Annotated in this window: 86 protein-coding genes, 1 tRNA gene and 1 pseudogene; 47 read left to right on the top strand and 41 right to left on the bottom strand. The window is 66.0% G+C overall.

Annotated features, from left to right (window positions below):
* Positions 1–656 precede the first annotated feature (656 nt).
* Complete coding sequence (locus DFR29_RS12335) at positions 657–1,145, top strand: hypothetical protein (RefSeq protein ID WP_133818899.1); 489 nt, start codon at positions 657–659, stop codon at positions 1,143–1,145.
* A gap of 244 nt (positions 1,146–1,389) precedes the next feature.
* Here DFR29_RS12335 and DFR29_RS12330 read toward each other — a convergent pair whose 3' ends face one another.
* Entirely contained in the window at positions 1,390–3,363 is a 1,974-nt protein-coding gene (locus DFR29_RS12330; protein ID WP_166654047.1) for a PA14 domain-containing protein, read from the bottom strand.
* Between the two features lie 477 nt (positions 3,364–3,840).
* Here DFR29_RS12330 and DFR29_RS29155 point away from each other — a divergent pair, with 477 nt between their 5' ends.
* Together DFR29_RS29155 and DFR29_RS12325 are read left to right on the top strand one after the other, a co-directional pair.
* A complete protein-coding gene (locus DFR29_RS29155; protein WP_208113583.1) occupies positions 3,841–4,056 on the top strand; it encodes a hypothetical protein in 216 nt (71 codons plus the stop codon).
* 336 nt (positions 4,057–4,392) lie between these two features.
* A complete protein-coding gene (locus DFR29_RS12325) occupies positions 4,393–5,625 on the top strand; it encodes an MHYT domain-containing protein (RefSeq protein WP_133818897.1) in 1,233 nt (410 codons plus the stop codon).
* A 143-nt stretch (positions 5,626–5,768) separates the two neighbouring features.
* Here the strand turns inward: DFR29_RS12325 and DFR29_RS29655 are convergent, their stop codons facing one another.
* On the bottom strand, positions 5,769–6,905 hold the full coding sequence (locus tag DFR29_RS29655) for an NAD(P)/FAD-dependent oxidoreductase (RefSeq protein ID WP_133818896.1): 1,137 nt from the start codon (positions 6,903–6,905) through the stop codon (positions 5,769–5,771).
* A 5-nt stretch (positions 6,906–6,910) separates the two neighbouring features.
* Positions 6,911–8,779, bottom strand: coding sequence for a LodA/GoxA family CTQ-dependent oxidase (locus DFR29_RS12315; protein ID WP_133818895.1), 1,869 nt, complete (start codon positions 8,777–8,779; stop codon positions 6,911–6,913).
* A gap of 578 nt (positions 8,780–9,357) precedes the next feature.
* Here DFR29_RS12315 and DFR29_RS12310 point away from each other — a divergent pair.
* Positions 9,358–11,652, top strand: coding sequence for a CotH kinase family protein (locus DFR29_RS12310; protein WP_133818894.1), 2,295 nt, complete (start codon positions 9,358–9,360; stop codon positions 11,650–11,652).
* A gap of 170 nt (positions 11,653–11,822) precedes the next feature.
* On the opposite strand, the gene DFR29_RS12305 is transcribed toward DFR29_RS12310, so the two are convergent.
* Genes DFR29_RS12305 through DFR29_RS12295 form a run of 3 tightly spaced genes read right to left on the bottom strand, consistent with a single transcriptional unit; the run spans position 11,823 to position 13,032 of the window.
* Positions 11,823–12,359: a nuclear transport factor 2 family protein gene (locus DFR29_RS12305; RefSeq protein WP_133818893.1), complete on the bottom strand. Its 537-nt coding sequence runs from the start codon at positions 12,357–12,359 to the stop codon at positions 11,823–11,825.
* Positions 12,356–12,820, bottom strand: a complete 465-nt coding sequence (locus DFR29_RS12300) for an efflux RND transporter periplasmic adaptor subunit (RefSeq protein ID WP_133818892.1) — start codon at positions 12,818–12,820, stop codon at positions 12,356–12,358. The genes DFR29_RS12305 and DFR29_RS12300 overlap by 4 nt, the downstream gene beginning before the upstream one ends.
* Positions 12,817–13,032, bottom strand: coding sequence for a hypothetical protein (locus DFR29_RS12295; protein ID WP_133818891.1), 216 nt, complete (start codon positions 13,030–13,032; stop codon positions 12,817–12,819). Before DFR29_RS12295 ends, DFR29_RS12300 begins: the two co-directional genes overlap by 4 nt.
* 501 nt (positions 13,033–13,533) lie before the next feature.
* Here DFR29_RS12295 and DFR29_RS12290 point away from each other — a divergent pair.
* The gene (locus tag DFR29_RS12290) at positions 13,534–14,544 is read left to right on the top strand and encodes a hypothetical protein (protein ID WP_133818890.1); all 1,011 of its coding nucleotides are present in this window, start codon (positions 13,534–13,536) and stop codon (positions 14,542–14,544) included.
* A gap of 263 nt (positions 14,545–14,807) precedes the next feature.
* On the opposite strand, the gene DFR29_RS12285 is transcribed toward DFR29_RS12290, so the two are convergent.
* On the bottom strand, positions 14,808–17,237 hold the full coding sequence (locus DFR29_RS12285; protein WP_133818889.1) for a winged helix-turn-helix domain-containing protein: 2,430 nt from the start codon (positions 17,235–17,237) through the stop codon (positions 14,808–14,810).
* A gap of 555 nt (positions 17,238–17,792) precedes the next feature.
* On the opposite strand from DFR29_RS12285, the gene DFR29_RS12280 reads away from it, so the two are divergent.
* The gene (locus tag DFR29_RS12280) at positions 17,793–19,607 is read left to right on the top strand and encodes an N-acetylmuramoyl-L-alanine amidase (RefSeq protein ID WP_208113582.1); all 1,815 of its coding nucleotides are present in this window, start codon (positions 17,793–17,795) and stop codon (positions 19,605–19,607) included.
* Between the two features lie 47 nt (positions 19,608–19,654).
* On the opposite strand, the gene DFR29_RS12275 is transcribed toward DFR29_RS12280, so the two are convergent.
* The 4 genes from DFR29_RS12275 to DFR29_RS12255 all read right to left on the bottom strand — a co-directional run bounded on the left by DFR29_RS12275 (position 19,655) and on the right by DFR29_RS12255 (position 25,067).
* Positions 19,655–20,746: a glycosyltransferase family 2 protein gene (locus tag DFR29_RS12275; protein ID WP_243746029.1), complete on the bottom strand. Its 1,092-nt coding sequence runs from the start codon at positions 20,744–20,746 to the stop codon at positions 19,655–19,657.
* Between the two features lie 280 nt (positions 20,747–21,026).
* Positions 21,027–22,190 carry an OprO/OprP family phosphate-selective porin gene (locus DFR29_RS12265; protein WP_133818887.1) on the bottom strand — a complete coding sequence of 388 codons (1,164 nt, stop codon included), beginning with the start codon at positions 22,188–22,190 and terminating at the stop codon, positions 21,027–21,029.
* Positions 22,191–22,624: 434 nt separating this feature from the next.
* Positions 22,625–24,196 (bottom strand): protein adenylyltransferase SelO, encoded by a 1,572-nt coding sequence (locus tag DFR29_RS12260; RefSeq protein WP_133818886.1) that lies wholly within the window; start codon positions 24,194–24,196, stop codon positions 22,625–22,627.
* Between the two features lie 151 nt (positions 24,197–24,347).
* A complete protein-coding gene (locus DFR29_RS12255) occupies positions 24,348–25,067 on the bottom strand; it encodes a FadR/GntR family transcriptional regulator (protein WP_133818885.1) in 720 nt (239 codons plus the stop codon).
* 88 nt (positions 25,068–25,155) lie between these two features.
* Here DFR29_RS12255 and DFR29_RS12250 point away from each other — a divergent pair, with 88 nt between their 5' ends.
* From DFR29_RS12250 to DFR29_RS12205, 10 genes are all read left to right on the top strand, one after another.
* Positions 25,156–25,938, top strand: a complete 783-nt coding sequence (locus DFR29_RS12250) for a (Fe-S)-binding protein (RefSeq protein ID WP_133818884.1) — start codon at positions 25,156–25,158, stop codon at positions 25,936–25,938.
* The gene (locus DFR29_RS12245; RefSeq protein ID WP_133818883.1) at positions 25,935–26,618 is read left to right on the top strand and encodes a LutC/YkgG family protein; all 684 of its coding nucleotides are present in this window, start codon (positions 25,935–25,937) and stop codon (positions 26,616–26,618) included. Before DFR29_RS12250 ends, DFR29_RS12245 begins: the two co-directional genes overlap by 4 nt.
* Positions 26,615–28,096, top strand: a complete 1,482-nt coding sequence (locus DFR29_RS12240; RefSeq protein WP_133818882.1) for a LutB/LldF family L-lactate oxidation iron-sulfur protein — start codon at positions 26,615–26,617, stop codon at positions 28,094–28,096. The genes DFR29_RS12245 and DFR29_RS12240 overlap by 4 nt, the downstream gene beginning before the upstream one ends.
* Before the next feature lie 61 nt (positions 28,097–28,157).
* A complete protein-coding gene (locus DFR29_RS12235; RefSeq protein WP_133818881.1) occupies positions 28,158–30,155 on the top strand; it encodes a sigma-54-dependent Fis family transcriptional regulator in 1,998 nt (665 codons plus the stop codon).
* A gap of 680 nt (positions 30,156–30,835) precedes the next feature.
* Positions 30,836–31,711, top strand: coding sequence for a transporter (locus DFR29_RS12230; protein WP_133818880.1), 876 nt, complete (start codon positions 30,836–30,838; stop codon positions 31,709–31,711).
* A gap of 56 nt (positions 31,712–31,767) precedes the next feature.
* On the top strand, positions 31,768–33,204 hold the full coding sequence (gene aldA, locus DFR29_RS12225) for an aldehyde dehydrogenase (protein WP_133818879.1): 1,437 nt from the start codon (positions 31,768–31,770) through the stop codon (positions 33,202–33,204).
* Positions 33,205–33,226: 22 nt separating this feature from the next.
* Positions 33,227–33,832: a QcrA and Rieske domain-containing protein gene (locus DFR29_RS12220; RefSeq protein WP_133818878.1), complete on the top strand. Its 606-nt coding sequence runs from the start codon at positions 33,227–33,229 to the stop codon at positions 33,830–33,832.
* Positions 33,833–33,888: 56 nt separating this feature from the next.
* Positions 33,889–35,616, top strand: a complete 1,728-nt coding sequence (locus DFR29_RS12215; protein WP_133818877.1) for a PQQ-dependent dehydrogenase, methanol/ethanol family — start codon at positions 33,889–33,891, stop codon at positions 35,614–35,616.
* A gap of 107 nt (positions 35,617–35,723) precedes the next feature.
* The gene (gene azu, locus DFR29_RS12210) at positions 35,724–36,173 is read left to right on the top strand and encodes an azurin (RefSeq protein ID WP_133818876.1); all 450 of its coding nucleotides are present in this window, start codon (positions 35,724–35,726) and stop codon (positions 36,171–36,173) included.
* Positions 36,173–38,296, top strand: a complete 2,124-nt coding sequence (locus tag DFR29_RS12205) for a TonB-dependent receptor family protein (protein WP_133818875.1) — start codon at positions 36,173–36,175, stop codon at positions 38,294–38,296. Before azu ends, DFR29_RS12205 begins: the two co-directional genes overlap by 1 nt.
* A 19-nt stretch (positions 38,297–38,315) precedes the next feature.
* Here the strand turns inward: DFR29_RS12205 and lpxK are convergent, their stop codons facing one another.
* The 7 genes from lpxK to DFR29_RS12170 all read right to left on the bottom strand — a co-directional run bounded on the left by lpxK (position 38,316) and on the right by DFR29_RS12170 (position 50,049).
* A complete protein-coding gene (lpxK, locus tag DFR29_RS12200; RefSeq protein ID WP_133818874.1) occupies positions 38,316–39,293 on the bottom strand; it encodes a tetraacyldisaccharide 4'-kinase in 978 nt (325 codons plus the stop codon).
* Positions 39,293–41,050 carry a lipid A export permease/ATP-binding protein MsbA gene (msbA, locus tag DFR29_RS12195; RefSeq protein WP_133818873.1) on the bottom strand — a complete coding sequence of 586 codons (1,758 nt, stop codon included), beginning with the start codon at positions 41,048–41,050 and terminating at the stop codon, positions 39,293–39,295. The genes lpxK and msbA overlap by 1 nt, the downstream gene beginning before the upstream one ends.
* A complete protein-coding gene (locus DFR29_RS12190) occupies positions 41,047–41,475 on the bottom strand; it encodes an ExbD/TolR family protein (protein ID WP_133818872.1) in 429 nt (142 codons plus the stop codon). The genes msbA and DFR29_RS12190 overlap by 4 nt, the downstream gene beginning before the upstream one ends.
* On the bottom strand, positions 41,472–42,134 hold the full coding sequence (locus DFR29_RS12185; RefSeq protein WP_243746028.1) for a MotA/TolQ/ExbB proton channel family protein: 663 nt from the start codon (positions 42,132–42,134) through the stop codon (positions 41,472–41,474). The genes DFR29_RS12190 and DFR29_RS12185 overlap by 4 nt, the downstream gene beginning before the upstream one ends.
* Positions 42,135–42,476: 342 nt before the next feature.
* Entirely contained in the window at positions 42,477–45,554 is a 3,078-nt protein-coding gene (locus DFR29_RS12180) for an efflux RND transporter permease subunit (protein WP_133818871.1), read from the bottom strand.
* Positions 45,551–48,850 carry an efflux RND transporter permease subunit gene (locus tag DFR29_RS12175; protein ID WP_133818870.1) on the bottom strand — a complete coding sequence of 1,100 codons (3,300 nt, stop codon included), beginning with the start codon at positions 48,848–48,850 and terminating at the stop codon, positions 45,551–45,553. The genes DFR29_RS12180 and DFR29_RS12175 overlap by 4 nt, the downstream gene beginning before the upstream one ends.
* Positions 48,847–50,049: an efflux RND transporter periplasmic adaptor subunit gene (locus DFR29_RS12170; protein ID WP_166654045.1), complete on the bottom strand. Its 1,203-nt coding sequence runs from the start codon at positions 50,047–50,049 to the stop codon at positions 48,847–48,849. Before DFR29_RS12170 ends, DFR29_RS12175 begins: the two co-directional genes overlap by 4 nt.
* 575 nt (positions 50,050–50,624) lie before the next feature.
* Between DFR29_RS12170 and DFR29_RS12165 the strand changes: the two genes are divergently transcribed.
* A complete protein-coding gene (locus DFR29_RS12165) occupies positions 50,625–50,960 on the top strand; it encodes a c-type cytochrome (RefSeq protein ID WP_133818868.1) in 336 nt (111 codons plus the stop codon).
* Positions 50,961–50,974: 14 nt separating this feature from the next.
* Positions 50,975–51,322 carry a c-type cytochrome gene (locus tag DFR29_RS12160; protein WP_133818867.1) on the top strand — a complete coding sequence of 116 codons (348 nt, stop codon included), beginning with the start codon at positions 50,975–50,977 and terminating at the stop codon, positions 51,320–51,322.
* 75 nt (positions 51,323–51,397) lie between these two features.
* On the opposite strand, the gene DFR29_RS12155 is transcribed toward DFR29_RS12160, so the two are convergent.
* Positions 51,398–52,012, bottom strand: coding sequence for an NfuA family Fe-S biogenesis protein (locus DFR29_RS12155; RefSeq protein ID WP_133818866.1), 615 nt, complete (start codon positions 52,010–52,012; stop codon positions 51,398–51,400).
* A 113-nt stretch (positions 52,013–52,125) separates the two neighbouring features.
* Here DFR29_RS12155 and DFR29_RS12150 point away from each other — a divergent pair, with 113 nt between their 5' ends.
* From DFR29_RS12150 to DFR29_RS29145, 8 genes are all read left to right on the top strand, one after another.
* Positions 52,126–52,464: a 4a-hydroxytetrahydrobiopterin dehydratase gene (locus tag DFR29_RS12150; RefSeq protein ID WP_133818865.1), complete on the top strand. Its 339-nt coding sequence runs from the start codon at positions 52,126–52,128 to the stop codon at positions 52,462–52,464.
* Between the two features lie 24 nt (positions 52,465–52,488).
* Entirely contained in the window at positions 52,489–54,009 is a 1,521-nt protein-coding gene (locus DFR29_RS12145) for a hypothetical protein (RefSeq protein ID WP_133818864.1), read from the top strand.
* 291 nt (positions 54,010–54,300) lie between these two features.
* On the top strand, positions 54,301–55,419 hold the full coding sequence (locus DFR29_RS12140) for a sterol desaturase family protein (protein ID WP_243746027.1): 1,119 nt from the start codon (positions 54,301–54,303) through the stop codon (positions 55,417–55,419).
* 151 nt (positions 55,420–55,570) lie between these two features.
* Positions 55,571–56,155, top strand: a complete 585-nt coding sequence (locus tag DFR29_RS12135) for an ECF-type sigma factor (RefSeq protein WP_133818862.1) — start codon at positions 55,571–55,573, stop codon at positions 56,153–56,155.
* Positions 56,139–58,721, top strand: a complete 2,583-nt coding sequence (locus DFR29_RS12130) for a serine/threonine protein kinase (protein WP_133818861.1) — start codon at positions 56,139–56,141, stop codon at positions 58,719–58,721. Before DFR29_RS12135 ends, DFR29_RS12130 begins: the two co-directional genes overlap by 17 nt.
* A gap of 101 nt (positions 58,722–58,822) precedes the next feature.
* Positions 58,823–59,278 (top strand): hypothetical protein, encoded by a 456-nt coding sequence (locus DFR29_RS12125; protein ID WP_133818860.1) that lies wholly within the window; start codon positions 58,823–58,825, stop codon positions 59,276–59,278.
* A 205-nt stretch (positions 59,279–59,483) separates the two neighbouring features.
* A complete protein-coding gene (locus DFR29_RS12120) occupies positions 59,484–59,852 on the top strand; it encodes a hypothetical protein (protein WP_133818859.1) in 369 nt (122 codons plus the stop codon).
* Between the two features lie 182 nt (positions 59,853–60,034).
* Positions 60,035–60,247 (top strand): hypothetical protein, encoded by a 213-nt coding sequence (locus DFR29_RS29145; RefSeq protein ID WP_166654018.1) that lies wholly within the window; start codon positions 60,035–60,037, stop codon positions 60,245–60,247.
* A 415-nt stretch (positions 60,248–60,662) separates the two neighbouring features.
* On the opposite strand, the gene rlmB is transcribed toward DFR29_RS29145, so the two are convergent.
* Both rlmB and rnr read right to left on the bottom strand, forming a co-directional pair.
* Positions 60,663–61,406, bottom strand: a complete 744-nt coding sequence (gene rlmB, locus DFR29_RS12110) for a 23S rRNA (guanosine(2251)-2'-O)-methyltransferase RlmB (RefSeq protein ID WP_133818857.1) — start codon at positions 61,404–61,406, stop codon at positions 60,663–60,665.
* The gene (gene rnr, locus DFR29_RS12105; protein ID WP_133818856.1) at positions 61,403–63,910 is read right to left on the bottom strand and encodes a ribonuclease R; all 2,508 of its coding nucleotides are present in this window, start codon (positions 63,908–63,910) and stop codon (positions 61,403–61,405) included. Before rnr ends, rlmB begins: the two co-directional genes overlap by 4 nt.
* Before the next feature lie 130 nt (positions 63,911–64,040).
* Here rnr and DFR29_RS12100 point away from each other — a divergent pair.
* Together DFR29_RS12100 and DFR29_RS12095 are read left to right on the top strand one after the other, a co-directional pair.
* Positions 64,041–64,125, top strand: a tRNA-Leu gene (locus DFR29_RS12100).
* A gap of 74 nt (positions 64,126–64,199) precedes the next feature.
* The gene (locus tag DFR29_RS12095; protein ID WP_133818855.1) at positions 64,200–64,763 is read left to right on the top strand and encodes a TFIIB-type zinc ribbon-containing protein; all 564 of its coding nucleotides are present in this window, start codon (positions 64,200–64,202) and stop codon (positions 64,761–64,763) included.
* A gap of 253 nt (positions 64,764–65,016) precedes the next feature.
* On the opposite strand, the gene DFR29_RS12090 is transcribed toward DFR29_RS12095, so the two are convergent.
* The 7 genes from DFR29_RS12090 to miaA all read right to left on the bottom strand — a co-directional run bounded on the left by DFR29_RS12090 (position 65,017) and on the right by miaA (position 71,788).
* Positions 65,017–65,430, bottom strand: a complete 414-nt coding sequence (locus DFR29_RS12090) for a VOC family protein (RefSeq protein ID WP_243746026.1) — start codon at positions 65,428–65,430, stop codon at positions 65,017–65,019.
* 14 nt (positions 65,431–65,444) lie between these two features.
* On the bottom strand, positions 65,445–66,737 hold the full coding sequence (locus tag DFR29_RS12085) for an adenylosuccinate synthase (RefSeq protein WP_133818853.1): 1,293 nt from the start codon (positions 66,735–66,737) through the stop codon (positions 65,445–65,447).
* Positions 66,738–66,871: 134 nt separating this feature from the next.
* Positions 66,872–67,744 (bottom strand): protease modulator HflC, encoded by an 873-nt coding sequence (hflC, locus tag DFR29_RS12080; protein ID WP_133818852.1) that lies wholly within the window; start codon positions 67,742–67,744, stop codon positions 66,872–66,874.
* The gene (gene hflK, locus DFR29_RS12075) at positions 67,741–68,826 is read right to left on the bottom strand and encodes an FtsH protease activity modulator HflK (RefSeq protein WP_133818851.1); all 1,086 of its coding nucleotides are present in this window, start codon (positions 68,824–68,826) and stop codon (positions 67,741–67,743) included. The genes hflC and hflK overlap by 4 nt, the downstream gene beginning before the upstream one ends.
* A 254-nt stretch (positions 68,827–69,080) precedes the next feature.
* Positions 69,081–70,397, bottom strand: coding sequence for a ribosome rescue GTPase HflX (hflX, locus tag DFR29_RS12070; RefSeq protein ID WP_133818850.1), 1,317 nt, complete (start codon positions 70,395–70,397; stop codon positions 69,081–69,083).
* A gap of 5 nt (positions 70,398–70,402) precedes the next feature.
* The gene (gene hfq, locus DFR29_RS12065) at positions 70,403–70,696 is read right to left on the bottom strand and encodes an RNA chaperone Hfq (protein WP_133818849.1); all 294 of its coding nucleotides are present in this window, start codon (positions 70,694–70,696) and stop codon (positions 70,403–70,405) included.
* 147 nt (positions 70,697–70,843) lie between these two features.
* The gene (gene miaA / locus DFR29_RS12060; RefSeq protein WP_133818848.1) at positions 70,844–71,788 is read right to left on the bottom strand and encodes a tRNA (adenosine(37)-N6)-dimethylallyltransferase MiaA; all 945 of its coding nucleotides are present in this window, start codon (positions 71,786–71,788) and stop codon (positions 70,844–70,846) included.
* Positions 71,789–71,967: 179 nt separating this feature from the next.
* Between miaA and DFR29_RS12055 the strand changes: the two genes are divergently transcribed.
* Both DFR29_RS12055 and DFR29_RS12050 read left to right on the top strand, forming a co-directional pair.
* The gene (locus DFR29_RS12055) at positions 71,968–72,540 is read left to right on the top strand and encodes an ECF-type sigma factor (RefSeq protein ID WP_133818847.1); all 573 of its coding nucleotides are present in this window, start codon (positions 71,968–71,970) and stop codon (positions 72,538–72,540) included.
* A 21-nt stretch (positions 72,541–72,561) separates the two neighbouring features.
* A complete protein-coding gene (locus tag DFR29_RS12050) occupies positions 72,562–75,429 on the top strand; it encodes a tetratricopeptide repeat protein (protein ID WP_133818846.1) in 2,868 nt (955 codons plus the stop codon).
* Between the two features lie 48 nt (positions 75,430–75,477).
* On the opposite strand, the gene DFR29_RS12045 is transcribed toward DFR29_RS12050, so the two are convergent.
* Positions 75,478–77,565, bottom strand: a complete 2,088-nt coding sequence (locus DFR29_RS12045) for a S46 family peptidase (protein ID WP_133818914.1) — start codon at positions 77,563–77,565, stop codon at positions 75,478–75,480.
* Positions 77,566–77,758: 193 nt separating this feature from the next.
* On the opposite strand from DFR29_RS12045, the gene DFR29_RS12040 reads away from it, so the two are divergent.
* From DFR29_RS12040 to DFR29_RS12030, 3 genes are read left to right on the top strand one after another with little or no spacing between them, the layout of a single operon-like run.
* Positions 77,759–78,508: an SIR2 family NAD-dependent protein deacylase gene (locus tag DFR29_RS12040; protein WP_133818845.1), complete on the top strand. Its 750-nt coding sequence runs from the start codon at positions 77,759–77,761 to the stop codon at positions 78,506–78,508.
* Positions 78,505–79,005 (top strand): Slp family lipoprotein, encoded by a 501-nt coding sequence (locus tag DFR29_RS12035; RefSeq protein ID WP_133818844.1) that lies wholly within the window; start codon positions 78,505–78,507, stop codon positions 79,003–79,005. The genes DFR29_RS12040 and DFR29_RS12035 overlap by 4 nt, the downstream gene beginning before the upstream one ends.
* Positions 79,006–79,038: 33 nt before the next feature.
* Positions 79,039–79,767, top strand: coding sequence for a hypothetical protein (locus DFR29_RS12030; RefSeq protein WP_133818843.1), 729 nt, complete (start codon positions 79,039–79,041; stop codon positions 79,765–79,767).
* 6 nt (positions 79,768–79,773) lie between these two features.
* On the opposite strand, the gene DFR29_RS12025 is transcribed toward DFR29_RS12030, so the two are convergent.
* On the bottom strand, positions 79,774–80,682 hold the full coding sequence (locus tag DFR29_RS12025; RefSeq protein WP_133818842.1) for a cation diffusion facilitator family transporter: 909 nt from the start codon (positions 80,680–80,682) through the stop codon (positions 79,774–79,776).
* 80 nt (positions 80,683–80,762) lie between these two features.
* On the opposite strand from DFR29_RS12025, the gene DFR29_RS12020 reads away from it, so the two are divergent.
* Positions 80,763–81,158: a VOC family protein gene (locus DFR29_RS12020; RefSeq protein ID WP_133818841.1), complete on the top strand. Its 396-nt coding sequence runs from the start codon at positions 80,763–80,765 to the stop codon at positions 81,156–81,158.
* 152 nt (positions 81,159–81,310) lie between these two features.
* Here the strand turns inward: DFR29_RS12020 and DFR29_RS12015 are convergent, their stop codons facing one another.
* Entirely contained in the window at positions 81,311–82,783 is a 1,473-nt protein-coding gene (locus DFR29_RS12015; protein WP_133818840.1) for a rhomboid family intramembrane serine protease, read from the bottom strand.
* Positions 82,784–82,919: 136 nt separating this feature from the next.
* Between DFR29_RS12015 and greB the strand changes: the two genes are divergently transcribed.
* The 4 genes from greB (at position 82,920) to ligD (ending at position 88,280) form a co-directional block, all read left to right on the top strand.
* Positions 82,920–83,420 carry a transcription elongation factor GreB gene (gene greB / locus DFR29_RS12010; RefSeq protein ID WP_133818839.1) on the top strand — a complete coding sequence of 167 codons (501 nt, stop codon included), beginning with the start codon at positions 82,920–82,922 and terminating at the stop codon, positions 83,418–83,420.
* Positions 83,421–83,769: 349 nt separating this feature from the next.
* A complete protein-coding gene (locus DFR29_RS12005; protein WP_133818838.1) occupies positions 83,770–84,798 on the top strand; it encodes a DNA topoisomerase IB in 1,029 nt (342 codons plus the stop codon).
* A 77-nt stretch (positions 84,799–84,875) separates the two neighbouring features.
* On the top strand, positions 84,876–85,748 hold the full coding sequence (gene ku, locus DFR29_RS12000) for a non-homologous end joining protein Ku (RefSeq protein ID WP_133818837.1): 873 nt from the start codon (positions 84,876–84,878) through the stop codon (positions 85,746–85,748).
* A gap of 21 nt (positions 85,749–85,769) precedes the next feature.
* Positions 85,770–88,280 carry a DNA ligase D gene (gene ligD / locus DFR29_RS11995; RefSeq protein ID WP_133818836.1) on the top strand — a complete coding sequence of 837 codons (2,511 nt, stop codon included), beginning with the start codon at positions 85,770–85,772 and terminating at the stop codon, positions 88,278–88,280.
* Positions 88,281–88,614: 334 nt separating this feature from the next.
* On the opposite strand, the gene DFR29_RS11990 is transcribed toward ligD, so the two are convergent.
* The 6 genes and pseudogenes from DFR29_RS11990 to rimO form a co-directional block, all read right to left on the bottom strand.
* Complete coding sequence (locus tag DFR29_RS11990) at positions 88,615–89,007, bottom strand: GFA family protein (RefSeq protein WP_166654044.1); 393 nt, start codon at positions 89,005–89,007, stop codon at positions 88,615–88,617.
* Between the two features lie 199 nt (positions 89,008–89,206).
* Positions 89,207–90,694: a TolB family protein gene (locus DFR29_RS11985; protein WP_133818834.1), complete on the bottom strand. Its 1,488-nt coding sequence runs from the start codon at positions 90,692–90,694 to the stop codon at positions 89,207–89,209.
* An 847-nt stretch (positions 90,695–91,541) separates the two neighbouring features.
* Positions 91,542–91,997: a hypothetical protein gene (locus DFR29_RS11980; protein WP_133818833.1), complete on the bottom strand. Its 456-nt coding sequence runs from the start codon at positions 91,995–91,997 to the stop codon at positions 91,542–91,544.
* Positions 91,998–92,012: 15 nt separating this feature from the next.
* Positions 92,013–92,069: pseudogene (locus tag DFR29_RS30505) on the bottom strand (hypothetical protein); the annotation flags it as partial.
* 114 nt (positions 92,070–92,183) lie between these two features.
* Positions 92,184–92,990 carry a DUF3025 domain-containing protein gene (locus DFR29_RS11975; protein ID WP_133818832.1) on the bottom strand — a complete coding sequence of 269 codons (807 nt, stop codon included), beginning with the start codon at positions 92,988–92,990 and terminating at the stop codon, positions 92,184–92,186.
* Between the two features lie 11 nt (positions 92,991–93,001).
* Complete coding sequence (rimO, locus tag DFR29_RS11970) at positions 93,002–94,321, bottom strand: 30S ribosomal protein S12 methylthiotransferase RimO (RefSeq protein WP_133818831.1); 1,320 nt, start codon at positions 94,319–94,321, stop codon at positions 93,002–93,004.
* A gap of 208 nt (positions 94,322–94,529) precedes the next feature.
* On the opposite strand from rimO, the gene DFR29_RS11965 reads away from it, so the two are divergent.
* The 9 genes from DFR29_RS11965 to pcp all read left to right on the top strand — a co-directional run bounded on the left by DFR29_RS11965 (position 94,530) and on the right by pcp (position 102,644).
* The gene (locus DFR29_RS11965) at positions 94,530–96,674 is read left to right on the top strand and encodes a diguanylate cyclase (protein WP_133818830.1); all 2,145 of its coding nucleotides are present in this window, start codon (positions 94,530–94,532) and stop codon (positions 96,672–96,674) included.
* Positions 96,675–96,773: 99 nt separating this feature from the next.
* Positions 96,774–97,448 carry a dienelactone hydrolase family protein gene (locus DFR29_RS11960; protein ID WP_133818829.1) on the top strand — a complete coding sequence of 225 codons (675 nt, stop codon included), beginning with the start codon at positions 96,774–96,776 and terminating at the stop codon, positions 97,446–97,448.
* Entirely contained in the window at positions 97,445–97,879 is a 435-nt protein-coding gene (locus DFR29_RS11955) for an HIT domain-containing protein (RefSeq protein WP_133818828.1), read from the top strand. The genes DFR29_RS11960 and DFR29_RS11955 overlap by 4 nt, the downstream gene beginning before the upstream one ends.
* A complete protein-coding gene (gene pxpB / locus DFR29_RS11950; RefSeq protein WP_133818827.1) occupies positions 97,876–98,586 on the top strand; it encodes a 5-oxoprolinase subunit PxpB in 711 nt (236 codons plus the stop codon). The genes DFR29_RS11955 and pxpB overlap by 4 nt, the downstream gene beginning before the upstream one ends.
* The gene (locus DFR29_RS11945) at positions 98,583–99,557 is read left to right on the top strand and encodes a 5-oxoprolinase subunit C family protein (protein WP_133818826.1); all 975 of its coding nucleotides are present in this window, start codon (positions 98,583–98,585) and stop codon (positions 99,555–99,557) included. The genes pxpB and DFR29_RS11945 overlap by 4 nt, the downstream gene beginning before the upstream one ends.
* Positions 99,545–100,318 carry a LamB/YcsF family protein gene (locus tag DFR29_RS11940; RefSeq protein ID WP_133818825.1) on the top strand — a complete coding sequence of 258 codons (774 nt, stop codon included), beginning with the start codon at positions 99,545–99,547 and terminating at the stop codon, positions 100,316–100,318. The genes DFR29_RS11945 and DFR29_RS11940 overlap by 13 nt, the downstream gene beginning before the upstream one ends.
* Positions 100,315–101,013 carry a DUF969 domain-containing protein gene (locus DFR29_RS11935; protein WP_133818824.1) on the top strand — a complete coding sequence of 233 codons (699 nt, stop codon included), beginning with the start codon at positions 100,315–100,317 and terminating at the stop codon, positions 101,011–101,013. Before DFR29_RS11940 ends, DFR29_RS11935 begins: the two co-directional genes overlap by 4 nt.
* Positions 101,010–101,984 (top strand): DUF979 domain-containing protein, encoded by a 975-nt coding sequence (locus DFR29_RS11930; RefSeq protein WP_133818823.1) that lies wholly within the window; start codon positions 101,010–101,012, stop codon positions 101,982–101,984. The genes DFR29_RS11935 and DFR29_RS11930 overlap by 4 nt, the downstream gene beginning before the upstream one ends.
* A gap of 3 nt (positions 101,985–101,987) precedes the next feature.
* On the top strand, positions 101,988–102,644 hold the full coding sequence (gene pcp, locus DFR29_RS11925) for a pyroglutamyl-peptidase I (RefSeq protein WP_243746024.1): 657 nt from the start codon (positions 101,988–101,990) through the stop codon (positions 102,642–102,644).
* Positions 102,645–102,740: 96 nt separating this feature from the next.
* On the opposite strand, the gene DFR29_RS11920 is transcribed toward pcp, so the two are convergent.
* From DFR29_RS11920 to DFR29_RS11905, 4 genes are all read right to left on the bottom strand, one after another.
* Positions 102,741–103,460 (bottom strand): hypothetical protein, encoded by a 720-nt coding sequence (locus DFR29_RS11920; protein ID WP_133818822.1) that lies wholly within the window; start codon positions 103,458–103,460, stop codon positions 102,741–102,743.
* Positions 103,461–103,689: 229 nt separating this feature from the next.
* Positions 103,690–104,424 carry a hypothetical protein gene (locus DFR29_RS11915; protein WP_133818821.1) on the bottom strand — a complete coding sequence of 245 codons (735 nt, stop codon included), beginning with the start codon at positions 104,422–104,424 and terminating at the stop codon, positions 103,690–103,692.
* A 111-nt stretch (positions 104,425–104,535) separates the two neighbouring features.
* Positions 104,536–104,859 (bottom strand): hypothetical protein, encoded by a 324-nt coding sequence (locus tag DFR29_RS11910; RefSeq protein ID WP_133818820.1) that lies wholly within the window; start codon positions 104,857–104,859, stop codon positions 104,536–104,538.
* Positions 104,860–105,045: 186 nt separating this feature from the next.
* Positions 105,046–105,450 carry a hypothetical protein gene (locus DFR29_RS11905; protein WP_133818819.1) on the bottom strand — a complete coding sequence of 135 codons (405 nt, stop codon included), beginning with the start codon at positions 105,448–105,450 and terminating at the stop codon, positions 105,046–105,048.
* Between the last annotated feature and the right edge of the window lie 33 nt (positions 105,451–105,483).

Genomic DNA, 105,483 nt, shown 5'->3' with positions numbered 1-105,483 from the left:
CAGAAGCTGAGGCGGCCTACTACCAGCAAATCCGTGAGCTCGCCATGGCGGCGTGACTCACACCAACGAGTCTCCGGGGTTCCCGGGGCGGTTCAGAGCGTCATTTTTGGTCTCCGTTGAAGCAAATTTGCTCTCCGGAGCATGGCAATTGCACTCCGTAGGGCGCCAGCCTCTCTCGGTAAGGTGATTTGTACTATCCGCTGACTAATTTCTGCTCAATGGAGAGGAAAGTTCGAGCAATGTGCATGACGGGCGCGCCAGCGTGGGCAATGGTCAGTGGCGCAGCGCCCATAGAGAAAGCCTTGGCGTACGGGGCTTTCTGGTGGTTTTGGCTTGTGGTTATCGGCGGGCACGAACTGAAATCCCCGATATCGGGGATGAATCAGGACGTGGAGGCTCTCGCCCAGCGGTTTCTGCACAGGTCCGCAGTCACCCAAGCCTGACTTTTCCTCTCCGCAACGTCTTGCCAACACTCTGCAAGGCAAAAATCAGGCTCCGAAGGGCAACGTTCCTGCTCCGTTAGGCAAATTTTGCGCTCCAGAGCATGCCAGTCACCCTCCGGAGCGCCATTTTGGGTCTCCGTTGAGCACAATTTGCTCTCCGTAGCGTCGCAATTGCGCTCCGTAGGGGGCCAGCTCCTCTCCGTAGAGTGATTTTTGCCTTCCGCTGACGAATTTTTGCTCAACGGAGAGGAAAAATCGGGCAATTCGCACGGCGATGCAAGCCTCGTTGCCTCCAGCCCGGCCGCCGACACAAAGGCTGGATCGCCATCGATGGCACGGTTTTCAAGCAACCGGCCAACGAGCGCGCCGTCGCTGCGTCTGCGGTTAGGTGCGCATCTCTGCGCCGATGTCCTCAAGCAGGTTGGCGATCACGCCCAGGCGAACCGCAGCGGCTACGGCGATATCTCTGTCGATGAGTGTGGGTTCGAGCGCGTTGCCGCGGTTCTCGATCATCTGGTCGTCGATGGTGATGCCGACATGTACCCCGAGCGCATCGCCATCGACATCGAGCAGCGCCGAACCCGAATGACCCTGGAGCGCACTACGACGACGGTCGTTCGGAAGAGGTCTATATTTATTGCCTCAGCGAGGCGAATCCGCAGCCCTGAGAGCATCCGACAAAACGCCTGGCCGGATTTCTGAAGGCGCAAGCGACTCACGCCGCGATGCGTCCGCCACTCTTCGGCAACACGCGACACCACCAGCGCGCGCACTGCCCTGCTGCCGCCTTCGCCGGCTGCAGTTCGGCCTTTTCTTTCTCGCTCAGCGCCCGGTGCCCGAAGCTGACCACGCGCGTGAACGCGTTTCAGCATCCTCGAGGCATGCACGGCCACCTCACAGCAGCCGCACACGCCCGCTCACACACGCTCATTCGCAACAGCAAACCTCACCGGCAATACTGTGCGTACTCGTAGTAACCGCGGTTCCAGTCGCCATCCGAATAGCTGGCATCGCCATTGGGATCGCAGTAGCCACCGGACTGGGTCATGGGGCAGCCGCTGGTGCGCGCCGGATGCTGGCAGTAGTTGTCCGTGCGGTTGCAGGGGCAGCCGGGATAGGGATTGGTAGTGCCTACGCTGATATTCCATGCCTCCGTGGTTCCAAACCATTCCACGCCATCGCGCACCATGCGTGCACCGAGCGTCGCCGTTCCTGATGATGGCGCGGTGACATTGAAAGTGAAGGTATGGCTGGCACCGGGTGCAATCGACACGTTGCTGCAAAGATAGGCGCGCGCATTGGTGGGGTTCACGTTGTAGCCGCCGCAACTCCACCCGCTCCAGTTCATGGTGTTCGACGAGGTCGAGCCCAGGCGATAGTTGTTCGCGGCGGTCCAGGTGGTGCCGCCGGTGTTGGTGACGCGTACCGAAACCTGGCGTGTTTCATTGGGCGCCATGCTTGTCGGCACCGACGATGCGCTGCGTACGATGGTCGCGTTGTTGCCGCCCCCACCGGTCCAGTTCAGTGCAGCGACCGCGCCTCCGGTGTTCTCGTAGTAGTCCATGCGGATCGTATGTGCACCAGCATTCACCCAGTGCTGGGCGTTGAATGTCGTAGCCCCCTGGTCGCGCCATTGGTCGATGATGGCAACCCCGTCTACCCATACACGTACACCGTCGTCGGCCGTGGCCGAGAACATGTAGTTGCCGGATGCCGCAAACGATGCGGTGCGCTCGAAGCGGATGGCGTAGTTGTCATCGCCGGTGCAGCTGCTTGCGCGCCCGTTGCCCCAGTTGAAATTGAAACCGCCGGCGCCGACGGCGTCATGGCGTATTTCGACCGGATTGCCGCTGAACTGGCGGTTGTTCCAGATCTGCAGGCGCCAGCGGTCGGTGGGAAGCCCCAGCGCTGCGCTGCTGCAGCCGGCCGGCCCGCAGTTTGCCGGATTGCGGAACTCTGTCTTGATGTCGGCCAGGGCCTGGGGAATGTTGCGCAGTGCGAAGCCCGGAAATCCGCCGCGGACGGCGTCGGTGAACCAGCACAGGGCCTTGACCTCGGGCAGCACACCGCGCGACGCGTTGTAGTTGCGGATTTCCTCGTACGCCTTGTTGATCCAGCCGGCCTGATAGTTCTGCTGCGGCACGGGGTCGGTGCCGCCGGTATACGTGTTGAATTCGGTGATGTAGACCGGCTTGCGCTTGGCGGCGGGAATCGCAGCAATCACGTTACGGTAGTAGCGGAAAGCGCTGTCGAACGACCAGGCCGGGATCGCATTGCAGGCTTGGCGCGGATCGACGCAGGAACCGCGAATACCGCCGGTGTGGATGGCGAATCCGTCCGAGGCGGTCAGTGCATTCGCCATGGTGGTCATCCAGGCCGGGTCGGTGAACGGCGAATTGAACGTCGCCAGCAGCTGCACACCGACAGGCTTGCTCGCCCACAGGGCGTTGAAGGCGTCCGCATATTGCTGCGCGTTGATGGGCTGCACGTCGTAGTCGAGGTTGGGCTCGTTGCCGACGATAAACAGCGGCGATATGCCGCCGAGCTTGCTCGTGCACTGGAAAAAATCGGCCTTCCATTGGATGTACTCGGCCGCGTTCACCGGCACCGCCACCTGCCGGCCGTTGGACTGCTTGTAGTCGACACGGAAGATGACCTGCATGCCCTGGTTCCTGGCGGCATTGGCCAGATTGCTGATGCTGCTGACGTCACCGCGGCAGATCGAGACGGCCGGTACGAGTTCGACCGACCAGCCGCGCTCGCCGGCGGGCTCGGCCGGGTTGACCATGCTGGTGTCACCGGAAAAGTCGTGGACGCCGACGAGGCAGGTGTTTGCACTGACGATTGCCGGTAACACGCACAGTGCCGCAGTCAACACGCCGGCACACAGGCGGCGCTGTTTCACGGGGATAGGGCTCATTTCGAAGTATCCGTAGGCTTGAGTGAGATCCGCTCCGGAAAATGCCCTGCCCTCAAGGAGATGCGTCTGGCCGGCATCCGGCATGGCTGCGCCATTGCCGCACGCCATGCCGTGCAGTCCTGGGGTTGAGTGTGGGCGGCCGCCAGCGTCCCTGGGCGCGAGCGGTGTCCGGGGTTTGTGCACCCACTGGCCGGGTGCGCTACCTGTGGCAGCGCACCCCGGCTGTCGGCGCGTCCGCAGATTACGCGGCGATCGTTGCAGAAAAGTAGAACTACGCAGCTATTGCGACAACGATGTAATGTGTATTGGTTAAAATGACATCATTGAAGGCAACAGGCCATTATCTGAACGGCTACGGCCAGAGCGTAGCGAGGATGCCCATGGCCCTGCCGAGCCGGCGACCTGCTGCGCAGCAGCATCGCCAGGCGTCACTTTTTCGAAGCCAGCGCGCCTTTGCCCTGTTCAATGCGTATTCGAATGCCTGCCGGCGCGGATGCACAGGGCTCCAGCAGGCTGAGGAGTGCCTTCATTGCATTGCGACTGTCGCTGACTACTCCGCATGATCCGCCGTCTCCGCCACCCGGCGTGCCGTCCGATGCCTGGCTGCGCGCCAATGAACTGTTCGGCGATGTGATCACGCTGCCGCAGGATGAACGTGCCGCGTGCTCGACCTGCATTGTGGCGACGACGTAGCGGCCGCAACCGAGCCCGGAAAAAACAGTACATCAACACGCAAATTATAAAAAACAACGATGCCAATCTTTTGATCGGCACTATGCCGGCAGCTGCCCTGACACAAAAACAGCTGCATCAGGGCGCGTCCTTCGCAGAAGGACAAACGAAAGTGAGAAAAAAATCGTGTCCGATTTGGATCGGACCGCCCCCAGCGCGCCGATCATCCATACGCGATTGAAGTTTGAAATTTTTTCCGCTTCCATCCGCTATTGGTACGTTCCGCGCGGATCTTCCAGGGCGAACCCGTGACGCAGTCGATAGCCTTCCGGCTTGTTTCTCCAGGGAAGGCGTGAAATGCAAGGTACCTACGATTTCTGGCTTGTTGCCCTGTCCTATCTGATTGCCTCGCTGGCTGGCTTTGTCGCACTGGAGTTCGCAACACGACTGCGCGCACGTGACCGCCAGCGCCAGCCCTGGCTGGTCGGCGGGGCCGTGTCGATGGGAACCGGAATCTGGTCCATGCATTTCGTCGGCATGATCGCCTTCTCGTTGCCGGTACCGATCAGCTACGACATCGGCATCACGTTTCTGTCGTGGGTTGCGGCCGTGGCCGTGTCCGCGATCGCGCTGTACATCGTCGGCTACGGCCGGCTCACGGCACTGACGCTGGTTGCAGGCGCGCTGGTCATGGGCTTCGGCGTCTGCCTGATGCACTACGGCGGCATGTTCGCGATGCGTATGACGCCCGGCATCAGCTACCAGCCTGGCCTGTTTGCCGCATCTGTCGTGATCGCCGTGGTTGCGTCGGGCGCGGCGCTGCTGATCATCGCCTACCTCAAGGAAGTCGCTACCTGGAAAGACGTTGCATTGCGCATCGGTGCGGCCATGATCATGGGCCTCGCCGTCGTCGGCATGCACTACACCGGCATGGCGGCTGCCGTATTCGAGGACGGAGCACGCTGCTATGCCGGTAACGACCTTCCCGCCGCCATGCTGTCCTGGCCCACCACGGTCAGTGCGCTGCTCATTCTTGGTTTCGGCATCTGGTTCGCCCTGGGTGATGCGCGCCACCTCGCCGCACGGCGCGTAGCCGCACAGGAGATGGAATCGCGCGTGCGCCAGATGGCCTTCACCGACAAAGACACCGGCCTGCCCAATCGCGCGCAGCTGTCGCAGATCATTACCGACCGGCTGCGGCAACGCGATACGGAAGGTTTCGCCCTGGTGACCTTCCGGCTCGAAGCGCACGACGGCGCCTTGCCGACGAGCGAAGCCATGTCGCTGCTCTGCGATCGCATCCTGGCCGCCCTGCCGCGCGCCATCATCGCCAGGACACAGACCGAGCATCTGGTCGCGCTGATCGATGGACGCATGGACCATGTCGGCGCGCGCTGCATTCCGTTGATCGAAAGCCTGCGTCACGATGCGGCGCTGAAGGCACGATTCAAACTGATCGTAGGCAGTGCGCACTCGCCCAGCGACGGCGAGAACGCGCAGTGGCTGCTGCTGCGCGCCGCACCCAAGGCATCTTCCGCGGGCTTGTTCGACAATCGGGGAATTCGGCAAACGGCCAATAGCGTCGTTTAGGACTCCGGACACTTTGGTTTCTTCCCTCCGCCGTGTCGGCACCGGCAGGTGCCGTCGGGAAGGTCGCGCAAACGACGTCCGGCGCCCTGGCGAATCTTGCCCAGGGCGCGGCTGCGACGGTCTTGGCCCGTCGTGAAGAGAGATCAGGCTTTCGCGGCGTGCTCGTACTCGTGCGAACGCAGATCCGGCCCACGCCATCGGCGCGCCCAGAACGGCAGCTGCGCGTAGCGTATCGGCGCAGCGTAGGTGCCGCGCAAACGCTGGCGATAATGCGCATGGACGGTCGTCATCTCGGCAATGAACGCGTTACGTGCGGCTGGCGCATCGGCATTCTGAATCGCCGTGGCCGCGCATTCGGCGGAAGCGAGCGCATGGAAGATGCCTTGCGAAGCGACAGGGTCGAAGGAAAGCCCGGCATCGCCGATGACGAAGAATCCGGGGGCGGTCAGCGCCAGAGCGGCCCAATCGAGTCCGGCACTGGCGGCCGGCCGGGCATGTACGGTTTCGTCTGCGCGAAGCGGCAGCACAGCGGCAAGCAGTGCATGGCGCCTTGCCTTTTCCAGCAGGCAGGGCAGCGTCTTGAGCCGGCGCAGTTCCGCATCGTCGGCATCGAGATGGAAGGCCAGCACGCGCTGCCCCGAGGGCACGCGCACGCTGTACCACCAGCCGTTGCTGTCGGCGCAGATGCGCGTGCACTGGTCGGTGTCGGCCATGTCGGCGGGAAGGTAGGCGTGCAGGCAGATCAGTTCGTCTTCGATGCGTCGCGCAAGGCCGAGCTGGCGCACCACGGCGGCCGTGCGGCCCGTCGCGTCGACAAGCACGGGCGCGCGATGGCTCTCGCCCGAGGCATCGCAGTCGATCTGCCAGTGGCCGCCGTCCCGCGTCGCGCGCAGCACGCCGCAGTCGCCGATCAGTACAGCCCCGGCGTCAACGGCGCTTGCGCGCATATCGGCATCGAAACGCGTGCGGTCCAGGTGCCAGCCGGCGCCGTGGGGATCGCGCAGATGATCGAACCAGCGCGGTTCGTTGCTATCCCACAGCGATACGGTCGCACCGCGTTGCGCATGTCCTGCCGCGAGAAAACGCTCGAACGCGCCGCAGCGCTGCAGCAACAAGCGCGCGGCGCCCGGCAGCGACTCGCCGATGCGGGGCAGGCCCGAGGCCTGCAGCGGCGCGCGGTCGAGCAGCAACACCCGGCGCTGCGGGCTCAGGCGGCAGGCCAGCGCCGCACCCGCAGGCCCGGCGCCGACAACGATCGCGTCCCAACGGCTATCGGCCATGCGGCTCAGGCGCTGGTGGTCGGCGTTCCTATGCGCGCAAGCTGGCGCATGCGGGCATCGGTGGAGATGCGTTCTGCCTCGCTCATATCCTGGCCGCCCTGGTCTTCGACCTGCATCAGCGGCGGGAAATCGGCGTCGTCTGCAATGCCGGGCCGCACTTCGACGATGCCCTGCCGATCGAAATGCTCGACCATGTTGACCAGCTGGTTCTCGTAGCCGACGCCGAGTGTGCGGTCCCAGTCCGAGCGCTTGTTGAAGGCGGCCAGGCGTTCTTCGCGCGACAATGCGAGATCCATCACTTTTGCGTAATTTTCCACATCCAGCACCTGGTTTGGCACACGCGCAGGCCAGAACGTAGGCAGGTAGGGATCGTAGTTGGGCTGATAACCGGAACGGCAGCTGGCGGTGTCGGTCTGCCAGGGAATCGCCATCCAGCGCGTGATCGAACCGGCAAACTGGGCGTAGAGCGGGCCGTCGTAGGAGTTCGCTTCGGCCGGCGTCAGCGTGCTGCCGTAGTCAGGCTCGGGGTTGTCCGGGGCGCGGTGGCGCCAGCGATACGGTTCGAGATACATGCTGGCGTGGCGCACCGGCCAGGTCATTTCGCAGCCAGGATGGAAAGCGTCGGCGAGGCAGAATTCCAGCGCGGCGCGGTCGAGCATCGCCGGCTGCGCAGCCGGCGCTACCTCGTCGATGCAGCGTGGCGGCCGGGCGGCGGGATCGTAGTCGGCAATGAATTCGCCGTTGGCCCAACGGTCGAGCAGGGCGAGCTGCGTCGTGGTCAATGCCGTCATGGCGCGTGGTATCGGCGGCATGGGCACGTCCATCGCATCGCCATAGACCCAGGGCCAGGGCTTCAGCGAGATGTCCTGGTCCAGCGGATTGCGGAATGCGTTCGCCACGGTGCGCCGCAATTCCTTGTAGGTATCGCCGGGCTGCGCCAGCTTGTGCAGATAGGCCGGATCGAGGAAATGCTGCGGCATGCCGTAGCCGAAGCCGGCAGCAAAACCGGCATTCATCCATTGCAGGTCGCACAGCGCGGTGAAGATGGGCAGCAGGTCGTGCTGGAACGACGGCCGGACCGGTGCCGGCAGCTGGCCGGCCTGGATCGCCATGTCGGTCATCAGCGCGTACATGGTGCGCACGGATTTCTGCTGCGGGCCGTAGTTCGGCGGCGCGACCACGACCCAGGCCGGCGCGACGTCGAGTTCGTCGCCGTCGAGCCTGACCCGCGCCGTCACCGGACCGTCGCTGGTGTCGTCGTACCAGCCGTCGTTGTTGGCGAAGGTGACGGGCGGCTGGTTGTCGATCGAGGCCGACTTGCCGTAGCCACCGAATACGAGCAGGCGGCCCTGTGCATCGGTGCGCAGTTCGCCCAGCTCGACGGCGATGCCGAGGAAACGGCCGTCGTCGAAATGGTATTGCGCGCCTTGCGCCGCCGGACTGTCGATGCGCCGCGGCGTGGGCGTAATGGACAGCCTGCTGCGTGCCGGCCCCTGCACAGTGGCATTGCGGCGCGTCGACGGCGTGGCGGTCAAGGCTTCGGGAATGTCCAGCGCTAGCTCGAAGTTGTACCAGGCGGCCTTGTGGTTGGCCAGCTCGACGGTCCATTCGATCTCGACACCCTCGCCCATGTGCAGCTCGCGCACCACGCGGCCGGCGGCGTTGTAGCCGTAGATGCGGAACTGGGCCACTTCGCGCTTCAGCGCACCGCTGGCGTCGCGATAGCTGCCCGGTGGCTGCGGTGACGGCTCGGCCACTTGCGGACCGATGTAGTAGCCGTCTTCCGCGCGGGAATTGCCGACGCGGGCGATGCCGATGGCCGGGTGGATCTTGGCATGGACGATGCGCTCGTCCGGCGTGGTGCTGCGACTCATGAGCCCCCTCCGATGAGTATGCGATGCGGCGGCCGCGGCGATGGACTACGGCGCCGGGCGACTCTGGCGCGAATCGGCGAATGCGTCAAGCAAAAGTGTACATCACAGCGATTGACGCATATGCAACAGCGCAGCGCCGTTCGCCGGCCAATGCCGTTCCTGGCCTGGCGCAACATTCGCCAGCAGTGTTCATCGTGTCCATGGCCGCTTGCGGTGGCCGCCGCCCCCCGCCCAGCTGCAATCGGCAGTCCTCGGCAGTCCCCGGCAGCCTTGGCTAGCAAAGCGTAAAAAGCCTTCGCCGACGCTCATCGAACGATCGCCAGCCCGCGGGGCACCGCCGGCGGCGTTGCGGCACTTTCCCCAGCCTGCTGAACACCCGGCGGATTCCACCCAATCCCGTGGCCGTGTCTTTGCAAATTGTCGCACCCGACCTGCCGCAAGGGACTGGCCAACACTGTGTTTATGACAGTACGGTGACATACTCGCCGCAGTGTGTGATCGGCCCGGAAAAGGTTTCGGCGCAAGCCCTGCCTCGCGCCGTGCATCGCTGTACTGGATACCGTCCCGGACAAAAATCCATGAAGAATTTCCGTAGCGTGAAAATTTCCACCGATCGGCTGGGCGTGTTTTCGTTTCTGCTATTGCTGGCCGGCTGCTGGCAGGTAGCGCAGGCCGCGCCGGTCTGCGGCGAGCGGATTTTCGACAACGCTTTCGACGCGCCTTCCGCTGCAGTGCCCTGCCTGACATCGGACGCCTTTTTCGACGACCGCCAGGTCCGCGAGATCCGCATCGTCTTTCCCGATCCGAACTGGTACCAGACCCTGTACAACGCCCACGATACCGACAGCACCGATCCGGCGTTTCCGGCCTCGTTCGAATCTCAGGGCATCCAGTTCGGCAAGGTCGGCGTGCGCATGAAGGGGCATTCGTCCTTCAGTTATCCCGGCACCAAGAAATCGTTCAAGATCGATTTCAACTATTTCGATCCGCCCGAAACGCCGGGCAATCGGGAAACCGCGTTCTACGAGCTGAAAAAGCTCAATCTCAACAACAGCGTCTACGACCCGACCCTGATGCGCGAGAAGCTGTTCATGGACTTCGCGCGCCGGTTCGTGCCGACCGCGGTGCGCGTCGTACATTGCCGGCTGTACATCAACGGTGCTTACTACGGGCTCTACTCGGCCGTGGAGCAGGTCGACAAGACGCTGCTCAAGTCACGCTTCGGCAGCGGCGACGACGGCAACCTGTGGAAAGGCGCGGCACCGGACGATGTGACCGATCCCAGCGCCGATTTCGGCTCCGACCTGACCTGGCTGGGCACGTCGCCGACACCGTATTTCGCGCACTACCAGCTGAAGACCAACGAAGAAGGAAACGACTTCGGCCAGCTGATCCAATTTGTCGATGTGCTGAACAACACGACGACGGCAAGCCTGCCAGCGGCCTTCGAGCCGATTGCCGATGTGCCCGACATCCTGAACGGCCTGGCCGTATCGAACCTGTTCGCCCATCTGGATTCGTATACCGGCTCTGCGCACAACTACTATCTGTACGACCGCAGCGACAACGGCAAGATGACGCATATCTTGTGGGACGCGAACATGGCCTTCGGCAGTTTCCGCTTCGGTGCCAGCGGCAATATGACCCAGCTGGCAGCGCTGTTCGTACCGACGCCGACGTCAAGCCAGCCGCGTCCTCTGCTGAGCAAGCTGTTCGCGGTGCCGAAGTACCAGCGCCGCTACCTGCGCGACCTGGCCCAGATGCTGCGCAGCGGTTTCGATACCGCAGCCATGCAGGCGGAAATCGACCGCATCGCGGCGCTGATCCGTCCCGACGTCGTCGCCGATCCGCGCAAGTTCTATACGATTCAACAATTCGACGCGAACCTCTACAACGACATCACGTCCGGCAACACGATCTACGGCCTGCGCAATTTCGTCACCCAGCGCGCGAGTTTCCTGAATGCCCAGCTCAATGGCCTGGCGGCGAAGAGTGATATACAGCTCAACGAACTGATGTCACTGAACACCTCGACGCTACAGGACGGCAACGGCGACTACGACCCCTGGATCGAGCTGTACAACCTCGGCCCCGGCCTGGTCAGCCTGTCGGGCCTGTATCTCAGCGACGATCCGTCCAACCCCACGCGCTGGGCGCTGCCGACGGGCAACCTCGACGACGGCCAGTTCCTCACCCTGTGGCTGGACGGCCAGCCTGCGCAGGGCAGCAACCACGCGAGCTTCAGCCTCAATCCCGCCGGCGGCACGCTGTATCTGTACCAGAGTCCGTCTACCCTGATCGACACCATCGTCTATCCGGCCTTGAACGCCAATCGCGCGCTGGCACGCCTGCCGGACGGCGAAGGCGCCTGGGCCACTACCAACCGGCCTACGCCGGGCACTGCCAACCAGGCGGCCGTCGACGAACCCGGCACGCCGCCCGTGCTGTTCATCAACGAGCTGATGGCAGACAACACCAGCCTGCCTGATCCCGACGAACCGGGCGGCTTTGAAGACTGGATAGAGATTTTCAATCCGAACGACACCGCCGTCGACATGGGCGGCCTGCACCTCACCGACAACCTGGCCACGCCGACGCTGTGGACCTTCCCCGCCGGTGTCAGCATTCCCGCGCATGGCTATCTGCTGGTCTGGGCCGACGACGAGGCCGCACAGGGCCCTACGCATGCGGGCTTCAAGCTGAGCAAGTCGGGCGAATCGGTAGGCCTGTATTCGAGCGACGGCACCATCGCCATCGACACCATCACGTTCGGCCAGCAGACCACCAATGTGTCGTACGGACGCTCCGTCGACGGCGCCGGCACCTGGGGCTTCCAGGCGACGGCTACGCCGGGGGCGACCAATACGCCGTAACGGCAGGGGAACGCTGCCGCCGCTTCCCCGGCGGGAGTTGCGGCAGCGAGCAGGCGCTCCAGCGCGCCCTCGCTGCCGCGGGGAGCGCCGTGCCGGATGGCATCGGCTTGCCGTTGCGGACCCGGTCAGCTGCCTGTCCGCACCGGTGCACGGACAGGCATGCTTTTGCGTCAGTGCGCCGCGGCTGCCTTGGTTGGCTGCAGCTCGGATTTTTCTTTCTCGCTCAAGGCGCGATGGCCGAAGCTGACCACGCGCGTGAGCTGCCAGCCCTGTGCTTCCTGCTTCCAGATCATGAGGAATCTGGCGCTGCCTTCGCACTGGCCACTGGCCAGTTCGCAGAAGCGGTGTTCGCCTTCTTCGATCGCGCCGAAGTCTTTTATCGGATAAATCTTCAGCGTTGCCGGCAGCAGTTCGCGGCGGACCTTGCCGCAGATGTATTTCTGCGTGTTGGCGACCACGGTTTCGCGATCGAAAGTGGCGCCGCCTTTGTCGTGGTAGAACTCGACGCTGGGCGAGAACAGCGCGGTGAACGCCGGGATGTCGCAGGCGTTGTAGGCATCGAATAGTTTCTTGTCCAGCGCCGCGATGGTTGCGGTCAGGGCAGCATCGGCAGTGCCATCCTGTGCCGCAGCCGGGCCAAGCCCCTGCGCAGCCAACAGCGCCAATGCCAGTAGAGCGGTACGAATGCCACGGCGAAACAAGGTCATGCTTTTTCCTTGGAAGGGAACGGAATAGCCGTTTGACACAGGGCCAGTGTGCAGGCTGTCCGGCCATCCGGCGCGACGGCAACAGCGCGCCGCCGGGCAGTGCGGTCTCGCGCGGGTTTTGCTGCGCCATTGCGTACAGCCGCAGCAGCCTGCTGCGGCATTGATGCCGCCAGCGACAATTTGGTTGCACAGATTTCGGCGATTTCCTGGCGCGGCCGATTTCGCTGTCCACCCGAGCGGTACGACAGCCTGGTGGCCTGGCCAGCGTCCACCCTGGCCTGCGCCGCATGTTCGGCCGCGACGGCATTGTCGTAGACCTGGTGCGCGATGGCGTTCTCGCGCAGCAGCGGCCGGGGGCGCGCCAGGTCGGCGCGGGCCGGGGCCAGCGGTGCGGCAGTGCTGCTCTGCCGGGCCAGCAGTTCGCGCGGATCGATGGCGAACACGCGCTGGCCGCGCTTCACCCCTTGGCCGTGTGGACATACTTGCCGACCAGCACGCCGCCGACACGGGAGCGCAGGCGGGTTTCTTCGGAACGGGACACCTGTCCGGCGAAATCGCGGTGCAGGCGCAGATCCTGTGCCTGCACCGCGATGACCTTGACCGCGACAGCCGGCGCCTTGGCCGGCGGCGGCGCGTTACAGGCAGCCAGCGAGTAAAGCAGCGACAGCAGCATCAAACGACCCTATGCCGGACGCGGGCAACGTACGCGTGAAAAGGATTGTCACTGCCCTGGGAAAATTCTCCACGCATGCGCATGCATAAGCCTGTCGCCGCAGAGCTGAGCAGGACGCTCCGAGCGTTTGCGCGCCGGCGCCAGCGTGCGGATTCGGCATTTCCAGAGTGGCAATTCTGCGGCCGGGCTTGTTCCTCGGCCTGCACCCGATCTTGTCGTGTCGCGAGCCAATCTGGAACGCCTTTTCCATCGTCGTGGAATGGCGCTGTAAGCATTATGGAATGCCCTGCCCGCCCACACCGCCCATGCTGGCCACAGACCGCCACGGTGCCGCGCTGTCCTCGCGGCTGGGGACCGGGCCGGTTCTGCATGTACCGCCGCCGGACACAGGCTCGACAACCGCCATCGCAACCGGCTGCGGCGCATCGCCCCTGAGGACTTCGACCATTATCGCGGTTCCGTCGCGACGACGGGCTCGCTTACTTTCAAACGGGAATGCACATGAAAAACTTTGCCACTCTGTCGCAGCTGGCCGCGGCGCTTGCCCTTGCCACCGCCGTACCGGCCTTCGCCGCCGATGTTGCCCGCAACGGCTATGCCGAAGCCCTGTATGCCGACTATGCCCGCGACGCCGACAGCCGCATCGCCTTCGGCGTGGAAACGCTACAGGCCGGCGCACTGACCGACATCGCCGGCCGCAGCCTGGAAAGCCTGGTCGGCAGCAGCAGCTATCTGATCGAGGCCAACGACGGCCCCATCGGCCTGAGCGAGCTGCGCATCGGTCCGGTCGACCAGGCCAAGGTGAACAACGAGGCATTTGCTGCCACGGTGGACGGCTTTGCCGCAGCCGGCCTGCCGCTGGACCAGGGCAGCTATCGCCTGCTGGACATTGCCGTAGCGATGGACAAGCAGGTGCAGCAGCATCGTGCGGTGGAGTTCTGCTGGTCGGCGCGCGCGCATTGCGTGGTGTTCGACCCGAACATCGAGTTCCTCGATTCCATCGTCAACGGCCATCGGGAACTGCGCGCGCAGGGCTATGCGCCGCGGGAAGAACGCATCGCTGCACCGGCCACGGAAGCCGTCACGGCGCGCTGCGGCCTGGCCAGCGACCCGCGCTACATCATGAAGTCGCTGACCTGGGGCGCCTACAAGCGCACCTATAAAAATGTATACGGCATCACCATGGTGACCAAGAACCTGGGTGGCCAGCAGTCGGGCATCCGCTGCACCAGCAGCTGCGCGGTGGCACCGTTCGGCTACAGCAATTCGTCCAGCGCATTCGCGAACATTCCGTTCTCGGTCGACTGCGGCAACGCCTTCGGCTCAGGCACTACCGGCCGCACCGGCAAGTTCGACGCGGAAACCAAGTGTTCGCACCGCCTGACCTTCAGCGCCAAGGCCGACGCCTCGGTCGCCAACCGCGGTTCGGCCTCGGTCGACATCAAGTGGGACACCACCGGCAGCATCGACAGCAACGGCGGCCACATGATCGATACCTGCGGCATGTTCTGAGCAGCGCAACAGCGCGGCAGTGCATGAACCTCCCCTCCGGGGTTCATGCCTGCGGCTGCGCAATTAATACTATGAAAACCTTATAGAAAGCCTAGGTTGTGGCAAGCCGCAGGCATACCCCGGCATCGCGGCGTATCCGCAGCAAAAAGCCCCTGCCGGAGGGGCGCGTTGCCAGCGTCGCGCTACTGCGAACATTCCTTCGGCACGGGTTCTTCGCTGGTGGGCCGCGTCGCTGTCGGGGTGCGCCTGCGGCTTACCCCAGCCTACGGCGTGGCGTGGGCCAGCTCGGCCGGTGTGGCGGCGCCTGCTGCGATCAGCGGCGCGGTCAGGTGCTGCGGCAAGGTGCGCTCGCCGGCCAGCGCCGCCGCCTTGTGCAGGTCGAATTGCCAGGCATTGATGTCGGCCATTTCGCGGTGCAGGCCGGCGAACAGCAGGGCGGTATCGAAATCCCGCGGCACGAGCAGGGCCAGCGGCGCCAGCGCTTCCATCGCTTCGACGCTGCGCCCCTGCTGCAACAGCAGTGCAGACAGCACTTCGGCCACGCTGCGCTGCTCGCGCAGGTCGCGGCTGGTAAGGGTCAACGCCAAGCCTCTGCGCAGCAGCGTTTCGGCCTCGGCGTTGCGCTGCTGCCCTTGCAGCCGGCGCGCACGCACGATGATGGCCTGTACGCAATCGCGCGGCTCGGCCTCGGGTGCAATGCCGGGCAGCAGATCCTGCTGCGCGAGTTCGGGCCGGGCGCGCTGGAGCAGCGCGGCGGCATGAAATGCCGATTCGCGCGTATCGGCCGACTGCGCCAGCGCCAATAGCGGCTGCGCCAGCTGCGCAGCACGGACGGGTTCGCCGCGGGCCAGGGCGAGTTCCGCAGCCAGCAGCGCACCACGCGCAATTTCGCCGCTGCCGCTGGCGCCAACCAGAGCCAGGCTGTCCAGCGCCTGCTGCGCCTCGCTCAGGCGGCCCAGGCCGGTCAATACCTCGATGCGCCCCTGCAGCAGGCGCGCGCGCAATTGCTTGTCGGGCAGGCGCGCCAGCAACAGCTGGGCGCGTTCGCTGCTGGCCAGGGCGTCGTCCCAGCGCAGCAGCGAGCATTGCAGGTCGATGATGCCGGCCAGTGTCGCGCTGAGTTCGTTGATCGCGGCATAGTTGCCGAAACGCGTCGCCGCCGCCTGCAACTGCTCCAGCGCTTCCAGCGGACGTCCGCCGCGCCGCTGCAACAAGGCCAGATTGACTTCGGCCCGGGCCACGCCGAGGTCGTCGCCGGCGGCATCGAGCAGATCGCGTGCGCGGCTCAGATCGTTGCCGGCCTGCTCCAGGCGCAACTGCTGCAAGGCGATACCGCCGCGCCCCATCAGTGCCCGGCCCAGATCGCGCCCGGCGGTAGTGCCGTCCAGCGCCGCAATCGCCGCGGCGAAATCTTTCTCGCTGCCGGAATAGTCGCGCTGGCGCATGGCGATGGAGCCCCGCGCCACCAGCACGCGGCCGCGGAAGGTTGCGTCTTCGTCGACGTGTGGGTCGAGCAGCAAGGCATCCAGCGCGCTGCGCGATTCGGCCAGGCGGCCGGCGCGGTAGTCCAGTTCGGCGGCGAGATAGCGCGTGTTGCGCTCCATGCGTTGCGCAGGCGGCAGTGCCTGCAGCCATTCGCGGATGCTGTCCAGCTCATTGCCCAGCAGGCCGGCGCGCACGCGCAGTGCGGTTTCGTCCTGCGCCGTGCGTTCGCTGCCGCGCGCGCGGCCGAGGCTGGCGAGCAAGGCATCGCTGGCGGCGACCGCGGCGTCGAGAATCTGCGCGTGCTGTTGCTGCAATGCCAGGTCGATGCCGTTGGCGCGGCGTCCTTCCAGGCTCAGCTGCCAGCCCGAAGCGAGGCGGCTCAGGCGCGGCTGGATCAGCAGTTCGGCGCGCAAGTCCTGCGGGCGCAAAGGCAGGTCGATGCGGTTTTCCCGTGCGGCGGCCAGCGCCGCCAGCACGCTTTCGCTGGGCGGTACGACCAGGCCCTCGGCGCGCAAGCGCGCCGCAATCAGGTCCATCAGGCCCAGCCGCGCCCAGGCACTGTCGGTGCCGGCTGCGGCCTCGATTTCCACCGGCAATACGATGATCTTGCCCGTCGTCGCCGCCGCGCTCGCGCCGGCCGGCAGGTAGACAGGTACAAAATTGGACAACAGTACCAGCAGCGCGATGGCGGCGATGGCGGCCAGGCTCCAGCCGATACGGCGGCGCTCGCTGCGTCGCGAAGGCCGGGCCATGGGCAAGGACCCCGCCGCCAGCAGCACCGCGGCGGCAGGCGGCATGCTGTCGGCCGGGGCGGATGCGATGTCTGGCAAGGACAGCGCCAGCGATTCCACGGCAGGCACCGGTTCCTCGGGCGCAGCGGCCGCGTCCTCCGCCGTCTCAACCACCTGTACCGGCCCTACCCAGTGATAACCGAAGCCCGGCACGGTGCGGATCAGGCGCTGCTCCACGCCGTCGTCGGCGAGCAGGCGGCGCGCGCGCAGGACGGTCTGCGCCAGCTGGGTATCGGATACATTTGGCCGATTCCACACGTGCAGAATGAGTTCGTCGCGCGCAACGGCCCTGTCGCGATGCTCGACCAGATAGGCCAGGCAGTCGAAAACCCGCTTGGGCACCGTCACCGGCCCATCGGGGCCGCAGATCAGTCGCGAAGCACTGTCCAGACACACATCCGCAAAGCGATACAGCATCGGTGTTCCCCACCAGGCCTGCACCGCGGCGCCCCTGCGCCGACGGCGACGCGCCACGGCATACAGCCGCGGGCGACGATTGCTGTCGAAAAGGTTCTGCAACGGCACGCCCCCCAGCGCAACCGTCGCGGCATTCTAGACGGGAACTTCCGGCCATGGCGAGCAGGAGCACTCCTGTCCGGCCTGCGGGCACAGGCCAGGCCAGAAGCCCGCGCGGCGCGCAGCGAACGCTGTCGCAAACCTGCAGCCTTGCTGCAGCACTTCGGAAATTCCCCAGGCTACTGCCAGAAACTGGCCGATGTGCTGCCTTGTCCACAGCTTCACGATGCACTGCAACAAACCGATGACACGGTCACGGCACAGGCCAGCCCCAACACCGCAATGCGCACTTTGGAATCGATTTGGAATGACTTCGCCGCCAGCGCGCGGCAGAGTCGGCGGTCACTGTCGTCCGCCTCGCCGCGGCCGGCTTTACCTGCCGGCCGGGTATGCGGGCTCCCTGAAGCTTTGCAGCACCAGCCGGCCCTTCAACGTAGACCTCGTGGAGAAGCTCGTATGCGTCACACCTGTCTGGCCCTGGCGGTTAGCGCTCTGCTCGGCATGACGGCAACCGCCGGCGCCCAGTCGACCCAGCCCGATATCGGTCGCGAAAACACCATCGAGAAAAAGCAGGCCGACCTGGCCCAGGCGCGGGCCGCATTCCCGGACTATTTCGCCGCGGCCTATGCGCGCTATCCGCGCCTGCCCGCCGGCCTGCTCGAAGGCGTCGCCTATGTGCAGAGCCGCTGGGTGATGCTCGACGGCGCCTACACCGACGCGGCCGAGGCGCCATCGGCGATCGGCCTGATGGGCCTGTACAACGGCAATGGCTTCCGCGACCAGGTGGCCGAGGCGGCAAGCCTGCTCGGCATTGCGCGCACGCAGATCGAGCAAGAGCCCTACTGGAACGTGATGGCCGCCGCCGCCCTGCTGTCCCGCGCCCAGGCCGAACTGCCCCGCGGCAGCACCGAAGCCGCCCTGCTGCAGGCCTATGCCGGCGTCGCCGCGGGTAAATCGGCGATCGATGCGTTCGCGCGGGAAAGCTTCGCCTACGACGTGCTGCTGAGCATCGACCGCGGTGCCGACGACGACGGCATCCGCATTGCCTCGCGCGCGATCGACTGGGAAAAGCAGTTCGGCCTCGATGCCCTGGTACGCCAGCGCGCGCCGTTCGTGCGCCTGGATGTGAGCCGCGGCAGTGTCGAGGTCGACGGCTACCACGTCGATACGGTCGACGAGACCCTGCGCCGCACCGATCCCGTCACCGAAGCCATCGAGAGTACCGACTACGGCCCCGCGCTGTGGGTCGCCTCGCCCTACTTCCATGCCCGCGGCCAGTCGATCACGGCCGTCGCCATCCATACCATGCAGGGCTCGTACGCCGGCAGCATTTCCTGGTTCCAGAGCAACCCCAGCTCGGTCAGCGCGCATTACCTGATCCGCAGCTCCGACGGCCAGATCACGCAGATGGTGCGCGAATCCCAGGCGGCCCATCACATCGGCAGCCAGAACGGCTATACCCTGGGCATAGAACACGAAGGCTTTGTCAACAATGCCAGCTGGTATACAACGGCGATGTACAACGCCTCGGCGGCACTGACGCGGCATTTCTGTTCCACCTATTCGATCTCCTGCGCCAGCGCCTACAACGGCGACGCCCACAGCGGCATCGTCGTGCTGGCTGCCTCGGTCAAGGTCAAGGGGCACCAGCACTTCCCCGACAATACCCATACCGATCCGGGCATCAACTGGGACTGGCGCCGCTACTACACCCTGCTCAATCCGGGCAGCGGCGGCACGACGACCCTTCTCGACAGCTTCGAAAGCAGCGAAGGCCACTTCACCTCGACACCGAGCTATTCCGGCAGCACCACCGGCATCAATGCCACGTCCACCGCCGAGCGCGACTGCACCATTGCCAAGGCCGGCAACTGCTCCGAACACCTGACCCTGGTCGACAACCCGGCCAATACCCAGGACTGGGCCGTGCGCTTCCTCTCCGGCGGCGGCACGCCCGGCAGCAACAGCAGCGTCTCGCGCAACGGCCGCGTGGGCTTCTGGGTCTATGTCGGCGGCAGCGGCTTCACGGTCGGTGTCGGCATCGACGACGGCGCGGCCACCGAACGCTCCACGCAGAAAGCCGTGGCGGCGAATACCTGGACCTATGTGGAATGGAACCTGGCCGATGCCGGCCAGTGGGACGCCTGGGTCGGCGGCAACGGCAGCATCGATGCAGCCAGCGTGACGCTGGATGCGATCTGGCTGGAACACGCCCACACCACGTTCACGGTGAACGCGTATATCGACGACGTGCAGTGGAAATCCAACTGAGCGCGTAGCCGGCACCACAGAAAAACCGCTCTCCGGAGCGGTTTTTTTCAGGCGTTCTTCGCCAGCAGCTGCTGCGCAAAGCCGAGATTGGTCTGAATACGCGCACGCTCGCTGTCGGGCAGACTGCCGCTACCGAGCAATTCCTCGCACAGCGCCGCCGAAGTGGTGCCGTCGCCGCAGTACCAGCTCGCCACGGCCAGTTCGTCCTTGGCACGCCAGGAATAGACACCGTCGTCGACGAACAGCAGATCCTCGGGCATGGGCAGGCTGGCCGCGACGCGGGCAAACACCACGGCCGAGGCATAGCGCTGCTGCAGGCGCAGATAGCGCGCCAGCTCGCACAGCGATTCTGCCCGCGCCGGACGGAAATCGTAGGCGTCGAGATAGGCGGCAATGATTTCCGCCGCACTGGCGTTCAGGCGTTCCAGCAGGCGCGCCACCTGGAACCTGGCATAAAACACTTCCTCGTCCCAGCCACCCAGTGCGATGCGGCGGCGATAGGCAGCCAGCGATTCCTCGTTGCGTTCCGCATCGCGCAGGCTTTGCGCGTAGTAGAAGGTATTGCGCGTGTGGCCGGGATCGCGCTCCAGCGCCTTGCGCAGAATCTCCGCATCGGCCGCGTATTTCTGCACCGCCGGCACCTGGCTGCGCGCGCCATCGGAAAAGGTCTCGATCTGCCAGCCCGCCAGCTTGGTCGCGGCGGCAGCATGCTCGGATACCAGCACCTCGTGCAGCACGCCTTCCCAGCGCCAGTCGCGATCCAGCCGCACGATGCAGACGCGCCAGTAGCGCGTGAGTCCGAACACGAACTGGAACATATGTCCCGGCAGGGTTCCGTCGGGCCGCGCCGCATCGGCGGCTACATGCAGGATTTCGTCCGCATCGATCACCAGCGCCAGCTCGCCATGCCGGCGCGCCAGCTGCAACACCTCGTTGCGGTTATGCGCGAAATCCACCCAGGGGCGTTCGATCAATTCGCCGGGCTTGTCGCGCATCAGGGAGCGGATCAGTTGCTGGGTGCCGTCGGTGGAGCCGGTATCGGCAATGGCCCAGCAGTCGATATGCGGCAGCACCGAACGCAGGCAGCGTTCGATAACGGCGGATTCGTTCTTGACGATCATGGATAGGCAAAGGCGCATGAGGGCGATTTTGCCTGAGAACGGAGGAGATGGGACACGCTGCGCGGGCGCAGGATGCGCGACACGCGACAGACAGCGCCAGGCGCCTGTTGCGGGATGGGACGCCGGACGCCGGATGCCGGATGCCGGATGCCGGATGCCGGATGCCGGATGCCGGATGCGTGACAGCCTGACACAGGGGTGAAAGTTCCTTCTCCCCCACGCAGGCGTAGGGGAGAAGGCTAAACCGCTACGGCGCAATTCGCTTTCGCGCATCGCGCCCTACGACATTGCGCAGCGCTTACCAGTAGAACTGCGCACGCGCTTCGAGGATGTTCGGATTGTCGTCCAGCTCGGCGCGCAGCGAACTCACGTACTTGCTGCTGTTGACCTTGACGTAGTTCAGCATGAACTTGAAGTTGGAACGCCAGTACCAGTTCACGCCCAGGGTGAGGTTGTCTTCCTTGCCACCGAGGATGGCGCCGTCGTTCAGATCGGTCGCGTCGTAGCGCAGGCCCAGCTGCCACATGCCGCTGGACGGGTTGTCCGGCAGGTTGGTGGTGGGCAGGCCGGCCTTGTAGCCCCAGGTTTCGCCGGTCAGGTTGTATACGCCGTAGACGTACCAGCTGTCGCCGCTCCATTCCTGCTGGTTGGTGGTGCGGGTCACGCGCGAACGCATGTATTCGCCCTGCACTTTCAGCGGGCCGCCGACCCAGAGGCCTTCCAGGCCGTAGGTACGCTGGCGGTCGGCATTGAGGATGTTGCCGGTGTCGACCAGGCGAATGGTGGCCTGGTCCGCATCCGGACGCACGCGCGGACGCGCCGTGTCGGCATCGGTGTCGAAATCGACAGCAGAAAGACCAAAGTGGAGAATGTTTCCGGTTTCGGCCATCGGCGCGAAATAGACGCGGCCGCCGAAGCCCTGGCCCTGGTTGAGGTTGCGGGTCAGTTCGCGACCGAAATAGCTGATCTGGTAGCCGAAGTTCTGCGAGTCGTCGCCGTAGGCGACGCCGACGCGGCGGGCCACGCCGAACAGGTTGGTGACCATGGCCTTGGCGATGAAATCGTTATGCCGCGTGCTGGTCAGTTCTTCCAGGCTGTTGGGCTGCTTGTACTGGCCAGCCAGCACATAGTTGGTGCCCAGCTTCCACTTGATGTTGGCGTCCAGCCACTTGTTCGCCTTGCCGTCGTAGCCGGCAGTCCAGTCGAAGCGGCCGCCCTTGCCCTTGAGGATCACTTCGGCGCGGCGCATGTCGAACTCGCTGTCCTTGCCGTCGTTGCCGACCGGCGAAGCGGCGTTGAGGTCGGCGACATCGTTGTCGAACCAGTTGCCGTCAGCCTGCATCAGGCCTTCGAGGCTGATCTCGCTGCCGTTGATCACGTCGATCGCGATCTCGGCCTGGGCGCTGCCGGCGAGGGCCGCGGAGACGGCAAGGGCAAGAAGACGCGGAGTCCAGAGTTTCATGGGTTAAAAGCCCGTTAGCGTTGGGAAGGCGCGCAGGGTATTGCGAACTCGTTACGGAAATATTGCAGTGGCTGGACGGTAAAACGACACGCCTTTGTCATCCGCATGTAACAACGATCCGTAAGATGGACAACCCCGTTTTTCGCCTACAGCGGGCATACCGACGCCCAAGATACAGTTAAAAATGTATCTATTTTTATACCTATCGAAAAACGAAGACCGCGATGCAGTCCCATTGCCGGGCGGCGCAATTCGCGTCGCTCATCGCGCCCTACGAAACGCCGGCACGGACTCTCGGGCACGGTAGCCGCCCTGCGTAGGGGGCGATGAGCGCAGCGAATGGCACCGCCGCCATGCGAGCACCAGACAGCTCCATCGCCGCGCGGCGCAATCCGCGTTGCTCATCGCACCAAGCGCAACGCAACCACCGCCACTCAGGAACTGCAGGACAGCATGGAACAGCCCGCGCGCGAGCGCGCCCAATCAGGCCGGCGTTGCGCCAGGTGTTCGCGTCCGGGCTGGTCGTCGTAGGGACGGCGCAAGGTGTCGAGCAGTTCGTGCACGCTGGAAAGATCGCCCTGCTCTGCCTTGTCGATGGCGATCTGCGCCAGGTAATTGCGCAATACATACCGCGGATTGACCGCATTCATGCGGGCGCGGCGCTGTGGCAGGGGCGTGCCGTCCTCGGCCAGGCGCGCCGCATACTGCTGCAACCACGCATCGAAGGCGGGCTTGGCGGCCGTGTACTTGGCTTCGTCGTAAAAGCTGTCGCGCAAACCAGCGACATCGCCCGCGCTCGCGTCGACGTCGGCCAGGCCGCGGAAGAACAAGGTCATATCGACTTCCGCATCGGTCATCAGCGCATGCAGCGACTGCATCAGCGCGACATCGTCTTCGCTGCACTCAGCCAGGCCGAGCTTGGCCGCAATCGTGGCCTGGTCGGCCGCGACGAAGGTGTCGACATAGGCCTGCAATCCCTGGTGCAGGCCGTCGTGGGAAGACAGCAAGGGCGCCACCGCACCGGCCAGGCGGCCGAGGTTCCAGTAGGCAATCTGCACCTGCTGGCCAAAGCGATAACGGCGGTGTTCGCGGTCGGTGGTATTCGGCGTCCAGTCCGCATCGAAATTGTCGATCCAGCCGTAAGGGCCGTAGTCGATGGTCAGGCCGAGTATCGACAGGTTGTCGGTATTCATCACGCCGTGCACGAAGCCGACGCGCATCCACTGCGCGATCATCAGCGCGGTGCGCGTGCAGACCTCGCCGAACCACGCGATGCGCGCCGCCTCGCTGCCGGGCGCATGCGCTGCGGCAATGGCGGGAAAATCGCGGCGGATGGTGAAATCGAGCAATTGCGCCAGCAAGGCATGATCACCGCGCGAGGCCGGCAGTTCGAAATTGCCGAAGCGGACGAACGACGGCGCCACGCGACAGACGATGGCACCGGGCTCGGGCTTCGCATTGCCGTCGTAGAACATGTCGCGCACCACGTCTTCGCCCGTACCGATCAGGCATAGCGCACGCGTGGTCGGCACGCCGAGGTGATGCATGGCTTCGCTGCAGAGGAATTCGCGGATCGACGAACGCAGCACGGCGCGGCCGTCGGCCCGGCGCGAATACGGCGTAGGGCCGGCGCCCTTGAGCTGCAATTCCCAGCGCTGCCCGGCGCGATTGACGATTTCGCCCAGGCTGATCGCGCGGCCGTCGCCGAGTTGCCCGGCCCAATGACCGAACTGGTGGCCACCGTAGTTGGCCGCCCAGGGCTGCATGCCCGGCAACTGGCGATTGCCGCCGAATACCTGCGCGAACTCGGCCGAGTCGACCGCGGCCGCATCCAGGTCGAGCAGCTGCGCCACGTCGCGCGACCAGGCCAGCAGCTGCGGCGCGGCCACGGGCGTGGGCAGTACCGGCGAATGCAGCGCGCCGTGCACCTGGCGCGTCTGTGGACCGGTTTCCGCATCGCCCGGCAGTTCACGCACGAACGCATTGTCGAACTGGAAATTCAGCACTGGGGTTTCCGCACAGATTTAGAGAGTGAGTACGCGGCTTTCGCGCTGGCGCCGCCGCGCACGGGACGCCGCAGAGAATTGGGGCCGGCGGCGCAAACCCAAGCCGGCACGGCCGCATCGGCCAATACGCGCGAACTGCTTCGCCCTCGCTTCACCGGCGCGCCGCCGCCCGGCGTGGCCGCTGTGCCAGCGCATTCAGGCGCACCGCGACGAAATCCATATGCTGGCCTGCGGCGGCACGTGCGCGTACCGCATCGCCATCGACGATGGCGGCGAGCAGCGCGTCATGCTGCACACGCAACTGCTGTGCCGTACTCGATTGCGGCTGCAGCCCGGCCAGGCTCAGCTGCACGTGTTCGTGCATCACCTTGAGCAAGGACGAGGTCAGGTAGGAAAACACCGGGTTGTGCGTGGCCGCGGCAATCGCGCGATGAAAGGCCACGTCGCTGCGGATCTGTTCGTCGCGGTCGCTGCCCGCATAAGCCGCATCGACAGCGGCATGCGCGGCCTGCAGGCGCAGGCAGTCGTCGGCATCGCGGCGCAGCGCAGCCAGTTCGGCGGCGCGGCTTTCCAGCATGGCGCGGAATTCGATCAGGTCGCCCTGCAAGGCCGGGTGGCGCTGCACCATGTCCAGCCAGACTTCCGCCATGCGCCGGTCCGACTCGGGCAATACATAGGTGCCGTCGCCCGGCCGGCGCTGCAGCAGGCCACGCGCCACCAGGCTGCCGATCGCCTCGCGCACGGTGGCGCGGGATACGCAGAACTGCACGGCCAGCGCGCGTTCCGCCGGCAGCCGGCGTGCCGGCGTATAGCGGCCTGCCGCGATGGCCTGTTCCAGTTGCGTGCTGACTTCGTCGACCTGGCTGCTCATGCCGGACTGGCCACGGGAGAAAATTGGTCTGACCAATATACCGCCTGGGCGAGCCGGCGCGAGACTGCGCCCAGCCAACGGATAGCCCATGAACCCGCCTATTCCCCGCCACGACCGTCCTGCCGACGTGTATTTCTTCGCCACCTGCGTGGTCGACCTGTTCATGCCCGAAGCCGGCATGGACGCAATTGCCGTGCTGGAACACGCCGGTGTGCGCGTGAGCTTTCCCGCTGCGCAGACCTGCTGCGGCCAGCCGGCTTATACCAGCGGCTTCCCTGCCGATGCGCGCGCCGTCGCGCGCACGCAGCTCGACCTGTTTGCCCAGCCCTGGCCCATCGTCGTGCCGTCAGGTTCCTGCGCCGGCATGATCCGCCACCACTGGCCGCGCCTGTTTGCCGACGACGCGGCCCTTGCCGCGCGCGCTGCCGCGGTGGCTGAGCGCGTGGTCGAGTTCACCGATTTCGTCGTGGCCACGCTGGGGCTGGATCTCACTGCCGCGCAGAACGAAGCGATCGCGCTATGCCTGCACACTTCCTGCAGTGCGCGCCGCGAGACGGATGCGCTGCGCAGCGGGCGGCAGCTGTTGAATACCCTGCCCGGCGTCGAACTGCGCACGCAGGAACACGAACCCGAATGCTGCGGCTTCGGCGGCACCTTCAGCATCAAGCACGCGGAAATTTCTGCGGCGATGGCCGGCGACAAGGTCGATGCGCTGCTGGCCACTGGCTGCAGCCGCTATGTCAGCGCCGACTGCGGCTGCCTGCTGAACCTCAACACCACGCTGGAAAAACGCGGCGAGCCGCTGCGCGGCCAGCATATCGCGAGCTTCCTGCGCAACCGCCTGCGACTCGACAGCGAGCCCGCCGCATGAACCCCGCCGACAATGCCCGTGCGCGCAGCGCGATCCTGGCGCGCTTGCGCGAAGCCGCGCCGGCAGACACCGGCACAGCGCCCGGCGTGGCCGCCTATTACGGCAGGCTCGCCACGCCAGAGCGCAGCAGCATCGCTACACGCTTTGCCGAACGCGCGCGCAGTTGGCGCGCCGAAGTGGTCGATTGCACCGCGCACAACTGGGCCGAGGCGCTTGCACGCATCGTTGCCGCAAAGGGGATCCGCCATCTGCTGGCCGGGCGCACTACACCGCTTGCCGCGGGAATCGCCGCGCTGGCACCGGCGACATCGCTGCACTGGTACGACGAAACCATGGAAACCTTCAAGCCGGTGCTGTTCGACCAGATCGACGCGGGCATCAGCACGACGCGGGGCGGCATCGCCGACACTGGCAGCCTGATCGTCTGGCCCGATGCGGACGAACCGCGCACTCTGTCGCTGGTGCCGCCCATCCATATCGCCGTGCTGCACGCGCACACACTGCACGAAACCCTGTACGCGGCGATGCAAGCGCAGCGCTGGGCCGGACAGCTGCCGACCAATGCCCTGCTCGTGACCGGCCCGTCCAAGACGGCGGATATCCAGCGCCTGCTGGTCTACGGCGCGCACGGGCCGAAACAGCTGGTCATCCTGCTGCTGCACGGGGAGGCAGGCGCATGAGTGCCGAGCGGCCTACCGCCGACCCGCGCGCGTTCAAGGACAATTCGCGCCTGGTACTGGCCGATCCGGTATTGCGGCGCAATTTCCGCGGCGCGATGGATTTCCTGACCGACAAGCGCGCAGCGCAGTTTCCCGATGCGGACGCCTTCGCCGAACTGCGCGACCTGGGCAAGCAGATTCGCCAGCACGCCCTGGCCAACCTGCCGCAGCTGCTGATGCAGCTGGAAACGCGCCTGCACGAAAACGGCATCCACCTGCACTGGGCCGAGGATGCTGCCGCGGCGAATGCGATCTTCCTCGACCTGGCGCGCCGCCACGACGCCCCGACGATGGTCAAGGGCAAGTCCATGGTCAGTGAGGAAATCGGCCTGAACCACGAGATGGCCGCCCACGGCATCGCCTGCATCGAAACCGACATGGGCGAATACATATTGCAGCTCGACGGCGACCGGCCCAGCCACATCATCATGCCGGCCATCCACAAGACCAAGGAAGACGTGGCCAAGATCTTCGCCACGCATATTCCCGGCGCCGGCTATACCGAAGACGTGGAAGAACTCATCGCCATCGGCCGGCGCGCGCTGCGCAATGAGTTCCGCACGGCGAAGATCGGCGTTTCCGGCGTGAATTTCCTCGTCGCCGAAACCGGCAGCCTGGTGCTGGTGGAGAACGAAGGCAACGGCCGGCTGTCGACGACGGTACCCGATGTGCATATCGCCATCACCGGCATCGAGAAAGTAGTCGCCACGCTTGATCACATTGCTCCATTGTTCACTTTGCTGACGCGCTCGGCGACGGGCCAGGCCGTGACGACCTACCTCAATGTGATCAGCGGGCCGCGCCGCGCGGACGAAAAGGACGGGCCGCGCGAAGTGCACCTGATCCTGCTCGACAACGGCCGCAGCCAGGCCTATCGCGAGGAGCATTTCCGCGCCACCTTGCAGTGCATACGTTGCGGCGCGTGCATGAACCACTGCCCCGTATATGCGCGCATCGGCGGGCTTTCCTACGGCACCACGTATCCCGGGCCGATAGGCGCCATCATCTCGCCGCACCTGATGAACCTGGACAGCACGCGCGATCTGCCGACTGCATCCAGCCTGTGCGGTGCCTGTGGCGAGGTATGTCCGGTCGGCATACCGATTCCCGATCTGCTGATGCGTCTGCGCGAAGCCGGCAGGCACTCGCATCCCGCAGCGCAGCAACGGCAGGCGTTGAAGGGCCAGGGCGCGGCGCGTAGCATCGTCGAGGTTGTTGCCTGGAAGGCCTGGCGCCTGCTCTATGCGCACAGCGCGCTGTATGCGCTGTTTGCCTGGATCGCACCGCGCCTGCGCGTACTGGCGGTTGCCGCCCGCAGCGGCTGGACCCGTACCCGCGCGCCGCTGCGCCCGGCACGACGCTCGCTACGCGAACAGCTGGCGACACGTACGCCGCTGCATTCCCGCAAGGCGCTGCGCGACAGACACTCGCCGGATTGAACGATCCGGCAAATTTTCAAACGGAAGGAAGCGCCGGAGCGCGCAACCGGAAGGGGGGCGCATGAGCATCGTCGTCGAGCAACATATACAGACCATCCTGCGCGTGGTGCATTCGCCGCAGCTGCCGGCGCTGGATGCGAATACCGCGCTGATCCACCGCTCCTGGCGCCGCTGCGTGCGCGAACACGAACTCGACCCCACCTTGCTGCCGGACGTGCGCATCGAAACCTCGACGCGGCTGCGCGAATGCCGCCAGCTCAACGAGGAATACCTGCACGTCGCCCGCGCCGGCATGGAGCAGCTGTACAAGCATGTGTCCGCGCTGGGCTACGTATTAATGCTGACCGATGCCGAAGGCGTCACCATCGACTACATCGGCAACGACACCTGGGATGCCTCGCTCAAGCGCGCCGGCCTGCTGCTCGGCGCGAACTGGAACGAAGTGCATGCAGGTACCAACGGCATCGGCACCTGCATCGCCGAACGCAATACCCTGACCTGCCATCGCGAAGACCATTTCTACATCGGCAACGTCGGCCTGAGCTGCACCTGCACGCCACTGTTCGACCCGCATGGCGGCTTTCTCGGCGCACTGGATATTTCCGCGCTGTCCTCGCCGGATGCGCGGGAAAGCCAGCATCTGGCGCGGCATCTCACCGTGCTGTACGGGCGCATGATCGAAGACGCCAATTTCATGCACCAGTTCCGCGACCAATGGATTCTGCGCCTGGGTACGGCCGGGCCATTGGTCGATGTCTGCGGCGAACTGATGCTGGCCGTGGACCGCGACGGCCGCATCGTCGGCGCGAATACCGATGCGCGGCGCTACCTGCGCCTGCTCGATTCGGCCGGGCTGACGCGCGAAGCGCGTGCCAGCGTGGTCGGCAGCCACCTGTCTGGCGTTTTCGGCTCGCGCATCGACGCGATCTGGCGCCTGACCAAGGGCACGGGCGACGCCAGCAGCATCGTCACCACCTGGGACGGCCAGGGCTATCACGCCAGCATGATCGCGCCGAAGACCGCGCCGCGCTGGCAGCGCAGCAACGACAGCGAGGCGCAGGCCAATCCGCGCAAGCACGACGTGCTGGCCCGGCTCGGTGGCGGCGATGCGCGCATGAGCACGCTGCTGGAACGCGCGGCACGCCTGGTCGACAAGCCTATTTCCATCCTGATCCAGGGCGATACCGGCACCGGCAAGGAAGTGCTGGCGAGGGCGCTGCACGACGCCAGCCGGCGCGCGGCGGCCGCCTTCGTCGCGGTGAATTGCGCGGCGATTCCCGAATCGCTGATCGAAAGCGAATTGTTCGGCTATACCGCCGGCACTTTCACCGGTGCGCGCAGCAAGGGGATGAAGGGACTGATCCAGCGTTCCGACGGCGGTACCTTGTTTCTCGACGAAATCGGCGACATGCCGCTGCTGCTGCAGACGCGCCTGCTGCGCGTACTGGCGGAGCGCGAAGTACTGCCGCTGGGTGCGGAAAAACCCGTTGCTGTGGACTTGCACGTGGTCGCCGCCTCGCACCGCGACCTGCGCCGGCAGATCGTTGCCGGCACCTTCCGCGAGGATCTGTACTACCGTCTCTGCGGCGCGACGCTGGCGCTGCCGCCGCTGCGCGAGCGCAGCGACAAGGATTTCCTCATCGAAACCATCCTGCAGGCCGAGGCCAGCGCCATGAACGCGAACGCGGCCCTGGCCGACGATGCACGCGAACTGCTACTGCGCTACGACTGGCCGGGCAATGTGCGCGAGCTGCGCAATGCGCTGCGCTTTGCCCTGTCGATCGCCGACGGCGAAGCGATCGATGTCTGGCATCTGCCGCAGGAAATCCTCGATGCGGCAGAACCGCCGCCCGAACCGACCGGCTTCGCCCTGAGCCACAGCGGCCACGAACCCGCCGCAGCCATCTGCGCGCTGGACGAACGCGCGCTGCTGCTGGCCACCTTGCGCCGCCACCGCTGGAACATCAGCGATGCCGCGCGCGAACTCGGCCTGTGCCGCGCCACCATCTACCGGCGCATGAAACGCCACGGCATCCTGTCGCCGACGCAGTTGAGCTGACGGCGCGCGCGCAGCAGACAGTCTTGGCAGCGTGCGATGAGCGTAGCGAATTGCACCGCTTGCACCGCAAGACTTGCGGCACGGCAACGCCGCGACCGCGCGGCGCAATTCGCGTTGCTCATCGCGCCCCACAGAACGCGATTAGCCAGCCTGGGCTTTCGTAGGGTGCGATAAGCGTAGCGAATTGCACCGCAAGGTCTTGCGACGAAAGCAAGCCGTAGCACCCCGCGGCGCGATTTTCCAGCCTGATACAGGCCGGGCATCGCTCCGCTATATACACAAAACTATATTTTTTAAATTATTTCTTTACCCAATCTGCAACGGAGCCACCTGCGCTTCCAATGCACCACCCGGCTGCCTGCGAATAACGCAGAAATCCGCAGCAAAGCACCGCAGCACTTGGTTTTCGCCTGCGACACCTGTCGCAGCAGCAGCGACACCTGTGCGCGTCGCGCTGTCGCAGCAGCGCGGTGATTAATGTGCGGTCGCACAAGGCCTTCATAAGGATCAATCACCTGGTCTGCTGCCTTGCAGCAAGGCGCGCTGGCACGTGACTTGCGATGACTGGTCAGGCGCGGACACCGGCACAGACCGGCGCCGAAGCCTCGCGAACAGGACGGATGCGCGACAGGGGCGCACAAAGCCCGCAGCGCTCCGCAGCATTCATACGGGAGGATTACATGGCCATTTCTTCGACGACGCCGCCAGCGTCGCGGCGCCGCTTTTTGCCTGCACACGCCATCGCTGCCGCCTTGCTCGCCTACGCCGGCAGCAGCATCGCGCAGACCACCTTCGACGTGATCGGCCCGCGCGAATACGAGCTGCCGGTCGACTTCAAGCCGTTCAATGTATTTGTTCAATATGCAACCATCCAGGACAACGACCGCGTCTTCGACGCCAACGGCGACAAGGTCGACGGCAGCGGCAGCCAGCTGATCAGCGGCCTGTCGAAATACGTGCGCTTCTGGACGCCGGAATCGAACCGCAAGATCGGCGTGGCCTGGGAAGTGATCGTGCCGGAAGTGGCGATCCGCAACCGCCAGGCGCCCGAGGGCGACCGGCATATCAGCGGCCTGGGCGATCCGCTGACCGGCTTCGCCATCTGGTACAAGGCGCGGCCCAACCTGACCCTGGGTTTCCAGTCTTTCCTGCAGGTGCCAGTCGGCACCGACCGCATCAGCGATACCAACTGGAAAAACCTGTCCAGCCTGTTCTGGGACTGGCGCATCGGCGACAAATTCGGCTGGACCGGCGACGCCGGCTTCGTCTGGCAGGGCACGCGCGACGACGGCTTCAAGCCGGCCATGAGCTGGCACCAGAACCACCGCTTCGCCTACCGCGCCAACCGCCGACTGGAACCTTTCCTCGCGCTGGATCACGAGCGCAGCGGCAGCAAGGACGGCCGCCCCGCATCCTGGGCGCTGGACGGCGGCGCCGGACTGATGATCCACACCTTCGACAACCAGTCGATCACCCTGCGCTATTCGACCTCGCTCGACGGCGAAAACCACGCGGTCAACGACAGCTTCAACCTGAAATACGCCTATGTCTGGTAACCGCGGCACGCATACGCACGCGGCGCCCGCCCCTGCCCGCCGATAAGGAAAGCACAATGACAACTTTGTATAAAAACTATGTCGACGGTGCGTTCGTACCGTCCGACGGCGCCACGATCGACGTGACCAACCCGGCCAACGGCGCGTTGCTGGCGCGTATTCCCGACAGCAGCGCCGACACCATCGCCAGCGCCGTGGCCGCGGCGCGGCGCGCCCAGCCGGCCTGGGAGAAACTCGCGCCGATCCAGCGGGCGAATCACCTGCGCCAGATTGCCGCCAAGGTACGTGAGCGGCGCACCGAGCTGGCCGGCATCATCGTGCGCGAACAGGGCAAGGTGCCCGGGCTGGCCCAAGTGGAAGTCGACTTCACCGCCGACTACATCGACTACATGGCCGAATGGGCACGGCGCCTCGAAGGCGAGGTGCTGAGCAGCGACCGCGCCAATGAAACAATTTTCCTGTTGCGCAAGCCGGTCGGCGTGGTCGCCGGCATCCTGCCATGGAATTTTCCCTTTTTCCTGATTGCGCGAAAGCTCGCGCCGGCCCTGGTCACCGGCAATACCATCGTGATCAAGCCCAGCGAGGAGACGCCGATCAACGCGTTCGAATTCGCCCAGCTGGTCAGCGAGACCGACCTGCCCGCCGGCGTATTCAACCTGGTCGGCGGTCGCGGCGCCACCGCCGGCGACGCGCTGGTATCCAACCCCGATGTCGACCTGATCACCTTCACCGGCAGCGTCGCCACCGGCAGCCGCATCATGCAGGCGGCCGGCCGCCATCTGACCCGGGTGAACCTGGAACTCGGCGGCAAGGCACCGGCTATCGTACTGGCCGACGCCGATCTCGACCTCGCCGCCAAGGCCATCTACGACTCGCGCGTGATCAATACCGGCCAGGTGTGCAATTGTGCCGAACGCGTCTATGTGGAACGCGGCGTACACGATGCACTGGTGCAGAAGCTCGCCGCGCATATGCAGGCCACGCGCTACGGCGATCCGTCGGTCGATGCCGACCTGCAGATGGGACCGCTGATCAACCAGGCCGGCCTGGACAAGGTGGCGGCCATGGTGGAACAGGCCAAGCGCGACGGCGCCACCATCGTCACCGGCGGCCAGCGCGCACAGCTGGCACAGGGCTTTCACTACGAACCGACCCTGATCGTCGATGCCCGCGCCGACATGGACATCATGCGCAAGGAAATCTTCGGTCCGGTGCTGCCGGTGCAGGTGGTCGACAGCCTGGACGAGGCGATCGCCCTGTCCAACGATTCCGAGTTCGGCCTGACCTCGTCGATCTTCACCAGCAATATCAATTCGGCCATGCGCGCCGTGCGCGAACTGCGCTTCGGCGAAACCTACATCAATCGCGAGCATTTCGAGGCGATGCAGGGTTTCCATGCGGGCCGGCGCAAATCCGGCATCGGCGGTGCCGACGGCAAGCACGGCCTGTACGAATTCACCGAAACCCACGTCGTCTACCTGCAGACGCCGTAAGCGAGGCAGTAGGAAGCCAGACATGACGAAATCCAGCCATTCTCCCTGCCGCTGCGCCTGTACCGCGCACGACCCGGCCCGCCGCAGCATGCTCGGCGGCGCCCTCGCCCTGGCCGCGCTGGCGCCGCTGGCCGCACTCGGCGAGAGCGTCGGTGCACCCGCAGCGCGCGGCACCAAGCCCGAGCCCGGCGACCGCCTCGCCTTCATGGTGGGCGAGCGCAAGGACCAGGAAATCAAGCCCGCCGACCTCGTCGTCGGCGCGGTGCCGACGCTGGCCTATCCGCTCGATCCAGCCAGCGGCAAGGTGCTGGTATCCCGCGTCGGCCTGCTCACGGTGGTGCGGCTCAAGCCCGAGGCACTCAAGCCCGCCAGCGCGAAAAACGCCGCGGACGGCATCGTCGCGTTCTCGGCCGTGTGCACGCACTACGGCTGCCCCATCACCACCTTGCATCCGAGCCAGAGCCAGATCGTCTGCAACTGCCACGGTTCGGTATTCGATGCGGCCGACCGTGGCGCCGTGACCCAGGGACCGGCCACGCGCCGGCTCGCCATGCTGCCGCTGGCGATCCAGGACGGCGCGCTCGTCGTGGCGGCGAAATTCGACGGCCCGCTGGGCCCACCGACGTAGACGATACACACCCATAAATCCACAAAAAACTATTGCAACACCGGGAGGAACACCGCATGAAACGCACGCTGACCGCCGCCGCACTGGCCGCGACACTCGCCTCGGGCACACTCGCCGCGGCCGACTACAAGCCCGTCACCGACGCACGCCTGGCCAATCCGGAACCAGAGAACTGGCTGCTGACCAAGGGCAACTACGCCGGCTGGAGCTATTCCGCGCTGAACCAGATCACGACTGCCAATGTCGCCAGGCTTCGTCCGGTCTGGTCTGCCGCGACGGGCATCAACTCGGGCCACGAGGCACCGGCCATCGTCAACGGCGACTACATGTTCGTCGCGACGCCGCACAACCACGTCATCGCCTACCACGCGAAAACCGGCAAGGTGCTGTGGAAATTCACGCGCGAGGTACCCGAAGGCATCGGCGCATTGCACCGCACGAATCGCGGCGTGGCCTTGTGGAACGACAAGGTCTATGTCGGCAGCGTCGACTGCATGCTCAGCGCGCTGGATGCGAAGACCGGCAAGCTGGTCTGGGAAGCGCAGGTCTGCGACTGGGAGACCGAGAGCGCCTACATCACCTCGGCGCCGCTGGTGGTGAAGGGCAAGGTGATGATAGGCCCGTCGGGCGGCGAGTTCGGCGTGCGCGGCTTCCTCAAGGCCTTCGACGCCGAGACCGGCAAGCTGGCCTGGACGCGCTACAGCGTGCCGGCGCCGGGCGAGCCAGGTTCGGAAACCTGGCCGCAGACCGGCGAATGGAAAGACGCCTGGAAGAACGGCGGCGGCACGATGTGGATGCCGGGCAACTACGACGTGAAGAACGACGTGATCTACTGGGGCGTCGGCAACGGTGCGCCCTGGCTGGGCGACCAGCGTCCCGGTGACAACCTCTATCTCGCCTCGGTGCTGTCGCTGGATCCGGCCAACGGCAACATCCTCAGCCATTACCAGTACCACTGGAACGATTCCTGGGACTGGGCCGGCATGAACGCGCCGACGCTGGTCGATTTCGATCGCAACGGCAAGAAGGTGACGGGCCTGATCAGCGCGCAGCGCAACGGCCGCCTGTACTGGCTGGACCGCGATGCCAAGGGCAAGATCAGTTACCAGAAATCCGAAGGCTACGTCACCAACACGGTCTTCAAGAGCATCGATCCCAAGACCGGCCGGCCGACTTACAACGAAGACGGCAAGCCGGCGACCGGCAAGACGCGCACCTACTGTCCCAGCCTGTGGGGCGGCAAGGACTGGCCGTACGAGGCGTACAACCCGAATACGGGCATGCTGTATATCCCGTTCAACGACAACCACTGCCTCACCCTGACCGGCATGATCCAGCAGCGCATACCGGGCCAGTGGTCAGCCGGCGTGGACATCAACCGGCTGGATCTGTCAGTCAAGAAAGACTTCCCCTACATCGGCGGCATCCAGGCCTGGGACATCAACAGTGGCAAGGAAGTCTGGCGCGACACGTATGCGCATTCGTGGAACTGGGGCTCCATCCTGACCACGGCCGGCGGCGTGCTGTTTGCCGGCGGCACCAACGACAAGATGTTCCGCGCCTACGACGCCAAGAGCGGCAAGCTGCTGTGGGAATTCCCCACGCCGTCGGGAATCATCTCGCCGCCGAGCAGCTTCTCCATCGACGGCAAGCAGTACATCGCCGTGGTGTCAGGCTGGGGTGTAGACGCGCAGTGGATCCAGGGCAAGATGCATGACCTGGCCGGCTGGGAAAAGGCCGTACCCGAAGGCGGCTCGGTCTGGGTGTTCGCCCTCGGCGACTGATTGTCGTTGCTTCGATACGCTCCGCGTGTACGTCAGGTACACGCGGAGCGTGCTGACTTTCGCCCCACCTTTTGAACGCGCGGCGCGCCGCGAAGCGAGGAAATTCCATGCTGTTCCGTTGCATTGTCGTTGCCGGCGCTCTGCTGGCTACTGCCACCACACACGCCGCGCCGCCCTGTGCGCTGGCCATCGAAGGCAACGATGCGATGGCTTTCAACGTGGCCGAACTGGTTGTTCCCGCCGGCTGCACGCAGGTCAAGCTCACGCTGAAGCACAGCGGCACGCTGGCCGCGGAAATCATGGGGCATAACTGGGTGCTGGCGGAAAGCGCGAACCTCGACGCCCTGACGGCTGCCGCGGCCACGGCCGAACTGGCCGACAGCTATCTGCCCAAGGGCGATGCGCGCGTGATTGCGCATACGCCGGTGATCGGCGGCGGTGAAGTCGCGTCGGTCACGTTCTCCACTGCGAAACTGAAGAAAGGCGGCGATTACACCTTCTTCTGCTCGTTTCCCGGGCACTGGTCGATGATGAAAGGCAAGCTGGTGGTGAACTGATGCGCGCTCGCCGCAGCTGGCCGTCGCTGTGCCTGCTCGGCGGTCTGGCCGCGCTGCAGGCGCAGGCCGACGACGAGGCCGATGTGCTGGAACGTGTCGAGGTGTACTCGACGCGGCTCGAAGGTGTGAGCAGTTTCGACACGCCCGCCTCGATCAGCGTGATCGACCTGGACAGCGGCCCCGAACGCAGCAACGCGAATGCCGCCGAGGTGTTCGCCGGCATCCCCGGCCTGCTCGCCCGCGACCGGCAGAACAATGCCCAGGACACGCAATTGTCGATACGCGGCTTCGGTGCCCGCGCGACCTTCGGCGTGCGCGGGCTGCGCCTGTATGCCGACGGCATTCCCGCGACCATGCCCGACGGCCAGGGCCAGATTTCGCATTTCAGCCTGTTCGGCGGCGAGCGTATCGAAGTGATGCGCGGGCCGTTCTCGGCGCTGTACGGCAATTCCTCCGGCGGCGTGGTGCAGATCTTCAGCGCCGACGGCACGGCGCCGACGCAGGGGCGGGTACAGTTCAGCAACGGCAGTTACGGCAACAACGTGATCGGCGCAGGACTGCGCGGTGGCAATGCGCGCGTCGGCTATCACGTCGCCGCATCGGTCGCCGACAGCGACGGCTATCGCGAGCACAGCGAATCGCGGCGCCAGTCGTTCAATCTCAAGCTCGGCCTGGGCGTGGGCGAGCAAGGCCGGCTGGATTTGGTGGCGAACCGCTTCGATGCGCCCGATGCGCAGGATCCGCTGGGTCTGTCGCGCGCCGAAGCGCTGGCCGATCCACGCCGGGCCACTGCCGTGGCGACGCAGTACAACACGCGCAAATCGGCGCTGCAGAACCAGCTCGGCCTTGTCTATACGCAGCCACTGGGCCAGGGCCACAGCCTGCGCGCGATGGCCTATGCGGGCCGTCGCGCGGTCGAACAGTTTCTCGCCGTGCCGGCCAGCGCGCAGGCCAATCCGCTTAGCGCCGGCGGCGTTGTCGATCTGCAGGGCGACTACGGCGGCGCGGACCTGCGCTGGTCCTGGCAGGGCGAACTGGCCAGGCGGCCGTTCGAGCTGAGTGCCGGGTTCAGTGCCGACCGGCAGGAACAGCAGCGCCGCGGCTACGAGAACTTCATCGGCAGCACGCTGGGCGTACGCGGCAGATTGCGTCGCGACGAAATCAACGACACGCGCAATAGCGACGAGTACCTGCAGGCCTGGTGGCAGTTCGCGCCGCGCTGGTCGCTGCTGGCCGGCCTGCGCCACAGCCGCGTGCGTTTCGACTCGGACGATGCTTATGTCACTGCGTCCAATCCCGACGATAGTGGAAAGGTGGACTATGCACAGACGACGCCGGTCGCCGGCCTGCTGTTCGCGCCGGCGGAAAACTGGCGGGTCTACGCCTCGGCCGGCCGCGGCTTCGAGACACCGACCTTCAACGAGCTGAGCTACCGCGCCGACGGAGGCGCCGGGCTGGCGCTGGACCTGCAGCCGTCACGCAGCCGCACTGTGGAAATTGGCGCAAAGTGGCGCAGCTGCGGCGGCGCTACGCTGGAAGCCGCGCTGTTCCGCGCCGACAGCGACGACGAACTGGCTGTGGCGCGCAATGTCGGCGGCCGCAGCAGCTTCCGCAATGCCGGCCGCAGCCGGCGCGAAGGCCTGGAGATGGCGGCGACGCTGCCGCTGGCCAGCGCCTGGCAGCTCGATCTGGCCTATACGCGGTTACAGGCGACATTCGTCGACGGTTTCGCCATCTGCACCAGCGCCGGCTGCACAACGCCAGCAGCCGTAGTGCCTGCCGGCACGCGCATTCCCGGCATCGCCCGCGACCAGTTTGCCGGCCGCATGCAGTGGCGCGGTGGTGCCTATGCCGCGGCGGCGCAGGTGCTGGCGCTGGGGCCAGTCACGGTCAACGACCTGGGCAGCGAAAGCGCGCCCGGCCATGCCCTGCTGAATCTCGAAGCCAGCCGCGACTGGCGCCTGGGGCAAAGCCGCCTGCATGCGTTTGCGCGCCTGAACAACGCGCTGGACCAGCGCCATATCGGCTCGGTCATCGTCAACGAAGGCAATGCGCGCTATTTCGAGCCCGGGCCGGATCGCACCTGGCTGCTCGGTCTGCGCTGGGACTGGAACGACGACTGAGCCGCCGTCGGCGACACGTTCAGGGCGCGCGAATGCGCGCGGCCAGGGTATCGAGAAACGCCGCCGGCAATTGCGCCTCAACCGCCACCTGCCACCAGTGCGGCTGGGCGAAGTCGCGGCATTTGATCGCGTCTTTCTCGGTCATCAGCAGCGGCAGGTCGTCGCCGAAGGCGAGATCCTGCGGCTGGAACAGATGGTGGTCGGCGAAGGCATGCTCGATCACCTCGATGCGGCAGGCGCGCAGGCTGTCGAAGAAACGCGCCGGATTGCCGATGCCGGCAACCGCGTGCACGCGGCGATGGGCGAAGTGCTCCAGCGCCACCGGCTCGGCCACATCGAGCAGGCGGCGGGCGCCGCTGTCGCGCAGGCGCAGCTGTACTTCATCGGCATGGGCCATGCCGCCGTTGCAGACGCGGAAATCGACGCTGTCCAGGCGCTGCAGCGGCTCGCGCAGGGGGCCGGCCGGCAGCAGCCGCCGGTTGCCGAAGCGGCGTGCACCGTCGATGACGCAGATTTCCACTTTGCGGCGCAGGCGATAATGCTGCAGACCGTCGTCGGCCAGGATCACGTCGATGTCGGCCGATTGCAGCAGCATCTGCGCCGCAGCGACGCGATCACGCCCGACCACGACGGGCGCACCGCTGAGGCGCTGGATCAGCAAGGGCTCGTCGCCGACCTGCCCGGCCGTCGACTGTGCATCGAGCAGCAGCGGCCCGCGTGCCGTGCCGCCGTAGCCGCGGCTGACCACGCCGGCGCGCAGGCCGCGCGCGTCCAGGGCGCGCACCAGGGCAATGGTCAGCGGTGTCTTGCCGGTGCCGCCGACGCTGATATTGCCGACCACGACGACGGGTTTGTCCACGGCGAACGAGCGCAGCCAGCCGCGCCGGTATGCCGCGCGCCGCAGCGCAGTGACGGCGCCGTACAGCCGCGCCAGCACACGCCAGGACCAGGGCACGGCCTGGCCCTGGTACCAGATGCGTTCGCGCCGCGCCGGCATCAGGCCGGGGCGTCGTGGAACTGCATGCGGTGCAGCGCCGCGTAGTGGCCGTCGCGGGCGATCAGTGCCTCGTGGCGGCCGGTCTCGACGATGCGGCCGTGATCGAGCACGACGATCTGGTCGGCATGTTCGATGGTGGAAAGACGATGGGCGATCACCAGGGTGGTCCGCTCGCGCATGAGGCGGCCCAGGGCGTCCTGGATCAGCCGCTCGGATTCGGTATCCAGCGCGCTGGTGGCTTCGTCAAGGATCAGGATGGGCGCGTTCTTGAGGATGGCCCGGGCGATGGCAATGCGCTGGCGCTGGCCACCGGACAGCAATGCCCCGCCCTCGCCGACCATGCTATCCAACCCCTGCGGCAGGCGCTGGATGAATTCCAGTGCGTTGGCGGCCTCGGCCGCGGCGAGGATCTGTTCGCGGCTGGCACTGCCCAGTGCGCCATAAGCGATATTGCGCGCTATGGAATCGTTGAACAAAACCACATGTTGACTGACCAGGGCGATCTGCCGGCGCAGCGAATCCAGCGTCCATTCGTTGAGCGGCCGGCCGTCGAGGCGGACTACGCCGGCGCTGGGCTCGTAGAAGCGCGGAATCAGCGCCGCCAGGCTGCTCTTGCCGCTGCCGGAACGGCCGACCAGGGCAGTGACCTTGCCCGCCGGGCAGACCAGGTCGATGTTCGACAGCGCGTCGCTGGCAGCCTGGGGATAGCGCAGGCTGAGGCCGGCCAGTTCGATCTCGCCGCGGCTGCGATCGATCTGGGCAGTGCCGCTGTCGGTTTCGGGCGTGGCGTCGACAATGGCGAACAGATCCTGCGCCGCCGCCACGCCGCGCTGCATCATCGCCTGGACCGTGGTCAGGCGCTTGAGCGAGGGCAGCATGGCCAGCATCGCGGTGATCAGCGCCATGAAGGCGCCGGCGCTCATGCTCGACAGCATGCTCGGCCGCGTGGCGAAGAACACCACCGCCGCCAGCGCCGTGGCGGCGATGATCTGCACCAGCGAGGTGGACAGGGCATTGGTCGAGGCCACCTTCAGGTTGAGGCGGCGATTGTGTTCGTTGATTTCGGCGAAGCGCTGCTGTTCGTACTCGCGCCCGCCGTAGACCTTCACTTCGCGCTGGCCGCCGACGATTTCTTCCACAATGCCGGTGACCGAGCCGACCGAGTGCTGGATGTTGCGGCTGATGCGCCGGTAGCGCCGGCCGACCACCCAGACCAGCGCGGCGATCAGCGGCGCCATGACGAACAGGGCCAGGGTCAGGCGCGGTCCGTACCAGAGCATGACCGCGAGCATGCCCAGCACGGTGAGACTGTCGAGGATCATCACCTTGACCGCTTCGGTACTGGCCTGGGCCACCTGCTCCACCGTGTAGGTGATGCGCGCGATCATCTGGCCCGAAGGCTCGCGGTCGAAATACGCAGCCGGCATGCCGAGGTAGCGGGCGAACACCTGCTCGCGCAGGCGATGCACCACGCCGCGGCCGATGCGCGCGGTACCGTAGTCGGTCAGCCAGGTCGCCACGCCGCGCAGCAGGAACAGCAGCACGATGACGATGGGCATCCAGAAAATGGTGTTGGCATCGCGGTGCACGAACAGGTCGTCCAGCATGGGCTGGATCAGCCAGGTGAACGCCGCGGTAGCGCCGGCGTCCACCGCCATGCCAAGCAGGGCCAGGCTGGCGATGGGCCAGTGACGCGCCGAATACTGCAGCAGGCGGCGATAGGTGGCGGCCGCCGATGCCGGCGCTGCAGCGCTCACTTTTTCGGCGCTTCCTTCGACGGCGTCGTGGCAATGGAAAGGCGTGTGAAGCCGACCTGGCCCAGCGCGTCCATCGCCGTCACCACGGCCTGGTGCGGTGTCTGCGCATCGGCGCGGATCATCACCGGACGCGAGCGGTCATCGCCGGCGATCTGGTTCAGCACGTCTTTGAGCGTATCCACGCTGGGATTGAGAATTTCGTTGTTGTCGATGAAATAGCGCCCGTCGCTGTCGACCTGGATGGTCAGGCCGGTCTCGGGCTCGGCCTCGGCCGCTTCGCTGGCCTGCGGCAGAGCGACCTTGAGCCGCGCGGTCTGGTCGAACGTGGCCGTGAGCACGAAGAACATCAACAGCGTAAGCATCACGTCGATCAACGGGATCACGTTGATCTCGAAATCGTCGTCGCGACGCGCACCGAGCTTCATGCAGGCGTGCCTGCGCGCACGGGGCGTACTGCAGCGGCGGCGGCATTCGGATCGAGCTGTTGCGCCGAGAGTTCGTCGAGCAGCGCAATGGCTTCCTTTTCCATCACCACGACCAGGCCGGAAACGCGCGAACGGAAATAGCGATGGAAGATATACGCCGGCACCGCCACGACCAGGCCGGTCGCGGTACAGACCAGCGCTTCGCCGATGCCGCCGGCCATCTGCTGGGCATTGCCGATGCCGTGCACCATCACGGCAAGGAACATGCGGATCAGGCCGATGACGGTGCCGAGCAGGCCCAGCAGCGGCGAGATCAGGGCGATGGTGCCCAGGGTGTTGAGATAGCGCTCCAGACGATGCACGACATGGCGGCCGGCATCTTCGATGCGTTCCTTGATGATTTCGCGCGGGCGGTTACGTACCGACAGCGCCGCGGCGAGCAGTTCGCCCAGCGGCGAGTTCTTGCTCAAGGTATCGATGTGCGACGGATCGAGCTTGCGCGTGCGCGCCCAGGTGCGCACCTGCTCGCCCAGCTCCGGCGGACTGACGGACTTCTGCCGCAGCGACCAGAATCGTTCGAGGATGATGGCCAGGGCCACCGCAGAACAGATCAGGATGGGCACCATCGCCCAGCCACCGGCCATCAGAATCTCTAACACGCGCAATCACTCCGATAACTTTGGGAACGCGGCGCACCCCGGCGCGCCGATCGGGCAGATCATAGCAGCGAATCCGGCGGGGCTTGTGCGGGGCGTGTCGCGTACGGCGGGGTTGAGGCTTCGGGCCCTGTGGCGGCGGGGCCGAGGCCGACACCATCCCCATCCCGGCCTTCCCCTTGAGGAGGAAAGCGAGTTGCGGCCACAGCAGATGGCTGCCGGAACCGCGCTTTACGGAATGTCCTTCAGCGGTGGAAGCCAGACCGTCAGAACCAAGGGGGGCTGACGGCTTGGGGCACTCAAGGTCCCGGCAGGCTTGACGGCGATGGCGTCAAGACCCGTCGTCTAAACCTCCGGCGCCGGCCGGCGCCGGATCTGCCCGCTGCGCGCGTCGCGGAATACGCGGCTCACCCACATGCGCATATCGTCGAGCTGCGAATAGATCACCGGCAGTGCCAGCAAGGTCACGCCGGTGGAGAACACCAGGCCACCGGCGATGGCCCGCGCCATCGGGTAGTACGGCGGACCGTCACCGCCCATCTCGGTGCTGCTGATGCACAGCGGCACCATGCCGAGAATGGCCGTGCCCATGGTCATCAGGATCGGTCGCAGGCGGTCGCGCGCCCCTTCGACCAGCGCCTCGAAGCGCGGCATGCCCGCGTGCCGCAGCTGGTTCACGTGCACGATCATGACGATGCCGTTGTTCACCACCACGCCCATCAGAATCAGCACGCCGATCGAGGCCATGATCGAGAACGTAGTCCCGGTCAGCCAGAACAGCCAGAACACGCCGAAGATGGAGAACAGGAAGGTCGTCAGGATCGCCGCCGGGAACACCAGCGATTCGAACATCGCACACATCACGACGTAGACGAGCACCAGCGCGAGCAAGGTATTCAGCAGCATCTGCTGGCCGGCTTCGTCGGATTCGTCGAAGCTGCGCCCGAAGGTCCAGCGATAGCCCGCCGGCAGGCTGACCGATTTCATCGCCGACTCGATCGCCTTGCGCGCGTCTTCCTGGGTAGTGCCCGGCGCGAGATTGGCCACGATGGGCAGCGAGGTCTGGCGGCCGTCGCGCTGGATGGCCGATGCCGCATCCTGGGTGCGTACGTCGACCAGGGACAGCAGCGGCACCAGCGTGCCGTCGGCACGGCGCAGCTTGAAATCGGACATGCCGGCGACGCTTTGCGTGTCGGCGCCCTGGAAGCGCAGCCATACCGGAATTTCCGTATCGCCGTTGCGGAACTCGCGCAATGGCGCGCCACGCAGGGCAATGCCGACGTAGCTGGCCACTTCGGTGGCGGAAAAACCGTACGACTTGGCCCGCTCGCGATCCACGCGCACGGCGACTTCGCGGTCGCCGGTGCGCTCGGCCGTGCGCACGTCGCGCAGCCCGGTTACGCGGGAAAGCACCGGAATCACCGCCTGCGACAGCTCGTGCAGCTGGTCCATGGAATCGCCAACCAGGGAAATGCGCAGGCCTTCGCCGCTGCTGCCGCCGCCGTTGTTGTCGAAGGTGGCCTTGCCGACGGGAATCTTCGGCATGTCCTTGCGGATGTCTTCCATGATCTCGCTGGAGCTGCGCTTGAGCTGCTTGGCATCAACCAGGATCACGTTGGTCATGGCATCGCCGCGCTCGTTGGCATAGCTGTAGACCGACTTGATGTCGAACTTGTCCTTGTTGTCGAGCAGGTAGTCCTCGATCTTGCCGATCGACTTCTTCAGTTCCTCCAGCCGGTACAGGCCGTTCAGGTCGTACTGCAGGCGCAGGGTAGCGCCCTCGCCCGCCGGGAACATGTCGAACTTGGTGTGCATCATCGGCCCGATGACGCTGATCACGCTCATCAGCACCACGCCGGCCGCGGTGAGGATGCGATGGCGCAAGGTCCAGCCGATCAGGTTCGCGTAGCCGGTCTGCAGGCGCGTGACCAGGGTCTTGCGGCCGACGAACTTCGGCGTCGGCAGGCGCGCCGACAGCATAGGCACCAGGGTGACCGCGACCAGCCACGAGGCCAGGTGGGCGATCGACATGGCCACGGCGACCTGGGTCAGGAAGATGCTTATCTGGTTCTTCGCGCCGAAGATGTTCGGCAGGAACACCACGATGCTGGCGAAGGTGCCCGCGGCGATCGCCACGCCGACGGCCTGGGTGCCCTGTACCGCGCAATACCAGGGTTTGTCAGGATACTTTTCCCGATACTGATAAATGCTTTCCACCACCACGACGGCATTGTCCACCAGCATGCCCACGGCCAGCAGCAGGCCCATCATCGAGAGGATGTTGAGGGTGATGCCGAAGAAGTACATGCAGCCCAGGGTCATGACGAAGCAGATCGGAATCGCCAGCGACACCATCAGGGTGGAATGCCAGTCGCGCAGGAAGTAGAACAGCACCAGCACCGACAGCAGCGTGCCGATCACGCCGGCTTCGCTCAGCTCGTACAGCGACGAGGTCACCGCGCTGGCCTGGTCTTCCAGAGCATAGACGTCGATGCCGCGCATTTCCGGCGACTGCTTGATGCGCTCGACCTCTTCCTTCACCAGCCGGCCGACTTCGACCAGGTTGGCATTGCGTTCCTTGTAGATATCGATGCCGATGGCCGGGCGCTTGTCCAGGCGGCGCATATAGTCCAGCCGCTCGGGCTTGAGCGAGACCGTGGCGATGTCGCCGAGCTTGAGGCCGCGGTCGTTGATGACGAGATTGCGCGCATCGTCGAGGTTCTTCCACTCGCCCTGGGGCTGTACGCGGTAACGCGTCGCGCCGTCGAGGATCTGCCCGGCGGAGACCGAGAAATTCGCCTTGGACAATTGCGCGAACAGCTCATTCAGGCCGACGCCGCTGGCGGCGATGCGGTCGGACGACAGCTCGATCTGCAGCTCCGGCGGCGATACGCCCTGCAGGTCGACGCGGGCCACGCCGGGCAGCTTTTCCAGCGGCCGCTTGGCGCGCCGGTCGAGCAGCTCGTAGGAGTTGGACATGTCGATGTCGCTGGCCACGCGCAGCTGCAGCAGCGGTTGATCCGACGCCGAGAATTTCAACACCTGGTAGCGCTGCAGGTCGGACGGCAGATCTTTGCGGATGGCGTCGATCTTCTCGCGCGCTTCCACCGCCTTGATCGCGACCTTGTTGCCCCATTTGAACTGGATGAAGATCTGCACGCCGTCGGCGCGCGAGGTCGACTGCATGCGCTGTATGCCCGGCACCGTGGACAGGGCTTCCTCGATCGGCCTGGCCAGCACACGCTCGACTTCCGCCGGTGTCGACCCCGGATACGGCACGTCGACGAACAGGAACGGGAACTCGATGTCGGGGAATTTTTCCAGCGGCAGGCGTACCGCCGCAATCAGGCCGATCACCATCATCGAGACGAAGAACATCATGACGGTGACCGGCCGCTTGAGGCTCAGCTCGGCCAGGTTCATGGCGTGTGCTCCAGCGTCGACGATGCCTGGCGCGCGGACTGGCGTTCGGCGCGGGCACGGAACCAGGCGTCGCCGCGGAAATCCAGCCGGTCGTACACGATGGGAATCACCACCAGGGTCAGCAAGGTGGACACCAGCAGGCCGCCGATCACGGTGATGGCCATCGGCGCGCGCACTTCGGCACCATCGCCCAGGCCGATGGCCAGCGGCAGGAAGCCGATCAGGGTACACAGCGTGGTCATGACGATGGGGCGCAGGCGCGACTCGGCGCCTTGAACGATGGCGTCGCGCTTGGCCACGCCGTGCTCGCGCAGCTGGTTGACGCGGTCGATCAGCACGATCGCGTTCTTCACCACGATGCCGACCAGCATGATCAGGCCGATGAACACGACCACGCTGATGGCGTTGCCGGTCAGTTTCAGCGCCAGCACCGCACCGACCGCGGCCAGCGGGATGGAGAACATGATCACGAACGGATGCAGCAGCGATTCGAACTGCGAGGCCATCACCAGGTAGACCAGGAAGATCGCCAGCGCCAACGCGAAGATCAGCGAGTTGACCGACGAATCGAGTTCTTCGCTCTGCCCGCCGATATTCACCGATACGCCGGCGGCGAGCGGATTCTTCGCCAGGATGTCGCGCACTTCCTGCACCGCGCTGGACAGGTTGCCGTAGGCCAGGTTGGAACCGACGATAGCGACGCGTTCCTGGCTCACGCGATGGATTTCGCTGGGGCCTTCAGTCGCGACGACGTCGGCCACGGCCGACAGGCGGACCGGCTTGATCGTGACCACGGGCGTACCTGCCGTGGCGGCAGCCGCCGTCGCCGCGGCGATCTCGGCCGAGTTGACGATCAGGTTGCGGATGTCCTCGACACTGGCGCGGTCGGATTCCAGTGCGCGTACCAGCACGTCGATCTTGCGGTCGCGGAAGTTGTAGCGCGTGGCCACTTCGCCGCGCACCTTGCGCACGATCTGGTCGGCGATGGCGCGCGTGGTCAGGCCCAGCGCGGCGGCGCGATCCTGGTCGAAGCGGATCTGCACTTCCGGATAGCCGCTCTCGACGGTGGACTTGATGTCGCTGAAACGTGGCGACGCCTTCATCAGCGCAGTGAGCTTCTGGCCAGCCTTTTTCAGCGTTTCCAGGTCATAGCCGCGGATTTCGATCTCCAGCGGCGTGGAGAAGCTGAAAAGTTGCGGACGGGAAAATTTCACTTCGCCGCCCGGATGCGTGGTCATGGTCTTGCGCAGCGCGTCCATCGCGGCGCGCTCGCCGGCTTCGCCAGCCGTAGGCTTGAGCGCCACCAGCAGGCGCGCGATGTTCTCGCCGGACTCGGTCGGATTCGCATCCAGCCGCGTGCCTACGCCGGACACGCCGTAGATCGAGTCGATATTCGGATCGCCCGCATGCTTGAGCTGCAATTCCCGCGCGAGGCTGTCGCTGTCGGCCAGCGGCGTGCCGGGCGGCAGCTTGACCGTCATTTCGAAGCGGCCCTGGGCCAGCTGCGGAATCAAGTCCATGCCCAGGGTAGGCACCAGCGCCAAGGTGCCGACGAACGCGGCCAGGGCGAAAGCCAGCACCGCCCAGGGCTTGGCGATCACCCGCGGCAGCATGCGCGTATAGCCGGCAGCGAGGCGGTTGTACGGCAGCAGCACGATATTGCCGACGCCGCGCAACACTTTACCGATCACGCCGCCGACGCCGCGGAACACGGTGAGTACCAACCAGGCGAAGCCGCGCGGTATCGCGCCGAAAAAGCCCTGCGGCTTGTCGTTCTCCAGTTCTTCCCGGTAGGCCAGCGGCGACTGGCCCTGCAGCGAGGCCAGCATCGGGATCAGGGTCATGGACACGACCAGCGAGATCAGCATGGCGAAGGTGATGGTCAATGCCTGGTCGCGGAACAGCTGGCCGGCCACGCCCTGTACGAATACCAGCGGGAAGAACACGGCGACCGTGGTCAGCGTGGAGGCGGTCACCGCCATGCCGACTTCCTTGGTGCCCTGTATGGCCGCATCGACGATGGACAGGCCTTTTTCCCGCAGGCGCGCGATGTTTTCCAGCACCACGATGGAATCGTCCACCACCATGCCGGTGGCCAGCGCGAGCCCGCCCAGCGACATCACGTTGAGGCTGAGATCGGCCTGGCCCATGAAGAAGAACGTGGTGATCAGCGACACCGGCAGCGACAGCGAAATGATGAAGGTGCTCCAGCTGTCCTGCAGGAAGAAGAAGATCACCAGGATGGCAAGCAGGCCGCCGAGCAGCGCATCGAAGCGCACTTCGTGCAGGGCGGCGCCGATGAACAGCGACTGGTCGTCGATCACCTTCAGCTCGGCACTGGGCGGCAGCAGGTTGTTCTTGCGCATCTGCTCCACCGCGGCCTTGATGCCGGTGGCGACGCTGACCGTATTCGCATCGCCTTCCTTGTAGACGGCCAGCTCGATCGCCTCGCGGCCGTCGATGCGCACAATGCCTTCGCGCTCCTTGTAGCTCTGGTGTACGTGGGCGACATCCTTCAGCCGGATCGGCACGCCCTTGTCCACTTTCACCAGCAGCTCGCGCATCTCGTCCACGTTGGCGAACTGGTTGATGGTGCGCACCAGATAGCGCTGCGAGCCTTCCTCGATGCGGCCGCCGGAGATATTCACGTTCTCGTCTTTCAGGCGCTGCACCACGTCGCCGACGCCGATACCAAGCTGGGACAATTTCTGCTGGTCGATGTCGACAGCGACTTCATCTTCCAGGCCGCCGCCGACCTTGACCGCAGCGACGCCGGCAATCGGTTCCAGGCGTTTTTTCAGCTCGTCGTCGGCGAAGCGGCGCAACTGCTTGAGTTCGGCCTCGTTGAAGCCTTTGTCATCGGCCTTGCCGGACAGGCCGTAGCGGATGATCGGATCGGTCGACGGATTGAAGCGCAGCAGCAGTGGCTTCTTCGCCTCGAGCGGCAATTGCAACAATTCCAGTTTGTCGCGCGCCTCCAGGCTGGCCATGTCCATGTCCGTGCCCCAGGTGAACTCGAGGATCACGTCGGACTGGCCGGTGCGCGACACCGAGTGCAGCTTGCGCACGTTCTTGACCACGCCCAGCACTTCTTCCACCGGCTGGGTCACCAGGTTTTCGATTTCCAGCGGTGCTGCGCCTTCGTATTCGGTGCGCACGGTCAAGGTGGGATAGGAAAGATCAGGCAGCAGGTTCACCTTGAGACCGAACAGGGCAATGATGCCGAACAGCACGAAGGTGAGGGTGAACATGAACACGGTCACGCGCCGGCGCGTGGCAATATCGACGATGCTCATTGGGTTTTCTCCGCGACCGGCACGCTGCTCGCAGGCGGCGGTGCATCGCCGTCGAGCACCTGCACCAGGGTGCCGTCACGCACGGCATTGCGGCCGACGGTGATCACCCGGTCGCCGCTCTTGAGCCCTTCGCGCACTTCGACGTATTCGCTGTCGGCGAAACCGACCCTGACCACGCGGCGCTGCGCCTGCAGGGCAGGCACGCCCGGAGCGGGCTTGGCGTCGGTCGCGGCGGCTTCGGTTTTCGCCGCGGGCGTCGCATCGGTCTTGGTAGCGTCCTTGGCATGGGTCGTGGACGCTGCAGCCGGCGGCGCGTCGACAATGAGGAAGACCGCGGTTTCGCCATCCTCTTCGATCAGCGCTCCGCGCGGAATCGCCAGTGCGTCCTGTTTGCGGTCGTAGATCACGTCGATGCGGCCGAACATGCCGGGCTTGAGCGTCTGCGCATCCGCCTTGAAGCGGCAGGTGACACGGAAAGTACCGCTGGCGGCTTCCACCACCGGGCTGACGCGCTCGATCACGCCGGGAAAGCGACGCCCGGGCAAGGCGTCGACCACCAGGCTGACAGGCTGATCCGGCTTGAGCGTGTTGAGCTCGCGCTCCGGCACATTGAGTATGCCCAGCAGCGGGTCGAAGTCGACGATATGGAACAGCGGCTGGTTGATCTGGATCAGATTGCCTTCCTTGACCATGCGCTTGCCGATGACACCGTCGATCGGAGCGACGACCTGGGTATACGACAGCTCCAGCTTGGCCAGATCGTGGGCAGCGCGCTGGTTGTCCAGGTCGAACTTGATCTTGTCGTGCTCTTCCAGCGAGAGCAGCTTCTTGCCGAACATTTCGTCGGCGCGGCGGTAGTCGGCTTCCAGCTTGCGCAAGGTCGCCTCGACCTTGGCCAGGCTCAGGCGCGGACTCGCATCGTCCAGCCGGGCCAGTATCTGGCCCTGATGCACGACATTGCCTTCCTCGACCATCAGCTTGAGCAATACGCCGCCGGTCTTGGCGACGACATCTGCCTCGCGGTCGGCTTCCAGCGTCGCGGTACCGGAATAGCTGGCATCGATGGGACGGGCCGCGGCCGTAACCGCTTCGACCGGAACCAGGGCCGTTTCCGGCGCCTTGTCCTTGTCGCCTCCGCCCTTGCCACCACATCCGGCGAGAAAATAAATAATCAATATAATCAAAATATTACGTGTCATTCCAATTCTTCCCTGAGCGGCGGAATGGCGGAGGTGGCGAGACATGGCGGCTGCCCGTGTGCTGGTATTGTGGTGTTATACTAGACTACATCACTATGCGTGACAATACGTTCACGGCTGTATGGATGCGGTCAAGGCGAGAAAGGATGCACCGGGTTTGCCCTCCGCGGCGTGTGTGCAGTCTGCGTGAAGGCGGTGACGTTGGCTTGAGCCGGTAGTCATTGGGCATCAGGCCAGCCGTTCAGCGAATCGCTCCTGTGCCGACCTGCCTGTCTCCACAACCTGGCCAAACCCTTGCGTTGCAAGTGGTTGTCCGCCTGACCGGTGGGGCGTTCAGATTGATCCGAACCTGCGGTTATGGGCGATCACTCGTCGCCCCTTGACCCAAGGAGGCTCGACCATCGACAGCAAAACCCGGCTCCGCTCTGGAAGCTCGGCACATTGGAGAACCGCACAGCACTCTGCCTGGTACCGATAGCTGTCAGGCGACGCCGAGGCCGCTTCGCCGATACGGATCGATCAGGCTATACTTGCGGCTTTACCAGCCAGGCACCTGCCCCCGCCGGAAACCGACGATGACACGATCGCAACTGCTTGCTTCCCTGCTAGCCACCGCCGCCCTTGCCGCCACGACCGCCCATGCTGCGGACCCGAAGGGCAATATCGAAGCCGGCCGAGTCAAGACCTATACCTGCCACGGCTGCCACGGTGTCCCGGGTTACAAGAATGCGTATCCGAACTACCACGTGCCGCTGATCGCCGGACAGAATTACGAGTACCTGATCGCCGCGCTGAACGGCTACAAGAGCGGCGAACGCAGCCACCCGACCATGCGCGCCCAGGGCGAGAGCCTCTCCAAAGAGGACATCGAAGACATCGCCGCCTACCTTTCCAGCCTGGCTGCCAAGTAATTAGGATGCCCCGGATGAATCGCACGATTTCCCTGCTGGCGCTGGCGACGACGCTGGCCCTTTCTTCCGCCGCCAACGCCGCCGGCAACATCGAGAACGGCAAGAAACTTGCCGAACCCTGCGCCCAGTGCCATGGCAAGGACGGCAATTCGATCGACCCACAGTATCCGCGCCTGGCCGGCCAGTACCGCGACTACCTGGAAATCGCGCTGCAGCAGTACAAGGACGGCACGCGCAAGAACGCCATCATGGCACCGTTCGTGGAACCGCTGAACAAGCAGAACATGCTCGATCTCGCGGCATATTTCGCCAGCCTGCCGGACAGCAAGCTCGGCGATCTGAGCCACCCGCCGAAGAAGTAGACAGGCGGTTCGCGTTGCAAAAAAAAGCCCGGCATTGCCGGGCTTTTTTCTTGTCTGTACGGCGCCACCGCAAAATCAGGCCAGTGCCGATTTGCCTTCGCTTGCCTTGCTGGCGAAATACGGGTTCTCGCCGCTGGAATGGTCGGTCGCATCGCGCACCGCGGTAATTTCCGGCACGCGTTCGCGCAGGGTTTTTTCCACGCCTTGCTTGAGTGTCACGTCGGCCATGCCGCAGCCATGGCAGCCGCCGCCGAAGCGCAGCAACACCACGCCGTCGGCGGTGATTTCCTCGAGACTGATGCGGCCGCCGTGCGAAGCGACGCGCGGATTGATCTCGGTCTCGATCACATAGCGCACGCGTTCGACCAGGCTGGCACCCTCGCCCGGCACTTCGCCCTTGATGCGCGGTGCGCGAATCGTCAGCTGTCCACCGGTCGGCGCCACTTCGTAGTCGATGTCGGCCGCGTCGAGAAACGACACGCTGGCGGCGTCGACATACAGCGGGAAACCACGGCATTCCACCGTCCATTCGTCGCCGGCCAGATCGGCAGGTTCGCAGAATTCCAGCTGGCAGTCGGCTGCCGGCGTGCCGGCCTTGACTGCGCGCAGGCGAATGCCGAGTCCGGGAATGCCTTGTTGCTCGATGAGCTTGAGAAAGTGCTGCTGCGCTCGCTCGGAGATATTGATCATATTCACCCCGTTGAATCTGGACCATTGTAGTCCGCTTTCAAGGGGGCGACCACGGCGCCGCGGCATTCCGCCGCCGCTATACTCGCGCCCCTCATCATTGCCCGGAGCACGCCATGACCAAGGACGAACTGACTGCCAGCCACTGCACACCGCGCAAAGGACCGGGCGATGCGGTTCCGGCCGATCAGATCGGCGAGCTGGCACAGCTGATTGGCGAGTGGCGCGTGGAGCGCGAAGCCGGCCAGCTGCAGCGCGAATTCCGTTTCCGCGACTTCCACCACACCATGGGCTTCGTCAATGCCGTGGCCTACATGGCCAATCGCGAAGACCACCATCCGGACCTGGAAGTCGGCTACAACTATTGCCGCATGCGCTGGTCCACGCACGACGTCGGCGGCCTGTCGCTGAACGATTTCATCTGCGCGTCCAAGGTCGACGCGCTGGTCCGCTGACCAACCGTGTTCGCGGCAAGGCTGTTGCGCTGGACCACCTGGCTGGCCGCGGTCGCGCTCTGCGCCGTACTTCTGCAGACCCTTGCGCTATACCAGCTGGCACGACAGCTACAACGGGAAAGCGTTGTGCAACTGGCTACGCTGGCGCGCGGCGACACGCCGTACCGCTGGCGCTTCGCCAGCACGCGCGACCTGGTCAGTGGCACTGTGTTCGGCCGCTGCGACTACCGTATCGATGGTGCCGGCCTGCATCTGCGCCGCGGCAGCCAGGACTGCGAAATCGGCCTGCCGCTGAGCCAGGCGCTGGATCTGCGCCGTTTCGGCCAGCTCGTTGTCGAAACCGACACCACGGCCGCCTTCGCCGTGATCGTGCGCGAACAGCTGGCGCAGCCGCAGCGCGTTGCCGAAGTGACGGCCGTGCAGCTGGCCGCCACCGGCGAAATCCCGCTTTCCACATTGTCGTGGCGCGGCGAGGAAGTCGCTGCTGTCGCCGCGCCGCAGCGTGCCGCCATGCTGCGCCTGCGTTTCGCCACCCCGGCGCAGGACCTGAACTTGCGCGGTGTCAGTCTGCACCTTTCTGCGCCCTGGCCCTGGCTGCAGTCGGCACCGCGCTCGCCCGATTGGCGCTACCTGCCCCTGCTGGGCGAACCCAGCGACCTTGCCGTCTCCGGTGCGACGGTCAGCTATTGGTCCGACGTCCACTATCCGCTGTTTCTGCTGCCGCCACGGCTGCGACCAGAACAGGCCCTGCTCTGGCGCGATCAGTTGCGCCAGACCGAACCGGCCGCCTTGCTGCTGGTCCAGGGCGATAGCGACGCTGTTGCCGCAGAGGTGCGGCGCGCAACCGGCGCGGCGGCAGGCCCCCCTGCGCTGCTGTGGTCCTGGCTGGCGCTGATCGTATGTGCCGCGCTGCTGTTGCTGCTTCGCCTGCGCCCGCCCGCTGCCCAGCGGCCACGCGCCTTGCTGCAGGCTGCCGCCACCCTCGCGCTGCCGCTGTTCGTGGTACTGGACCTGCGCCTGGGCGACAACCCCGATGGCTGGAGCACAGTGGCACTGATGCTCGCATTCGCTTTTGCACTGAGCCTGCGGCGCGAGGCGAATACCCCGGCCTGGCACTGGCTGGGCAGTCCGCGCGCCTGGCTGCTCGCCGCGCCGGCACCGGCCCTGGCGCTGTTGCTGATGTTCGCGCTCGGTCAGACGCAACGCCTGCCCCCTGCCACCGAACTCGCTTTCTATCTGGGCTGGGCGCTGCTGCAGCAGTACCTGGTCTGTGTCGTGCTGACCGACCGCCTGCGCCTGGCGGGTGTGGCTCCGTGCTGGAGCTTGCTGGCGGCTGCCGGCGTGTTTGCTCTGTTGCACGCGCCGAATGCGGGCCTGATGCAGCTGACCTTCGCCGGCGGGCTGCTCTGGAGCGCGAACTGGCTGGGCCAGCGCGCCTTGCTGCCCCTGGCCGCCTCGCACGCACTGGCCGCCAGCCTGCTCGCCGGCAATCTGCCGCCGCAATGGCTGCGCTCGGCCGAGATCAGCCTGCGCTATTTCCTCTGAGACGCCCGGCGCACCGCCAAACCGGCAGATCCGGAAGCATCGACCGATGCTGACTTCGCGCAAGCAGCAGCGTCACGGCGCCTGATCGCCCTCGCCGCTACGTCGCACAGCGCCCCCGCCTCGCGGCGAAATCTCGTCGCCGTAGTCCCCGGACAACCCCAATCGGCAGATCGACCGCCTGCCGGGATTGCGAACCAGCGGACCAGCCCGCCATGATCCACCGCCCGGTGTTCGGTAGCCGCTGCCCGGGGCGTTTCTCAGCCACTTTCCCATCCCATCCGGGTATCCGCCGTGACCGCACTGCCCCAATCCCGCCGCTCCTGGCTTGCCTGTATCGCTGCTTTTCTCGGCAGCTGCAGCCTGGCCGGCGTGATCTGCTTTCATTTTCCGCAACTGCTGACCAGCCACGATTTCCGCCAGATCTACAGCGAAACCTTCGCCCGCCGGCTGCTGCTGGCCGGACTCATCGCCGCCTTCGTGCTGGGCACCCTGGCCATCCTGCGCGGACGCAACAAGCGCGTCGCGCTGATCGGTGTGGTCACAGCCGCCCTGGCGGTACTGACCGGGGGCAGCAATGTCCAATTCGATGCAATCGGGAAAACGCCGTATTCGCTGGGTTTGGACTGGTTTGTCATTTCGCTGTTCTTCTCCGCGCTGGTGTTCATTCCGCTGGAACGTTTCCTTGGCCGCGAACAGTCGCCGCTGCGGCCGCAGTGGCGAACCGATCTGAGCTATTTCTTCATGAGCCATGTGCTGGTGCAGTTCATCCTGATCCTGGTCACTGCATCCACCCAGGGCATTTCCGCCCTCGCCGCCTTTCCCGGACTGAAGGCGCAGATCCAGGCAATGCCCGTATGGCTGCAGTTTCTGCTGGCCGTTTTCTGCGCCGATCTGGCCCAGGCCCTGCTGCACCGCGCTTACCACAACGTTCCCCTGCTCTGGCGCTTCCATGCCGTGCATCACTCCAGCCGCCACATGGACTGGCTGGCCGGCTCACGCGTGCATTTCGTCGAGATCGTGCTGACGCGCAGCGCGGTGCTGCTGCCCTTGATCGTGCTCGGCTTCGCGCCGGCGGCGATCAATGCCTACGTGGTACTGGTCGGCATCCAGGCCGTGCTGGCGCATGCAAATGTACGCATTGCATTCGGCTGGCTCGAATACCTGCTGGTGCTGCCGCGCTACCACCATTGGCACCATGTGCGCGACAAGGCCTGGGTGGACAAGAACTACGCCATCCACTTGCCACTGGTCGACATGCTCATGGGCACCTTCAAGCTGCCACCCCGGGGCGAATGGCCGCACGAATACGGCGTGCTCAAACTGGAAACCGTCCCCGACGGCATCTGGCGCCAGCACCTGATGCCGTTCCGACGACCGCTGCCGCCGCCGCAACAAACACCGCAGGCCTGACCTTGGTCTGATTGAAATCGCCCCCCATGTGCCACGGACACGCAATTTTCACCAAGCTGGCCGGCAGGCTGCACGAACGCAGCGGATTGACGGCTTGCCAGCAGCCGCCGTTGTAGGGCTACACTGCGGGTCGCAAGCAGGGGGTTTTGCGATGTCTTCGATCACTGAACTGCTGGATCGCTGGAAGCGTGGCGATCGCAGCGTAGAAGATGCATTGGCAACCGATATCTATCCGGTGCTGCGCGAATTGGCGCGCGCGCAGGTGCGTCGGCATGGCAATGCCTTGACCCTGCGCGCGACCGAGCTGGCCAACGAAGCCTACGAACGCCTGCATGTGCAACAAGGCGTCAATTGGCAAAATCGTGCACATTTCCACGCCATTGCCGCGACCTTGATGCGCCGCGTCGTGGTCGACTACCTGCGCGAGCGCCAGGCGGAAAAACGCGGCGGCGACCAGCTGTTCATCGCCCTGGACGACATGCAGCAGCGCGAGACGCCGTCCCAGGGCGACCATGTGGACTGGCTCGCGGTCGACCAGGCCCTGACCGAGTTCGCCCAGGCAGCGCCGGATGCAGCGCGCGTGGTCGAACTGCGCCTGTTCTCGGGGCTGACCAAGGAAGAAATCGCCGAAGTCTGCGGCTCGTCCCGCGCCACTGTCGGGCGGCAATGGCGTTTCGCACGCGCCTGGCTGGCCGAACGACTGGATGTAGTCCCCGGTGATGAAGAGCCCGGCTGAACGCATACGCAGGTTGGGCGAGCTGTTCGACCAGGCGCTGGATCTCGATCCGGTCGCCCGGGAAGAACTGCTTGAGCATGTCCACAGCAGCGACCCCGACCTCGCCGACGAACTGGCCCGCCTGATCGAGCGGGACCAGAAGCTGCTCGGCAGCGAGCCGCGCAGCGCGCTGGGCCTGGTCGAATCCGGCCTGGACGCCCGCGACAGCGATGCGCTGCGGCCGGGCCTGAGCTTCGGCGTGTATACCCTGGAACAGGAAATCGGCCAGGGCGGCATGGGCCGCGTATTCCGCGCCACCCGCCGCGGTGCGGATTTCAGCCAGGAAGTGGCCATCAAGTTTGTCCGCCGCGATCTGGTCCATCCGGCCCTGCTGCGCCGCTTCTCCACCGAGCGCGCAATCCTGGCGGCACTGGATCATCCGAGCATCTCGCGCCTGATCGACGCCAATACCACGCCCGACGGCACGCCGTACGTGGTCATGGAATTCGTCCGCGGCCAGGCGATCGACGGCTGGGCCGACGCCCGCCAGCTCGGTCTGAACGAACGTCTGGCGCTGTTCCGCAAAGTGCTTACCGCGGTGGCCCACGCCCACCGCAACCTGGTTGTGCATCGCGACATCAAGGCCAGCAACGTCCTGGTCAGCGACGACGGCGAAATCAAGCTGCTCGACTTCGGCATCGCCAAGCCGCTGGGCCGCATCGGCAATGTCAGTGCGACCATGACCATGGACCGCTTCCTGACCCCGTCCAGCGCCGCGCCGGAACAGTTGGTCGGCGGCCCCATCACCGTGGCCTGCGACATCCACGCCCTGGGCATGCTGCTGTACGAGCTGCTGGCCGGCCGCCTGCCGTTCGGCTTCGCCAACATGACGCCGGGCGAGATCGAACACGCCATCCGCCAGTTGCCGCCGCCGCCCATGACCAGCCGCATCGGCGATACCGACATGGCCCTGGTACAGGCGCGCGGATTCCACCAGTTGCGCGAACTGCGCGAAGGCCTGCGCGGCGATCTCGAACATATTGTCCAGCGCTGTCTGCGCAAGCGGCCCAGCGAACGCTACAGTACAGTCGACCAGCTCGACCATGACATCGACTGCGTGCTGAAGGAACAGCCGATCCGCGAACGCCAGAGCGACCGCTGGTATCGCTGGCGCAAATTCGTCTCGCGCCATCGCGTTGCCTCGGCGCTGAGCGCGGTGCTGTTCCTCACCATCGCGACCGCCGTGGTCGCTATCCTGCGCCAGAACGTGGCCATCACCCACGAGCGCGACCGCGCCCAGCGCGCCGTGGGCCTGCTCAAGAGCGCGTTCGCCGCGGCCAACCCCACCGAAGTCGCCGGAGCCAACGTGACGGCACGCGCAGTGCTCGAGGCGGCCAGGCCGTCGCTGGAAGCCACCTTCGAATCGCAGCCGGATGTCTATGCCGAACTCGCCGGCACCCTGGCCGAAGTGGAACTGGCAACCGGTCTCAGCCCCCAGGCCAGCGAGCTGGCCGAAAGAGCAGTACTTGCCGCAGGCAATGCCGGCTTCAGTCCGGCCCGCATCGGCAGCCTGCTGATCCTCGAGGCGCGCGCCCGTACCAATGCCGGCGACTATGCCGCAGCCGGTGATCGCCTGGACCGCGCCGCCGGACTGGGCCTGCGTCCCAGCCCGGAATGGCAGCTCGCCATGGGCGTGCTGTGCTTTCACCGAAGCCAGCGCAAGGACGCCATCGAGCACCTGGAGCAAGCCGTACGCGACACCAGCGGCCGGCCGCCGTCGGACGACGTCGCCAACATGGCCCGGCTGCAGCTGGCCTCCGTGCTGCGCGTGACTGACCGCAGCGCCGAGGCCCTGGCCCTGCTCGACCAGACCATGGCCTGGCAAAGTGCCGGACTGGAACCCGACCACCCGCGCCTGACCCTGGTGCGCATGTACCGGCTGGACGCGTTGCGCCGCGTGCGTGGCGCTGCCGCGGCCGTGCCCGAGGCACGTAAGGTGGTCGAGGAAGTCGATCGCATCTACAGCCCGAACAGTACGGTAGCCGCGCAGGTGCGCAGCTCGCTGGGCATTTCGCTGAACGAGGCTGGAAAATTCGAAGAAGGTGTACAGGCGATCCGCGAATCGCTGGCTGCCTGGCGCAATACTGTCGGCAACGAACACCAGAATACATTGCGTACTGCCTTCAATCTTGCCCAGATGCTCACCGACCTCGGCGGCCACGACGACGAAGCCGAGGCGCTGTACCGGGAGGTATTGCAACGCAGCGAGTTGCGAACCGAGGAAACCCGCCTGCCACTGGTGTTCTGGCGCAGTTATTTCGCGCGCTTTCTGCTCGTACGGAAGCGCTCGCTGGAGGCGTTGAAGATATTGATCGGCCCCGACAATATTGCGCTTACGCAAGTGCGGGCAGCCAAAACCAGCAACCTCAACAACTACCTGGAAGTACTGGCCGAAGCGGCCACCGGGGCGGGTTGCGGCAAAGCCGTGCTGGCCCCGGAAATCCTTTCCTGGTGTACCAGCGCCAAAGAATTCATGAACGCATCACCAAATACCAAAGCTGGCACAAACTCTGACAACCCGGGCTGAGCCGCTGACGCCGTCTTTTCCGCGTACGCTTGTAGCATCGAGCAATCCCGACTCGATCTTTCCCGCCACAGATTCTTCCCACAGCCTAAGGGGGGCTTTTCATGTTCCGTTCCTTCTGTTCCTTCGCGTCGTCGGCCGTCGTCATAGCAGCATGTCTGAGCAGCGCCACCGCGCACGCCGACAAGTTCTGCGAAACCATTCCGCTCAACCTCTGCAATACCACCGAGTGCTATACCTCTACATCGCAGTCGCTGACCGATGCGGATTGCACCGACAGCGTCTACGTCCTCACCACGCAAAGCATCGGCACAGCGCCTGCCAATACGAGCCTGCAGTGCTCACGCGCCAGCAGCGGACATGGCTATACCTGCGAAGCCTGGCCCCAGGGCGAGGAAATCAGCTACGACTGGTTCAACAGCAACAATTCCGCCATCGCCACCGACGTGATCAATCCGTTCCGCAGCTTCAACTGCAACGCCGGCACGATCAGTGTTGCTGTTGTTGGGCCCGGCGGCGGCACCTCGCTTGCTTCCGCAACCCTGCCCAGCTGCAACTGAGCGGCAGCATCCCGGTAACGCGTAACGCTTGGTAACAAATTTTGTTTTCCTGCGTGAGCCCGCAGGGTATTCCGATCCGAGTAGTTGTAATTGGGCTCCGCAACGCCCTGTCGCATCGCAGTCGCTACGCACCCCCTGAGCGTAGCGATTGCGATGCGGTAATTAGCCAGGCGGGGCACCATCCAGTCACTTCAGGGGGAAGTGCATGCGCTCTACTCGCCATCTCTTGCATCGCAGCCTGGTCGGGCTGGCGATGATCTTCTCGGCCAGCGCCGGCGCAGCCGGCTTGAGCTGCACAGCCAGCGGTGATGGATTCCGCTGCGAAGCCTGGCCACAAGGCACCAGCTACCGCTACGAATGGCATGTCGCCGGCAAAAGCGAACGCACTTCCGCGATAAGCAGAAATCTCGCCGTACATACCATCGGTTGCCAGGACAAGCGCGCCAGCGCCATCGCCGTCAGCGTGATTGCCCCTGCCGGCTACATCGAAACCGCGACCCAGCTGTTGCCCGCTTGCGGCCACACCGAACTCGATAGCGACATCGGCGCCACAGCGCTGGCGCGTTCGCAGTAAACCCGACCGCGGCTCAGGCCTGCATTCGGCGTACGCAGAAACCGCTCTCCGTACGAAATACCGAAGCCATGGCCACACAATAAACAAGTACATAAACTTGCATCGGCCAGCATTGCCGCAGTTGGTTACTGATTCATTGCCGCGCCGAAGATAGCCAGTCCTTCGCCAAGCGAATCTGCGGCATGAAGATTCTCAGTGCCGAAATGCCCCCACGTCCGCCTCAACGTGCGCCGTTGCTGTGGGCTCTAGCTGTTGCTGTTGCTGTTGCTGTTGCTGTTGCTGTTGCTGTTGCTGTTGCTGTTGCTGTTGCTGTTGCTGTTGCTGTTGCTGTTGCTGTTGCTGTTGCTGTTGCGCGCAGGAAGCGCGCTTCAAACGGGGCCCCGTATACCGCGTGAGGCCCCGTAGGCAAAAGCCCGCAGGATCGTGGCCAGAATGGCCACGAGTCGGCGCAGGGGACAGGATGTCCCGTGCACCGACCGGCCGTAGCGGCCTCACGAAGCTCTGGGCCAGGGATGGCCCAAAACCGCGGCATCCGGGGTGTCCTGGGAGAATCCAAGGAGGAGACGGACAAGCATCCTCTCCTTGGACGCGCGCCCACGGCGCGCGAAACGCGCCGCCACGCACACAAAAAACATCCGCCAACGGCGGACTCCTTCCCCGGAAACCCAGCGGCGAAGCTCAACCCAGCACCGCCCCCCCCCAAGCCGGGCGTGGAGGAGAGGTAGCTACCATCCAACAAAACCAACCGCATCAGAAAATCTTACGGCGCGCCGCCACCGAATCAGCGAAGAATTTCACAAAGACAAAAATTCAACCCGCCCGCTGCCGCAACACCTCGAACAAGCCCACACCCGTCGCCACCGACACATTGAGGCTATCCACCGCCCCCTTCATCGGTATGCGTGCCAGGAAATCGCACTGTTCGCGTGTCAGCCGCCGCAAACCCTCGCCCTCGCTACCGACGACGAGTGCAATCGGCCCCTTCAGGTCGACTGCGTAGAAGTTCTGGCTGGATTCCTCGCCCGCCAGGCCGACCAGCCATACGCCCTGCTCTTTCAGCGCACGCAAGGTACGCGCGAGATTGGTCGCCGCGATGAACGGCACGCGATCGGCAGCACCGGCAGACGCACGGCGCACGATGGGCGTAATGCCGACGGCCTTGTCCTTGGTCACGACCACGGCCGTGACGCCTGCCGCTTCGGCACTGCGCAGACAGGCGCCGAGGTTGTGCGGATCGGTGACGCCGTCCAGTACCAGCACCAGCGCTTCGCGTCCGGCGGCTTCCACCAGTTCGGCCAGATCGTTCTCGCTGCGCGGCGGCGCGGCACGGTACTGCGCCACTACGCCCTGGTGACGCGCGCCGCCGGTCATGCGATCGAGCAGTTCGCGCGTGCGTCCGTGCGGCTTGACACCCAGGTCGCGCGCGCGCTCGGACAGCTCTTTCAGCCGCGCATTGGCGCTGCCGGTCTCAATGAAAAGCTCGACTATGTTCTTCGGATCATGGCTCAACGCGGCCTCTACCGAATTGATGCCGATCAGCAACTCATGGCTCATCGCCGTTTCTTCTCCACGGGGGTTTCGTTCGCCACCAGGCGGAAATCGATCTTGCGGTCTTCCAGGCTCGCACGCAGCACCTGGATGCGTACGGCGTCGCCGAGACGGAATTTGAGTCCGCGCCGCTCACCGGTCAGCAGGTGGCGGATCGGATCGAAATGGTAGTAGTCGTTCGGCAGCTGAGTGATATGCACCAGGCCCGTCACTTTCGAATCGACCAGTTCGACGAACAGGCCGAACGAGGTGACACCCGAGACGATGCCGTCGAATTCGCTGCCGACATGCTTTTCCATCCAGGCGCACTTGTAGCGCTCGTCCACGTCTCGCTCGGCTTCCTCGGCACGGCGGCCGCACTGCGAACAGTGCACGGCCATGCTGGCCATGGCGGTCGGCGAATAGCGGTAGCTGGCTGGCTTGCCCTTGGCAATCGCATAACGGAGAGCCCGGTGCACCAGCAGGTCGGGATAGCGCCGGATCGGCGAGGTGAAATGCGCGTACGCATCCAGTGCCAGGCCGAAATGACCGCCGCAGTCGGGCTGATAGGCCGCCAGCGACTGGGATCGCAGCAGCACCGACTGGATCAGGCTGGCGTCGGGACGGTTCTGGATTTTCCTGATCAGCGTGGCGAAATCGGCCGGTTCCACGTCCGCTGCCGTCGGCATCTTCAGGCTGAAATCCTTGAGGAATTCCAGCAGGTCGTGGTACTTGCCCTCCGGCGGCGGCTCGTGCACGCGATACAGCGCCGGAACATGCGCCTTGTCCAGGAAGCGCGCCGCCTGCACGTTCGCGGCGATCATGCATTCCTCGATCAGCTTGTGTGCATCGTTGCGCGGCTCGGCGCCCAGTTGCACCACCTCGCCCGATGGAGCCAGGCGGAATTTCACTTCGGTGCTTTCGAAATCGATCGCGCCGCGCCGCTTGCGCGCCTTGGCCAGCACTTTGTACAGCTTGTACAGCTGTTCAATATGCGGCATCAGAGTGCCGATCTGCGCGCGCGCGTCGGCATTCTTCTCGCCCAGCGCCAGCCAGACCTGGTTGTAGGTCAGGCGGGCGTGCGAACGCATCACCGCCGGGTAGAACTTCGACTTGATCACCTCGCCTTCCTGGTCCACCAGCATGTCGCAGACCATGCACAGGCGCTCGACCTTGGGATTGAGCGAACAGATGCCGTTGGACAGGGTCTCCGGCAGCATCGGCACGACGAAGCCGGGGAAATACACCGACGTCGCACGCTTGTAGGCTTCCTCGTCCAGCGCGGTTTCCGGCTGCACGTAATGCGACACGTCGGCGATCGCGACGACCAGGCGGAAACCGCCGGCGCTGGGCTCGGCGAAAACCGCGTCATCGAAATCGCGCGCATCCTCGCCGTCGATGGTGACCAGCGGCAGTCCGCGCAGATCCTTGCGTCCGGAGAAGTCTTTGACTTCCGGCTCGACCTGGGCCGCTTCGCGCAGCACCGGCTCGGGCCACTCGTGCGGAATGTCGTGGCTGGCTATGGCCATCTCGACCGTCAGCGACGGCGTCAGGCGCTCGCCCAGCACGGCCACTACGCGGCCGATCGGGCCGCGATGCTGGCCCGGCGGCTCGGTGATCTCGGCCACGACGATCTGGCCCGAGCGCGCGCCGCATTCCTTGCCCGGCGCGATGAGAATGTCCTGGTGCAGGCGGCGGTCGTCGGGGGCGACCAGCATCAGGCCGTCCTGTTCGATGATGCGGCCAACCAGGCGCGGCGAACGCCGTTCCAGCACTTCAACGATGGCGCCCTGGCGGCGGCCGCGGCGATCGACGCCGACAACGCTGCCGAGCACGCGGTCGCCATGCAGCACTTTGCGCATCTCGAAGGGCGACAGGTACAGGTCTTCGCCGCCGGCATCGGGCTTGAGAAAGCCGTAGCCGTCGGGATTGGCCAGGATAACCCCGGCAACCAGATCGAGCTTCTGCGCGACGCCGTAGCCGCCACGGCGGTTCTGGATCAGCTGGCCGTCGCGCAGCATCGCGGCGAGGCGCTTGGTCAGTGCACCGAAGTCGCGCTCGTGCGTCAGCGACAAGGCCTTGGCCACGGCTTCGGCATTCATCAGCTGGCCCTGCTCGGCGAGAAACGAGAGGATCGCTTCGCGGCTGGGAATGGGGTGCTCGTAGCGCTGCTGTTCGCGCTCGGCAAACGGATCGCTGCCGGCAGCCTCCGCGGTTACTGCGCTATTGCGCGGGCGCCTTGCCGCGGCTTCCGGCGGCGGCATGGCCGGTGGCGTGCTCTTGCCGGTCTTCGCCATCGTCTTGCGCGCGGCGCCAGGCTTGGGCGCGGCGGCAGTCGGGGCAGCGACCGGCGCGGCCATCGCAGCCATCTTGCGTACCGCGCGTGGTTTCGGTGCGGCACCGCCGGTCGTCGCGGCGACTTCAGTGGAGCGCTTGCCGCGCGAAGGCGGCGCTGTTTCCGGCATCCAGCCGGGGCGCGCGGCTTTCTTGTTGCCGCTGCGCGTGGTGTCCGTGCTACGTGTTTTCTTCATGTGTACTCTCGTTGAATCCGGTCAGCCTCGCCGACATTGGAATTGATTGCAAGCAAAGCGTTGACAAGCTCTTCGACGCTCCATATAGTTCGCGGCCTTCGCAGCGGCAACAACGCAACGCGAAGCACCTGCCCAGGTGGCGGAATTGGTAGACGCACTAGTTTCAGGTACTAGCGGGGCGACCCGTGGAGGTTCGAGTCCTCTCTTGGGCACCAATCGAAAAAGCAAAAGGCCCGCTTAATCGCGGGCTTTTTGCTGTCTGTCGCATTGACATCGGGGGATAGGCGCAATGGCCAGCAATTGTCCGCACTGCAAGGACCGCAGCCTCAACCATTCGCGCATCGAAGCCGATTTGCCGGCCCTGTCCTGCGACGGCTGCGGCGGCAGTCTGCTGTCGCTGCTGGCATATCGGCACTGGCGCGAGAGCCAGCCTGCACAAGTACACACCGACGCCGATGCGGCCGATGCGCCGCTGACGGAAGTGAAAGACACCTCGATCGCGCTGTGCTGTCCGAAGTGCCAGCACTTCATGACCAAGTTCCGCGTCAGCGCCGATGCGCGCAACCAGATCGACCTGTGCGTGCACTGCGACGAAGCCTGGCTGGACCGTGGCGAATGGCAGCTGCTCGACCGCCTGGCCCTGGCCGGCAAGCTGACCCAGGTGTTTACCCAGCCCTGGCAGAACCGCGTACGCAGCACCGAAGCGGAACGGCGCGCTGAGCAGCGCTGGAGCGAACGCCTGGGCGAGCACTACGAACGCGCCCTGCAGACGCGCGAATGGCTGCGCGACAATCCGGATGCGCGCGAGATCCTGGCCTACGTGAATCAGGTGCGCGACGACATTCCGCTTTGAGTGGCGCCTGCTTCGCCTGGCGATATTGGCGATGGTGCAATCGGCGACGACGTTGGTCGGGGTAAGCCGCAGGCGCACCCCGCCATCGCGCTGCCTCCGATTCAAAAACCCGTGCCGAAGGCATTCGTATACCTTGCAGCGTGAGGGAGCACCTCGCCGTCTGGCCGCGCCAGGAAGCGAAAAACTCCTTCGCCCCGGCGTTTTCGCTGCGGCAATGCCTCGATGTCGGGGTGCGCCTGCGGCTTACCCCAACCTATGCATCCGGCGGGCCTTTCAGCTCGACCGTATTGCCTTCGATATCGTCGAGATACAGCGAAGGCCCCTCGCCTTCCGCGCCGTAGCGCGAGCCGAACTCGCCGGGCTCGACGCCATGGGCACGCAGGTGGGCGCGAATCGCATCGAGGTCGAACGGTTCGACGCGCACGCAGAAATGGTCGAGGTTGCGACCTTCCCTGCCCGGCGCCGCTCCGCCCATTCTGCCCAGCTTGCCGTCGATGCCGACGATGTCGATCAGCGAGGTGCCGGCACGCAGCTGCACCAGGCCGATCGCCTCCTGGCGCTTTTCCACCGTGCAGCCCAGCACCTCGCAATAGAACCGCACCAGCGCGCCCTGGTCGCGGGCGCGCAGCACGATATGGTCGATCTCACGAATGCGGATGGGATGCACGGCAGCGCCCTGCCTCAGGCGAACGGATCGCGCAGGATGATGGTGTCGTCGCGGTCCGCACCGGTGGCCACCAGGGCCAGCTGGCATTCGGCCAGCTCTTCCACCGCGCGCAGGTAGGCGCGTGCGGCCGGCGGCAGCTTGGAGAACTCGCGCACGCCCGAAGTCGGCTCCTGCCAGCCCGGGAATTCCAGATAGACCGGCTTGCACTCTTCCCAGCCGGCGGCATCCAGCGGTGCCAGCGTGCGCTGCTTGCCGCGGTATTCGTAGGCGATGCAGACCTTGATCGACGGCAGGCCGTCGAGCACGTCGAGCTTGGTGATGGCCAGGCCCGAGATGCCGTTGATCTGCACCGCGCGCTTGAGCGCAACCAGATCGATCCAGCCGCAGCGGCGCGGACGGCCGGTGGTGGCGCCGAACTCGTTGCCGCGCTTGCGCAGCAGTTCGCCCATGTCGTCATTCAGTTCGGTGGGGAACGGACCGCCGCCGACGCGCGTGGCATAGGCCTTGGCAATGCCCAGCACGTAGTCGATGTCGCGCGCACCCACGCCCGAGCCGGCATAGGCGCCGCCGACCGTGGTGTTGGACGAGGTCACGTAGGGATAGGTGCCGTGGTCGATGTCCAGCAGCGAGCCTTGCGCGCCTTCGAACAGGATCTTCTTGCCGGCCTTGCGCAGGTCGTACAGGATGGTCGAGACGTCGTCGACCATGGGCTTGACGTAGTCGCCGAAACTCAGCGCCTCGTCCAGCACCTTCTGGAAGTCGACCGTATCGGCCTTGAGCCAGTTGGCCAGTACGAAATTGTGGTAGTCGACCGCATCGCGCAGCTTGTCGGCGAGCTGGTCGGGATAGAACAGATCGGCGACGCGGATGCCGCGGCGCGCCACCTTGTCTTCATACGCCGGGCCAATGCCGCGGCCGGTGGTGCCGATGGCCTTGGCGCCCGATGCCTTCTCCCGCGCCTGATCCACGGCGATGTGATACGGCATGATCAGCGGCGTGGCCGGCGAGATCTTCAGGCGCGAGCGCACATCGACGCCCTGCGCTTCGAGTTCGGCGATTTCGGTCTGCAGCGCAGCCGGCGACAGCACCACGCCGTTGCCGATCAGGCACAGCGCCTGATCGCGCAGGATGCCCGAGGGAATCAGGTGCAGTACCGTCTTCTTGCCGCCGATGACCAGGGTGTGGCCGGCATTGTGGCCGCCCTGGAAACGCACGACGGCACCGACTTCCTCGGTCAGCAGATCGACGATCTTGCCCTTGCCCTCGTCGCCCCACTGCGCTCCGAGGATAACGACTGACTTACCCATGGTTTTCATCCTTAAGCTGGAAGACAAAGGCCGCGACGTTCAGGCGAACGCCGCGGCCGAACACGCAGGCGCGCCCGGCGCGCCGATGAATGGCTTACCCACCGCAGCCGCGCCGCACGTGCGGCGCGACGGGCTCAGCGGCCGACCTGGCTACTGTCGAAATAGCGGAACAGCTCCGACTTCGGATCGAGCAGCAATACCCCATTTCCGTTGCGGAACGAATCGCGATAGGTCTCCAGGCTGCGCGTGAACGCGTAGAACTCCGGATCCTTGCCATAGGCAGCGGCGTAGATCTCGGCCGCCTTCGCATCGCCTTCGCCGCGCACCGACTGCGCCGCCTTGTTCGCCTCGGCCAGCAGCACCTGGCGCTGGCGGTCGGCGTCAGCCTGGATGGTCACGCCGGCTTCGGTACCACGGGCGCGCAGGTCGTTGGCGACCTGCTTGCGCTCGGCGCGCATGCGGTCGTAGACCGATGCCAGCACGGTGCCTTCCTCGGGGAAGTTGATGCCCTTGATGCGCACGTCGACGATCTGGATACCCAGCGAGGAACGCGTCGCGGCATTGGCCTTGTCGCGCACATGCGCGGTGATGTCGACGCGGCCGTCGGCGATCAGCTCGTGCAGCGGACGGGCGTTGAACTCGAAGCGCAGCGCATCCTTCACGATCGGGGTCAGGCGCAAGGTGGCCTGGCCTTCGTCGCCGCCGGAGGCGCCATAGAACATGGTCACATCGTCAATTTTCCACTTTACGTAGAAGTCGACGAGTACGCTTTTCTTTTCCGAGGTGAGGTAGCGCTCGGGCTTGGTGTCCAGGCCCAGGATGCGCTTGTCGAAGCGCAGCACCTGCTGCACGAACGGCAGCTTCCAGTGCAGGCCCGGCTCATAGCCCGCATGCAGGATGCGGCCGAACTGCAGCACCAGCGCGGTTTCGCCCTCGCGCACGATGAACGTGGAATTGACGCCGAGCAGCAACAGCAGCGCGGCAATCAGTGCGGCAAAAGATTTCATCGCTGTGCCTCCCGGCTTGCCCGCGCCGCTTCATCGGCCTGCAGCAGCACGCCAGCGCCGGGAGAGAGGCTGGTGGCGGCGGGCACGAGGCGGTCGATCGGCAGGTTGATCAGATTGCGGCCGCCGGTGGCGTCCAGCACCTTGATATTGTCCTTCAGCACCTGCTGCATGGTTTCCAGGTACAGGCGGCGGCGCAGGATTTCCGGCGCGGACTTGTACTGGGCCACCAGCTGGTTGAAGCGCGCGGCATCGCCTTCGGCACGGGCGATGCGCTCGGCGCGGAAGCCTTCCGCCTCGGCCTTGATACGGGCGGCCTGGCCGCGCGCCTCCGGCACGATCTGGTTGGCATAGGCCTGCGCTTCGTTCTCGGTCTGCTGCTTGTTCTCGCGGGCGTTGGTCACGTCGTCGAAGGCTTCCTTCACTTCGTGCGGTGGCGCCACCGACTGGAAATTCACTTCGTTGACGATGATGCCGGCGTCGTAGGAATCCAGCGTCGTCTGCAGCACGCGCTTGGTCTCGGCCACCAGCTCGGAGCCCTGGCCGGACAGGATGGTGTCCATGGCACTGCCGCCGATCACCTGGCGCACCGCGCTCTCCGCCGCCTGCTTCACGGTCGGATCTTCCACGTCCTTGACCTGGAACAGGAACTTCTGCGCGTCGCTGACCTGGTACTGCACATTGAAATCGATCTGGACGATGTTCTCGTCCATGGTCAGCATGCGTACGCTGTCGGCGAGCAGGCGCACATCCTTGGTCTTGACCTTGGTCACGGTCTCGATCGGCCGAGGCCATTTCAGATTGAAACCGGGGCTCATCACCCGCGTCATCTTGCCGAAGCGCTGCACCACGCCAACGTCGCGGGCGTTGACCACGCTCCAGCTGTCCAGCGCGACCCAGGCCAGCACGATGGCGACCAGCGCGACGAGGATGCCGCCGCCACTGCCACTGCCGCTGCTCGTGCCGCCACTGCCGCCGAACAGCGACATCACGCGCTCGCGCAGGCGGCGCAGGGTTTCTTCGAAATCCGGGCCTTTCTGGTTGCCACGCCAGGGGTCGCGTTTGCCCGGCTCATTCCATGCCATGAGTTGACCTCGTGATAGTCGTACCGCCGCTTGCGCGTCGTATGTCTGAAAACCAATGAAGCTGGGAGATGACGGTTGTCCGGTCGGCAACCGTTGAGGACGGACGCTGGGCGTCGTCGGGGACGGATTGCGGCAAGATTGTACTCGCTGTCATCAGGGAATCGAACCCATCGCGCCGCACCGGGCCGAGCGTTACAGATCGGGACGGCACGGCGCGGAGTCAAGTGCGACCTCCGGCACTGGTCGCAAAGGGCCTAGTCCTGTGGGCGGTCGTCGGCTTCCAGTGCCTTGCGCAGCGTGGCGCCGTCGCCATCGGGCAGGCCGTACAGCGCCTGCAGCCGCGCGCGCGGCGCGTCGATGGCCACCTGCCAGCCGCTGTCGTCGCTGTCCTCGCTCTGCACCACGCCGGCCGCATACAGGCGCGAACGCAGCCGGCCCTGCGCGGAAGTCAGGTGCAAGGTGGTACAGACACGGTCGTGCCCGAGCAGGTCGGAAATCGCCTGGTGCAGCAGATCCACGCCCTGCCCGCTCGCCGCCGACAGCCATACCCGCGCCTGGGTGCCGCCGTCGACGGCATCGCGCCGCGGCTGGCTGCCTTCGACGCGGTCGATCTTGTTGAACACCTGCAGCTGCGGTACTTCGTCGGCACCGATATGCGCCAGTACCTCGGCCACATCGGCCATGCGCTGCTCGCGTTCGGGGTCGGACGCATCGATCACGTGCAGCAGCAGGTCGGCGTCGCGCGTCTCGGACAAGGTGGACTGGAACGCCGCGACCAGGTCGTGCGGCAGGTCGCGGATGAAACCGACCGTATCGGCCAGCACGAACGGACCGCAGGGCAACCCTTCGATGCGGCGCAGGGTCGGGTCCAGCGTGGCGAACAGCTGGTCGGCCGCGTAGACGCCGGCACCGGTGATGCGATTGAACAAGGTGGACTTGCCGGCATTGGTATAGCCGACCAGGGACACCAGCGGAATCGCATTGCGCAGGCGGCCGCGCCGGGTCTGCTCGCGCTGCAGGGCCACCTTGTCCAGGCGTTCCTGCAGTTGCTGGATGCGTCCGCGCAGCAGGCGGCGATCCAGTTCGAGCTTGGTTTCGCCCGGGCCGCGCAGGCCGATGGAGCCGCCGCGCTGGCTATCCAGGCCGCTCCAGCCGCGCACCGCGCGCGTGGCCATGTGCTTGAGCTGGGCCAGCTCCACCTGCAGCTTGCCCTCGTGCGAACGCGCGCGCAGGGCGAAGATGTCGAGAATCAGGCCAGTGCGGCCTATCACCCGGCATTCGCAATACTTTTCCAGATTGCGTTCCTGCACCGGGCTGAGGACATGGTTGATCAGGATCAGGTCGGCGCCGTTGGCCAGCTTGAGCTGGCGCAGTTCCTCGACCTTGCCGGTGCCGAGCAGGAAACGCGCGTTGGGCTGATCTACGCGCGCCTGCACGCTGGCGACGACGGTGGCACCGGCTGACGCAGCCAGTTCGGCGAATTCCTGCAGGCGGGCGTCGGTGTCGCTGGCGCCGCCCTGCGTGGTTTGAACGAGAATAGCCAGCTCGCCCTTGGCTGCACGATCGTACAGAGTGTTTAGCCCTCGCTATGGTCGGCCGTGTCGCCAGGTTCGGCGTGGTGATCGCCGCCTACGCCATGGCCATGGGGACCGTTTTCGCCGATACGCACATTGCGGCTAGGCACTACGGTGGAAATTGCATGCTTGTAAACCATCTGGCTTACCGTGTTGCGCAACAGCACAACAAACTGGTCGAACGACTCGATCGTGCCCTGCAGCTTGATGCCGTTGACCAGGTAGATCGACACCGGCACACGCTCGCGGCGCAAGGCGTTCAGAAACGGATCCTGCAAGGACTGCCCTTTTGACATTGGTATTCTCCTGAAGCGAACCGGAAAAAAAGCAGCGGGGAACGCGCCCCAATAAAAACCCGGCGCCCCGGTCCAAGTGGCTGGATGTTAACCGTTCTTGAATGCGGCGAGAACGCCGGCTGGATATGAAATGCGCAGCAGTGCCGCTCAATCGAGAAAAAGCTGTAGCGCCTGTGCCGCCCGCGCCGGGGTATCGACGCGTTCGGGGTCGAGCCAGCGCGAGTCCAGCTCGGCCCGCAGCATGGTGATCTGCCGCTTGGCCAGCTGGCGCGTGGCAAAGATACCGCGCTCCAGCAATTGCTGGCGGGGAAATTCGCCGTCGAGGAACTGCCACACCTGACGATAGCCGACGGCACGCATCGCCGGCAGGTCGGCATGCAGACCGGGACGGGCGCGCAGGCGCTGGACTTCGTCGATCAGCCCGTCCTGCAGCATCTGCGCGAAGCGCTGGGCTATGCGTTCGTGCAGCGGTGCGCGGTCCTGCGGCACCAGGGCCAGGCCCAGCAGGCGGAACGGCGGCCGCGGCGGCGGCGGCGCCTGCTGCAGCTCGCTCAGTCGGCGGCCAGTCAAGGCCATCACTTCCAGGGCGCGCAACACTCGCTGGGTGTCGCTGGCACGGATACGGGTCGCAGCAAGCGGATCCTGCTGCTGCAGCCGCGCATGCAGGCGTTGCAGCCCGACCTGCGCCAATTCGGCCTGCAGCTGCGCGCGCAGCGCGGCATCGGCAGTGGGCAGGTCGGCAAAGCCGCGCGTCAGCGCGCGGAAGTACAGGCCGGTACCGCCGACCAGCAGCGGTACACGCCCGCTTGCCGCGATCGCGGTCATTTCGCGCAAGGCATCGTCGCGGAAATCGCCGGCCGAATACGCCTGCTCGGGCTCGCGGATGTCGATCAGGCGGTGCGGATAACGCTGCAGCGTGGCCGCATCGGGCTTGGCACTGCCGATATCCAGGCCGCGATAGACCAGGGCCGAATCGACGCTGATCAGCTCCAGCGGAAAGCGCTCGGCCAAGGCACAGGCCAGCGCGGTCTTGCCCGAAGCAGTAGGGCCCATCAACAGGACGGCAGCAGGACGCGGATCGAAGACAGGCATCCGCCCATTGTAGCCAGCCCGCTCGCGCCCGGGCGAACGCCCCCGGCGGCACGGCCGTACACCTATGTTTTTCTCTACTTTTTTCAGGTTGCCGCGCATGCCGGGCGCCGGACCGTCCAGTACGCCACGGTGCTGAGGGCCGCTTTGCCACCGGCGGCGGGCTTGGTTATGGTCGGCGCATGGAGCGCTCTGCCGAACCCGAGGTAACCCATCTGCTGCAGCGCTGGCACAGCGGCGACGCTGGCGCGCTGGAACGCCTGCTGCCGCTGGTCTACGCCGACCTGCGCCGCGTCGCTGCGGCCCAGCTGCGTCACAAGGACGGCCACACGACCCTGCAGCCGACCGCCCTGGTCCACGACGTACTGTTGCGCCTGCTGGAACGGCCTGCGGCAGAACTGAAAGACTCCCATCATCTGTTCAACGCCGCCGCACGCATGATGCGGCAGATCCTGATCAGCCGCCTGCGCGCCAGCGCCAGCGCCAAGCACGGCGGCGACTGGCGCCGCGACGATTTCTGCCATGCGCTGGAACTGCCCATTCCCGACGCTACCGACCTGGAAGAACTCGACCACGCCCTGGCCGAGCTGGAATCAGTGCAGCCGCGCATGGCCCAGGTTGTGCAGCTGCGTTATTTCATCGGCCTGGAAATGGGCGAGATCGCCGATGCCCTCGGCGTCACCCGGCGCACGGCGCAGCGCGACTGGGCCGCTGCGCAGGCCTGGCTGCGTTCGCGCCTGGCCGGCAGCCACTGAACGTGCTGCCGGCCGCAGCCGATGGATGAACGCGAACGGCGCGCGCTGGATATCGTGCGCGCCGCGCTGGATCTCGACCCGGCCGCAGCCGCCGCGGCAATCCAGCAGCACTGCGGCGACGACGCGGCGCTGAGCGCCCGCGTCGCCGCTTTGCTGGCCAGCGCGCAGGCCGTCGAACGCGAACTCGACCAGGCCGATGCCGAAGACCCCAGCAACGCATACGCCGATGCCCTGATCGGCAGCCTGCTCGGCCCGTTCCGCGTGATCGAGCGCATCGGCCGCGGCGGCATGGGCGTGGTCTACCGGGCACAGCGCGAGCCGGCGGATTTGCGCCAGCAGGTGGCGATCAAGCTGATCCGCCGCGGCTACGACTTCGACGACGTACACGCGCGTTTCCTGCGCGAGCGGCGCATCCTGGCGCGCCTGTCGCATGCCAACCTCGCCCGCTTCATCGACGGCGGCATTGCCGCCGACGGACGGCCCTGGTTCGCACTGGACTACGTGCAGGGCCAGATCATCACGCACTGGTGCGATGCGCAGCGGCTGGACCTGCACGGCCGCGTCGCACTGTTTCTCGATGTCTGCAGCGCCGTGGACTATGCCCACAGCCAGCTGGTCGTCCACCGCGATCTCAAGCCCGGCAATATCCTGGTCGATGCCCAGGGCCAGGTGCGCCTGCTCGACTTCGGCATCGCCGGGTTGCTGCACGGCGATGCCGGCGACACCGAAGCGCCGCTCACTGCACTGGACAGCCGCCGCGCCCTGACGCCGCAATACGCCGCGCCGGAACAGTTCGGCGACGAGCCCGTCGGCATCGCTGCCGACGTGTATTCGCTGGGCATGATCCTGTACGAACTGGTGGCCGGCGTACTGCCCTACCAGGTGCCGCGCCACGACGCCCAGGCCGCCGGCCGCATCGCCGGCTCGGCACCGTTCCTGCCGCCGCTGGCGGCCATCGCGCGCACCACGCAGAACCTGTCGCGCAGCGAGGCCCAGGCGGGGCGTGCCGCACACCTGGCCGCGCGCGCCACCAGTGCCAGCGCTTTCCGCCGCCAGGTACGCGGCGATCTGAGCCGCATCCTCGGCCGGACGCTGGAGAAAGAACCGCAGCGGCGCTATTCCAGCGTGCAGCGCCTGGCCGACGACCTGGTCGCCTGGCAGCAGGGCCGCGCGATACGCGGCAGCGGCCCGCGCCATGCTTATCGCCTGCGCATGTTCCTGCGACGCAACCGCCTGGCGGTCGCGCTGGCAGCCCTGGCCGTGCTGGCCCTGCTCGGCGGCATGGCCGCGGTGCTGCTGCAGGCCCAGCGCATCGAACAGGCGTCGCGCCGGGGTGCTGCCGTACAGGATTTCCTCACCGGCCTGTTCGAGAACGCCGTGCCCGGCAGTGCCGCCAGCCAGGTGCCCGATACCCGCGAACTGCTGGCCCGCGGCGCCCTGCGGGCGCGCAGCGAACTGGCGGCGCAGCCGCTGTTGCAGGCCGATCTGCTCGGCGTGCTCGGCCGCATCCACGTTCAGCTGAGCCTGTACGACGAAGCAGAACCGCTGCTGCAGGAATCCATCCGTCTCTACGAACAGGCCGGTGCCGGCGAAACCCGCCAGCTGGTCGACAGCGTGTACGAACTGGCTTATCTGCAGCGCCGGCGCAACCGCTACGAGGAAGCACAAGTCCTGCTGCAGCGCGGCCTTGCCCTGAATGCCGGCCGCGACCTGGCGCAGGAAGCGCGCCTGCGCAACCTGCTAGGCGCGGTACTGAGCCAGCGCAAGCAGCTCGACGCCGGCGTGGCGCAGCTGCAACAGGCGCTGCAGCTGCGCCGCCAGCTGCAACAGCCGCCCGGCGAAGACGTGGCGCTCAGCCTGAACGACCTGGGCACCACGCTCGCACTGGGCGGCCGCGCCGCCGAGTCGCTGCCCTACCTGGTCGAGGCGGTCGCGCTGAACCGCCGCCTGCACGGTCCTGTCCACGTGGATCTGGGCATCAGCCTGAGCAACCTGGGCGAGTCGCTGCGCAGCCTGGGCCGCCTGGACGAAGCCGAAGCGGCGCTGCGCGAAACCGTCGCGATCGATGCGCAGGTTTTCCCGCGCCCCGATTCCGTCCATGCGCGCCACCTGGGTAACCTGGCCCTGGTCGCCCTGGTGCGCGGCGACGGTGCCGCGGCCGAGCCGCCGCTGCGCGAGGCGCTGCGTATCCGCCAGGCGCTCTACCGCGAAGACGACCCGCAGATCGCCCAGACTCGTACCAATCTCGCCACTGCGCTGGGGCTGCAACTGCGCTACGCGGAAGCCGAAGCCGTTGCCGCCCAGGCCATTGCCGCCTTCGACAAGGCCAGCGGCGACTGGCGCAGCGTGACCGCCGCGGCACTGCAGACCCGCGCCGTCGCCCTGCGCCAGCTGGGCCGCCCGGACGACGCCGTCGCCGCAGGCCGGCGCGCGCTGGAGATCGTGCTCGCCGCGCGCGGCGAGCAGTCGCCGGAAACCCAGCGGGCGCGCGGCGCGCTGGGCAAGAGCCTGCTTGTCGCTGGCCGGCGCGACGAGGCCGCACCGCTGTTGCGCGAAGCGCTCGCGCGCAGCCGCGAACTGCTGCCGGCAAACCATGTCGACCTGATCGAACGCGAGGCGAATGTGGCCATGCTCGACCTTGCCTCCGGCGATGTGACAGCGGCCCGCGCGCATTTCGAGGCGGCGCTGCGCATCGCGGACACGGCAGCCACAGCCGGCCCGCCAGCCGTGCTCGAAGCCCGCCTGGGCCTGGCCGAACTGCTGGCCGGCCAGGGCGAGCTGCAGGCCAGCCGCGCGCAGGCCGAACGGATCCGCGCCGCGATGCAGGCGCGGCCCGCCGCCGATGCGCTGCGGCAGCGCTGGGATGCGCTGCCGTCACTGCGCCCGTAAGTACCCCGCCGCACCGGAACTGCGGCCCGCGTCAGAACAGCGTGGCGCTCAGCGCGCCACACCCATTTCCTTGAGCAGGTTCTGCGCGCCGTCGATCTTGTCCATGATCCACAGCATGTAGCGCACGTCGACCTGGATGGAACGGGTCAGCTTCGGCTCGAAGATCCAGTCGGCACTGACGCTGTCCCAGTTGCCGTCGAAGGCCAGGCCGACCAGGCGACCCTGGGCATCCAGCGCTGGCGAACCGGAATTGCCGCCGGTGATGTCCAGGTCGGCGAGGAAATTTACCGGCAGCTGGCCGCTCTTGGCCGAGGCATAGCTGCCGTAGTCGCGGGCGACCAGAGCCTGGTACTCCTTGGCCGGCGTGTCGAACGGATCGGCACCGGTGGTCTTGGCGACGATGCCGTCGCCGCTGGTGAACGGCGTGAACTCCACGCCGTCCTTCCTGATGCCCTGCACCTGGCCGAAGGTGACGCGCAGGGAGCTGTTCGCATCCGGATACACCGGCTGCTGCAGCGATTCGTTGTAGGCGATCATCGCCTGCATGAAGCGCGGCCGCAGGCGCAGCTCGTCGCCGCTGCGCTGCTTGCGGGCATTCTCGATCTGCAGCAGGTCCGGCATCAGCGCGACCATCAGCTTGAGACCTTCGTCACCGGACGCCTCGATCTCGCTGCGCTTGGCCTTGAACCACGTCAGGCGCTCGTTCACGTCGGTCAGCTTGCTGCCGGCGTACAGCGCGGCGACTTTCTGCACCAGCGCCGCATCGTCGCTCGCCGCCGCACCCAGCCAGGTATCCAGTGCCGCCACGCGCTGGCCGGCCGGCAACTTCACATAACCGCGCAGGAAATGCAGGAACAGCTGCTGGTCGACGCCCGCGTCCATGCGCCGCTCCAGCTGGCGCAGGTTGCCTTCGAGCTTGATCTCGTCGCGCGCCTGGTAGCCCTGCTCGCGCTGCAGATCGGGCTTGGTGCGCTCGATCGAGGTGCGGTAGATGTTATATGCTGAATTGTATAATCCTATACGATTCAAATAACCCAGCACCAGGTCGCGGTCGCGCAGCGCGCGCTGCTGCGCCAGCACGCCGCGCAGGGCGGTAATGTCGTCGGCGAGCCTGGCGGTTTCGCCACCCTGGGCAGCCAGCCATTGCAGCAGCGCGGTTTCCTTGGCGGTCTTCACGTCGACCGCATGCGCCTTGGCCAGGCCTTCCAGCTGGCCGCGGAAATTCTTCAGATAGTTGTTGTAGCTGGCCACGGCGTTGGCGTATTTCACTGCCACGGCCGGGTCCTTGCCGCCGGCAGCGCCGATCAGCGCAAGAATCTCGGTATACCAGCCGATATTGGTCGGGTACTGCCAGTCGATTGCGTCGCGGGTTTCCTCGGCCAGGCGATAGCGGTTGGTACGGCCCGGATAGCCAGCGACCATGACGAAATCGCCCGGCTCCAGGCCCTGCGCGTTCACCGGCAGGAAGTGCTTGGGCTTGAACGGAACGTTGTCCTTGGAATACGGCTTGGAGCTGCCGTCCTTGGCCACGTAGGCGCGCAGGAAGCTGAAGTCGCCGGTGTGGCGCGGCCACATCCAGTTGTCCACATCGCCGCCGAACTTGCCGATCGCCGACGGCGGCGCGTAGACCAGGCGCACGTCCTTGATCTCGCGCTGGCGCACCAGCTGGAAGCTGTAGCCGCCATGGAAGTTGTATACGTCGCAGCGAACGCCGGGTTTTTCGCATTTCGCCACGGCGGCCTTCTGTGCCTTGTCGATCGCGTTGTAGCGCTCGATGCCGCCGAGCTTGGGGTCGAGCTTGCCGGTGATTTCCGCAGTGATGTCGCGGATCTCGTCGGTGACGTAGACGCGCTGGTTCGGATCGCCGGGCAGTTCCTCGGCCTGGCTGCGGGCGAGGAAACCGTCCTTGATCAGGTTCTTTTCCGCCGTCGAGTTGTACTGGATGGCGCCGTAGGCACAGTGATGATTGGTCACCACCAGCGCCTCGGGCGAAACGAACGAGGCCGTGCAGCCGCCGATGCTGACGACCGCGCCCATGGTCGGACCGGTCAGGTCGGTCAGGCGCGAAGGGTCCAGCTCCAGTCCGCGCTGCTTGAGCTGGGCGGCGATGGACGGCAGCTGGGCCGGCTGCCACATGCCTTCGTCGGCATGGGCGGAAACGGCGAGGCAAGCGGCAATGAGAGCAACAAGACGGCGGTGCACGGAGGGATTCCCCAATCTCAGGACGTAACCTTCGCTTATGCCGCATGCGTTACAGCGCATCCACCGCCGAAAGTCATGCGCCGCCGTCTGCCTGGCATGCCACACTGGGATTATGGAAACTGTTGCCATGGAACCCGTACGCCAGCTGGCTGCCACGCTGAGCCAGGCACGCCGCCTGCTGGTACTGACCGGCGCCGGCGTATCGGCCGAGTCCGGTATTGCCACGTTTCGCGATGCGCAGACCGGGCTGTGGGCACGTTTCCGCCCCGAAGACCTGGCCACGCCCGAAGCCTTTGCGCGCGATCCCGCCCTGGTGTGGCGCTGGTATGCCTGGCGTCGTGACCAGATCGCCCGGGCGCAGCCGAATGCGGCTCACTACGCCCTGGTCGAGATCGCCCGGCGCCTGCCGACAACCCTGGTCACGCAGAACGTCGACGACCTGCACCAGCGCGCCGGCTTCCACGACGCCATCTGCCTGCACGGCTCCATCGCGCGCACTCTCTGCTCCATCACCGGCCAGGCGATCGATGCCGATTGGCTGGCCGCGCATCCGCAGGAACCCCCACCATCGCCGCACCATCCGCGCGGACTGGCCCGCCCCGGCGTGGTCTGGTTCGGCGAAAACCTGCCCGCCGCCGCGCTGGAACAGGCCTATGCGGCTGCGGCCGACTGCGACGTGGTACTGGCCATAGGCACCTCAGCCCTGGTCCATCCCGCCGCCGGACTGCCCGCCGAGGCACAGCGCCACGGCGCCTGGTTCGCCGAAATCAATCCGCAACGCACGCCGCTGTCCGGCCAGGCCGACCTGTGCCTGCCGCTGGCCGCCGGCGTGGCACTGCCGGCCGTGCTGGCCGCCTGGAACGGAGTACACGCATGAACAAAGGTATTTTGCTGATCTGTTTATTTCTTGCCGCCGCCCTGCTCGGCGGCTGCGTCAGCCGGCCGGTCATCGCGACCGGCCCGGGCCTGTCGGCGGTACTGCCGTACGAGGCCGCCGCCGAACCGGAACAGCACACCGGTGCGCAGGTACTCTGGGGCGGCAGCATCCTGGCGCTGGAAAACCGCGACAGCAGCACCGAAGTGACCATCCTCGCCTACCCGCTGGACCGCGCCCAGCGCCCGCTGCCGCAGGCGCCCAGCCAGGGCCGCTTCATCATCGTGCTGCCCGGCTACGTGGAGCGCCACGACTATCCCGACGGCCTGTTCGTCACCTTGAACGGCCGCATCGCCGGCATGCGTGCCGGCCATGTCGGCGAACGCGACTACGTCTTCCCGCTGGTCGAGGCCGAACACGTACACCGCTGGCCGCCGGGCTTCCAGTTCGACCGGCCACAATGGCACATCGGCATCGGTGTCGGCGTGCATATCCGCTAAAGTCGGCGCGCCCTGTTTTTTGGAGTAACGCCCGTGACTGCTCGTTGCCTGCTGCTCGCCGCACTGCTGCCGGGCTGCGCCCTGGCCGCCGATCTCGCCGCCGTGTTTCCGCAGTTAACGCCGCTGAAACTGGAAAACGAAGGCATACGCGTGCTGTATGCCAAGGACCAGTCCGAAAAAGTCACCGATCGACCGTCCTGGATGAACGAGGTCGAGCAGGCCGGTGTGTATGTCGCGCTGCCGCTGCGGCTGCGGCTGGGCAAGGGCATCCCGCCGCTGACCCTGTACTGCGACTCCGGCCCCAGCGCCGATCCCCGCTGCCGCCTGCTGCCGAATACCGACGTGCCGGAGAAAAACGTATTCGACGCGCCGGGCAGCGAATTCGCCTTTCCCGGCGACGGCCGCATCGTCGTCGCCGGCCATAGCGACAACTACTACGACCAGCGCAAGGTGTTCCGCTGGGACGGCGACAGGTTTACAGAACTGGTGCAGCCGCTGTTGCACGTCGGGCTGACCGGCAAGACCCGCGCGGCAATCCCGCTGCGCCGCGCGCCGGGCGCCACGGCCGCGACCACCGGCGTGGTACTGCCCGCCGGCAGCAGCGTCACCGTGCTGCTCAACGACAACAGCACGGTGGACGACAGCGGCCAGAACCCGAACTACCTGCTGCTCAGCGCCGAAGGCATCGTCGGCTGGGCCTACCTGCCCGGCCAGGACGACGGCAGCACGGCGATAGAAGGCTTGTTCTACGCCGGCGACTGAACGGTTTCAGTCCTTCATGTCCGGCTCGAAGAAGCACCAGCGGATTTCCGGGAACTGCTCGCGCAGCGCCGCTTCCACCCGGTTGATGTCGTCGATCATGTCGCGCGGCGAGAGAAAGCGCGCCATTTCCGCCTTCACCGCCACCATCACGTCCGGGCCCAGCTGCAGGGTGAGCAGGTTGTAGACCTGCTTGATCTCGCTGCGCTCGTTGAGCAGGTTGAGCATGGCCTGCTTGGTGCGCGGCTCCACGCCCTGCCCGATCAGCAGCGCCTTCACCTCGACCGCAATGAACACCGCCACCACGATCAGCAGCACGCCAATGCCGATGGAACCGGCCGCGTCGTACATCGGGTTGCCGGTGGCCATGGTCAGCAGCACCGCGATCAGCGCAAACACCAGGCCAAGCAAGGCGGCGAGGTCTTCGCCGAAGATCACGATCAGCTCGCTCTGGCGGCTGTCGCGGAACCAGCGCCACAGGGTTTGCCCGCCGCGCGCCTTGTTCACTTCGCGCACGCAGCCCCACATGGAAAAACTCTCGGCGATGATGCCGAAGGTCAGCACGCCGACCGCCAGCCAGCCCCATTTCAGCGGTTCGGGATGGGCCAGCTTGTGCATGCCCTCATAGATGGAAAACATACCGCCGACACTGAACAGCATCAGCGCGACGAGGAAGGACCAGAAGTAGATGGCCTTGCCGAAGCCCAGCGGAAAATCCGGCGACGGTGGCGCCTTGGCGCGCTTGAGACCGAGCAGCAGCAGGCCCTGGTTGCCGCAATCGGCCAGCGAATGCACCGCTTCGGCGAGCATGGAACCAGACCCGGTGATGATCGCTGCAACCAGCTTGGCGACGAAGATCGCGAAGTTGGCGCCCAGGGCATAAAAGATCGTCTTTACCGAATCCGCTTTTCCAGCCATCTCCAACTCCCTGCTGATGCCCCGGTGACAGAAGGCCGAGTTTATCATCGGCCGCCCCCTCCACCGGAAGACAGAAACCCATGTCCACACCCGTCATTCGCCGCAGCACACCGGTCCTGTTCGTCGACGCCATTGAACCCAGCCTGGAATTCTGGCGCGACCGCCTGGGCTTCCCCGTGATTGCCGAAGTGCCGCACGGCGACCGCCTGGGCTTCGTCATCCTGCGCAAGGACGCGGTCGAGGTGATGCTGCAGAGCGTGGCCTCGCTGGAAGACGACGCCGCCGCCTACGCGCGCCAGTTCGACGGCGACAAGACCTGGCTGTTCGTCGAAGTAGCCGACCTGGACGCGGTGATCGCCGCCTTGCAGGGTTGCGAAGTCGTGCTGGAACGGCGCACCACGTTCTACGGCTCGAACGAGATCGGCTACCGCGAGCCCGGCGGCCACTTTGTCACCTTTGCACAATTCCAGAGCTGACCGGAACACGCCGGCAGCGGCTGATCCCCAGCGTGCCTGAGAGCGTCTGACACCATCGCCAAGCTACCGGGTGTCTAGCCCTCCCCGTCAAGGGAGGGCTCCAAGCCAAGCCAAGCCACGGCCACCGGCAGCGTATTGCACGCTGTCAGGCGCTAAGGCGTCTGGCTGAGCAGGAACTGCGCCTTCGGCGCCAGCTCGCTGCGCGGGCAATGCCGCACGATCAGTTCCAGCCGCGCGCGCCAGTCGGCCGAGCCTTCGCGGGCGCGCTGCGCCACCTGCCAACACAGCTCGGCCAGGCCCGGATGATCCGGCAGGCGCTGGCCCAGCTCGCGCAGCAGCGGTTCCGCGTCCTTGTCGGCGCCGATGCGCAGCCAGGCCCGCGCCAGCTGCAGCGACTGCGCCGGCTGCAGTACCAGACCGTCGGCATCCACCTTGAGGTAGTCGTCGATGACGGCCTTGACCTTGCGCACCGCCGCCGCATCGGCCAGCGGCAATTCCAGCACACGCTGCAAGGCATCGCGCATGGCAGCCGGCAACTTGGCGTAACGCGCGCAGCGGTACAGCGCGATGCGCACATCCAGCGACGGCGGCCCGGCGCGGTCCAGCGGCTCCAGCAACTTGCGCGCCGGGGCGACTTCCAGCCGGCCCAGATGCTGCAGGGCCAACTCCAGGCCGTCCTGCTGCGCCTTGGCCTGGTCGGCCTTTTCGTCTTCGTCGAGGAATTCGCGCCGTTCCCAGCCCATCGCACGCACGCCCCAGGCCAGCAGCGCGCCACTGGCGATACCGCCCGCATGCGCGTCGAAGCCGATGCCTGCATCGGGGTTGGCGAGCAGGTTGAACAGCTCCCAGCCCAGCCAGAACGGCAACAGCCACAAGGCCGCGATGCGCGAATAATCGAAGACGACAAAAGCCCACCAGAACACCCGTACCTTGCGCAGTCCCCACAGCACGCAGTACGCGCCCATCAGCGCAGCAATCGCACCGGACGCACCCAGCGCGCCGCCGGGCTCGCCCCAGTGCAAGGCCAGTGACACCAGCGATCCGCCCAGCCCACCCAGCAGATAGACGGCGAGGAACAGGGCCGAACCCAGCGCCCCTTCGACCAGCAGGCCGAGCATGACGAGGAACACCATATTGCCCAGCAGATGGCCGAAATCGCCGTGCAGGAACATCGAAGTGAACAGGCGCGCCGGCGAGAACCCGGAATACTGCAGCTGATGCCGCTCGGTAAAACGCCGCTGCCACAGCCGGTCGAATTCGCTGCGGCCTTCCTTCCAGCTGGCGTAGTGCGCGTTCTCCGCGGTGACCAGGCGGTCGGCGCGCAGTGCCTCCAGGAAATCCGCATCGCTCTGGATCAGCTGCACCGTCAGTGCCGGCATCTCGCCGTACTGCTCCAGCAGCTGTTGCCGCCGCGCATCCGGGTGCTGCGCCAGCCATTCGCGATAGACCGGCAACTCCACCCGGCCCAGCTGCGCCTGCTGGTAATAGCGCAGGGCGCGTTCGCCGGCCGCCTCGTCCTGGCTCTGCAGGAAAAAGAACACGAAGGCGTTGACCAGCACCAGGGCAATGGTCGCGAACGGAAAATTGGCGCGGTTGAACGGCCGGTGCAGCGGCAGGATAAGCAAGCGGATTCCCCCCGGAACGAAGCGCGGATTCTACGCCGCGGCCAGGCCGCCGCAACGCGGCCATGAGGGCGGGCTTTCCTGGCGCGGCCAAACCGCCACAATAGCGGCCACGCACATCATCTACGGGTAATTGCCGATGGGACGCTGGCGTCCACCCCAGGCCGCATCCACCGCGCTGATCACGCGCGCCGGACACGACAAGCTCAAGATCGAACTGGACCACCTCTGGCGCGAACGCCGCCCCGAAGTCGTGCGCGCCCTGGCCGCCGCGGCGGCCGAAGGCGACCGCTCGGAGAACGCCGAGTATACCTATAGGAAAAAGCAACTCGGCGAGATCGACCGGCGCGTGCGCTACCTGGGCAAGCGCCTGCAATGCCTGAAGATCGGCCCGGACGCCCCGACCGACCGAAAGGCGATCTACTTCGGCGCCTGGATCGTGCTGGAAGACGACAGCGGCACCGAACACCGCTACCGCATCGTCGGCCCCGACGAAACAGATGCCCCGCTGGGCTGGATCAGCATCGACTCCCCGCTCGCCCGCGCCGCGCTGCGCAAGCGCATCGACGACGAATTCAGCGCCGAGCTGCCGGGAGGGCGGGCGAGTTTTGTGATTGTCGACGTCAGCTACGAAGGCTGAAAGCGCCTGACAGAATGCTATTTGTTCCCGCTGCAATGGCTTGAAGCCGTTATACGACAGGCCGTCTCGCGGCGCGGCGAAGTTCCGCCCCAGGAGAAGGCCGGACTGAAGTTGTTTTGTGGAAACAGCGTCGCCGTGCGCAACAGCGTGCTGGCCTTGTGTACGGCGTGGCGGCCGCGCCGCAGCGGAATGTCGATGGCATCGTCCTCGCTGCCAACCCGCACGCAGCCCCCCGCAGGATCGTGCAGCCTGCGCTGCCGCAGCGCCAGGCAGTGCGCATTGCCCGCTGCGTCCAGGCCGATGCCCGTGCCTGGATATTTCGTTCACGCCGCATCTGCACTATGGCGGCATGACAGACAAGACCGCACGCAAGGCAGGACTGGTCTATGTGAGCGACAGCGAGCCCGGCTGGCAGCGCCGGCGTCGTGGCAGCCGCTTCGACTACGTCGACCGGCGCGGCCGCCGTATCGTCAATCCGCGCGAACTCGCCCGCATCCGCGCGCTGGCGATTCCGCCGGCGTATGAAGACGTGTGGATATGCCCGCATCGCCGCGGCCATATCCAGGCCACGGCGCGCGACGCGCGCGGGCGCAAGCAATACCGCTATCACGCCGACTGGCGTGCCCGGCGCGACGAGGTCAAGTTCCAGCGCAGCCTGGACTTCGCCGCGCGCCTGCCGGCGCTGCGCCGGCGCGTGGCACAGGATCTGCGCGAACGCGGCGCGGTGCGCGAACGCGTGCTGGCCGCGGTCGTGCGCCTGCTCGACCGCGCACGCCTGCGCGTGGGCAACGAATCCTATGCCAGGGACAACGGTTCCTACGGCGCCAGCACCTTGCGCACGCGCCATGTACGCGTGCGCGGCGATCGCATTCGCCTGGCCTTTCGCGGCAAGTCGAAACAGGCCCAGGTACTGGACTTCGAGGATGCCGCGCTGGCGCGGCTGATCCGCCGCTGCCAGGATCTGCCGGGCCAGCACCTGTTCCAGTACCTCGATGCGGGCCGGCGCAAGCGCGTCAGCTCGGGCGACGTGAATGCCTATATCCGCGCCGTCATGGGCGAGGACTACACGGCCAAGGACTTCCGCACCTGGTCGGCCAGCGTGCGCGTGGCCGAGGCGCTGTTCGCCGGCGACGGGCCAGTCAATGCGGCCGTGCTGCAGCAGGCCGTGGTCGCGGCCGCCGCCGACCTGGGCAATACGCCGGCCGTGTGCCGGCGCATGTACGTGCATCCAGCCCTGCTCGCGGCGACCGATCCTGCGCTGCACACGCTGGGCCGCAAGGCGCAGGCGCGGCTGCAGCGCGCACACGCCGGCCTGAGCCGCAGCGAACGCGTGCTGCTGAGCTATCTCAAGGCCGTGCGCCGGCGCGGTGGCGCGTAGCACAAACCTTGCAGCAGCTGGCGCAGCTGCTGTGCTCGCGCGGCAGCGGCATTCCACTGGCAAAGGCGGAGTACACCATGGCAAGACCGATCTGGAACGGCACGCTGTCATTCGGCCTGCTGCACATTCCCGTCGCGGTGATGAGCGGCCAGCGCAGCGTGGACCTGCATTTCCGCATGCTCGACGCGCGCAACAAGAAACCGGTGCGCTACGAGCGCGTCAACGCAGATACCGGCCGCGAGGTGCCGTGGAAGGACATCGTCAAGGCCTACGAATACCGCAAGGGCAGCTACGTCGTGCTGGAGCCGCAGGACATCAAGTCCGCCGCGCCCGAGAGCCACGAGACCATCGACCTGGAAACCTTCGTCGATGCGACAGCAATAGGCCCGGAATATTTCGAAAAACCCTACTACCTCATACCGGGCAAGCGCGCCGAGAAAGGCTACGTGCTGCTGCGCCAGACGCTGGAGAAGACCGGACGCATCGGCATAGGCCGCGTCGTCATCCGCACGCGCGAGCACCTCTGCGCCGTGATACCGCGCGGCAAGGCCCTGCTGATGAACCTGCTGCGCTATCCGGCCGAAGTCATCGCACCCGAGGAATTTCCGCTGCCAGCCACGGCCCAGCGCGTCAGCCGCAACGAACTGGCCATGGCCGAGAAACTGGTCGAGTCGCTGTCGGGCGAGTGGAAGCCCGACGACTTCCGCGATGAATTCCGCGAACGGCTGCAGAAGGTCATCGACCAGCGCCTGAAAAACAAGAAGACGGTAGACCTCGAAACCGAGCACGAAGCGCCCGAGGAAAAGGCGACCAACGTGGTCGATTTCGTCTCCTTGCTCAAACAAAGCCTGGCCGACAACAAGCGCACCCCGGCGACGAAGTCAGCGGCGAAGAAACCCGCCGCCAAGAAAAGCAGCCGCAAGGCAGCAGGACGGCGCAAGGCCTCGTAGCGACACTGCCAAGGAATGCCGATGGGACTCGCCACCTACAAACGCAAGCGCAATTTCCAGCAGACACCGGAACCGGCCGAAGGCGGCAAGACGGGGCACGGCATCTTCGTCGTGCAGCTGCACCACGCTTCCCATCGCCACTACGATTTCCGCCTGGAACACGGCGGCACGCTGAAGAGCTGGGCCGTGCCCAAGGGCCCCAGCTTCGACCCCACGGTCAAGCGCATGGCTGTCGAAGTGGAAGACCATCCGGTTTCCTACGCGACCTTCGAAGGCGACATTCCCGCAGGCAACTACGGGGCCGGCCACGTCGACGTCTTCGACAGCGGCACCTGGCAACCCGAAGGCAGCGTGCGCAGCGGCCTGGCCAAGGGCGAACTGAAGTTCTCGCTGCACGGCGACATCCTGCGCGGCTCCTGGGTGCTGGTGCGCACGCGCCGCAACAGCGGCAAGCCGCAGTGGCTGCTGATCAAGCACCGCGACAGCTATGCCGGCCCGCGCGAGGCAGACGACTTCGTCGATCCGCATTCCGACCGCCCTATTCCGCTGCACGAGCGCAAGTCGGTGTGGAAGGAAACGACAGCGGCGGCGCAGCCGCGGGCGGCCAAGGAAAATGGCAAAAAGTCCACAAGGAAAACCGTATCAGCCGTGGGACAAAAAGCGCCATTGAGCACAGGCGCGTTCGCGCCGCAGCTGTGCCGCGTGCAGGAGCAGGCTCCGGCCGGCGACGCGTGGCTGCACGAAGCGAAATGGGACGGCTACCGCCTGGTCGCCACGGTGCAGCGCGGCAAGGCGCGGCTGTGGTCGCGCAACGGCATCGAATGGACCGACAAAGTGCCCGGCATCGCCGCGGCGCTGCGTGCGCTGGCACCGACCTCGGCACAGTTCGACGGCGAGCTGATTGCGCTGCGCAAGGGCCGCGACAATTTCAACGCACTGCAGGCCGCGCTGTCCGCAGGCGATACGTCCAGCCTCGTGCTGATGCTGTTCGACCTGCCCTACCTCGACGGCCGTTCGCTGCGCGAGCTGCCGCTGCTCCAGCGCAAGGCGCAACTGGAAAACCTGCTGCAGCAGCGGCCGCAGGCGCCGCTGCGCTATTCCACCCATCACCGCGGCGACGGGCCTGCGGTGTTCGCCCAGGCCGTGCGCGCCGGGCTCGAAGGCATCATCAGCAAGCGCGCCGACAGTCCCTACCGCGGCGAGCGCAACGGCGACTGGGTCAAGACCAAGTCGCGGCCCTCGGACGAGTTCGTCGTAGTCGGCTATACCCAGCCCCGCGGCAGCCGGGTCGGCATAGGCGCGCTGCTGCTCGCCCGTGCCGGCGCCCACGGACTCGAATACGCCGGGCGCGTCGGCTCCGGTTTCGGCGACGCGCTGCTGCGCACATTGCGCAAGCGCCTGGAAGCCCTGCGCGTGGACACAGCGCCGGTGGAAACCACACTGATCGAAAAGCCCGATCTGCAACGCGCGAGCTGGGTGTGCCCGGAACTGGTCGTGGAGATCCACCACCAGGGCACAGGTAGACAGGGACTGATACGCCAGGGCGCACTCAAAGGCCTGCGCGAGGAAACATCGCCCGACGATCTGCGTTCCGCCACCGCACGCACGGCGAAGCGGAGCAAGCCCACCGCTGCCCCGGCAACCACCGCCGGCGCACCGGACGCGGTGCGCCTGACGCATCCCGAACGCAGCGTGTTCCCCGCCGACGGCATCACCAAGCAACACGTCGCCGACTACTACGCCGCCGTGGCACCGCTGCTATTGGCCGAGATTGCCGGCCGGCCGTTGTCGGTGCTGCGCTGTCCCGACGGCATCGCCAGCACCTGCTTCTTCCAGAAGCATGCAGGCAAGGGCTGGGGCGATCGCGTGCACGCGGTGAAGGTGCGCGAGAAAAACGCCAGCAAGGACTACCTCGCCGTCGACGACGCCACCGGACTGCTGCAGCTGGTGCAGATGAACGTGATCGAATTTCATCCGTGGGGCGCGCAGGCCGACGATCAGGAGCATGCGGACCGCATCGTATTCGACCTCGATCCGGACGCGTCTGTGCCCTGGCGCGAGGTCAAGGCCGCCGCGCGCACCGTGCGCGATGTCCTCGATGGCGTAGGACTGCGCGCCTTCCTGCGCACCTCCGGCGGCAAGGGCCTGCACTTGGTCGTGCCGCTGGCACCGCCGGCAGCCTGGGCGCAGGCCAAGCGCTTCGCGCAAGACCTTGCCGTCACGCTCGCGGCCGAGCGGCCCGAAACCTTCGTCAGCGTCGCCGGCAAAAGCAAGCGCAAGGGCCGCATCTTCATCGACTGGCTGCGCAACAGCCGCGGTGCCACCTCGGTCGCTTCGTACTCGCTGCGGGCACGCCCCGGCGCGCCCGTGGCAATGCCGCTGGAATGGAACGAACTGGCGCGCCTGCGCGGCGGCGACGCCTATACCATCGCCACTGCGCTGCAGAAGATCCGGCGGCGCAAGTCCGATCCCTGGCGCGCGCTTTACGGTCTACGCCAGTCGCTGCCGGGAACACCGCGCCGTTCGCGCTGATGGGTGCGACAGCCCGGCGGCAGCCGACGTGACAGCATTCCGGATCAGCGGGAAGCGCTATCCGGATTCCGAACCGATAGTGGGTGGTCGCTCGCTGGTCTATACCGTCGACGTCCGCAGGACATCGATCCAGGCCCCGGTCAGCGTACCCGCCACCGGATATGGAAGGTTGGCGGCACTGGCTCTGTGGCTCACATTGGCAATGTTGCGCGCGATGCGATCCGGCCAGAATTAGGGCCGTAAGAGAGACGCGCAACGAGGTCGGTAGCGACTGGCTATTCAGCGCACATCCCACAGCGTGCGTGCGAACACGCGAATGCGCTGGACAACCCATTTAGAACCAATAGTCAGAGACGCAGCGCCCGTCCCGCGGCAGGTCTTCGAACGTGTCCAGGCCATCGAAGTGATCGATGGGAATCTGCGCCACCGCTTCCGGCTCTGCCAGCCGCAGATTCACGGCGATCCGCACACGCCCTTCGGCCTCCCGCCGCAGCCCACGCCAAAACGCCACGCAGCCGCAGGTGGGGCAGAAGTGAAACTCCAGCGCCGTGCCGCGGACAAACGCCTGCGTCCTGCCCGAGACCCTGATGCCTTCCCCTTCGTAGTCGTAGGCCCAGAGCACGCCATAGCGTCGGCACGCCGTGCAATTGCACGCTGTCGCACCATCGGGCACACCGTCAAACTGCCAGTGCACTGCGCCGCAGAGGCAGGCGCCATGAATCGTCATCACCATCTCCCATGTGCCACGTGTGAGAGGCGCCACGGCGCCGGCATCGATGCATTCGAGCAGCCCCGGACAGCAGGCGTCAACCGCGCCGGCGCACCACCGCCAAACGCCGGCAGCGGCGCATGCCGCCCCCGGCCGCCCTCACTCAAGGACGAGGATGGACGCTCGCCTCCAGGCTGACTTCCGAGTAAGCGCGAAGCTACCTCGTGGATTGCCGGCGCCCGATGAGTGTCAGTAGAGCCAGTCCACCAACCAGTGCCGCGAGAAGCCACGACACGGCAGAGGACATCGCAGGCACGGCAACCACCTCTGGCGTCAGCCCGTTGCCGCTCAAGCTCACCGAATAGATCAGCACCCGCCTATACACGCCCGGATAGGCCGGGTCATCGCCGCGCCAGCTGAACACCAGCGTCCGGCCATCGGGCGACAGGTCGAGCTGCGGCTCGAACGGCAATGGGTTGGTTCTCCCCAGCGAGGCCGTGACATTCACGATCTCGCCCGTCATGCGGTCTTTGACGTAAATCGCGCTGTAGGGATTGCTGACAGTGGTGATGTTGCTGGCGCGGGAAAAGAACGCCACGAAACGCCCATCGGCACTCATGGCTGCCGATGTTGACGAGCCATCCGTTGGCGCACCATTGAATCCACGCGAGATCAACTCTGTATGACTGGAGCCGACATCGAGCAGATACACGTCCGAAAAGCCGATGTTATCGTCAGGCGTGAACTCATCGTTGAGTCCTGCTGAAAAAAGCACGAAGGCGCCTGTTTCTGAAATTTTCGGACGAGTGGAATAGTTAGGCCCAACGTTGAGCGGCGGTGACGGCGAAAACTCTCCACCAAACCACGGCCTCGTTAGCCGGCGTGTTATTCCAACCTGCCGATCACGCAAGAATAGCTGATTGAGAGCGAGCGGATTGTCATCGGTGATGTCGCTTGCTCGAGTCCGGAAAACCACATACCGACCATCGCTCGAGATGCTTCCCGAATTCGCATCCGTCGCACTTTTCCCCCCATCTGGCCGCGCGGAAATGCGCTCCACCTCCCCCGTTTGCCAATTCCGGAGAAACATCTCGTTCACAAGACTGGGAAGTTCGCCGGCAGCACCGACGTAGTTCGCCCTGCTGAAAAACAGCACTTCGTATCGATCGGGATTGGCATGGAGCAACGTCGCGCCTTCAAGCCCGGGATTGCCTTCACCGTTGCGATGCCGACCAAGCAGCTCGGTCGACGGCGGAACGAACGTCCTCAGGAATACGTTTGGCGTCGACGCATCTGCCGAACCCGGCGGCACCCAAACCACGTCCGGATGAAACAGCCCCTCGGCTCTGAAGGCCACGTATCCGCCATCGGACGAGGGGAATCCCAGCCCACTGTGATTTCTCTGCTCGGTATTGGCCGCGTTGAGACTGACGCGCCGAACCTCGCCGGTATAGCGGTCGACCCAGAGGGTGTCGCTGCGATCATTGTCATCGCCGAAGACCAGATCGCGAGATTGGCAGACGAACACGACGTATCGCGAATTGCCCGACAGAAAAGGAAGCACGCAAGGACCGGCAGCTGGACCGCCGAGAACAGAGCGACCGAGGATGGCCGGCGCGCTCGCTTCCAGCGCTGATGCTGCGGGAGACACCAGCAGCATCAGCGCGCCCAACAGGCAAGATCGGAAATTACTGGAAATGCTCACAGAAACTCCGATCGACGCGACCACGAATATCGAGCTGACACCGTTACTGGTTCGCCATTCAGCACGAAAAGAAGGTCCGTCGGCGAAAAGAAACGCTTCTGCGTGCCACGATGAATGTCAATCCCGCAACAATGATGAGCAAAGCCACAGGACTGGTAGCCAGTATTGGTGTCTCCTGCACAACGCCGCGAACAATCAGCTGGGTCGTCGCCAGGGATTCCACCACCGGCCCAAATACCGTCGGGTAGCTTCGGTCAATTTGCAGTGTGTAGTTTCCTGCCTGAAAGGACGAGATCACATACCTCCCGGTCGAATTTCCGAGATTGCAGAATATACCGCTGTCCACATGCCAACTCGGAAGAACGACGCGAAGATTAGTACCGTCCTGAATTACGGGAATCGGGGTGGTCGGGCCGAGAAGCGTGGCGTTCCGCCATCGGAACGCGGAGTTCCGCCCTCCAAGCGTGGCCTTCCGCCATCCAAGCGTGGCGTTCCACCCTCCAAGCGCGGAGTTCCGCCCTCCAAGCGCGGAGTTCCGCCCTCCAAACGCGGAGTTCCGCCCTCCAAGCGCGGAGTTCCACCCTCCAAGCGCGGAGTTCCGCCCTCAAAGCGCGGCGTTCCGCCCTCCAAGCGCGGCGTTCCGCCCTCAAAGCGCGGCATTCCACCTTCCGAGGGGCTGTATCGCGCGCGGGCTCAGCGCGAAGCAGCGTTGTAGTCTTCGAAACAGTCGACCGAAAGAAGCTCATCGCGGCCCACCGTAATAGGTAGATCAGGGCGGCCGCCTCGATGTGTCGTAAACACGTGGAAGAGCAAGGTGGTTTCGATTACGGCTAGTACATTGCCGCTATCAGCCCCCATCGAGCCCGTCGATGAAAATACCCTCGTTGCGAGTGAGATCGTATTCCCCGGCGGACTGGACCAGGCCGTTGCCCGTCCCGCGCGATTGAACCTGCGTCGTCCGCGCCTGCGTACGCCGGTAGAACGTCTGCTGCAACGGCAGGACGGCACCGGCCAGGCGCCAGCCGCTGCTGAAGCGGTGCATCGTGCTGAGGCGTGTGTAGACGCTGCCGTTGGCGGAAAGCAGCAGTTGCGCCGGCAAGGCGCGTTCAGGACCGGAGCCGGAGCGCAGCCAGGTCACGATGCCGGCGCCGTTGTCGTAGCGGATCACCGCGAGCGACTGCAGTGCCGGCTGCGGTGGATTGAACGGCAGGATGTGATTGATGAAGCTGGGCGGCAACAACGTGGTCGCCGCTATCCTGCCGTCCAGGCGCAGGCCCAGCGGCGAGAACTGCCACACGTCCATTGCGGAATCCACGCTGCCATCGGTTTTCAGCCGCAGCAGTTTGGACGCGGCAAAATCGCCGATGGCGAGCAGCTTGCCGTCGACCTGCAGCGCAAGGGAACCTAATCTGCGAGCTCGAAGAGCAAAAGATTGTTGCCTTCGAGCGCGCTGTAGGGGGAGGCGCCGACAGCGGCTTACCGCAAGCAGCTACCCCAGACGCAATGCCGCGGGATAGACGCGACCCGCACGCAGTGGCTGGAAACACTCGCCTTCGCGATAGAACGCTTCATCGGCGGTGGAAGCGTGCCAGCCGGGCACGCCGGAAATCGGCAGTGCCCGCAGTTCCTGCGGGTCGTTCAATGCCTGCCCTGTGGCGATGGCCATGGCTACAGCGGTCGCAGCGGCGGCGCTGCCGGCGCCCGATGGATCGACGACCGCCAATGCCTTGCCGGTGATGAGTTTTCCCGGCACCAGTGCCATTTCCAGCAAGGCATGACCGAATACGTGGGCGTCGATGCTTCTGTCGATCCAGGCCTGGCGCGAGCGCCAGAACAAGCCGTGCCAGTCGTGCGCATCCCACAACGGCAGCAGCGCCGGGTCACGCAGCACGACGATGATGCCGCCTTCGTCGAAATGCGTCAGTGCGCACTGCGCGCGGCTGCGCTGCCGGTCGCCCATCCGGGCAATCTCGGCGACCTGGCGCGCGTTCAGCGCCTGCTTGAGGGCGGGATAGCGGCGCCAGACCAGGGCATTGAAGAAGTCGTGCCAGTTGTCTTCCCGCGTGGCGATTTCACGGCGTGCATGGATGCGCGATTCGTAGTGCAGACCATCAGCGAGCAACGCCGGCGTCTGCGCGACGAAGCGCCAGGGCGAATCCCAGCCGGCGTTGAGTTCCTCTACGGCGGGAAACTGCGCCGACGCGAGCCAATCCGCATGCTCGGGCCACAGCGACAGCGGTGGCCGCGCCAGTGTCTCGCGGCTCAGTTCTGCGCGATTCGGTGCGACGAAACGCATGCGGCGGCGAATCAGCCCGGCAGGCGGGCGAACAGGTCGTGCTGGTCGGCGGTGAATACCTCGACCTCGGCGAACTGGCCGGGGCGCAGCTTTTGTCCATTTTCCACATGGACCACGCCGTCGATTTCCGGCGCGTCGGCGGCCGAGCGCGCGACAGCGCCATCGGCATCGACATGGTCGACCAGTACCTTGATGCGTTTGCCGATCTTGTCGCCCAGGCGCATGCCGCTGATTTCCGCCTGCACTTCCATGAAGCGCTCCAGGCGTTCTTCCTTGATGTCGTCGGGCACCGGATCGGGCAGGTCGTTGGCCTTGGCGCCGTCGACCGGCGAATAGGCGAACGCGCCGACGCGGTCGAGCTGGGCTTCGCGCAGGAAATCCAGCAGTTCTTCGAATTCCTGCTCGGTTTCGCCGGGGAACCCGACGATGAAGGTGGAACGGATGGTCAGCTCGGGGCAGATCGCGCGCCACTTCTTCACGCGCGCCAGCACCTTGTCCACCGCACCGGGGCGCTTCATCAGCTTGAGGATGCGCGGGCTGGCGTGCTGGAACGGGATGTCCAGATACGGCAGCAGCTTGCCCTCGGCCATCAGCGGCACGACTTCGTCCACATGGGGATAAGGGTAAACGTAGTGCAGGCGCGTCCATACGCCGAGTTCGGCCAGGCCCTGGCACAGTTCGGTCATGCGCGTGCGGTACGGCTTGCCGCGCCATTCGCGTTCGGCGTATTTGAGGTCTACGCCGTAGGCGCTGGTGTCCTGCGAGATGACGAGCAGTTCTTTCACGCCGCCCTTGACCAGTTTTTCCGCTTCCTGCAGCACCTGGTCCACCGGACGCGACACCAGGTCGCCGCGCATGGACGGGATGATGCAGAACGAGCAGCGGTGGTTGCAGCCTTCGGAAATCTTCAGGTAGGCGTAGTGCTTGGGCGTCAGCTTCAGCCCCTGCGGCGGCACCAGGTCGAGGAAGGGGTCGTGCTTGGGCGGCAGCTGTGTGTGCACGGCCGTCATGACGCTGGCGTAGTCCTGCGGGCCGGAAATCGACAGCACGCCCGGATGCGCCTGGCGGATGACGTCGGCCTTGGCGCCGAGGCAGCCGGTCACGATGACCTTGCCGTTCTCGGCCAGGGCTTCGCCGATGGCATCCAGCGATTCCTCGACGGCGGCATCGATGAAGCCGCAGGTGTTGACGACGACGACATCGGCATCGTCGTAGGTCGGCACGATTTCGTAGCCTTCCACGCGCAACTGGGTGAGGATGCGTTCGGAATCGACCAGCGCCTTGGGGCAGCCTAGGCTGACGAAGCCGACCTTGGGATTCTGGCGGGACATGGCGCTACTCGGAAAGGCAAGCCGGCCATTGTACGTGCGTGTTTCCATCGCGTCGAACGGGCGCCCAGGCACCTCTTGCACCCTCGATTCGCCAGCGCACGCCATTGCAATTGGTGTGTAATTTGTTTACCCATGCGAAACAACGCGCCGAGTTAGCATACGCCGGTGGCCCGTACGGGGCGGACACACCTACAGGATCGCCAGCGCAATGCCGATTCGCCAGTCTATGAATCCGCTGCGCCGGCAAGCGCTTACCGTCGTGGCGACGGCCTTGCTGGTGTGCGGCTTCGGCACCATGAGCCGGCTGTATGCCGACGATCTTTCGCCCGCCACAGCGGGCCAGCTGGCCGCTTCGGCACAATCCCTCTCCCAGGCACTGCAGACCGGCTGGCATACGCTGGACAGCCTGCTGGGGCCGTCGCTGGGCCGTCCCGGCCGCCTGCACCTGGCGCGCACGGTCGGCGTTCTGGAGCAATCGCTGGGCGCGAGTTTTCTTGCGGCCGAGGCCTGGAAAGCTGCCGTTGCCCACGCCACCCGGCTCAACGACCTGCCCCGGCTGATCGAAGCGCTGGACCACAGCGTCGCCCTGGCCCTGGCCCGCGGCGACTACGACGGCGCGTCGGCCCTGGCGGCGAACCTGCTGCAGGAGGCGCGGCACCTGCGCTCCACAGCCGCCCAGGCGGCAGCGGAAGGCTATCTCGGCGTGATCGCCCGCCGCCGCGGCAAGCTGGAGGAAGCCCGCCAACACCAGGAAACCGCGCTGGAGCTGCGCCGCCGGCTCGGCGACAAGGCCGGCGAAGCGCAGGTGCTGATGAATCTCGGCACGGTGCACCGCGATCTGGGCGACTTCGCCCGCGCGCTGGAATTCCAGATCGATGCGCTGGAACTGCGCCGCTCGCTGGGCAGCCAGGAAAAGCTGGACCTTTCCTACCGCAATATCGCCCTGCTCTACCGCGAAATCGAGGACACCGAGCAGGCACGGGTGAATTTCGAGGCGGCGCTGGCGTCCTCGCGCAAGAACTACGATCCGCAGTCGCTGGCCGGCGCGCTCGGCAGCTATGCCAGCTTCAGCAACGACATCGGCGAGGCCGAAGCGGCGCTGACCATGGCCCGGCAGGCGCGGGCGATCGACGCCAGCATCGGCAACCGGCCCTATGTCGGCCTGGAAAACGTGGAAATCGGCCGCGCCCTGATCCGCCTGGGCCGCGACGACGAGGCCGCCGTCGTGCTGAACGAGGCGCTGCTCACCGGGCGCGAACTCAAGCACCGGGAAATCACCGGCGGCGCCCTGCTCTACCTGGGCCGCATCGCCCTGCGCGCCGGCAACGAGACATTGGCCACGCAGCATCTGGACGAGGCAATCCGCGTGCTCACCGAGGCCGGCCTGAAGTCGGCGCTGAGCGAAGCCTTCGGCGCGCGTGAGGAAATCGCCCTGGCCAGCGGCCAGCTGGCGGCGGCGATCGATTTTTCCCATCGCCGCGCCGCCCTGCGCGAGGAACTGCTCGGCACCCGCTCGGGCCGCCAGCTGGCGGCGCTGAAGTCGCGCTACGAGCGGGCCGATGCGGACCAGCGCATTCGCCTGCTCAGCCTGAGCAACGAGCTGCAGAACCTGCGCCTGAACCAGCAGGCGCTGCTGCGCAATATCGGCCTGGGCGCGGCTGCCGTGCTGAGCGTGCTGCTGGCGTTGCTGTTCCGGCGCTACCGCACCACGCGCACGCTGAATCGGCAGCTGCAGCAGAAGAACGCCGAGATCAGCGCCCACGAGGCCACGCTGGAATCGGCCAATGCCAAGCTCAGTACGCATGCCGCCGAGCTGTACCAGGCCGCCATCACCGACCCGCTGACCGGCGCGTACAACCGCGGCCATCTGCTGCGCCAGCTCGACGACAACCTGCGCCATGCGCTGGCGGCGCAGCAGGATCTGTCGCTGCTGCTGATCGACTTCGATCACTTCAAGACCGTCAACGACGAGCACGGCCATCTGTTCGGCGACCGCGTGCTGGCCAGCGGCATCCAGATCGTGCGCCAGTGGCTGGAGCCCGGCGACCTGATCGGCCGCTACGGCGGCGAGGAATTCGTCGTGGTGATGCCCGGCCGCGATGTGCAGTCGGGCCTGGCCGTGGCCGAACGCCTGCGCGACAAGGTTGCCAGCGGTCTCGATGCGCTGGCCCAGGGCAAGCGCTCGCTGACCATCAGTATCGGCCTGGCCAGCCTGGGCAGCAGCGGCGCGCGCACGCTGGAAGACCTGCTCGGCGCGGCCGACATCGCCGTCTACCGGGCCAAGGCGCAGGGGCGCAATCGCGTCGTGCGCTATGCGCCGGAGACCGGCGTGGCCGCGATAGCGACGCCGTAACCCGGCATACGCCGGCGCTGCCGTTGTGCCCTTTCCTCCGGCACAGTGTGCGAATAGGCTCAGGCCTTCGACACAGGGAAGTACCCCGGAGGAACAGCAATGGGCCAGTTCATCAACATTCCCACGGCGGGCATGCAGTGCATCTCGGCGTATCGTGCCGATCCGGCCGGCACGCCCTTGGGCGGCATCGTGGTGGTGCAGGAAATCTTCGGTGTGAATGCGCATATCCGCCGCGTGGTCGACGGCTATGCGCGCGACGGCTACGTGGCCATTGCGCCGGCCTTGTTCGACTACGTGGAAAGCGGCGTCGAGCTGGCCTACGACGAGGCCGGCGTAGCCCGCGGCCGTGCCCTGGTGGCCGAAGTCGGCTTCGAGCGCGCACTGGAGAGCGTCGCCAGCGCAGCCCAGGCCATCGCCTCGGCCGGGCGCATCGGCGTAGTCGGCTATTGCTGGGGCGGTACGGTCGCCTTCCTCGCCGCGACGCGGCTGGGCCTGCCGGCCGTGGTCTATTACGGCGGCCGCAGCGTGCCGTTCCTGCCGGAGCGCGCGCAGGCGCCGCTGCTGTTCCACTTCGGCGAGCGCGACCCGATCATCCCGCCGGGCGATCGCGAAAAACATTTCGCCGCGCAGCCGCAGGCGGAATTCCACGTCTACGCCGCCGGCCACGGCTTCAACTGCGATGTGCGCGCCGACTACGATGCCGCCGCCGCGGCCCTCGCCCTGCAGCGCAGCCTGGCGTTCTTCGCGCGCCACCTCGGCGGGCCTGCCGCATGAACAGCGCCGCCGAAACCGCGTTTGCACTCGACCCGCGCCTGGACGCCGACTGCCACCGCGTCGGCGAGCTGGAACTGTCACGCGTGCTGCTGATGGACGATGCGCGCTTTCCCTGGCTGATCCTGGTGCCGCGCCAGCCCGGCCTGCGCGAGCTGGTGGAACTGTCGCGCGAGCAGCAGCACGCGCTGCTGGACGAGATCAACCGCGTCGCCCATGTGCTGCATGCGATCACCAATCCGGACAAGATGAACATTGCCACATTGGGCAATGTGGTCAGCCAGCTGCACGTGCACGTGATTGCGCGGCATGTGGGCGACGCGGCCTGGCCGCGGCCGGTCTGGGGCGTGGGCGAGCGCAGTGCCTACAGCGCGGCGGAAAGCACGCGTGTGCTCGGCCTGCTGCGCGCCGGCCTGGCCTTGCACCAGTCATGATCGTGCCGCAGGCCGTGGAAAGCCTGGGCCAGGACACGGTGCTGCTGCATTTCGGCCAGGGCCTGGACCTGGCCGCGAATGCGCGCGTGCACGCCGCCGCGGCACTGATCCGCGCCGCGGGCCTGCCCGGCGTCGTCGAGCTGGTGCCGGCGTTCGCCAGCCTGGCCGTGCAGTTCGACGCCACTGCCTGGAGCGGTGGCGACGAGTTGCCCTCGACCAACCTGCTGCGGACGCTGGAGACCCTGGTGGACCAGCCGCTGCCGCCCGAGGCGACGGCCGCAGCGACGCAGGAGATACCGGTGTGCTACGGCGGCGACCACGGCCCTGATCTGGCCGACGTGGCCGAACGCCTGGGCCTGAGCTGCGGCGACGTGATACGCCGCCACGCGGCCGCCGAGTACCGCGTTGCTATGCTGGGCTTCTCGCCGGGCTTTCCCTATCTGCTCGGGCTGGACCCGCGCCTGCAGCTGGCCCGGCGCGATTCGCCGCGTACGCGCGTGCCGGCCGGCTCGGTAGCCATCGGCGGCGCCCAGACCGGCATCTATCCGCGCGAACTGCCCGGCGGCTGGCATCTGATCGGGCAGACGCCCCTGCGCCTGTTCGATCTGGCCCGCTCGCCGCCGAATGCGGTCAGTGTCGGCGCACGGCTGCGCTTTCGCGCCATCGACGCCGAGGAATTCGCCGCCCTGCAGCAGGCGCACGCATGATCGAGGTGCTGCGTGCCGGCCTGCTCACGACCATCCAGGACCGTGGCCGCTACGGCCAGGCGGCACTGGGCATCGGCCAGGCCGGGCCAATGGACCGCATCGCCGCGCGCCTGGCCAACTGGCTGGTCGGCAACGGCGACGATGCGGCGCTGCTGGAGATCAGCCTGCTCGGACCGCGCCTGCGCTTTGCCCAGGACAGCTGCATCGCCCTCTGCGGCGCCCAGGCCGAAGCGAGCATCGACGGTGTGCCGCTCTTCGGCTGGCGGCCCTGGCCGATTGCGCGCGGCGCCACGCTGGACTGCGGCGTACTGCGCCGCGGCGCGCGGGTCTACCTGGCCGTGGCCGGCGGCATTGCCGCCGAAGCGGTCCTGGGCAGCTGCAGCACCGATATCAACGCCGGCATAGGCCCGCTCGACGGCAAGGCCGTGAATGCAGGCACGCACCTGGCGATCCAGGCTGGCGGCCTGCGCCTGCGGCAGCCGCCGCGCTGGTCGCTGTCGCCGCTGCCCTGGTTCGACCACGCCGGCACGCGCCGGCTGCGCCTGCTGCCGGGCAGACACTACGGCGAACTCGATACGGCGTCTCGCGCGGCCCTGGCGCAGCAGCGCTTCCGCGTGGCCTCCGAATCAAACCGCGTCGGCGTGCGACTGCTCGGCCCCGGCCTGGGCCTGGGCCGGCCGCTGGAGCTGGTCTCGGCCGCGGTCACCGGCGGTACCCTGCAATTGCCGCCCGGCGGCCAGCCCATCCTGCTTGGCGCGGAACACCCGACCACCGGTGGCTATCCGCGCATCGCCCACCTGATCGACGTCGACCAGCCACACCTGGCGCAGCGCCGGCCCGGCGACGCCATCGAATTCGAACTGGTCGACGCCGACCGGGCGGAACAGCTGCGCCAGCGCCGCGAACGCGCGCTGGCGCGGGTCCATGAAACCCTGCAACAACGACTGCACGAGATCCGATGCGACGCATAGACCTGAATTGCGACCTGGGCGAATCCTACGGCGCCTGGACCATGGGTCAGGACGAGCAGGTGCTCGGCCTGGTCAGCTCGGCCAACATCGCCTGCGGCTTCCATGCCGGCGACCCCGACACCATGCGCCGCACCGTAGGCATGGCCACCGCGGCCGGCGTGGCGATCGGCGCGCATCCTTCGCTGCCCGACCTGCAAGGCTTCGGCCGGCGCGAGATGGCCGTCAGCGCCGCCGAAGCGCAGTCGCTGGTGCTGTACCAGATTGGCGCATTGTGGGCTTTTGCAAAAAGCGCGGGTACCCGGCTGCACCACGTCAAGCCGCACGGCGCGCTGTACAACATGGCCGCGCGCGACCCGGCGCTGGCAGCGGCCATCGCCGCTGCCGTGGCCGGCTTCGACCGCGCGCTGATCCTGGTCGGGCTGGCCGGCAGCGCCTTGCTGCAGGCCGGCCGCGACGCCGGCCTGCGCGTGGCGGCAGAGGCCTTTGTCGACCGGCGCTACCAGGCCGACGGCTCGCTCACCCCGCGGCGCGAGGCCGATGCGGTGATCAAGGACCCGGACCAGGCCGTGGCGCAGGCCTTGAGCATCGTGCTGCATGGCCATGCCGTCGCCCGCGACGGTAGCCGCGTCGACATTGCTGCCGACACGCTGTGTATCCATGGCGACAAGCCCGACGCGGCGCTCTTCGCGCAGCGCCTGCGCACGGCATTGAGCGAAGCGGGCGTGCAGATCGCCGCGCCGGCAGTGGGAGACGGCGCATGAATTACTGGCCGTTGCTCGGCGTCGCCGCCGTCGTCGCGGGTTTCGCCCTGCGCCTGAACCCGATGCTGGTGGTGGTGGCGGCGGGCTTCGTCAGCGGCTTTGCCGCCGGCCTGTCGCTGCCCGACCTGCTCGCCCTGATCGGCAGCGCCTTCGTCAATGCGCGCGCGCCCATGCTGGTGATACTGACCCTGCCGGTGATCGGCCTGCTCGAACACGCCGGCCTGCGCGAACATGCGCAGCGCTGGATTGCCGGGCTGTATTTCATGAGCCTGTCGCTGCTGCTGATCTGCTACATGGCGCTGCGGCAGATTCTGGGCGCGTTCGGCCTGACTTCCATCGGCGGGCATGCGCAGACGGTGCGGCCGCTGATCGCGCCGATGGCCGAAGCCGCAGCACGCAAGACCCAGCCGGCACTGGACGACGAACAGCGCGAACGCACCCGCGCCCTGGCCGCGGCAACCGACAACGTCGGCCTGTTCTTCGGCGAAGACGTCTTCGTCGCGTTCGGCGCGGTGTTGCTGATCCAGACCTTCTACAGCAGCAACGGCATTGCGCTGGAACCTTGGGCGATCGCGGTCTGGGCGATACCGACGGCGTTCGCCGCGTTCCTGATCCACGCCGTGCGCATCGTGGTGTTCCAGTACGGCCTGCGCGCCAGCGCCGCTGCTGCCGACGGCACGGAGCGCACGCCATGATCAAGATCGCCTATGTCTGGTGGCTGGCGGCGCTGATACTCGGCGCGGCCGCCTGGTTCGACCTGCGTGCGCGGCGCTGGGGCAATGCGGTGTTCTGGGGCATTCTCGCCACCGTCTTCGCCGCGGGCGACAGCATCATCGCCGCGAACAAGGCGGGCGACCGCCTGCCAGTACAGGTCGTCGGCGCGGCGGTGGTCGCACTGGCTCTGCTGGCCGGCTTCGGCGGCATGCGGCGCAAAGTGCTTGTCGACAGCGACGCGGCGCAGCGCGAAGCATCCGCGCTGCGCCTGGGCCATCGCCTGTTCGCGCCGGCGCTGCTGATACCGCTGGCCACCACGCTGTTGCTGCTGCTGGCCCCAGCCCTGGTCTACGGCGACTGGCGCCTGCTGCCGGCCAGTCCGACCGTGCCGGCGCTGGCCCTGGGCTGCTGCATCGCCGCGGCCGTCGCGCTGTATGTGACGCGCTCGCGGCCGGGCCAGGCCTTGCAGGAATCCAGCCGCCTGCTCGACCAGCTCAGCTGGGCCGTGGTGCTGCCGATGCTGCTCGCGGCGCTGGGCAATGTGTTCGAGAACACCGGCGTCGGCGCCGCCGTGGCGCAGCTGGTGGCCATGGTCGTGCCGACCGACAGCGCACTGGCCTGCACCGTCGCCTACGGCCTGGGCATGATCGCGTTCACCATGATCATGGGCAACGCGTTCGCCGCGTTCCCGGTGATGACGGCCGGCATCGGCCTGCCGCTGCTGATCCGCCAGCACGGCGCCGATCCGGCGGTGATCGGCGCGCTGGGTATGCTGACCGGCTACTGCGGCACCCTGCTCACGCCGATGGCGGCGAATTTCAATATCGTGCCGGCCGTGCTGCTGGAACTGAAAAACGAATACGGCGTCATCCGCGCCCAGGCCGTCACGGCGGTGCTGCTGGCCGTGACGAATATTGCATTGATGTACTTTCTTGCCTTCCGGAATGTTTGAACCGTGCACACCGACCTGCCCCGCGTACTGCTGACCGGCTTCGATCCGTTCGGCGGCGAAAGCATCAATCCGTCCTGGGAAGCGGTGCGGCGCCTGCACGGCGAAAGCGTGCGCGGCCACTTGCTGGTGGCACAGCAGCTGCCGACCGTGTTCGGCCTGTCGCTACGCCATCTGCGCACGGCCTTGCGCCGGCACCGGCCGGTGCTGACGATCTGCGTCGGCCAGGCCGGCGGCCGCGCAGCACTGTCGCTGGAACGCATCGCGATCAATGTCGACGACGCGCGCATACCCGACAACCAGGGCAAGCAGCCGCTGGACAAGGCCGTGGTACGCGGCGCCCCGGCGGCGTATTTCTCCACCCTGCCGATCAAGGCGCAGCTGCAGGCCTTGCACGCCGCCGGCCTGCCGGCGGAAATTTCCCAGACGGCCGGCACCTTCGTCTGCAACCATGTGTTCTATGGGCTGATGCACGCGCTGCAGGCCACGCCGAAACAGCGCGGCGGTTTCGTGCATATCCCGTTTCTGCCGCAACAGGCCGCGCGCCACGGCGACGCGCCTGCACTGGCGCTGGAGGCAGTGGTGCAAGGCTTGCGTCTGATCGTCGACACGGCACTGACGACGCGGCGCGATGCCGCCGTGCGCGCCGGCGCTACGCACTGACCCGGCTGCGGCCGATGCTTCAGGCCACGATGGCGAGCGCGCCGCATCGGACGGCGGCCCGTCACGGACGGTCCGCGCAGCGAACGCCGCCCGGCCTCAATAGCGGACTATGTACAGGTTTTCCACTTTCCAGGTTTCGCCATTGGCCAGGAATGCCGAGGTGACGAACACGTCGCCGAAATCCTGATCGACCTCGGCCAGCTCGCGGCAGGCGATGCCAGCGGTTTCCTTGCAGCCGCCGCGCAGCACCGGCAGCCACTCGGGCACGTCCTCGTAGCTGTTGCTGCGTTCGTTGTAGACCCGCGTCCAGCCCAGTTCCAGCAGAACCCAGCTGACATTATCGACCGTCGCCGAGACGATGAAACCGTAGCGCCGGTTGGGCCGTATCGGGTACGGCACGCAGGTGCCGGCGACGATGGCCTGCTCGCCCGCATAGCCGGCGCTGAAATCCTCTACCGCGATGCCGGAGCAGACACCGCCGGTGCCGAAGCCGTCGGGAAAATAGCCGACGGCGATGCCGCGACCGAGCGGACAGCCCTGGGCAAACTGCGGTTCGTTGCTGACCGGGCAAGGCACCTGCGCCGAGGCGCCGCGCAGGCCGAAGGCCCAGTGCATGTCGGGGTCGGCACCGGCGCTGCCAGTCAGCAGCTGGAAGGTGATCTGCTGTACGTCGTCGTTGCGCACCGGCCCGTAGCTCCAGCGCGCCCAGTCCATCGCGCCGCCGCGTCCGCTATACGAATACGGGCCGGCTGCGCTGGCCAGCAGCGGCAGCGTCAACGCGGCAAGGCCACACAACAGGACAGTGCTCAGCTTCATTGCATACTCCCTTGGCTGGCCCCTGAAAGGCCAGCATGCCAACTCGGGCAGGAGCGATCAAGCCGCGCGGCGACAGCAGATGCAAGGAAGGTACATTTTTCTTATGCGGCATTCTGCGCAAAATGCAGAGCCCGCCAGGGTCATCTCTGCGGCCGCATCCCGTGCGGGTGCAGCAGCACGGCAGTCGCATCAATCATGCATACGCCGCCGCTGTCAGGCGCCTGGCGGCTCAGCCTGCCGCCTGCTTGCCCTTGCCGTCTTCGTCTTTCGCATCCTTCGCGTCGGCGGTGGCCGCGTCGACGCAGTCCTTGTCCTTGCCCGACTGCGATACGGTCAGCACCATTTCGCCGGTGGCCGCGTACGGCAGCTTCACCTTCACCGCATCGGTGGAATAGTAGAAGCCGCCCTTGGAAGCCGCCTTGACCGAATCGCGCGCGCCGCTTTCATAGGCCTGGCCTACGTCTTTTTCGGTCGTGGCGACGAGGAAGCGCTGCAGCTGCTTCACTTTGATGCAGCCGACCAGGGCGGTGGGCTGGAACGGCCGTATGTCGATCTTGAGCGCGTCGGCGCTGAGCGTCTCGCGCACGTTGCCTTCCTCGTCGAGCACGTAGAACAGCGGCTTGAACACGGTGCGGCTTTTGGTCTTGGGGGAATCCTGCGCGATGACGCGGATGTCGATGCGCGCCTCGTCCAGCGGCTTGACCAGCTCGACGCGGCGGAAAAAGCTGCGCCCTTTGGGCAGTTCGGCGGCCGGTGCGCTGTCGTCGACAGGAAGACGCGTCGGCTGGTCCAGCAACAAGGTGATGGCACCGGGCTGGGCCGGGACTACGCCGGGCTTGGGCTTGTCGTCGCCGCCGAAGCCGAGTTTCTGCTTGGCCCAGTCCAGCGGGCCTGCGCTCGCCAGCCCGCTCGTCAGCAACAGGCAGGCAATACTCAGGACAGTTCGTGCAATCGGCGCAGGCATGGACAAAAACGACCACTCGTATCGGTGAAAGTTCGGATCCGCATGGTAGCGGCCGAACCGCGGCGGCAGCCATAGCCGCCGCCGCGCGTGTTCAGTGCAGGTACCGCCGGCTTACTCGGTCAGCGGCTGCAGGTTCTTGGCATCGCCGGAAAACGCCTGGATCTGCAGATAGTCGGCAATCACCTTGATCAGGTGCTTGTGCTGGGCGCTGGCATCGCCCGGGTTGCGCAGCACCACGCCGGTGAGCTTGCCTTCGTCCTTCAGTTCCTGCAGCGATCCGAGCAGCATGTTCTTGCCCAGCGGATTGCCCTGGAACAGGAACTGGTCGTCCTTCACAGCCTTGACGTAGGCATTGCCGTCCTGGATGTCCTTGGCGGCGAACGCGGCAAAAGCCAGGCCGAAGGTGGCGAACAGCGCGAACAGGATACGTTTCATCGGTGACTCCAGTGGTGGCCTGTAACGGATAAAGAGGAAGAGGGATCGCGAAGGACTGGCCGTGCAGGACGCCGCTGCGGAGCGAGGCCAATAGCCCAGGCTATTGGCCGAGTGAGCAGCAAGCCCTGCGCAGCCAGGACGAGCGAGCTACTTTCGATTTGTCCGTTACAGGCCACTTGAGCCGCGTCAGCGGGCAGACGTTTCGGTGCGGACTTCGGTGATTTCTTCGCCCGGCTTTTCCTGCAGGAAGGTGGCGACCTTGAGCTCCAGGCCGATGCGCGCGAGGCCGGCGATATGCCGCTCGGTCACCTTCTGTTTTTCGCCGCGCTTGAGGAATACCGACTTGGCCGGGTTGTTCTGGTCGCGGCGGAAGCGCAGGTGGCCTTTGACATCCTCTTCGGACAGGGTTGCGCCGTCCATTTCGAACTGGCCGTCCTTGTCGGCGGCCAGGGTCACGTCGAAGGTGGCCGGGATATTCGGCGCGGCGACGGAATCCGGTCGCAGCTTGCCGCCGCAGGCGGTCAGGGCCAGGCCGGCGAACAGGGCGAGCAGCGATCCCAGCAGAATTCGGTTCAGGGCACGGTATTGCATCAGGCTGTCCTGGGTAGTGGATGGCAGAGGTTA

The organism is Tahibacter aquaticus, from assembly GCF_004363655.1.
Classification (GTDB): domain Bacteria; phylum Pseudomonadota; class Gammaproteobacteria; order Xanthomonadales; family Rhodanobacteraceae; genus Tahibacter; species Tahibacter aquaticus.
The sequence above is the reverse complement of the archived record's forward strand: the minus strand, read 5'-3'. Positions and strand labels throughout refer to the sequence as shown.

Bases quoted from the DNA above. Each gene is read 5' to 3' on its own strand.
- DFR29_RS12330 (WP_166654047.1), bottom strand. From the start codon at position 3,363: ATGAGCCCTATCCCCGTGAAACAGCGCCGCCTGTGTGCCGGCGTGTTG.
- DFR29_RS29155 (WP_208113583.1), top strand. From the start codon at position 3,841: ATGCCTGCCGGCGCGGATGCACAGGGCTCCAGCAGGCTGAGGAGTGCC.
- DFR29_RS12325 (WP_133818897.1), top strand. From the start codon at position 4,393: ATGCAAGGTACCTACGATTTCTGGCTTGTTGCCCTGTCCTATCTGATT.
- DFR29_RS29655 (WP_133818896.1), bottom strand. From the start codon at position 6,905: ATGGCCGATAGCCGTTGGGACGCGATCGTTGTCGGCGCCGGGCCTGCG.
- DFR29_RS12315 (WP_133818895.1), bottom strand. From the start codon at position 8,779: ATGAGTCGCAGCACCACGCCGGACGAGCGCATCGTCCATGCCAAGATC.
- DFR29_RS12310 (WP_133818894.1), top strand. From the start codon at position 9,358: ATGAAGAATTTCCGTAGCGTGAAAATTTCCACCGATCGGCTGGGCGTG.
- DFR29_RS12305 (WP_133818893.1), bottom strand. From the start codon at position 12,359: ATGACCTTGTTTCGCCGTGGCATTCGTACCGCTCTACTGGCATTGGCG.
- DFR29_RS12295 (WP_133818891.1), bottom strand. From the start codon at position 13,032: ATGCTGCTGTCGCTGCTTTACTCGCTGGCTGCCTGTAACGCGCCGCCG.
- DFR29_RS12290 (WP_133818890.1), top strand. From the start codon at position 13,534: ATGAAAAACTTTGCCACTCTGTCGCAGCTGGCCGCGGCGCTTGCCCTT.
- DFR29_RS12285 (WP_133818889.1), bottom strand. From the start codon at position 17,237: ATGCTGTATCGCTTTGCGGATGTGTGTCTGGACAGTGCTTCGCGACTG.
- DFR29_RS12280 (WP_208113582.1), top strand. From the start codon at position 17,793: ATGCGTCACACCTGTCTGGCCCTGGCGGTTAGCGCTCTGCTCGGCATG.
- DFR29_RS12275 (WP_243746029.1), bottom strand. From the start codon at position 20,746: ATGCGCCTTTGCCTATCCATGATCGTCAAGAACGAATCCGCCGTTATC.
- DFR29_RS12265 (WP_133818887.1), bottom strand. From the start codon at position 22,190: ATGAAACTCTGGACTCCGCGTCTTCTTGCCCTTGCCGTCTCCGCGGCC.
- DFR29_RS12255 (WP_133818885.1), bottom strand. From the start codon at position 25,067: ATGAGCAGCCAGGTCGACGAAGTCAGCACGCAACTGGAACAGGCCATC.
- DFR29_RS12250 (WP_133818884.1), top strand. From the start codon at position 25,156: ATGAACCCGCCTATTCCCCGCCACGACCGTCCTGCCGACGTGTATTTC.
- DFR29_RS12245 (WP_133818883.1), top strand. From the start codon at position 25,935: ATGAACCCCGCCGACAATGCCCGTGCGCGCAGCGCGATCCTGGCGCGC.
- DFR29_RS12240 (WP_133818882.1), top strand. From the start codon at position 26,615: ATGAGTGCCGAGCGGCCTACCGCCGACCCGCGCGCGTTCAAGGACAAT.
- DFR29_RS12235 (WP_133818881.1), top strand. From the start codon at position 28,158: ATGAGCATCGTCGTCGAGCAACATATACAGACCATCCTGCGCGTGGTG.
- DFR29_RS12230 (WP_133818880.1), top strand. From the start codon at position 30,836: ATGGCCATTTCTTCGACGACGCCGCCAGCGTCGCGGCGCCGCTTTTTG.
- aldA (WP_133818879.1), top strand. From the start codon at position 31,768: ATGACAACTTTGTATAAAAACTATGTCGACGGTGCGTTCGTACCGTCC.
- DFR29_RS12220 (WP_133818878.1), top strand. From the start codon at position 33,227: ATGACGAAATCCAGCCATTCTCCCTGCCGCTGCGCCTGTACCGCGCAC.
- DFR29_RS12215 (WP_133818877.1), top strand. From the start codon at position 33,889: ATGAAACGCACGCTGACCGCCGCCGCACTGGCCGCGACACTCGCCTCG.
- azu (WP_133818876.1), top strand. From the start codon at position 35,724: ATGCTGTTCCGTTGCATTGTCGTTGCCGGCGCTCTGCTGGCTACTGCC.
- DFR29_RS12205 (WP_133818875.1), top strand. From the start codon at position 36,173: ATGCGCGCTCGCCGCAGCTGGCCGTCGCTGTGCCTGCTCGGCGGTCTG.
- lpxK (WP_133818874.1), bottom strand. From the start codon at position 39,293: ATGCCGGCGCGGCGCGAACGCATCTGGTACCAGGGCCAGGCCGTGCCC.
- DFR29_RS12190 (WP_133818872.1), bottom strand. From the start codon at position 41,475: ATGAAGCTCGGTGCGCGTCGCGACGACGATTTCGAGATCAACGTGATC.
- DFR29_RS12180 (WP_133818871.1), bottom strand. From the start codon at position 45,554: ATGAACCTGGCCGAGCTGAGCCTCAAGCGGCCGGTCACCGTCATGATG.
- DFR29_RS12175 (WP_133818870.1), bottom strand. From the start codon at position 48,850: ATGAGCATCGTCGATATTGCCACGCGCCGGCGCGTGACCGTGTTCATG.
- DFR29_RS12170 (WP_166654045.1), bottom strand. From the start codon at position 50,049: ATGACACGTAATATTTTGATTATATTGATTATTTATTTTCTCGCCGGA.
- DFR29_RS12165 (WP_133818868.1), top strand. From the start codon at position 50,625: ATGACACGATCGCAACTGCTTGCTTCCCTGCTAGCCACCGCCGCCCTT.
- DFR29_RS12160 (WP_133818867.1), top strand. From the start codon at position 50,975: ATGAATCGCACGATTTCCCTGCTGGCGCTGGCGACGACGCTGGCCCTT.
- DFR29_RS12155 (WP_133818866.1), bottom strand. From the start codon at position 52,012: ATGATCAATATCTCCGAGCGAGCGCAGCAGCACTTTCTCAAGCTCATC.
- DFR29_RS12150 (WP_133818865.1), top strand. From the start codon at position 52,126: ATGACCAAGGACGAACTGACTGCCAGCCACTGCACACCGCGCAAAGGA.
- DFR29_RS12135 (WP_133818862.1), top strand. From the start codon at position 55,571: ATGTCTTCGATCACTGAACTGCTGGATCGCTGGAAGCGTGGCGATCGC.
- DFR29_RS12130 (WP_133818861.1), top strand. From the start codon at position 56,139: ATGAAGAGCCCGGCTGAACGCATACGCAGGTTGGGCGAGCTGTTCGAC.
- DFR29_RS12125 (WP_133818860.1), top strand. From the start codon at position 58,823: ATGTTCCGTTCCTTCTGTTCCTTCGCGTCGTCGGCCGTCGTCATAGCA.
- DFR29_RS12120 (WP_133818859.1), top strand. From the start codon at position 59,484: ATGCGCTCTACTCGCCATCTCTTGCATCGCAGCCTGGTCGGGCTGGCG.
- DFR29_RS29145 (WP_166654018.1), top strand. From the start codon at position 60,035: ATGAAGATTCTCAGTGCCGAAATGCCCCCACGTCCGCCTCAACGTGCG.
- rlmB (WP_133818857.1), bottom strand. From the start codon at position 61,406: ATGAGCCATGAGTTGCTGATCGGCATCAATTCGGTAGAGGCCGCGTTG.
- rnr (WP_133818856.1), bottom strand. From the start codon at position 63,910: ATGAAGAAAACACGTAGCACGGACACCACGCGCAGCGGCAACAAGAAA.
- DFR29_RS12095 (WP_133818855.1), top strand. From the start codon at position 64,200: ATGGCCAGCAATTGTCCGCACTGCAAGGACCGCAGCCTCAACCATTCG.
- DFR29_RS12085 (WP_133818853.1), bottom strand. From the start codon at position 66,737: ATGGGTAAGTCAGTCGTTATCCTCGGAGCGCAGTGGGGCGACGAGGGC.
- hflC (WP_133818852.1), bottom strand. From the start codon at position 67,744: ATGAAATCTTTTGCCGCACTGATTGCCGCGCTGCTGTTGCTGCTCGGC.
- hflK (WP_133818851.1), bottom strand. From the start codon at position 68,826: ATGGCATGGAATGAGCCGGGCAAACGCGACCCCTGGCGTGGCAACCAG.
- hfq (WP_133818849.1), bottom strand. From the start codon at position 70,696: ATGTCAAAAGGGCAGTCCTTGCAGGATCCGTTTCTGAACGCCTTGCGC.
- miaA (WP_133818848.1), bottom strand. From the start codon at position 71,788: ATGCCTGTCTTCGATCCGCGTCCTGCTGCCGTCCTGTTGATGGGCCCT.
- DFR29_RS12055 (WP_133818847.1), top strand. From the start codon at position 71,968: ATGGAGCGCTCTGCCGAACCCGAGGTAACCCATCTGCTGCAGCGCTGG.
- DFR29_RS12050 (WP_133818846.1), top strand. From the start codon at position 72,562: ATGGATGAACGCGAACGGCGCGCGCTGGATATCGTGCGCGCCGCGCTG.
- DFR29_RS12045 (WP_133818914.1), bottom strand. From the start codon at position 77,565: ATGTGGCAGCCGGCCCAGCTGCCGTCCATCGCCGCCCAGCTCAAGCAG.
- DFR29_RS12040 (WP_133818845.1), top strand. From the start codon at position 77,759: ATGGAACCCGTACGCCAGCTGGCTGCCACGCTGAGCCAGGCACGCCGC.
- DFR29_RS12035 (WP_133818844.1), top strand. From the start codon at position 78,505: ATGAACAAAGGTATTTTGCTGATCTGTTTATTTCTTGCCGCCGCCCTG.
- DFR29_RS12025 (WP_133818842.1), bottom strand. From the start codon at position 80,682: ATGGCTGGAAAAGCGGATTCGGTAAAGACGATCTTTTATGCCCTGGGC.
- DFR29_RS12020 (WP_133818841.1), top strand. From the start codon at position 80,763: ATGTCCACACCCGTCATTCGCCGCAGCACACCGGTCCTGTTCGTCGAC.
- greB (WP_133818839.1), top strand. From the start codon at position 82,920: ATGGGACGCTGGCGTCCACCCCAGGCCGCATCCACCGCGCTGATCACG.
- DFR29_RS12005 (WP_133818838.1), top strand. From the start codon at position 83,770: ATGACAGACAAGACCGCACGCAAGGCAGGACTGGTCTATGTGAGCGAC.
- ku (WP_133818837.1), top strand. From the start codon at position 84,876: ATGGCAAGACCGATCTGGAACGGCACGCTGTCATTCGGCCTGCTGCAC.
- ligD (WP_133818836.1), top strand. From the start codon at position 85,770: ATGGGACTCGCCACCTACAAACGCAAGCGCAATTTCCAGCAGACACCG.
- DFR29_RS11990 (WP_166654044.1), bottom strand. From the start codon at position 89,007: ATGACGATTCATGGCGCCTGCCTCTGCGGCGCAGTGCACTGGCAGTTT.
- DFR29_RS11980 (WP_133818833.1), bottom strand. From the start codon at position 91,997: ATGGACGTGTGGCAGTTCTCGCCGCTGGGCCTGCGCCTGGACGGCAGG.
- DFR29_RS11975 (WP_133818832.1), bottom strand. From the start codon at position 92,990: ATGCGTTTCGTCGCACCGAATCGCGCAGAACTGAGCCGCGAGACACTG.
- rimO (WP_133818831.1), bottom strand. From the start codon at position 94,321: ATGTCCCGCCAGAATCCCAAGGTCGGCTTCGTCAGCCTAGGCTGCCCC.
- DFR29_RS11965 (WP_133818830.1), top strand. From the start codon at position 94,530: ATGCCGATTCGCCAGTCTATGAATCCGCTGCGCCGGCAAGCGCTTACC.
- DFR29_RS11960 (WP_133818829.1), top strand. From the start codon at position 96,774: ATGGGCCAGTTCATCAACATTCCCACGGCGGGCATGCAGTGCATCTCG.
- DFR29_RS11955 (WP_133818828.1), top strand. From the start codon at position 97,445: ATGAACAGCGCCGCCGAAACCGCGTTTGCACTCGACCCGCGCCTGGAC.
- pxpB (WP_133818827.1), top strand. From the start codon at position 97,876: ATGATCGTGCCGCAGGCCGTGGAAAGCCTGGGCCAGGACACGGTGCTG.
- DFR29_RS11945 (WP_133818826.1), top strand. From the start codon at position 98,583: ATGATCGAGGTGCTGCGTGCCGGCCTGCTCACGACCATCCAGGACCGT.
- DFR29_RS11940 (WP_133818825.1), top strand. From the start codon at position 99,545: ATGCGACGCATAGACCTGAATTGCGACCTGGGCGAATCCTACGGCGCC.
- DFR29_RS11935 (WP_133818824.1), top strand. From the start codon at position 100,315: ATGAATTACTGGCCGTTGCTCGGCGTCGCCGCCGTCGTCGCGGGTTTC.
- DFR29_RS11930 (WP_133818823.1), top strand. From the start codon at position 101,010: ATGATCAAGATCGCCTATGTCTGGTGGCTGGCGGCGCTGATACTCGGC.
- DFR29_RS11920 (WP_133818822.1), bottom strand. From the start codon at position 103,460: ATGAAGCTGAGCACTGTCCTGTTGTGTGGCCTTGCCGCGTTGACGCTG.
- DFR29_RS11915 (WP_133818821.1), bottom strand. From the start codon at position 104,424: ATGCCTGCGCCGATTGCACGAACTGTCCTGAGTATTGCCTGCCTGTTG.
- DFR29_RS11910 (WP_133818820.1), bottom strand. From the start codon at position 104,859: ATGAAACGTATCCTGTTCGCGCTGTTCGCCACCTTCGGCCTGGCTTTT.
- DFR29_RS11905 (WP_133818819.1), bottom strand. From the start codon at position 105,450: ATGCAATACCGTGCCCTGAACCGAATTCTGCTGGGATCGCTGCTCGCC.